90 protein-coding genes, 19 pseudogenes and 2 riboswitches are annotated in these 103489 nt (G+C 59.8%); of the genes and pseudogenes, 72 read left to right on the forward strand and 37 right to left on the reverse strand.

Features of this window, described 5'->3' with window-relative positions:
* Positions 1–414, forward strand: a pseudogene (locus tag NKH71_RS26490) (transposase); the annotation flags it as partial.
* Between the two features lie 694 nt (positions 415–1108).
* Here NKH71_RS26490 and NKH71_RS26495 read toward each other — a convergent pair.
* The 8 genes from NKH71_RS26495 to panB form a co-directional block, all read right to left on the reverse strand.
* Positions 1109–1369: a helix-turn-helix domain-containing protein gene (locus NKH71_RS26495; protein ID WP_352496595.1), complete on the reverse strand. Its 261-nt coding sequence runs from the start codon at positions 1367–1369 to the stop codon at positions 1109–1111.
* 415 nt (positions 1370–1784) lie between these two features.
* Positions 1785–3608, reverse strand: coding sequence for a glutamine--fructose-6-phosphate transaminase (isomerizing) (gene glmS, locus NKH71_RS26500; RefSeq protein WP_352885319.1), 1824 nt, complete (start codon positions 3606–3608; stop codon positions 1785–1787).
* Positions 3609–4408: 800 nt separating this feature from the next.
* On the reverse strand, positions 4409–4819 hold the full coding sequence (locus NKH71_RS26505) for a DUF2285 domain-containing protein (RefSeq protein ID WP_352885320.1): 411 nt from the start codon (positions 4817–4819) through the stop codon (positions 4409–4411).
* Between the two features lie 58 nt (positions 4820–4877).
* Positions 4878–5252 carry a transcriptional regulator domain-containing protein gene (locus NKH71_RS26510; RefSeq protein ID WP_352885321.1) on the reverse strand — a complete coding sequence of 125 codons (375 nt, stop codon included), beginning with the start codon at positions 5250–5252 and terminating at the stop codon, positions 4878–4880.
* Positions 5253–5274: 22 nt separating this feature from the next.
* Positions 5275–5907 (reverse strand): acyl-homoserine-lactone synthase, encoded by a 633-nt coding sequence (locus NKH71_RS26515; RefSeq protein ID WP_352453545.1) that lies wholly within the window; start codon positions 5905–5907, stop codon positions 5275–5277.
* A gap of 93 nt (positions 5908–6000) precedes the next feature.
* The gene (locus NKH71_RS26520) at positions 6001–6726 is read right to left on the reverse strand and encodes a LuxR family transcriptional regulator (RefSeq protein ID WP_352484150.1); all 726 of its coding nucleotides are present in this window, start codon (positions 6724–6726) and stop codon (positions 6001–6003) included.
* A gap of 94 nt (positions 6727–6820) precedes the next feature.
* On the reverse strand, positions 6821–7681 hold the full coding sequence (panC, locus tag NKH71_RS26525) for a pantoate--beta-alanine ligase (RefSeq protein ID WP_352885322.1): 861 nt from the start codon (positions 7679–7681) through the stop codon (positions 6821–6823).
* On the reverse strand, positions 7678–8538 hold the full coding sequence (gene panB / locus NKH71_RS26530) for a 3-methyl-2-oxobutanoate hydroxymethyltransferase (RefSeq protein WP_352453542.1): 861 nt from the start codon (positions 8536–8538) through the stop codon (positions 7678–7680). The genes panC and panB overlap by 4 nt, the downstream gene beginning before the upstream one ends.
* Positions 8539–8710: 172 nt before the next feature.
* On the opposite strand from panB, the gene NKH71_RS26535 reads away from it, so the two are divergent.
* The 11 genes and pseudogenes from NKH71_RS26535 to NKH71_RS33515 form a co-directional block, all read left to right on the forward strand.
* Positions 8711–9679 carry an NUDIX hydrolase gene (locus NKH71_RS26535; protein ID WP_023722073.1) on the forward strand — a complete coding sequence of 323 codons (969 nt, stop codon included), beginning with the start codon at positions 8711–8713 and terminating at the stop codon, positions 9677–9679.
* Between the two features lie 66 nt (positions 9680–9745).
* Complete coding sequence (nadA, locus tag NKH71_RS26540; RefSeq protein ID WP_023722074.1) at positions 9746–10720, forward strand: quinolinate synthase NadA; 975 nt, start codon at positions 9746–9748, stop codon at positions 10718–10720.
* The gene (locus NKH71_RS26545; protein WP_352885384.1) at positions 10717–12258 is read left to right on the forward strand and encodes an L-aspartate oxidase; all 1542 of its coding nucleotides are present in this window, start codon (positions 10717–10719) and stop codon (positions 12256–12258) included. The genes nadA and NKH71_RS26545 overlap by 4 nt, the downstream gene beginning before the upstream one ends.
* Positions 12258–13112 carry a carboxylating nicotinate-nucleotide diphosphorylase gene (gene nadC, locus NKH71_RS26550; RefSeq protein ID WP_352484146.1) on the forward strand — a complete coding sequence of 285 codons (855 nt, stop codon included), beginning with the start codon at positions 12258–12260 and terminating at the stop codon, positions 13110–13112. Before NKH71_RS26545 ends, nadC begins: the two co-directional genes overlap by 1 nt.
* Before the next feature lie 95 nt (positions 13113–13207).
* Positions 13208–14206, forward strand: coding sequence for a biotin synthase BioB (bioB, locus tag NKH71_RS26555; protein WP_352484180.1), 999 nt, complete (start codon positions 13208–13210; stop codon positions 14204–14206).
* On the forward strand, positions 14203–15342 hold the full coding sequence (locus NKH71_RS26560) for an 8-amino-7-oxononanoate synthase (protein WP_352484145.1): 1140 nt from the start codon (positions 14203–14205) through the stop codon (positions 15340–15342). The genes bioB and NKH71_RS26560 overlap by 4 nt, the downstream gene beginning before the upstream one ends.
* 11 nt (positions 15343–15353) lie before the next feature.
* Positions 15354–15989, forward strand: a complete 636-nt coding sequence (bioD, locus tag NKH71_RS26565; protein WP_352484144.1) for a dethiobiotin synthase — start codon at positions 15354–15356, stop codon at positions 15987–15989.
* Positions 15989–17254 (forward strand): adenosylmethionine--8-amino-7-oxononanoate transaminase, encoded by a 1266-nt coding sequence (locus tag NKH71_RS26570; RefSeq protein WP_352895418.1) that lies wholly within the window; start codon positions 15989–15991, stop codon positions 17252–17254. Before bioD ends, NKH71_RS26570 begins: the two co-directional genes overlap by 1 nt.
* Positions 17251–18234, forward strand: a complete 984-nt coding sequence (bioZ, locus tag NKH71_RS26575; RefSeq protein ID WP_352895419.1) for a 3-oxopimeloyl-[acyl-carrier-protein] synthase BioZ — start codon at positions 17251–17253, stop codon at positions 18232–18234. The genes NKH71_RS26570 and bioZ overlap by 4 nt, the downstream gene beginning before the upstream one ends.
* 68 nt (positions 18235–18302) lie before the next feature.
* Positions 18303–18539 (forward strand): annotated as a pseudogene (locus NKH71_RS26580) (aspartate 1-decarboxylase); the annotation flags it as partial.
* A 125-nt stretch (positions 18540–18664) separates the two neighbouring features.
* Positions 18665–18826, forward strand: a pseudogene (locus tag NKH71_RS33515) (NrtR DNA-binding winged helix domain-containing protein); the annotation flags it as partial.
* Between the two features lie 726 nt (positions 18827–19552).
* Here the strand turns inward: NKH71_RS33515 and NKH71_RS26585 are convergent.
* Both NKH71_RS26585 and NKH71_RS26590 read right to left on the reverse strand, forming a co-directional pair.
* The gene (locus NKH71_RS26585) at positions 19553–20200 is read right to left on the reverse strand and encodes a S46 family peptidase (protein WP_352895420.1); all 648 of its coding nucleotides are present in this window, start codon (positions 20198–20200) and stop codon (positions 19553–19555) included.
* Positions 20201–20246: 46 nt separating this feature from the next.
* A complete protein-coding gene (locus NKH71_RS26590) occupies positions 20247–20609 on the reverse strand; it encodes a S46 family peptidase (RefSeq protein ID WP_352484140.1) in 363 nt (120 codons plus the stop codon).
* 426 nt (positions 20610–21035) lie between these two features.
* Here NKH71_RS26590 and groES point away from each other — a divergent pair, with 426 nt between their 5' ends.
* The 5 genes and pseudogenes from groES (at position 21036) to NKH71_RS26615 (ending at position 25578) form a co-directional block, all read left to right on the forward strand.
* Positions 21036–21332 (forward strand): co-chaperone GroES, encoded by a 297-nt coding sequence (groES, locus tag NKH71_RS26595; protein WP_352844357.1) that lies wholly within the window; start codon positions 21036–21038, stop codon positions 21330–21332.
* 65 nt (positions 21333–21397) lie between these two features.
* On the forward strand, positions 21398–23062 hold the full coding sequence (groL, locus tag NKH71_RS26600) for a chaperonin GroEL (RefSeq protein WP_352895421.1): 1665 nt from the start codon (positions 21398–21400) through the stop codon (positions 23060–23062).
* A gap of 161 nt (positions 23063–23223) precedes the next feature.
* A pseudogene (locus NKH71_RS26605) lies at positions 23224–23403 on the forward strand (hypothetical protein); the annotation flags it as partial.
* 65 nt (positions 23404–23468) lie between these two features.
* Positions 23469–23852 (forward strand): ABC transporter permease family protein, encoded by a 384-nt coding sequence (locus tag NKH71_RS26610; RefSeq protein ID WP_352484137.1) that lies wholly within the window; start codon positions 23469–23471, stop codon positions 23850–23852.
* Positions 23853–24495: 643 nt separating this feature from the next.
* Complete coding sequence (locus tag NKH71_RS26615) at positions 24496–25578, forward strand: HPP family protein (protein WP_352895422.1); 1083 nt, start codon at positions 24496–24498, stop codon at positions 25576–25578.
* A 116-nt stretch (positions 25579–25694) separates the two neighbouring features.
* On the opposite strand, the gene NKH71_RS26620 is transcribed toward NKH71_RS26615, so the two are convergent.
* Positions 25695–26312, reverse strand: a complete 618-nt coding sequence (locus NKH71_RS26620) for a cold-shock protein (protein ID WP_352895423.1) — start codon at positions 26310–26312, stop codon at positions 25695–25697.
* A 261-nt stretch (positions 26313–26573) separates the two neighbouring features.
* Positions 26574–26790: pseudogene (locus tag NKH71_RS26625) on the reverse strand (3-methyl-2-oxobutanoate hydroxymethyltransferase); the annotation flags it as partial.
* A gap of 147 nt (positions 26791–26937) precedes the next feature.
* On the opposite strand from NKH71_RS26625, the gene NKH71_RS26630 reads away from it, so the two are divergent.
* On the forward strand, positions 26938–27900 hold the full coding sequence (locus NKH71_RS26630) for an NUDIX hydrolase (RefSeq protein ID WP_352469024.1): 963 nt from the start codon (positions 26938–26940) through the stop codon (positions 27898–27900).
* Positions 27901–27904: 4 nt separating this feature from the next.
* Here NKH71_RS26630 and NKH71_RS26635 read toward each other — a convergent pair.
* Positions 27905–28246, reverse strand: a pseudogene (locus NKH71_RS26635) (transposase); the annotation flags it as partial.
* Here NKH71_RS26635 and NKH71_RS26640 point away from each other — a divergent pair.
* Positions 28243–28470: pseudogene (locus NKH71_RS26640) on the forward strand (PIN domain-containing protein); the annotation flags it as partial. The pseudogenes NKH71_RS26635 and NKH71_RS26640 sit on opposite strands and share 4 nt — an antisense overlap.
* Positions 28471–28698: 228 nt before the next feature.
* Here the strand turns inward: NKH71_RS26640 and hemN are convergent.
* Complete coding sequence (hemN, locus tag NKH71_RS26645) at positions 28699–30039, reverse strand: oxygen-independent coproporphyrinogen III oxidase (RefSeq protein ID WP_023721405.1); 1341 nt, start codon at positions 30037–30039, stop codon at positions 28699–28701.
* A 1049-nt stretch (positions 30040–31088) separates the two neighbouring features.
* On the opposite strand from hemN, the gene NKH71_RS26650 reads away from it, so the two are divergent.
* From NKH71_RS26650 to NKH71_RS26665, 5 genes and pseudogenes are all read left to right on the forward strand, one after another.
* Positions 31089–32246: a porin gene (locus NKH71_RS26650; RefSeq protein WP_352895424.1), complete on the forward strand. Its 1158-nt coding sequence runs from the start codon at positions 31089–31091 to the stop codon at positions 32244–32246.
* A 501-nt stretch (positions 32247–32747) separates the two neighbouring features.
* Positions 32748–32863, forward strand: a riboswitch (TPP riboswitch).
* 105 nt (positions 32864–32968) lie between these two features.
* Positions 32969–33160, forward strand: a pseudogene (locus tag NKH71_RS33520) (phosphomethylpyrimidine synthase ThiC); the annotation flags it as partial.
* Between the two features lie 112 nt (positions 33161–33272).
* Positions 33273–33640 (forward strand): annotated as a pseudogene (locus NKH71_RS33525) (phosphomethylpyrimidine synthase ThiC); the annotation flags it as partial.
* 3 nt (positions 33641–33643) lie between these two features.
* Positions 33644–34250 (forward strand): annotated as a pseudogene (locus NKH71_RS26660) (FAD-dependent oxidoreductase); the annotation flags it as partial.
* 444 nt (positions 34251–34694) lie between these two features.
* A complete protein-coding gene (locus NKH71_RS26665) occupies positions 34695–36227 on the forward strand; it encodes a Fic family protein (RefSeq protein ID WP_352895425.1) in 1533 nt (510 codons plus the stop codon).
* Between the two features lie 72 nt (positions 36228–36299).
* Here the strand turns inward: NKH71_RS26665 and NKH71_RS26670 are convergent, their stop codons facing one another.
* Positions 36300–36521 carry a hypothetical protein gene (locus NKH71_RS26670; RefSeq protein ID WP_352764186.1) on the reverse strand — a complete coding sequence of 74 codons (222 nt, stop codon included), beginning with the start codon at positions 36519–36521 and terminating at the stop codon, positions 36300–36302.
* Positions 36522–36693: 172 nt separating this feature from the next.
* On the opposite strand from NKH71_RS26670, the gene NKH71_RS26675 reads away from it, so the two are divergent.
* From NKH71_RS26675 to NKH71_RS26710, 8 genes and pseudogenes are all read left to right on the forward strand, one after another.
* A complete protein-coding gene (locus NKH71_RS26675; RefSeq protein ID WP_352895426.1) occupies positions 36694–37365 on the forward strand; it encodes a prenyltransferase/squalene oxidase repeat-containing protein in 672 nt (223 codons plus the stop codon).
* Between the two features lie 33 nt (positions 37366–37398).
* Entirely contained in the window at positions 37399–37815 is a 417-nt protein-coding gene (locus NKH71_RS26680; protein WP_352895427.1) for a hypothetical protein, read from the forward strand.
* A 63-nt stretch (positions 37816–37878) separates the two neighbouring features.
* Positions 37879–38295 (forward strand): hypothetical protein, encoded by a 417-nt coding sequence (locus NKH71_RS26685; protein WP_352895428.1) that lies wholly within the window; start codon positions 37879–37881, stop codon positions 38293–38295.
* 17 nt (positions 38296–38312) lie between these two features.
* On the forward strand, positions 38313–38675 hold the full coding sequence (locus NKH71_RS26690) for a type I restriction enzyme subunit R domain-containing protein (protein ID WP_502900418.1): 363 nt from the start codon (positions 38313–38315) through the stop codon (positions 38673–38675).
* Positions 38676–38750: 75 nt separating this feature from the next.
* Positions 38751–39188 carry a hypothetical protein gene (locus tag NKH71_RS26695; protein ID WP_352895430.1) on the forward strand — a complete coding sequence of 146 codons (438 nt, stop codon included), beginning with the start codon at positions 38751–38753 and terminating at the stop codon, positions 39186–39188.
* Between the two features lie 835 nt (positions 39189–40023).
* A pseudogene (glyA, locus tag NKH71_RS26700) lies at positions 40024–40406 on the forward strand (serine hydroxymethyltransferase); the annotation flags it as partial.
* Positions 40407–40460: 54 nt separating this feature from the next.
* Entirely contained in the window at positions 40461–41636 is a 1176-nt protein-coding gene (gene metK / locus NKH71_RS26705; protein WP_023721418.1) for a methionine adenosyltransferase, read from the forward strand.
* Between the two features lie 108 nt (positions 41637–41744).
* Positions 41745–42736: pseudogene (locus NKH71_RS26710) on the forward strand (adenosine kinase).
* A 32-nt stretch (positions 42737–42768) separates the two neighbouring features.
* On the opposite strand, the gene NKH71_RS26715 reads toward NKH71_RS26710, so the two are convergent.
* Positions 42769–43446 carry a transposase gene (locus tag NKH71_RS26715; protein WP_245278687.1) on the reverse strand — a complete coding sequence of 226 codons (678 nt, stop codon included), beginning with the start codon at positions 43444–43446 and terminating at the stop codon, positions 42769–42771.
* Positions 43447–43731: 285 nt separating this feature from the next.
* Here NKH71_RS26715 and NKH71_RS26720 point away from each other — a divergent pair.
* Positions 43732–45053 (forward strand): annotated as a pseudogene (locus NKH71_RS26720) (MFS transporter); the annotation flags it as partial.
* 212 nt (positions 45054–45265) lie between these two features.
* Positions 45266–46099, forward strand: a complete 834-nt coding sequence (locus tag NKH71_RS26725; protein WP_036245509.1) for a helix-turn-helix transcriptional regulator — start codon at positions 45266–45268, stop codon at positions 46097–46099.
* A 316-nt stretch (positions 46100–46415) separates the two neighbouring features.
* On the opposite strand, the gene NKH71_RS26730 is transcribed toward NKH71_RS26725, so the two are convergent.
* Together NKH71_RS26730 and NKH71_RS26735 are read right to left on the reverse strand one after the other, a co-directional pair.
* Entirely contained in the window at positions 46416–46547 is a 132-nt protein-coding gene (locus NKH71_RS26730; protein WP_023721421.1) for a hypothetical protein, read from the reverse strand.
* Positions 46548–46724: 177 nt separating this feature from the next.
* Positions 46725–47069: a DUF6538 domain-containing protein gene (locus NKH71_RS26735; RefSeq protein WP_502900419.1), complete on the reverse strand. Its 345-nt coding sequence runs from the start codon at positions 47067–47069 to the stop codon at positions 46725–46727.
* A gap of 213 nt (positions 47070–47282) precedes the next feature.
* Here NKH71_RS26735 and NKH71_RS26740 point away from each other — a divergent pair.
* Together NKH71_RS26740 and metE are read left to right on the forward strand one after the other, a co-directional pair.
* A pseudogene (locus NKH71_RS26740) lies at positions 47283–47618 on the forward strand (MFS transporter); the annotation flags it as partial.
* 454 nt (positions 47619–48072) lie between these two features.
* Positions 48073–48273, forward strand: a riboswitch (cobalamin riboswitch).
* A gap of 95 nt (positions 48274–48368) precedes the next feature.
* The gene (gene metE / locus NKH71_RS26745; RefSeq protein WP_352835451.1) at positions 48369–50714 is read left to right on the forward strand and encodes a 5-methyltetrahydropteroyltriglutamate--homocysteine S-methyltransferase; all 2346 of its coding nucleotides are present in this window, start codon (positions 48369–48371) and stop codon (positions 50712–50714) included.
* A 331-nt stretch (positions 50715–51045) separates the two neighbouring features.
* Here the strand turns inward: metE and NKH71_RS26750 are convergent, their stop codons facing one another.
* Both NKH71_RS26750 and NKH71_RS26755 read right to left on the reverse strand, forming a co-directional pair.
* Positions 51046–51948: a dihydrodipicolinate synthase family protein gene (locus tag NKH71_RS26750; RefSeq protein ID WP_352835449.1), complete on the reverse strand. Its 903-nt coding sequence runs from the start codon at positions 51946–51948 to the stop codon at positions 51046–51048.
* 52 nt (positions 51949–52000) lie between these two features.
* Entirely contained in the window at positions 52001–53233 is a 1233-nt protein-coding gene (locus NKH71_RS26755) for a trans-sulfuration enzyme family protein (RefSeq protein WP_023721427.1), read from the reverse strand.
* A gap of 81 nt (positions 53234–53314) precedes the next feature.
* Here NKH71_RS26755 and pdxR point away from each other — a divergent pair, with 81 nt between their 5' ends.
* The 3 genes and pseudogenes from pdxR (at position 53315) to NKH71_RS33530 (ending at position 55654) form a co-directional block, all read left to right on the forward strand.
* Entirely contained in the window at positions 53315–54811 is a 1497-nt protein-coding gene (gene pdxR, locus NKH71_RS26760; RefSeq protein ID WP_502900421.1) for a MocR-like pyridoxine biosynthesis transcription factor PdxR, read from the forward strand.
* Positions 54812–54969: 158 nt separating this feature from the next.
* Positions 54970–55047, forward strand: a pseudogene (locus NKH71_RS26765) (MOSC domain-containing protein); the annotation flags it as partial.
* A 328-nt stretch (positions 55048–55375) separates the two neighbouring features.
* On the forward strand, positions 55376–55654 hold the full coding sequence (locus NKH71_RS33530; RefSeq protein ID WP_502900420.1) for a phenylalanine--tRNA ligase beta subunit-related protein: 279 nt from the start codon (positions 55376–55378) through the stop codon (positions 55652–55654).
* Between the two features lie 1353 nt (positions 55655–57007).
* On the opposite strand, the gene NKH71_RS26775 is transcribed toward NKH71_RS33530, so the two are convergent.
* Together NKH71_RS26775 and NKH71_RS26780 are read right to left on the reverse strand one after the other, a co-directional pair.
* A complete protein-coding gene (locus NKH71_RS26775; protein WP_352895472.1) occupies positions 57008–58063 on the reverse strand; it encodes a cytochrome-c peroxidase in 1056 nt (351 codons plus the stop codon).
* A gap of 802 nt (positions 58064–58865) precedes the next feature.
* Positions 58866–59168 carry a DUF982 domain-containing protein gene (locus NKH71_RS26780; RefSeq protein WP_352895432.1) on the reverse strand — a complete coding sequence of 101 codons (303 nt, stop codon included), beginning with the start codon at positions 59166–59168 and terminating at the stop codon, positions 58866–58868.
* Positions 59169–59722: 554 nt separating this feature from the next.
* Between NKH71_RS26780 and NKH71_RS26785 the strand changes: the two genes are divergently transcribed.
* Positions 59723–60193 carry a Ros/MucR family transcriptional regulator gene (locus NKH71_RS26785; protein WP_352895433.1) on the forward strand — a complete coding sequence of 157 codons (471 nt, stop codon included), beginning with the start codon at positions 59723–59725 and terminating at the stop codon, positions 60191–60193.
* 225 nt (positions 60194–60418) lie between these two features.
* Here the strand turns inward: NKH71_RS26785 and NKH71_RS26790 are convergent, their stop codons facing one another.
* A complete protein-coding gene (locus NKH71_RS26790) occupies positions 60419–60631 on the reverse strand; it encodes a cold-shock protein (protein ID WP_352895434.1) in 213 nt (70 codons plus the stop codon).
* Positions 60632–60737: 106 nt separating this feature from the next.
* Positions 60738–61151, reverse strand: a complete 414-nt coding sequence (locus NKH71_RS26795; protein ID WP_352895473.1) for a TolC family protein — start codon at positions 61149–61151, stop codon at positions 60738–60740.
* Here NKH71_RS26795 and NKH71_RS26800 point away from each other — a divergent pair.
* The gene (locus NKH71_RS26800; RefSeq protein ID WP_352895476.1) at positions 61074–61424 is read left to right on the forward strand and encodes a hypothetical protein; all 351 of its coding nucleotides are present in this window, start codon (positions 61074–61076) and stop codon (positions 61422–61424) included. The two genes, NKH71_RS26795 and NKH71_RS26800, sit on opposite strands and share 78 nt — an antisense overlap.
* Positions 61425–61776: 352 nt before the next feature.
* On the opposite strand, the pseudogene NKH71_RS26805 reads toward NKH71_RS26800, so the two are convergent.
* The 3 genes and pseudogenes from NKH71_RS26805 to NKH71_RS26810 all read right to left on the reverse strand — a co-directional run.
* Positions 61777–62453, reverse strand: a pseudogene (locus NKH71_RS26805) (ABC transporter ATP-binding protein); the annotation flags it as partial.
* 4 nt (positions 62454–62457) lie between these two features.
* Entirely contained in the window at positions 62458–62613 is a 156-nt protein-coding gene (locus tag NKH71_RS33535; protein WP_502900422.1) for a hypothetical protein, read from the reverse strand.
* 519 nt (positions 62614–63132) lie between these two features.
* Positions 63133–63408 (reverse strand): efflux RND transporter periplasmic adaptor subunit, encoded by a 276-nt coding sequence (locus tag NKH71_RS26810; protein ID WP_352895435.1) that lies wholly within the window; start codon positions 63406–63408, stop codon positions 63133–63135.
* Between the two features lie 1544 nt (positions 63409–64952).
* Here NKH71_RS26810 and NKH71_RS26815 point away from each other — a divergent pair.
* The 8 genes and pseudogenes from NKH71_RS26815 to tnpB all read left to right on the forward strand — a co-directional run.
* On the forward strand, positions 64953–65498 hold the full coding sequence (locus NKH71_RS26815; protein ID WP_352895436.1) for a peptidase M16 family protein: 546 nt from the start codon (positions 64953–64955) through the stop codon (positions 65496–65498).
* A gap of 351 nt (positions 65499–65849) precedes the next feature.
* On the forward strand, positions 65850–67169 hold the full coding sequence (locus NKH71_RS26820) for a M16 family metallopeptidase (RefSeq protein WP_352895437.1): 1320 nt from the start codon (positions 65850–65852) through the stop codon (positions 67167–67169).
* 4 nt (positions 67170–67173) lie between these two features.
* Complete coding sequence (locus NKH71_RS26825; protein WP_352895474.1) at positions 67174–68559, forward strand: M16 family metallopeptidase; 1386 nt, start codon at positions 67174–67176, stop codon at positions 68557–68559.
* Between the two features lie 533 nt (positions 68560–69092).
* Positions 69093–69344 carry a hypothetical protein gene (locus NKH71_RS26830; RefSeq protein WP_352895438.1) on the forward strand — a complete coding sequence of 84 codons (252 nt, stop codon included), beginning with the start codon at positions 69093–69095 and terminating at the stop codon, positions 69342–69344.
* Positions 69345–69500: 156 nt separating this feature from the next.
* A pseudogene (locus NKH71_RS26835) lies at positions 69501–69802 on the forward strand (IS110 family transposase); the annotation flags it as partial.
* A gap of 91 nt (positions 69803–69893) precedes the next feature.
* Positions 69894–70046 carry a hypothetical protein gene (locus NKH71_RS26840; protein WP_352895439.1) on the forward strand — a complete coding sequence of 51 codons (153 nt, stop codon included), beginning with the start codon at positions 69894–69896 and terminating at the stop codon, positions 70044–70046.
* Between the two features lie 2010 nt (positions 70047–72056).
* On the forward strand, positions 72057–72326 hold the full coding sequence (locus NKH71_RS26845; protein WP_352895440.1) for a transposase: 270 nt from the start codon (positions 72057–72059) through the stop codon (positions 72324–72326).
* A 202-nt stretch (positions 72327–72528) separates the two neighbouring features.
* Positions 72529–72648 (forward strand): annotated as a pseudogene (tnpB, locus tag NKH71_RS26850) (IS66 family insertion sequence element accessory protein TnpB); the annotation flags it as partial.
* A 265-nt stretch (positions 72649–72913) separates the two neighbouring features.
* Here the strand turns inward: tnpB and NKH71_RS26855 are convergent.
* Positions 72914–74764, reverse strand: a complete 1851-nt coding sequence (locus NKH71_RS26855) for a recombinase family protein (protein WP_352895441.1) — start codon at positions 74762–74764, stop codon at positions 72914–72916.
* Between NKH71_RS26855 and NKH71_RS26860 the strand changes: the two genes are divergently transcribed.
* Positions 74748–74945, forward strand: coding sequence for a hypothetical protein (locus NKH71_RS26860; RefSeq protein WP_352895442.1), 198 nt, complete (start codon positions 74748–74750; stop codon positions 74943–74945). The genes NKH71_RS26855 and NKH71_RS26860 overlap by 17 nt on opposite strands.
* An 86-nt stretch (positions 74946–75031) precedes the next feature.
* Here the strand turns inward: NKH71_RS26860 and NKH71_RS26865 are convergent, their stop codons facing one another.
* The 7 genes from NKH71_RS26865 to NKH71_RS26895 form a co-directional block, all read right to left on the reverse strand.
* Positions 75032–76927 (reverse strand): secretin GspD/PilQ domain-containing protein, encoded by a 1896-nt coding sequence (locus NKH71_RS26865; RefSeq protein WP_352895443.1) that lies wholly within the window; start codon positions 76925–76927, stop codon positions 75032–75034.
* 304 nt (positions 76928–77231) lie between these two features.
* Positions 77232–77762, reverse strand: a complete 531-nt coding sequence (locus NKH71_RS26870; RefSeq protein WP_352895444.1) for a hypothetical protein — start codon at positions 77760–77762, stop codon at positions 77232–77234.
* 41 nt (positions 77763–77803) lie between these two features.
* Entirely contained in the window at positions 77804–78919 is a 1116-nt protein-coding gene (locus NKH71_RS26875) for a hypothetical protein (RefSeq protein WP_258598874.1), read from the reverse strand.
* 48 nt (positions 78920–78967) lie between these two features.
* A complete protein-coding gene (gene sctE, locus NKH71_RS26880; protein ID WP_352895445.1) occupies positions 78968–79975 on the reverse strand; it encodes a type III secretion system translocon subunit SseC family protein in 1008 nt (335 codons plus the stop codon).
* Entirely contained in the window at positions 79968–80501 is a 534-nt protein-coding gene (locus tag NKH71_RS26885; protein WP_352895446.1) for a SycD/LcrH family type III secretion system chaperone, read from the reverse strand. The genes sctE and NKH71_RS26885 overlap by 8 nt, the downstream gene beginning before the upstream one ends.
* Positions 80502–80507: 6 nt before the next feature.
* On the reverse strand, positions 80508–81293 hold the full coding sequence (locus NKH71_RS26890) for a hypothetical protein (RefSeq protein WP_352895447.1): 786 nt from the start codon (positions 81291–81293) through the stop codon (positions 80508–80510).
* Positions 81294–81851: 558 nt separating this feature from the next.
* Positions 81852–82184, reverse strand: a complete 333-nt coding sequence (locus tag NKH71_RS26895; protein WP_352895448.1) for a hypothetical protein — start codon at positions 82182–82184, stop codon at positions 81852–81854.
* 32 nt (positions 82185–82216) lie between these two features.
* Between NKH71_RS26895 and sctI the strand changes: the two genes are divergently transcribed.
* The 6 genes from sctI to sctO all read left to right on the forward strand — a co-directional run bounded on the left by sctI (position 82217) and on the right by sctO (position 86829).
* Complete coding sequence (gene sctI / locus NKH71_RS26900; protein ID WP_352895449.1) at positions 82217–82642, forward strand: type III secretion system inner rod subunit SctI; 426 nt, start codon at positions 82217–82219, stop codon at positions 82640–82642.
* 13 nt (positions 82643–82655) lie between these two features.
* On the forward strand, positions 82656–83411 hold the full coding sequence (sctJ, locus tag NKH71_RS26905; RefSeq protein WP_352895450.1) for a type III secretion system inner membrane ring lipoprotein SctJ: 756 nt from the start codon (positions 82656–82658) through the stop codon (positions 83409–83411).
* Between the two features lie 61 nt (positions 83412–83472).
* A complete protein-coding gene (locus tag NKH71_RS26910; protein WP_352895451.1) occupies positions 83473–84144 on the forward strand; it encodes a hypothetical protein in 672 nt (223 codons plus the stop codon).
* A complete protein-coding gene (locus NKH71_RS26915; protein WP_352895452.1) occupies positions 84123–84779 on the forward strand; it encodes a FliH/SctL family protein in 657 nt (218 codons plus the stop codon). Before NKH71_RS26910 ends, NKH71_RS26915 begins: the two co-directional genes overlap by 22 nt.
* Positions 84779–86146, forward strand: a complete 1368-nt coding sequence (gene sctN / locus NKH71_RS26920; protein WP_352895453.1) for a type III secretion system ATPase SctN — start codon at positions 84779–84781, stop codon at positions 86144–86146. Before NKH71_RS26915 ends, sctN begins: the two co-directional genes overlap by 1 nt.
* Positions 86143–86829, forward strand: coding sequence for a type III secretion system stalk subunit SctO (gene sctO / locus NKH71_RS26925; protein ID WP_352895475.1), 687 nt, complete (start codon positions 86143–86145; stop codon positions 86827–86829). The genes sctN and sctO overlap by 4 nt, the downstream gene beginning before the upstream one ends.
* On the opposite strand, the pseudogene NKH71_RS26930 reads toward sctO, so the two are convergent.
* A pseudogene (locus NKH71_RS26930) lies at positions 86798–87203 on the reverse strand (IS6 family transposase); the annotation flags it as partial. The gene sctO and the pseudogene NKH71_RS26930 overlap by 32 nt on opposite strands.
* 618 nt (positions 87204–87821) lie before the next feature.
* On the opposite strand from NKH71_RS26930, the gene NKH71_RS26935 reads away from it, so the two are divergent.
* From NKH71_RS26935 to NKH71_RS26945, 3 genes are all read left to right on the forward strand, one after another.
* Positions 87822–88922, forward strand: a complete 1101-nt coding sequence (locus NKH71_RS26935; RefSeq protein ID WP_352895454.1) for an ATP-binding response regulator — start codon at positions 87822–87824, stop codon at positions 88920–88922.
* Between the two features lie 497 nt (positions 88923–89419).
* Positions 89420–89794, forward strand: coding sequence for a hypothetical protein (locus tag NKH71_RS26940; RefSeq protein WP_352895455.1), 375 nt, complete (start codon positions 89420–89422; stop codon positions 89792–89794).
* Positions 89795–90097: 303 nt separating this feature from the next.
* Positions 90098–91027, forward strand: coding sequence for a LysR substrate-binding domain-containing protein (locus NKH71_RS26945; protein WP_352895456.1), 930 nt, complete (start codon positions 90098–90100; stop codon positions 91025–91027).
* Positions 91028–91417: 390 nt separating this feature from the next.
* Here the strand turns inward: NKH71_RS26945 and NKH71_RS26955 are convergent, their stop codons facing one another.
* Positions 91418–91681, reverse strand: a complete 264-nt coding sequence (locus NKH71_RS26955) for a hypothetical protein (protein ID WP_352895477.1) — start codon at positions 91679–91681, stop codon at positions 91418–91420.
* Between the two features lie 1234 nt (positions 91682–92915).
* Here NKH71_RS26955 and sctQ point away from each other — a divergent pair.
* From sctQ to NKH71_RS27020, 13 genes are all read left to right on the forward strand, one after another.
* Positions 92916–93638 (forward strand): type III secretion system cytoplasmic ring protein SctQ, encoded by a 723-nt coding sequence (sctQ, locus tag NKH71_RS26960; protein ID WP_352895457.1) that lies wholly within the window; start codon positions 92916–92918, stop codon positions 93636–93638.
* Positions 93635–94297, forward strand: coding sequence for a type III secretion system export apparatus subunit SctR (sctR, locus tag NKH71_RS26965; protein ID WP_352895458.1), 663 nt, complete (start codon positions 93635–93637; stop codon positions 94295–94297). Before sctQ ends, sctR begins: the two co-directional genes overlap by 4 nt.
* Complete coding sequence (sctS, locus tag NKH71_RS26970) at positions 94297–94560, forward strand: type III secretion system export apparatus subunit SctS (RefSeq protein WP_352895459.1); 264 nt, start codon at positions 94297–94299, stop codon at positions 94558–94560. Before sctR ends, sctS begins: the two co-directional genes overlap by 1 nt.
* A 103-nt stretch (positions 94561–94663) precedes the next feature.
* Complete coding sequence (gene sctT, locus NKH71_RS26975) at positions 94664–95461, forward strand: type III secretion system export apparatus subunit SctT (RefSeq protein ID WP_352895460.1); 798 nt, start codon at positions 94664–94666, stop codon at positions 95459–95461.
* The gene (locus NKH71_RS26980) at positions 95458–96237 is read left to right on the forward strand and encodes an EscU/YscU/HrcU family type III secretion system export apparatus switch protein (RefSeq protein WP_352895461.1); all 780 of its coding nucleotides are present in this window, start codon (positions 95458–95460) and stop codon (positions 96235–96237) included. Before sctT ends, NKH71_RS26980 begins: the two co-directional genes overlap by 4 nt.
* A gap of 757 nt (positions 96238–96994) precedes the next feature.
* Positions 96995–97975 carry a type III secretion system gatekeeper subunit SctW gene (gene sctW, locus NKH71_RS26985; RefSeq protein ID WP_352895462.1) on the forward strand — a complete coding sequence of 327 codons (981 nt, stop codon included), beginning with the start codon at positions 96995–96997 and terminating at the stop codon, positions 97973–97975.
* Complete coding sequence (locus NKH71_RS26990; RefSeq protein WP_352895463.1) at positions 97972–98334, forward strand: type III secretion system chaperone family protein; 363 nt, start codon at positions 97972–97974, stop codon at positions 98332–98334. The genes sctW and NKH71_RS26990 overlap by 4 nt, the downstream gene beginning before the upstream one ends.
* Positions 98335–98337: 3 nt before the next feature.
* Positions 98338–98703 carry a type III secretion apparatus assembly protein SctX gene (gene sctX, locus NKH71_RS26995; protein ID WP_352895464.1) on the forward strand — a complete coding sequence of 122 codons (366 nt, stop codon included), beginning with the start codon at positions 98338–98340 and terminating at the stop codon, positions 98701–98703.
* A 5-nt stretch (positions 98704–98708) separates the two neighbouring features.
* On the forward strand, positions 98709–99089 hold the full coding sequence (locus NKH71_RS27000; RefSeq protein ID WP_352895465.1) for a hypothetical protein: 381 nt from the start codon (positions 98709–98711) through the stop codon (positions 99087–99089).
* Positions 99086–101179, forward strand: a complete 2094-nt coding sequence (sctV, locus tag NKH71_RS27005; RefSeq protein ID WP_352895466.1) for a type III secretion system export apparatus subunit SctV — start codon at positions 99086–99088, stop codon at positions 101177–101179. The genes NKH71_RS27000 and sctV overlap by 4 nt, the downstream gene beginning before the upstream one ends.
* Complete coding sequence (gene sctD / locus NKH71_RS27010) at positions 101176–102549, forward strand: type III secretion system inner membrane ring subunit SctD (RefSeq protein WP_352895467.1); 1374 nt, start codon at positions 101176–101178, stop codon at positions 102547–102549. Before sctV ends, sctD begins: the two co-directional genes overlap by 4 nt.
* Positions 102546–102800, forward strand: a complete 255-nt coding sequence (locus NKH71_RS27015; protein ID WP_352895468.1) for an EscE/YscE/SsaE family type III secretion system needle protein co-chaperone — start codon at positions 102546–102548, stop codon at positions 102798–102800. Before sctD ends, NKH71_RS27015 begins: the two co-directional genes overlap by 4 nt.
* Positions 102801–102802: 2 nt before the next feature.
* On the forward strand, positions 102803–103045 hold the full coding sequence (locus tag NKH71_RS27020; RefSeq protein ID WP_352895469.1) for an EscF/YscF/HrpA family type III secretion system needle major subunit: 243 nt from the start codon (positions 102803–102805) through the stop codon (positions 103043–103045).
* The last annotated feature ends 444 nt before the right edge of the window (positions 103046–103489 follow it).

Here is a 103489-nt window from a genome sequence, read left to right on the forward strand (position 1 = left end):
CGCGGATCTGGAGGCCAGCACGACGGCGCGCTTCGAAGCGTCGGCCAAGACAGGCAAGGTCCGCAGGTTCAAGGAGTTCGTTGACGCGCCCGCGGCGCGGCCGAGAACCACATCAAGTCGTGGAAGACGCATCTTGCCGCCGACCGCACATCCTGCACCAGAGCGACGGCCAACCAGTTCCGGCTATTCCTGCATGCCGGTGCTTACTGGTTGATGTGGGGCTTGCGGGCCGCGATGCCGAGGCGCTCGAGCTTTGCCGTCGCCCAATTCGACACGCTGCGATTGCGCCTCATCAAAATCGCTGCGCGGGTGGTCGAGATGAAATCGCAAATCCGCCTGCACCTGCCGACATCGTGCCCCGACCAGCGCATCCTGCGCATCGTCGTCGATCGCATCCCCCAACTCGCGACATAACGATGGGGGCAGACGCCCCGAAACGAACCCGTCGACCGCAACCTGCAAACCCCCGCCTGCCATCACGACGGAGCAATCCCGGCGCCTGACGAGGCGCGTGGAAAAGCACCGCAACGGCGACCACAACGTCGCTTCAGGCCGTCAAAAGCTTATCGCCGTGCATCAAGGCGGCTAGAAGCGCGCCGGCAGCCTGGCGGGGGGCTTGGGGTTAGACTGCCGGCGCACGCCACTCATGAAGAGCGGCCCCTTTTTGCGGTTCCGACACCCATAGTCAACCCGGCAGCGTCTGGATGCCCGCTGTGCTCTTTTCAGAGCGGCTCGCGATGCCGGCCATGTCGGCCGATCCTGCCTAGCATGGGGGGCCACTCTCGTCGGCCGAGTTGATGCTCCAGCCAGTATCGCCTTGCCGACCAGCATGGGTTCGCCGTTAGCAATCCATCCTCGCGAGCCAATGCTATCGTGCACGTGTCGCAGCACTCCGGGCGGCTATATCGCCTAAGACAGCATGACGAAGCGTTCCAACTTCCTGTTCGGCGAGCCCGTGTGCAGTTCCTGACTCGGACAGTGGACGAGAATTCTCTTGGCGGTACTGCGCCAGAAGGCATTCGCGTCCAACGGAATCAAGCGACGACTATCAGCCGCAAACGTCACATCACAAGAGCGGTCTTCCACCCATTGCAGATTATCCGACTGATCAGGCGGCGTCCGATATGTCCGACTCTGCCTCAAGAATTCCCACAGGTATGGACAGCGATCTCGCTATCCGATTCCGATAGCCTTTATTGTACTTTAGACCCCGCTCGATGTTTTGGATTTCCTGAGCGGCAAGCCCGCACGCGACCGCGAGGTCCTCGATTGAATACCCAAGGTGCTCACGATAAGCGCGGATGATGTGGGTCCCCTGCGACATAGCCGTCAAGACTGGCTCGGGAATGCGCGAATCCTTCATAAACATCTCCAAGAAGATGGGAGCGCCTGACAAATCGGGAGATTTCCTCCCCGACCCTGGCGCACATCCAGCAAATCAAAAAAATGGACGTCCATTCGGCCGGACCGGCCTCATCCATGGAATGGGCCACTTGAAATTGGCAGCCGGGTCGGAATATGGCGGCTCACCTGCTTCTGATCAAGTTCTAAGAACCTGCCCGCCATGAGATGGCCTGATCGGCTGTAGCGCATTCGACCTGCGATCCTACACGACTCATTCTCCCCGATGGCTTTCTTGAACAGCAACTCGAACTCTCACTGACGCCTCCAGTGGCTATTCGCGGCACCGTGAACCCAGCCTCGCGGACGCTGATACCTTCGACCAATTTCCACCGCCGATGCAGCGAAGATGGACAAGCATCGCCACCTATAAAGGTTCACAATCACTCGACCGTGACCGATTTTGCGAGATTGCGCGGCTGGTCTACGTCTGTGCCCATGAAGAGCGCCGTGTGGTAGGCAAGAAGCTGTATCGGCAGCGAGAAGATCATCGGCGCGATAATCTCGTCGACAGCCGGCAACACGAGCGTGTGCATGGTGTTGAGTTTCGATGCGGCTGCCCCTTTTTCATCGGTGATGAGGATAATCCGCCCTCCACGGGCAGCCACTTCCTGCATGTTGGAGACGGTCTTGTCGAAAAAGCGATCATGGGGCGCGATGACGATCACTGGCATGTTGTCGTCGATCAATGCGATCGGACCGTGCTTCAATTCACCCGCCGCATAGCCCTCGGCATGGATGTAGGAAATCTCCTTGAGCTTCAGCGCACCTTCCATCGCTAGCGGGAAACTGGTGCCACGGCCGAGATACAGGACGTCACGACACTTTGACAGTTCGCGCGACAGGAACTCGATCTCCGGCTGGATGCTGTTGAGTACCTGGCCCATGACGCGCGGCACTTCGGCGAGGCTCCTGACGAGCGCCTGCAGCTCGTCTTCGGTTACGGTCCCGCGGGCTCTGGCGGCGCCGATGGCGAGTGCGGCTAGAACCGCAAGCTGGCAGGTAAACGCCTTGGTGGAGGCGACGCCGATCTCCGGTCCGGCAAGGATCGGGAAGACCGCATCGGCCTCCCGAGCGATGGTCGATTCGCAGGCATTGACGATAGCGCCAATTTTCAGCCCACGCTCCTTGCAGTACCTCAACGATGCGAGCGTATCGGCGGTTTCGCCGGACTGCGAAATGAAAAGAGCCGCCGACTGCGGCGACAACGGGATCTCGCGGTAACGGAATTCGGACGCAACGTCGATTTCAACTGTCAGGCGCGCATAGCGCTCGAACCAGTATTTTCCGATCAGTCCGGCGAGATAGGCGGTCCCGCAGGCCGAGATCGCCAAGCTCGGGATCCTGGCGAAATCGATGCCAGAAACCATGTCGGCGCGATTCTCTATGATGTTGCTATAGTGACGGAGAGCATGGGCGATGACTTCGGGCTGCTCGTAGATTTCCTTCTCCATGAAGTGGCGATGGTTGCCCTTGTTGGCCAGATCGGCCGCGGCCGTGGAGGTATGGCGCGGACGCTCGACGGGATGGCCGTCGAAATCGAAGATATGGGCGCCCGAATTGCCGACAACGGCCCAGTCGCCCTCGATGAGATAGGTAATTTCATTGGTGAAGGGAGCGAGCGCGATCGCGTCGGAGCCCAGGAACATCTCGCCGTCGCCGTGACCGATCGCCAGCGGTGGTCCGTTGCGCGCCGCCATGATGGTCGACGGATCATCTTCGAAGAGGACGGCAAGCGCATAGGCGCCCCTGACGCGTTTCAGCATGGCACGCATCGCCTCTTGCCGCCTCATGCCCTCCCGGCGGTGTCTTGCCAAGAGATGCGCGATGACCTCGGTGTCGGTATCGGTCTGGAACTCGGCGCCAGCCGCCGCCAATTCGTCCTTCAGCTCGGTGAAATTCTCGATGATCCCGTTATGGACGACGGCGACACCGTCGGTAAAGTGCGGGTGCGCATTGCGTTCCGTCGAGGCCCCATGGGTTGCCCAACGCGTGTGGCCGATGCCGATGTTGCCGCTCAGCGGCTCTTCCTTCAGTCTCCTCTCGAGATTGACGAGCTTGCCCTCGGCGCGCCGGCGGTGCAAGGCACCTTCGGTGATCGTCGCAACGCCGGCGGAATCATAGCCGCGATATTCCAAACGCTTCAATGCGTCGACCAACCGATCCGACACCGGCTGTTGCCCAACGATGCCAACAATCCCGCACATGTTCGTCTTCCCATTCTTGCCGGCAGCTTCAGCCCACGCGAGACGGATACCCATCCGGCCGCTTTCATTGGGGATCTTGTAGTAGTATTCGGTAATATTGGTACAATTGATTGTAGGGATAACTATCATCCACCCCATGGATGAGCCGCCTGATCTAAACTTCTCGTTGCGCCTGACGCCCTCATGACCGAACGCAAGCCCACACCCCGCGGCACGAAGGAACAATCGGCCATGCGCGACCATCCCGGCTACGCACCTGACACGAAGCGCCGCCGCTCGTGATCACGCGGTGATCGGCATGATCACAAGCACTGTAGTTAGGCAGCATCAGCGACGCATGATCGGCATCATCATCATCGGCAGCGTCGGCGCCGTCGGCATGATTCACGTGTTCGTCACGTTGATCATAATCATCGTCGCCGCCGATCAAGTTTAATGCCTGCCGCTGTTGACGCGGCTTTCGCCGGTAGAGTTTAGCCCGCGATGGCCTGTCAATACGCTGTTGGTCGGCATGGCCGAAACCGAGAGTCAGGCGGCACAGGCCACAGAGCACGTTCAGCGACCGTTTCAGTCAGCGCCGGCTTTGTCGGGGTTCGTAACGTCATCAGGATTCTCGGGGCATGAATGCACTATCACGAAAACGTTGGTTCTCAGTGCTTCGTCCGTATTACTCAAACCCGATTCCCGCTGCGGAAGAACTAGGCGCGTGTCACGTCTTGTACAAGGCACAATAGCAGTGAGAAATGGAGATTGATGCCTGCGCGTTTTCGAATAAGACAATCACCAAGCTGTCACCCGAATTACGTCAGGAACTGTCTATAGCCGCCGCCCATCAGGTAGCGGCCACGTTGGATGGCGCGACGCACCTGATCGCGAAGATGGCTACCTGGATGAGACCAATCTTCTTCGACACGGCGTCTCCCGAACAGGGCAATGGCGATCTCCTGATGAGATGCTCCCGCAAGCGAGCCATCCAAAGCCTGGAGCACGATACGCAGACGCGCTCCGCGGGGTTCCGGCGGAAAGCAAGCAGCTGCCAGGCGGCCGCAACCATTGATGTCGTTCAGGAACTGAAGGGCAGCGACATGGAACTTCAGGTGCTGCGGCTGCACGATCGCGTCGACATATAGCCGCAACGGGCGGAGAACGGATGCACCGGAAAGGGCGATCTGCAGACTCCGGCAGTCCTCCCTCAGCAGCACGTGCTGCACGCCGGCAGGTGTCAGCAGGATGTCCTTGCAGCATGAGAGCGAAGGGAGATCAAGCGGTTCAAAATCGTGGTCGAGCCCAACCGGCTCCGCGGCCGCTCGTAGAATACGGGCGCAGTCGCGCGGATCCCAAAAGACCCTTGCCGACGTAGCGTCCGACTGTGGCGCGTCCGCGAAAAAGGAGGCTCCATTGTCTTAGGAAAGATGATCCTGTCGGCAACTCGATTATCTTCATGTCGGCCTGAGCTCCGACAATGCAGGCGGACGGTGCCATTTTGGCGTGGTCGCGCTGGAATTGTGGATTGCGCCGAAGAAACTCCCAGGCCCAGGCAGTGCGTGGCAATCGTCTGGCGTAGTGGTAAGCTTCGTGACGACGCCAGTCCGGCCAGCATACAAGACCGACCGTCGCTTCCTTGGGCAGACCAGCATCCTTCACGGCTCAGGTGTCCACAATGGCGCTATGCCGACGGGCCTAGAACCGGTTGCCACAGTACCGGTCCGCTCAGACGTCCCCTGCTGCGGATGCGCAAAAGGCTCGCGCGGGAAATCTCGAGAAACCCGGCCACCGCCTCCGTTTTGCCGACGGACTTGGGTTGTCCGATGCGCGACAATGGCCACGTCGCGAGGCGAAGGATCCGTTCCATGCGCGTGTCCGTCACCGTTACTATCCGGGTCAGATCCTTGGCCAAGCCGAACTCGATCATGCCCGCGAAGAGCTCGTAGGTTGCCTGGGCCAGTCCGCCCGCTGCCTTGGGCGCCGACGGAGGAAGATCGAGCGCGAAACGACTGCTCTCCCATATGTCGGCAGTCGAGGGCACGACGTCAGCACCCAGCAGCACCGGGAACGTGTCGCGCAACATTGTGGGTCCGGTGCTGGGCAAAAGACGCACGCAACCGCGAATTCGCCAGTCGGATCCCTTGAGGAGCAGATAGACAGGCTTCAGACCATCAAACGGGTCTGTTTCCATCTGGTCTTCGGTATCAACTTCCCAATCGAGCCTTTCCTTGAACACCCGAAACCTGAGCCCGTGCATCTCTTTGAGCTCGCTTGCGAACTCGTCGTAAAGGTCTGGTGTTATCAGCTGCATCATGGTCGCCTCCGTGCGGGATGTGTTCCCGCCATCGAAGGGCAAAGCCGGCAGCGATGCAGCCTGTAGAGGTTTACAGCTATCGTGGCCAACGAATCAGGATCTCGCCTGGCCGGAGGCAGCCAGTCGTGCAACGGCCTGGTTGATCGTCCGAACGCCAAGCTTTGCCTTGGCGTTTTCCAGATGAAAGGTCACGGTGCGCTTTGAGACGCCGAGAAGCTGGCTGATAACCCAAGCCGACTTGCCGCGCGCCGCCCATTTCAGGCACTCGAACTCCCGCGGGGTGAGCGTTACACCATCCACCACGCGATCTTCGGCGAGCCTGCGCCGGACATGGATATGAAAGTTGATGGCCACCAGCTGCAATGCTTTTTCGTAACGTGTCAGTGACCGCAACAGAGGCGGGCGGGACTCGTCGGAAGCAAAGGTCAGGGCAGCAAACCGGCCGCAATGATCATGCATGGACATCGTCAGGCCGCCGCGGATGCCAAACTCAGCCGCACTCTCCAGAATTTGTTGCTGCGAATTCGGCAGACAGTGCCGAGCGCGATCCACACCCCAATCAAAGGTATCCCAGCCTTGCAGCCCGCGCAGGATGACCGGATCAAGACTGTGGTACCGCTGTTGCAGATAACGTGATGTCCAGGATGAAGGATAGTTTGAGATCAATTGCGGGGCGTCGCCGGGGGCCGACGGGTAAGTGAAATAGGCGAATAGCGGAAAATCGAAGCCGGCTGCAGCGGATGCCATTGCCTCACGGAGATCGGCAGCATCAACACTTGCAGACAGTTGCTCAACGAAGTTCTCAAACACGCGATGCATTTGCGCTTTGCGTAACCTCCGTGATCGCTCGATGCCAGGCAGAGACCTTGTTTTAAACGATCCCGGACGGATACAGCGCGTGCCGAGAACCCCGTTAATCTGTTGAAACCCGTGATATTCTGACGTTGTCTATGAGCCGTGTGCCGCCGAGCCAGGCCGCGACAAGCAAGCGTGCAGGTCGGTCAAGGCTTGTCATGGGTCGCAGATCTGCCTCGTCGCGAAGTTCCAGGTATTCGACCTCGCGATAGCCCGCAGCCAGAATTGCTGCGCGCGCTTCGGCAAGCGTTGGCAGGACGGGCGAGCCGCGGGCAAGCCGCTCAGCCGTCTCGAGCAAGACCGATGATAGGTCGGGGGCAACAGCACGCTCTGCTTGCGAGAGCCGGACATTGCGCGATGATAGTGCAAGACCGTCGGCTTCGCGGACTGTCGGACAAGGAACAATGGTGATTGGAATATCCAGGTCCCGGGCCATACGCCTGACTAGCTGAAGCTGCTGAAAGTCCTTTTCGCCAAAGAAGCCGAAGTCAGCGCTGGTCTGCAGGAAGAGCTTGGCGACGACGGTCGCCACGCCATCGAAATGTCCCGGCCGGAAGGCACCGCACAGGCCCTCGCTGACACCGGACACCGAAACGGTCGTGGCGAAGGCCGCCGGATACATCTCCTCTGCGTCCGGCGCATAAAGCAGGTGCGCGCCAAGCGGTGCCAGCTTGGCGGCATCCTCGTCCTCGGTGCTCGGATACGCGGCGAGATCGGCCTCGCTGTTGAATTGCTTCGGGTTGACGAAGAGCGTCACGATCACCCGGTCGGCCTTCACGAGTGCCGCGCGCACCAGGCTGAGATGGCCCTCATGCAGGACGCCCATCGTTGGCACGACGGCAATCCTCACGCCCTCGCGGCGCCATGCGGCGACGATTTGGCGAAGCTGGGCAACGCTCCTGACAATCGGCACGCTCACGCTGCTTCTCCGCTCTTGGTGGCGTCCCCGTCGGCGGGCTTGGGCGCATCGGCAAACACGTGCTCGGCGGCCGGAAACTGGCGCTCCTTCACTTCCCGCGCATAGGCCGCGATCGCAGCCGCAGCGGCCTCCCCCAGTTCAGCATAGCGCTTGACGAATTTGGGCCGGAAGTCGCCGAAGAGGCCCAGCATGTCGTCGACGACGAGAATCTGGCCGTCACAGGCGGCCGAGGCACCGATGCCAATGGTCGGGGTCGCCACCTCCCCGGTGATCCGGCGGGCGAGCGCCTCGGGAACCTTCTCCAGCACGACCGCAAAGGCGCCCGCTTCGCTCACCGCAAGCGCGTCGCGCCTGATGCGCTCGGCATCCCCGCCTCTGCCCTGCACGCGGTAGCCACCGATGGTGTTGATCGACTGCGGCGTCAAGCCGACATGGGCCATGACCGGCACGCCGCGCGCGGCGAGGAAGCCGATCGTCTCTGCCATCGTTTCGCCGCCTTCGAGCTTGACGGCCGCGCAGCCGGTCTCGGCCATGACGCGCGCGGCATTGCGGAAAGCCTGCTCGGGGCTTTCCTCGAAGGAACCGAACGGCAGGTCGACGACCATCAGCGCCTGCTCGAGGCCACGGCGCACGGCCTGGCCGTGAATGATCATCATCTCCAGCGTCACACCGAGCGTCGAGGGCAGGCCGTGGAGAACCATGCCGACGCTGTCGCCGACCAGCACCACATCGCAATGGGGATCGACAAGCCGGGCGACTGGGGTCGTGTAGGCGGTAAGACAGACGAGCGGCGTCCCACCTTTGCGCGAACGAATATCCGGCGGTGTGATCGCCTTGGTGTCACCAAACGCACTCAATGGACCCTCCTTCCCCAACGTTACCAACCGCGGGTGTCGCGTTTGCCACATTTTTGTGCAAGTGCGAAGAGCTAAAAATGGCCGTGCAGCTGTGCGGTGTTGACGTGCGGACAGGCGCGCTTACATTTAATCGATTCAGGCGCTCCCGAGCTGGCCAACCACTTTCGCGAACATGGACGATCAGGCAAAAGGACCCAGGAAAGACAGAGCCGCCGTCAAGGCCGACGAAGTCAAAGTGGACCTGATCGCCTTTGTCGTCGCCGTAAACGACAGTGAACCCTGTGTCCTCACCATCGGCCAGGCGGACACCCTGCCCTCCGGACCATTTGCGCTTGAGCACCGATCGCTGCAATCCGGTTTGAGGGGGTGGGTCGAGCAGCAGACCGGCCATCCGCTGGGGTATATTGAGCAACTCTACACCTTCGCGGATCGGGATCGCATCGGCGCCGAGCGCCAGCAGCGCGTCATCTCCATCAGCTATCTCGCATTGACCCGCAAGGAACAGGCAGCTGGCTCGCCCAAGTGCGGCTGGCAGAGCTGGTATGAATATTTTCCATGGGAGGACCACCGCTCCGGCACGCCTCCGGTCGTGCTGGACGTTCTGCGACCGCGCCTGATTGAATGGGCAGACGGCGTCAGCGACGCGGCCACGCGACGTGAACGCTGGCAGCGGGCGACGATAGCCTTCGGCTTCGACGACCGCCTTTGGAACGAGGAACTCACGCTTCAACGCTATGAGTTAGTCTACGAAGCAGGCCTGGTCCAAGAGGCCGGAAGCGGACGGGACGCGACGCTGCCTCCGCTGGTGCCCAGCAAGTCTATGGTCGCCGATCATCGCCGCATCGTGGCGACCGGCATTGCGCGGCTGCGCTCCAAGATCAAATACCGGCCGGTCGTCTTTGAGCTGATGCCGCCGGTCTTCACGCTTTTGCAGCTGCAGCGAACCGTGGAGGCGCTTGCCGGCAGGCTCGTGCGTAAGCCGAACTTTCGCCGGCTGATCGAGCAGCAGGAGCTGGTCGAAGAGACCGGAGAGGCAACCGCGGAGACCGGCGGCCGGCCAGCGAAGCTTTACCGGTTCCGCCACGCCGTTCTCGACGAGAGGGTCATCGCCGGGACAAAATTGCCGCTGGCGCGGGGTTGACATCGCTTATACTCACAGCAAGTATATGCTGGTTATTTTCAACTAGAGTATAAGCTGGAGGGGTCGATGAGCGCCATGCTGCCTGCGACCGCGTTTCTCTACGAGCGCGTCCGACGAGTGATCCCGCCGATCGAATGGCCGGCTTTCGTCGAGGATATCGAGGCGATCATTGCACTGAAGCGCGAGCGCAACGCCATCATCCTGGCGCACAACTATCAGACCCCCGAGATCTTCCATTGCGTGGCCGACATCGTCGGCGACAGCTTGGCACTGGCCCGCACGGCTGCGACGATCGAGGCGCAAGTCATCGTGCTGGCCGGCGTACATTTCATGGCCGAAACGGCCAAGCTGCTCAATCCGCAAAAGACGGTGCTCATTCCCGACCTGCGGGCAGGCTGTTCGTTGGCGGAATCGATCACGGCAGAAGACGTGCGCTTGATGCGCCAGCGTTATCCCGGCGTGCCGATCATCACTTATGTCAACACGTCGGCCGAAGTGAAAGCCGAGTCGGATATCTGCTGTACATCCGGCAACGCCAAGGCGGTCGTCCAATCCCTTGGCGTTCCCCAGGTGATCATGTTGCCGGACGAATATCTGGCCCAGAATATCGCCGCCCAGACCGATGTGCAGATCATCGCCTGGAAAGGGCATTGCGAGGTGCATGAGCGCTTTACACCGGCCGACATCCGCGAGTTGCGCGAAAGCCATCCCGGCGTGATCGTGCTCGCGCATCCCGAATGCCCGCCCGACGTCGTGGCTGAAGCAGATTTTTCCGGCTCGACCGCTGCCATGTCCGACTATGTCGAGAGGCAAAGGCCGGCACGTGTCGTGCTGATGACGGAATGTTCGATGAGCGACAACGTCGCGTTAGCGCACCCAGAGGTCGAGTTCATCCGGCCCTGCAATTTGTGCCCTCACATGAAGCGGATCACGCTTGCCAACATCCGCATGGCGCTCGAGCAGAACCACCATATCGTAACCATCGAACCCGGGATCGCCGGGCGCGCGCGGCTTGCGGTCGAACGGATGCTGGCAATTTGAGCGCCGATGTCCGCAGCTTCTTCGGGCGGCCCATTATCATCGGCGGCGGCATCGCCGGATTGATGACCGCGCTTCAACTGGCGCCGGAGCCGGTGCTGCTTCTGTCCAGGACGCTGCTGGGAGCTGACAATTCGAGCACCTGGGCACAGGGTGGTCTGGCTGCAAGTTTCGGCGAAGACGACGATCCGGCACTGCACCTGGCCGATACGCTTGCCGCCGGGGATGGTCTCTGCGACAGAGACGTGGCGAGCCGCATCCTCCAAGCCGCGCCCAAGGCGATAGAGGGGCTTGCGGGCTTTGGGGTTCCCTTCGACCGTACGCCGAAAGGATCACTGTGCCTCGGATTGGAGGCCGCACACAGCCGACGTCGCATCGTTCATGCGCATGGTGACGGCACCGGGCGTGAGATCATGCGTGCCCTGATCGCGGCTGTGCGTTCCACTCCCTCGATTGTTGTCGTGGAGGGCGTGGAAGCGCGCCGGCTGGCGGTGCGAGAGAATGCGATCCGAGGCGTCTGGGCGAGCGGTTCGATAGGACCTGTCTTCTTCGGCTCACGGCGGGTCGTCCTCGCCACCGGTGGGATCGGGGGACTGTTTCTCGACACCACGAATCCTTCGGGCAGTTGTGGACAGGGCCTGGCGCTTGCGGCCCGCGCTGGAGCTGTCCTTGCCGACCTCGAGTTCATCCAGTTCCACCCGACCGCGCTTGACGGCCCGGAACGCCCTATGGTGCTGCTCAGCGAGGCCGTCCGCGGCGAAGGTGCTGCCCTGATCGACGAAACCGGCCAAGCTTTTCTCCAGAGCGTGCCAGGGGCGGAACTCGCGCCTCGTGATGTCTTGGCGCGCGCCGTCTGGAACCATCTTGCCAACGGCCACCGTGTTTTTCTCGACGCGCGGCAACGGCCTGGCCCGGAATTTGCTCGACACTTCCCGACAATCGCATCAGCCTGTCGTGGAGCGGGCATCAATCCCGCGCGCGATCTCATCCCCATTCGTCCGGCCCAACACTATCACATGGGTGGCGTTGCCGTGGACGGCTCCGGTAGGACGTCCGTCAAGGGGCTGTGGGCCTGCGGCGAAGTCGCTTCGACAGGACTGCATGGCGCCAACAGGCTCGCCAGCAATTCCTTGACCGAGGCCGTCGTGTGCGCGCGCTGGGTCGCTGAAAGTGTCGCCGGAACGCCTGCTCGCAGAACAAGGCCTGCGGTTGCGGACGTTTACCCATCGCCCGCTTCGATACCCGTGCGTGTTTTCCTGTCGCGTGCACTGGGCATCGTCCGGGATGGTGAAGGTCTGAAAGCAGCCGCACGTGCCTTATTGCCGCTCGCCGAAAGCCAGGACGCGGCCTCGGATTCGGCGGCTGTCGGGCTAATGATCGCGGTTGCCGCCTTGTTGCGCCAAGAAAGCCGCGGCGCTCATTACCGGACAGATTTTCCTCATCATGCGACTGTCGCCCGACGGTCCGAAATCACCCTCGAAGCCGCCTTGGCCGCTGCGCGGGAACTCGGAAACTCGCCAAGCCTCGAAGGGGCAAAGTGATGACGCTCTCACCGCTTCCCACGGTCATGCTTGAGCCGCTTGTAAGGGCAGCTCTTCTTGAAGACCTTGGCAGAGCCGGCGACTTGACCACGGAGGCCATCGTGCCGAAGGCACACCAAGCGGGAACCGTGCTGGCGGCGCGCCAGTCCGGAGTTGTCGCCGGCCTCGATCTGGCGATGCTCGCTTTCCGCTTGATTGATCCTGATGTCGAAATCTCGGTGGAGCGGGCAGACGGCTGCAATGTCATGGATGGAGAGGTCATTGCAACGGTGAGTGGTCCGGCCCGGGCCATTCTCACAGCCGAACGGACGGCGCTCAATTTTCTCTGTCATCTGAGCGGCATCGCTACAGCAACGGCATCGATCGTCGCTGCGGTTCGTGGATATGGCGCGAAGATCGTCTGCACGCGCAAGACGACGCCCGGATTGCGGGCAGTCGAAAAATATGCCGTGCGCGCAGGTGGCGGATCCAATCACCGCTTCGGCCTGGACGACGCAATTCTGATCAAGGACAACCACATCGCCATCGCAGGCGGCGTTCGCCCGGCGCTCGAGCGAGCACGAAGACGGGCCGGTCATCTCGTCAAGATCGAAGTCGAGGTCGATACGCTGGCCCAGTTGGAGGAGGTACTTGGCTTCGCTCCCGATGCGGTTCTGCTCGACAACATGTCCCTCGCCGATCTTCGCCGCGCCGTCGCAATCGTTGGCGGCCGTGCTATCACCGAGGCTTCTGGCGGGATCGCATCCGATACAGCGCGAGCGATTGCCGCGACCGGCGTTGATCTGATTTCAGTCGGCCGACTGACCCACAGCGCGCCGATCCTGGATATCGGCCTCGACTATTGGGGCCCATGATTGCCTGAGGGACGAACAGGATCGAATCAACTGTCCTTTCCGATCGTCATCAATCAGACAGCAAAGCAAGGCAGAACCGGAGGAACAGCATGGACATGCAAACAGCCAGTCCAACGCAGACATCGCCACAGGCTCAATCCCCTGACCCTGGAGCGTGGACCCTGGAGAAGGCTCGGGCACTTCACGATGCCCCCTTCAACAATCTCCTCTTCCTCGCGCAAACCGTGCACCGCCAGAATTTCGATCCAAACAAGGTCCAGCTCAGCCGGCTGCTCAGCATCAAGACGGGCGGATGCCCGGAGGATTGCGGCTATTGCAGCCAGTCGGCGCAGCACGAGACCGGCCTGAAGGCGTCGAAGCTGATGGAGGTCCGGCACGTCGTCGCCGAAGCGAAGAAAGCGCGTGACGCCGGCGCCACCCGCTATTGCATGGGCGCGGCCTGGCGAAACCCCAAGGCGCGCGACATGGATGCGGTGGTGGCGATGGTCGAAGGCGTCAAGGCGCTGGGCATGGAGACCTGCATGACGCTCGGCATGCTCGATCTTGAGCAAGCCGCTCGACTGAAGCAGGCTGGTCTCGACTTTTACAACCACAACATCGATACATCGGAACGCTACTATAGCGAGATCATCAGCACGCGCAGCTTTGCCGAGCGGCTCGAGACGCTCGAGCACGTTCGCCAATCCGGCATCAAGGTCTGCTGCGGCGGCATTGTCGGCATGGGCGAGGAGCCGGTGGACCGGATCGGCATGCTGGTGACGCTGGCCAACCTGCCGGAACATCCGCAAAGCGTTCCGATCAACATGCTGATCCCGATCCCCGGCACCCCGCTTGCCGAAGCCAAGCCGATCGAGCCGATCGAATTCGTGCGCGTAATCGCGCTGGCGCGCATCATGATGCCGAAATCGCATATCCGTCTTTCCGCCGGCCGTACGGCCATGACCGACGAGATGCAGGCGCTGTGCTTTTTTGCCGGCGCCAACTCGATCTTCGTCGGCGACACGCTGCTGACGGCGGACAATCCCGGTGAGGACAAGGATACCCTGCTGTTCCGGCGCCTTGGCATCGAGCCGATGGAACTCGAGGCGCAATGAACGGGGCACCGCTTGCCCGCTATGAGGCGACCTTGCAGGGACTGGCGCGCAAGGACCGGCTGCGGACGCTGAAGCCGCGCGCCGGGCGCGACTTCTCGTCGAACGACTATCTCGGGCTTGCCGCCTCCAAAAGACTTGGCGAAGCGGTTGCGGCGGCGATTGCGCGTGGCACGCCGGTTGGCGCCACCGGGTCGCGGCTGTTGCGCGGCAATGCGCCGGAACACGAGCAGCTCGAGGCAGACGCGGCGGCATTCTTTGGAGCCGACCGCGCGCTGTTCTTCGGCAGCGGCTACATCGCCAACTTCGCTCTGCTGACCGCGCTGCCGCAGAAGGGCGACCTTTTGGTCCTCGATGAGCTCGCCCATGCCAGCATGCATGAGGGTGCGCAGGCCGGGCGCGCACAGTTCGTGCTGGCCGCGCACAACGACGCCAACGCTGTCGACGATGCGATCACGCGTTGGCGCGCCGAAGGCGGCATGGGATGCATCTGGATTGCGGTGGAAAGCCTTTACAGCATGGATGGCGACTGCGCGCCTTTGGAGAGCCTGGCCGCGCTTGCCGATCGGCACAACGCATTTATCGTCATTGACGAGGCGCACGCGACCGGCGTCTGGGGACCGGACGGCCGGGGGCTGGCCGCCGCTTTCGAGGGCCGCGACAACATCGTCGCGCTCCACACCTGCGGCAAGGCGCTCGGCGCATCTGGTGGGCTCGTGACCGGGCCGAGGACACTGTGCGAGTATCTGATCAACCGTTGCCGGCCATTCATCTACGCCACCGCGCCCTCGCCGCTCATGGCGGTCGCGGCGCGCGAAGCGCTCGCAATGCTCGCCGACGAGCCTAGGCGGCGTTTTCAGCTGCATGAACGCGTCGCCCTCGCAGGCCGCCAATTGGTCGATCGCTGCGGCGTGATACCAAGTGGCTCTCAGATCCAGCCCTTGGTGATCGGCGATGTCAGGCGCACCATGGCAGTGGCGGCGCGCCTGCAGGCCCGCGGCTTCGACATACGCGGCATTCGTCCGCCGACCGTGCCCGAGGGCACGTCGCGGCTGCGCATCTCACTGACGCTCAATATCGGCGAAGCCGACATTTCCGCCATGGTCGAGGCGCTCGTCGAGGTGTTGGCTCAGACATGACCGGAGGCGACATGACCAAGCGCATCGTCATCACCGGAACAGACACCGGAATTGGCAAGACGGTGTTTTCGGCCGGGCTTGCCGGCCTGCTTGACGGTTTTTACTGGAAGCCGGTGCAATCGGGCCTCGACGGCGAGACCGACAGCGAGGCGGTTGCGCGACTTGCCGGGCTGCCGTCGGGGCGCGTGCTGCCGGAAGCCTACCGCTTGAAGAGCCCGCTTTCGCCGCATCGTTCGGCCGAAATCGACGACGTTTCGATCGAGGCTGCCGATCTTTCATTTCCGGTCCTGCCGACACCGCTCGTCATCGAAGGCGCCGGCGGGCTGATGGTGCCGCTGAACCGCCGGACAAGGTTCATCGACATATTCGCACAGTGGCAGCTGCCGGTCATTCTGTGCGCCCGCACCGCGCTCGGAACAATCAATCACACCCTGCTGTCGATCGAGGCCCTGCGGGCGCGCGCTATCCCGCTGGCTGGCATCGCCTTCATCGGCGATGAGATGACCGATACGCAACGGACGATCGTGGAATTCGGCGACGTGCCGCAACTCGGCAGGCTGCCGCACCTCGATCCGCTGACGGACAAAACGCTGAGACAAGCGATGATTGCCGGCTTCGACCTCGCTTTGATTGCCGGAGGCGAATGATGCCGCAATCCCGTGTGTGGCATCCCTTCACCCAGCACGCGCTCGAGCCGGCGATCCCTGAAATCGTCCTGACTGAAGGCGCGTATCTCCACAAAGCCAATGGCGTGCGCATTCTGGACGCCATTTCCTCCTGGTGGGTGGTCACCCATGGCCACCGCCATCCCCGCATCATGAAAGCTATCGAGACGACCGCCTCGAGCCTCGACCAGATCATCTTTGCAGGCTTCACGCACGAGCCAGCCGAATGCTTGGCCAAGGCGCTTGTCGGACTCGCTCCCGCCGGACTCGACTGGGTGTTCTATTCGGACAGCGGCTCGACCTCCGTCGAAGTCGCGCTGAAGATGGCGCTCGGCTATTTCCGCAACACCGGCGCTCCGCGCTCGCGCATCGCCGTCATGGAGCACAGCTATCACGGCGACACCATCGGCACGATGAGCGTCGGCGCCCGCGGCGTGTTTAACGCCGCCTACGAACCCTTGCTGTTCGAGGTCGACACCGTTCCCTTCCCGGCCGCCGGGCGCGAGCAGGAAACACTGGATCGGTTCGAGGCCGTCAGCCGCGACCAGCGCGCCGCCGCCCTGATTGTCGAGCCGCTGGTGCTTGGCGCCGGCGGCATGCTGATGTATCCGGCCTGGGTTGTCACCGAATTGAAGAAGATCGCCGAGACCTCCGGCACGCTGCTGATCGCCGATGAGGTGATGACCGGCTGGGGACGCACCGGAACCATGTTCGCCTGCGAGCAGGCATCGATCTCTCCTGATATCCTTTGCACCTCGAAAGGCTTGACCGGTGGCACCATCCCGCTCGCGGCCACGCTCGCCACCGATGCCATCTTCCAGGCCCACTATTCCGACGATCGGAAGAAGACTTTTTTCCACTCGAGTTCCTACACCGCCAATCCGATTGCCTGTGCGGCAGCACTTGCCAATGTCGAGATCTGGCGCGACGAGCCGGTGACCGAGCGGATCGCGGCCTTGAGCGCGAAGCAGGCCGCCGGGCTTCAACGCTTTCGCCACAATCCCTACTTCACTGACAGCCGGACGACCGGCACCCTCGCGGCCCTCGACCTGCGCGCCGGCTCTGCCGGCTATCTGGCCGAGATCGGGCCGAAGCTGCGCGCATTTTTCCTCGAGCGCGGCCTGCTCGTGCGCCCGCTCGGCAATGTCCTCTACCTTCTGCCGCCCTATTGCATCACCGGCGAGGAACTGGACGGGCTCTATGACGCCATCGAGGAGGCCGGCGAACGCTTCGGTTCGAAGCCATGACCAGGTCGTCGCGCATTCTCGGGTTTGGCCATCATGCGCCTGGGCGCAAAGTGGAGAATGCCGAGATCGAGAACAATCTCGGGCTCGAACCTGGCTGGATCGAGCGGCGCACCGGAATTCGCTCGCGATTCTGGGCAACGGATGAAGATACGCTGTCTGGTCTTGCCACGCAGGCTGGCGACATGGCGCTGGCGAACGCCGGCATTGCGCGCCACGAGATCGGTCTGCTGTTGGTTGCCACCTCGACGCCCGACCATCTTCTGCCGCCCAGTGCACCCCTGGTCGCACACAAGCTCGGCCTTGGCCGCGCAGGCGCGGTCGATCTGACCGGTGCCTGCGCCGGCTTCATCTATGCGCTGATGTTTGCGGACGGATTTACCCGCCTGCACGGCAAAGCGAGCCTTGTTATCGCCGCCAATATCCTCAGCCGCCGCATCAATCCCTCTGAGCGCGCCAGCGCCGTGCTGTTTGCCGATGCCGCCGGCGCCCTCGTGATCGGTCTCTGCGAGGATACTGATCGGGGGATTCTCGGTGCCTCCGTGGATTCGGACGGCTCGCGATACGGGCTGATCCAGATTCCCGCAGGAGGAAGCAACAAGCCGTTCCACGGTGACCTCGACCTCGCGCAAACCCGAATGACGATGACCGACGGCCGCGAAGTGTTCGCAAAGGCCGTCGAGATGATGACCGATTGCTCGATAAGCGCGCTAGCCGCTGCCGGAGTGCGACCACAGGATGTCGACCGGTTCGTGCCGCATCAGGCCAATGCTCGCATTTTCGATGCGGTCGGGCGAAACCTCGGCGTTGCCGATCACCTGATCGTCAAGACGATTGCCGAATACGGCAACGCTTCGGCCGCGACGATCCCGCTCTCACTGTCGCTCGCCAATCAAGCGGAGCCGTTTCGGCCGGGCGAGAAAATACTCCTGGCGGCGGCAGGTGCGGGACTCAGCGGCGGGGCGCTCGTCGTCGGGATTTAGCCCAGCGAAGCTGCTCAACATCAGGACTGGCTCTGTGAGATGAATAGGACAACGGGACCAATGCGAAAATAGTCGCCGGCAAGCTGCACGCATCCACGTCACCGAAGCAAACCTCAACTGCCACGGTTCGATAACGCTCGACCCTGACTACTGCGAAGAAGCCGGGATCCTTGCCAATGGATTCGTGGAGACATGGAGCAAGACTTCCGGCGCGCGCATCTCGACCTATGTCATCCTCGGCGAGCGCGGCTCTCGATGCTGCATCCTCAACGGCGCGGCCGCCCGGACCAGCCAGCCCACTCCATCCATCTGGACGAAGCGCGCATTCCGGATCGTTACATTCGTCATCAACAATGTCGTCGGCTTTCTGACCGATGGCAATGCGCTGACGCGGACGGCGTTGACGATTAGATCGGCAGGGGCGCTTCAGCAGAACTTTCGCCGGTTGATGGAGCAGCAGGAACTGGTGGAGGAGACCGGCGAAAGTGCATTTGATACCGGCGGTCGGCCGGCGAAGCTTTATCGCTTCCGCCACCATGTCCTCGACGAAACGGCGGTCGCCCGGACAAAATTGCCGCTGGCGAGGGCTTGACATCCTTTATACTCAACGTAGAAATATCCCTTATAATCAATTCGATTATAACGAGAAATTCATTCGGACGGTCCGAACCCACGGTCTCGCTCGGGAAGCCCGTATGAGTGGATCGAAGTGATCTTGGAAATGAAACGCCCGAGGACGGGCTTTCAACCTTTGTCGTGAAGAGGTGCCGCGCGAGTGGGCCAATGCCTTGCGGCAACGGTGAAGGATGTATACCGACAATAAACGCATGCGTCAAAGTCGCTATCGAATGTACAGTTCGTCTAAATGCGCGATACGTTCGATTTTTGCGAGTAACACTTGGAGAAGTGTCGCATAAAAGAAACGTTTAATTACATAAGCAGGCAAGCTAAACTTTAAACTTGCACAAATGAGCGTAGGGCGCCCTGTTCCAGGGCGCCTTTTTTAAGGATTATCATTAGACTCTCTCCCGGGGGAACTGTGGGGTGCAGAAACAACGCATCGTCCTGCTGGCAGCTGTTTTGGCGTCTGCCTTTGGCTTTTTTTTGCTGATCCTGATCCTGCAGATGGTCAGTTTTTTGGTTGACTAGGCACGCGCAAGCGGGATGGATCGCGCAGAGACACGCGGAAGTTTTTTTCGCCAGCGAAACCCCGACGACCTGATGGGGAGTCGCGCCAGCAGGGTGGGAGCCACGTCCAGTGCCACCGACCATGCGAGATGCCGATTGTTGGCGCGTCTGTCAGTTCGCGCGGCCATATTCATTCTGGTGCCGATCTGTTGCCTTTTCTGCCTTTCCCATGCGTTTTAGGCCGAGCCAATTTGTGAAGCGGGCGGTCAATGGATCTGCGCCTCGCGATTGCCTGCCGTTGCCTTTTGATCTGGGCGGCATAATCCGAGAGCGAACGCTGCAACCGCGGTTCGAATTGCGCGAAGTTGAACCGGACTTCATGCGCCGTCAGGAACTGGTGGGTTGCGCCGGGAAAGCCGGCGACCATCACAAGGTCGCCTTCCTTGACGCCTGCACAGGCCATGGGTAGCCAACTCTTCGGCCGGTAAGGCACATTGTCGCGCGCATATGGCCGGGAGGAACCATCAGGAGCGACATAGGCGCGATAAAAGCCGAAGTCGCCTGTGTGGCGCGGCCACATCCAATTGTCCGTTTCGCCGCCGAAGTTACCGACGCCGAGCGCGGGCGCATAGACAAGGCGCACGTCCTCGATTTCGAGCTTCTGCTGGAGATAGTAGGAGGCGCCGCCATAATAGGCCCCTACGTCGCAGCGGCGATTGGGCTGTCCTTCACATGCGGCGATCAGGGCCTTGCGGTTCGTGGCGAGCCGCTCATAGCGGGCAAACCCATTCAGCTTGTCCGAGACGCCCTTGAGTATTTCGGCGGTCACATCCCGCATGTCCTCGATCACATGGATTCGGCTGCCTGGCGCCGCGGGCAATTCTTCACCCAGGGCTCTTCGTCAGAAAGCCGTCTGTGAGATAGTCCTGGCCCTCCTTGCTGTAGTATCGGATGGATTCGAACACGCAGTGATGATTGGTTGCGACCAGCCCTTGTGGACTGACGAACGAGGCGGAGCATCCGCCCGGTGATACGATCGCGTTGAGCGGGCCAGCGTCCAGACGGCCCAGCTGGGCGGGATCGATCTGGAGCCCATCCGCGCGCATGGCCGCGCCCACTTCCGCAGTCTGGCCCGGCATCCACATACCTTCGTCCGCCGACGTAGCCGTGACCGTCCAGAGCAAGGCGATAGCAGTTGCTTTGGCCAAACATTTCAAATTCGAGTTCGTGCTGACTGTCGCTCTCATCTTGCCTCCTGTTCTCCGCAGATTGGATTGGTGACTATCGGGATGGCCGGAGTCCTGGCGCCCGCGCGGCGGCCACACCGTAAAGACCGAGTGGACGGTTAACGCAGGAATCCTGATGGCGCTCACCTCTCATTATATCGGTCGCGCGCAACGTTTGCGGATCATTCGCTGCACCAATCGTGCCAAATGAATAAAGCCTTCAGTTGCAAATGGTGAGCCGCCCCATCCATGTCCGATCTCCGACGTCGTTCACGTAAAAGGCTCGGTGCTTCCACGCTCGTTTGCTCTTCGCCCGTCCCTCTTCCGTCTTGACTAGCAGGAGCCTACGGCCTATCTCACTGCCGCGTTAGCACTCGCTTCTGGTGAGTGCTAAACACGCTCCGGCAACGGAGAACCGTTCAACATCCGCACCAGGGAAATCCAAAAATGGCAAAGTCGAATTTCCGGCCGCTGCATGACCGCGTGGTCGTTCGTCGGGTTGAGTCCGAAGCGAAGACCGCCGGCGGGATCATCATCCCCGATACGGCGAAGGAAAAGCCGCAGGAAGGCGAGATCATCGCCGCCGGTTCCGGCGCCCGTGACGAGGTCGGCAAGCTCGTCCCGCTGGACGTCAAGGCCGGCGACCGCATCCTGTTCGGCAAGTGGTCGGGCACCGAAGTCAAGCTCAACGGCGAAGACCTTCTGATCATGAAGGAAGCGGACATCATGGGCGTCATCGGCTGACACGCCGCCGCCTTTCATCCGCACCATCCAATCTGAATTTCGGGCGAAATGCCCAGGAGTAAAAAATGGCTGCCAAAGACGTAAAATTCTCCCGCGACGCTCGTGAGCGCATGCTGCGCGGCGTCAACATCCTCGCCGACGCGGTGAAGGTCACGCTCGGCCCCAAGGGCCGCAACGTCGTCATCGACAAGTCGTTCGGCGCACCGCGCATCACCAAGGACGGCGTCACCGTCGCCAAGGAAATCGAGCTTGAGGACAAGTTCGAAAACATGGGCGCGCAGATGGTCCGCGAAGTTGCTTCGAAGACCAACGACATCGCCGGCGACGGCACCACCACCGCGACCGTTCTGGCACAGTCGATCGTCCAGGAAGGCCACAAGTCGGTTGCCGCCGGCATGAACCCGATGGACCTCAAGCGCGGCATCGACCTCGCCGTCGCCGACGTCGTCGCGACGCTGATCAAGAACGCCAAGAAGATCAAGACCTCGGAAGAGGTTGCCCAGGTCGGCACCATCGCCGGCAATGGCGACGTGTCGGTCGGCTCGATGATCGCGGAAGCGATGCAGAAGGTCGGCAATGAGGGCGTCATCACCGTCGAGGAAGCAAAGACCGCCGAGACCGAGCTTGAAGTCGTTGAAGGCATGCAGTTCGACCGCGGCTATCTCTCGCCCTACTTCGTCACCAACGCCGAGAAGATGGTTGCGGATCTGGAAGACGCCTACATTCTTCTCCACGAGAAGAAGCTCTCCAACCTGCAGGCCATGCTGCCGATCCTCGAGGCCGTCGTGCAGACCTCGAAGCCGCTGGTCATCATCTCGGAAGATGTCGAAGGCGAGGCCCTGGCCACGCTGGTCGTCAACAAGCTGCGCGGCGGCCTGAAAATCGCCGCCGTCAAGGCGCCGGGCTTTGGTGATCGCCGCAAGGCCATGCTGGAAGACATCGCCATTCTCACCGGTGGCCAGGTCATCTCCGAAGACCTCGGCATCAAGCTCGAGAATGTCGGCCTCAACATGCTCGGCCGCGCCAAGAAGGTGTCGATCTCCAAGGAGAACACCACCATCGTCGACGGCGCCGGCAAGAAGGCCGAGATCCAGGGCCGCGTCGCCCAGATCAAGCAGCAGATCGAGGAGACCACCTCGGACTACGACAAGGAGAAGCTGCAGGAACGTCTCGCCAAGCTGGCGGGCGGCGTTGCCGTCATCCGCGTCGGCGGTGCGACCGAAGTGGAAGTCAAGGAAAAGAAGGACCGCGTCGATGACGCCCTCAACGCTACCCGCGCGGCCGTCGAAGAAGGCATCGTTCCCGGCGGCGGCGTCGCCCTGCTGCGCGCTTCGCTGGCCATCACCGTCACCGGCGCTAACTCCGACCAGACCGCGGGCATCGCAATCGTGCGTCGCGCGCTGCAGGCTCCGGCCCGCCAGATCGCGGCCAACGCCGGTGCGGAAGCATCGATCGTTGCCGGCAAGATCCTTGAGAACAAGGGCGCGACGTTCGGCTACAACGCCCAGACCGGCGAATATGGCGACATGATCGCCATGGGTATCGTCGATCCGGTCAAGGTTGTGCGCACGGCTCTGCAGGACGCGGCCTCGGTCGCCGGCCTGCTGGTCACCACCGAAGCTATGATCGCCGAGGCTCCGAAGAAGGAGTCGGCTGGCGGCGGCATGCCGGCTGGTATGCCCGGCGGTGGCATGGGCGGCATGGGCGGCATGGGCGGTATGGATTTCTAATCCAGCCCCCTATCAACCTACAGCGGAAAGGGCGGCAGCAATGCCGCCCTTTTTTGTGTGCCGAGCATGATCGACAGCTTGGAGGTGCAAGTCCTCTACCCAGCTGATGGCGGCGAAGCGCAACGGCGTCGTCGTGAGACGGGTCTGGCCGTGTCCTTTCGTTCAGCCGCTGGTCGAAACTCACGATCATCGTGCTGCCTTCCGCCGTGCCGTGGATCTTTACAGGGCTGCGAGAAGGCCTTGCCAACGGCTGGCAGACCCTGGTTGCGGTAGAACTCATCGCATCGTTCGAAGGGCTCCGATTACCTGAAGGCCTATGGTCGTCAGCTCTTTCAATTTGAACTCGTTCTTTCGGCCATGATCGTGGTCGGCCTGACCGAATTGGTGATCCACGGCCTGCTCACGCTTGCCGAAAACTATCTGCAACGCTGGCGTCCGGAGACCCACGATCAGCCTGATCACGATTGCAGGTCGGGATAGGCTGTCGCACGGCGCTTCCATCGCACCGCCGGCCTTCCGCTTCATCGGCCGACATCTGCGGCCGCTTGCGGTGTCGATGGCGCTGCTCGCGATTTGGGAGTTGCTCGCCCATGCCGGCGCTGCTGACCCACGTTTTCTACCGCGGCTGGGAGAGGTGGCGGCCCGCGGCATGGCAGAGTTCAGCCGAGGTGGCCTCGGCTCCAATCTTCTGGCGAGCCTGGAACGTGACCTGATCGGTTTCGTGTGTGGCAGTGTGGCGGAATCGCGCTTGGTCCGGCGATCGGATTTTCCCGCCTTATCGAACGCCTGAGAGGCTCGTGGTCGCGGTTGTGTTACCGCTATTACGTGACCTGATCACGTTGACGATGCCAGCACCTACATTGGCCACTTTCTGGACCATGTACGTCACATCAGGCTCCCCCGCCCGATCGACACGAGCCGGCTCTGTAACCACGCCGCCGTCATATAGCGGTTCCACGACGGCACTGGCGGCAGTCGTCTTCTCAGCGGCTACTGGTGGACGTTTCAGCAGCCAACGAATCCGATGGTGGCAAGGACAGGTAGACCAAGCACCGCGTAGAAGCCGTACTCCGCTGGAGTTCGCCTCGGAAGTGGAGCGACAAGGGCCTGATTTGTCTTGCCATGCCGACATTGTCAGCACGCTTTTCGAAGCCTCTGAATTCCTTAGTGTCCATCCCAGCTCGACCTCCGACCATCCCCATTTCCGGCTGCCCGCGGCACGGCAGCCCTCGGCCTCTAGCTGCGCTCGAGCGGATCAGCGTGCCGTCTGCCTTCTCTGGCCGATCAAAATGTCTGCACCCATTTGGCAATGGCCGTTTCGCGCAAAAGTATTCCCCCGTGAGCCGACTTTCCGAATTGGCTTAACTTCCAAATCTGTGGCTTTGCCTGCATTGCGGAGCGCGGAGTTCCGACCACTCGCCCAAGGGTATGCCATGGCGTTTCGTCTCTTTGTTCCGATCCTTGCCGGTGCAACGCTGCGCGAGCGGCTGCTCGCCTGCATCGGGGCCATGATCGGCATCGCATTGACTGGCGTGATCAGTGCGCTGGCGAACGGGTCTGGCCCACATGTCGCACTGCTAGTTGCTCCAATGGGAGCATCGGCCGTGCTGCTCTTTGCCGTGCCTTCAAGCCCGCTGGCGCAACCTTGGTCGATTATCGGTGGCAATACGATTTCGGCGCTGGTCGGGGTGATCGTGGCGCATTTCGTGCGTGAACCCGTTCTTGCTACCGGCATTGCGGTGGCGCTGGCCATCGCCGCCATGTCGTTCACGCGCTGCCTGCATCCGCCGGGTGGCGCCGCCGCCTTAACTGCGGTGTTCGGCGGACCGGCCGTCTTCAGTTCCGGCTTGCTGTTTCCCTTCGTTCCGGTAGCGCTGAACTCGATCGTGCTGGTCGCACTCGGCTACGGCATCCATAAACTGTCGCGGCGCAACTATCCACATGTGGCGGCCCCCGCCCTTAAAAGCGCGCATGGAACCATCGATCCGCCGGCGCGGGAGCGGGTCGGCTTCCAGCCCGAGGATATCGATGCCGCGCTCGGCGCGCTGGAGGAAACCTTCGATATCGACCGCAACGATCTTGAGCGGCTGCTGCGGCAGGTCGAGTTGCAGGCGATGGTGCGCTCCCACCGCACCCTGCTGTGCGAGGACATCATGTCGCGCGATGTGATTTCGGTCGATGAACATGCGCCTGCCGACCAGGCGCGTCACTTGCTGCTCGATCACAACATCCGGACGCTGCCGGTGACCGACGCCGAGGGCGGGCTGGTCGGTGTAGTTGGCCTGCGCGAGCTGACGAAGGCGACCGACGCGGTGAGGGCTGTGATGTCGAAGGCTGGCACCGCCTCTCCCGATACGCGGGCCATGAGCCTGCTGCCGGTGCTCACCGACGGCCGCAGCCATGCCGTGGTCATCGTCGATGCCGAGCGACGCATTATTGGGCTGATCACCCAGACCGACCTGCTGGCAGCGGCAGCGCGCGTGCACATGGCGGACACAACGCTGGCAGCGGCATAAAATAGGGATCCGGACTTGCTCAATCCGGGAACCCGATGGGGCGCCAATAGGATAGCAGTATGGCGGCCGCCCGACGCTCTCCGGCATCTCCTTCGAGGCGAGCAATGCATCGCCGTCTAGGCAAGGCGAATGCTCCGGACTTCCCAGCCTTTCTTGCCTTGCCCGCCTTCGACAAACACCTTCTGTCCCGCCACCAGCACGCTGAGCCCTGAGCGCGTCAGGGCGCTGGCATGAACGAAGACGTCCTTCTCACCGTTGTCAGGAGCAATGAAGCCGAAGCCCTTTTCGGGTTTGTACCACTTGACCGTGCCCCCCCTCTCCAGCTGCGCACCGGTTTCAACGAAGGTCCCTCCAGCGACGCGCGTATGTGACGGAGTTTTCGAGCGGTGATCGCCGATCTCCAGCACCTGCGCGACTTGATGACCTTTTGGACTTTTTTCGACCGTGATCTTGAGAGGCGTCCCCGCGGCAACATCCCGGCTTCCGGCCGCCTCTAACACTCGCACGTGCAGATAGGCCTCCGTGCCGTCCGACAGTTTGACGAAGCCAAAACCCTTGCTGACTGTGAACCACAATACCTCCGCATCGACAGGATCTGCCGTCACGGGCGGCGGGCGCTGAAAATAGCTTGGCTCGGAAGTCCGTTCCGAAAAGGAAACGGGGTCATCGTCATAGCGATGCCGGCGTGGCTCGCGATGGTCTCGATATTTGCCCATGATCATCTCGACTGGCATGGATGGCGCACTGCGCTACCGTCAAGATAATCTCAATCGGGCGACGCGTTTATGTCAAAAAGGCCGTGAAGGCCGCAGCTGTGCCCGGCCTATCGGCCGAACCCTTTGAAACTAGATTCATTTCCCCTGAAACAATAGTGCCGGCGAGTCGATTTACTGACTCGCATAGGTTGTGTTGGAGCGAGAGTGCGATGATGCTGGCGCGGGCGCACTGGAAGGGCTTTATCAGGCATTGCGGAAAGCCTGCTCCGGGTTTCTTCAAAAGGAACCGAACGGCGGGTCGACGACCATTTGCGCCGGCTCCAGGCCACGGGGCAGGCCTGACCGTGCATGATCATCATCTCCAGCGTCACGCCCAGCGTCGACGCCAAGCCGTGGAGAACCATGCCGCGCTGTCGCCGACGAGAACAACGTCGCAATGTCGATCGACGAGCTTTGAATCGGCGCACTCAATGGGCCTCCTTCCCCAAGCACGGATGTCGCGTTGGCACTTTTTGTGCAGCTGCGAAGAGCTAAAATCGCCACGACGGGTGGTGTTGACGCGCCGACAATTATCAGACAAAAACGGAATTCAATCGGTTCAGCCGCCTACGCGGCAGGGCTCTGCTCAACGACCTCGGGGACCATGGACGATCGCGCAAAAGGGATTAGGAAAGGCGGAGCTGGAGGCAAGGCCAACGACGTCAATGCGGACTTGATCGCCGTTGTGGTCGCCATGGACAGCAGCGCCCCCTGCGTTCTGACCATCCCGCAGGCAAACGCCCTGCCCTCCGGCCCGTTCGAGCTTGCTCACCGTTCGCTGCAGTCGGGCCTCAGAGGATGGGTGGAACAACAGACCGGCCAGCCGCTCGGCTATATCGAACAGCTCTACACCTTCGCCGATCGCGACAGGGTTGGCGCTGACGACCGCGTGGTCTCTATCAGCTATCTGGCGCTCACCCACCAAGACGAAGCTGGCGACCCGGCCGGGCGACACTGGGGAAGCTGGTACGACTATTTCCCGTGGGAGGATCACCGCTCCGGCACACCGGCGGTCGTGTTGGACGAATTGCGGCCGCGCCTGATGGAATGGGCGGATGGCACTGACGACGGTACGACACGCCTCGACCGACGACGGCGGGCGGCGATCGCCTTCGGCTTTGACGACCGCCATTGGAACGAGGAACTCGCGCTTCAACGTTATGAGCTGCTCTACGAAGCCGCCCTGGTGGAGGAAGCAATACGCGCCGGACATTCCGCTGCGCCCACCTCGGTGTCGGGCAGATCGATGATCGCCGATCATCGTCGCATCCTGGCGACCGGCATTGCGCGGCTGCGCTCCAAGATCAAATACCGGCCGGTCGTATTCGAACTGATGCCGCCGGTCTTCACGCTTTTGCAGCTGCAGCGCACCGTGGAGGCGCTTGCCGGCAGGCTCGTACGTAAGCCGAACTTTCGCCGGCTAATCGAGCAGCAGGAGCTGGTCGAGGAAACCGGTGAGACAACCGCGGAAACCGGCGGCCGGCCGGCGCAACTTTATCGCTTCCGTCACGCCGTTCTCGACGAGAGGGTGATAGCCGGAACAAAATTGCCGCTCTCGCGGGCTTGACCCGCCTTGCGCCAGCAGCCCTGACGATGTCGCGGATGGCTTGGCCCTTGTGAGAACCGGGATTGTCGAGAATGACGATGTCGCCCGGCTTCAGTGTTTTGTTGAGTTCGGTTTCGACATAGACGCGAAAGGCCTGCGTATTGATGGGTCCGTCAATGACCCAAGGCGCCTCCACCCGATCCTGCCGCAGCGCGGTGATGAAGGTCATCGTCTTCCAATGGCCATATGGTGCGTGGGCCATCAGCCGCTTGCCGCGCACACCCCAGCCGCGCAACGGCGCCATGTTGGTCTTGACCCATGTTTCATCCAGGAAGACCAGCCGCGTAGGGTCAATGCGGGTCTGTGTCGATCGCCGAGATCCGGCGCGGCGCTGCCCTCATGGACAAAGGTCGGAAACGTGACGCACTGGCCGAATGGCTCGCCCGGGACCTGCCGCAGCGCTTCGAGTCGAGAGTCCTGCCGGTGGACGAACTGGTTGCCTTGGCCTGGGGCGACCTGACGGGCCTCGCGAAGCGGCGTGGCCGCGGTCTGTCATCGACGGACGGGCTGATCGCAGCCACCGCGATCTCCTGACCCATCACATGGCGGGGATCTTCATGCGCTGACGGCGAAACACCCAGATATCCCGCACCTACCACGATCAATATGGAAACGCCTCGGTGGCAAGCCACGAGGTCGATGTCATTGAAGATGAGATGAAATAGGCGGATCAGCTCTGCTTTTCGCATCCTTGACGCGCGCTTCATGACAGGCCTCGGCCAAGGGCGTCGAGTTTAGCTTCCGGTTGGATGCTTGCCCTCACCTGGGGCTATGCTTACGGCCATCCCGATCGAGAAAAGCATCGAACGCGGCAGCGACAGCACGAATCACAAAGCGATGCTCCCGCCGTACGCGAACAAAACCGTTTTCGAAGTCCACTATCCCGTCCTCGGCCAGCATCGCCAAGCGTTCAGCTGAATCGAGAAGACGGATCGGATCAGATCCGTGGGCGGCACAGATTGCCTGCACATCGGCCTCGAGATCGCACATTAGTTGCTCGATAATTGCGGCTCGCACGCGGTCGTCGTCGGTGAGGCGATAGCCCTTTGACGTCGCCAGACGGCCAGCTGCGATATGCTGGATGTAGGAATCCCGTGTAACTTCGTTTTGAACGTACCCTTGGCCGATGCGGCCGATAGCCGACGCTCCGAAACCGATCAGGGTTCTGCAGGTGTCGGCCGAGTAGCCCAACGAGTTACGCCGCAGGCGACCGGTTTTCTGTGCCAGCGCGAGCTCGTCGTCCGGCAAGGCGAAATGGTCGAGCCCGATCTCTCGGTAGCCGGCGGCAATCAGCGTCACGGCCACAGCCGCATGCTGTTCAGCGCGGGCAGCGCTGTCCGGCAGAAATTCCTCCTCGATGAGGCGCTGATTCTTTATCTGGGATGGAATGTGCGAGTACCCGAACACCGCAAGCCGGTCGGGGCGCATGGCGACCACCGCCCTCGCTGTCTCGACGCAGGATTGCACCGTTTGATGCGGGAGACCAAAGATGAGATCGAAGTTGATGCGGCTCACGCCGTGCCGACGCAGCATTTCCACGGCAGCCGACGTCTGGGCCTCGCTCTGGATCCGGTTGATCGCTTTTTGAACGATTGGATCGAAGCTCTGCACGCCGAGGCTCGCGCGGTTCACGCCGGCCGCTCCTAAGGCCTCGGCCATCTCGACCGTGAACGTGCGTGGATCGATCTCGATGGCGACCGTAGCTGTTTTCGACAGAGCGAAGCGGCGTCGCAGGAACTCTATCAGAGCGAGGAACTCGGGTGGTCCTATGAGAGACGGAGTTCCGCCGCCGAAATGTATGTCGCTCACGGGCAACGTCTGCGGCACTCGCTCCGCAACCAGACGGATCTCTTCACGCACGGTCGCCAGATAGTTGAGGATCGGCGCATCATGGCGGGTGATGGTGGTGGGAAAGCCGCAATACCAGCACGCTGATCGGCAGAACGGAACGTGCAGATAGAGTGACACCGGACCGTCAGCCGGCAGGTTCTTGAGCCATTCCTCATAAGCCTCGGCGCCGACCGCCCCAGAGAACTCCGACACAGTCGGATAGATAGTGTACCAAGGCAGCCGGGCCTCTCGATATTTCGTGGTCTGCAACAGTTACCGTCCCATGCTGATAACCACCAACCTTACCGCTGCGCTCGCCTGTGTCTTTGCGCTATGTCAGTCCGTTCCGCTTTGGGCTCGAAACTTGTATTTCGCAGCAATAGCGGCCGTTCAATCTTGGCTGGACGGTCAGCGACTGGCCATGGCTGTTCCCGCCGCGACCCTCACGCGTGACCGTTTGGTTCCACCATCCCTTCCCTTCAGCCAGCGCCTGGTCGCGTAGATTCTGCTGAGCGGCTGCCGCATCCAACGAGATAACACCGCGTTGGGACCAGACTTTGCTCGCCAGCTAGCGCAGCCCCATGGTGATCTCTGGCATCTCGATGAGCTCGTTTTGTGAATTGCTGGCAAGAAGCATTAGCTGTGGCGCGCCGTCTATCAGGACGAGAGCCTGCTCGACGCGACCGTCAGGTCCGCCGCAATGCCAAGGCTGGCGCGCCTACTGACTCCCTGGTGAAGGCAAGGCTGCGCGTTCAGCGCGTGATTACCGACCATCGCGCTCGCCAAAATGACGGCGTCGTACCGAGCGGCGCCCGCCGCATGATGTCTCAACGTCGGGGCTCACAGCAAACAAAGCTGTCGCCATTGAACGAAACTGTCGCGAAGCGAACAGACGAACCGTAGCCGAAACGTTTGCCGTTCGTGCTTGGATTGATCCGCAAGGCAGAAAGGAAGGAAGAGCCAAGCAAGGTCCGCCGGCACACTTGAGCTTCAAGCCGCAGCTGCGTCGTCAGGATGGCACGTCATTTGCAATAGAAGCCTTTGTGACGGCCCGCCCACAACTAGCGGAGATGACCGGTGATGGTTTGTACAGAAATGTTGAATGGCGTCGTTTCGGCAATAATTATATTTGTAATAACAATTGCATATCTGTAACAATAATACCCAATAGTATTCTCAATTTCTCATGAACATCTGGCATGACGAGAGCATCAAAACTGCTCAAAAATTCACTCAATGCGCATCGTTATCGAATGGTTCCTTAGCAAAAATTCATTCACTGACGTCCATCCCTTTTACTGTTTGAACGGAGATCAACAATGAACATTAGGAGCCTCCTCCTCGGCTCAACTGCGGCACTGATTGCCGTTTCCGACGCTCGCGCCGTGACCGCCGTTGCCGAGCCTGACCCGACTGAGTACGTTAAAATCTGCGACGTTTACGGCTCGGGCTACGTCTACATTTCAGGCACTGAGACCTGCCTGCGCATCGGCGGCTATGTCCGTTACGACATCGGCTTGCGCCATGTCGGATTGTTTGACCACGCAAGAACCTCCGATGTGAGGACTGGTGAGCATCAGGACACATGTCAAAACAACACGCGCTTCACATTGAAAACTTGGACCGGCCAGGAGACCGAACTCGGCACGTTGAAGACCTACACCGAAACCCGCATGAACTTCGGTAACCGCCACACTTCGGTTTCGGACAGTTCTCGGTCCTATGCCTTGAACGGAGACAGCACCTTGACTTTCGCCTGGATTCAGCTTGGTGGCCTCCGAGTTGGTAAGGACTGGTCGGCCTTCGACATGTTTATTGGCGGCGCGGTTGACGTACTCAACCAGACGCCGGTTCCGTACGGCGCTTTCGATACCAATGTGGTTCAGTACTACTTCGACGCCGGGAACGGCTTTTCGGCCGTGGTTTCGCTCGAAGAAGGCTCGGGCGTGGTCGGCACAATCGACAGCTACTCTCCGCACGTAGTCGGCGGCTTGAAATACACACATGGCTGGGGCGCGATCACCGGCGTTGCCGCTTATGATAGCAACTACGAATCGGTGGCCGCCAAGGTCCGTGTCGACATCAATGTCACCAACGAACTGTTGCTGTTCGGAATGCTCGGCTACGGTTCCAACGGCAAGCTCAACGACGACTCCACGAACGCCATCGACGCTCATGGTCGCGGCTTCTATAAGAGTTGGGGTGGGAACTGGGCTTTCTGGGCTGGCGCCACTTACAAGCTCAACGAGACAACTTCGTTCAACCTTCAGCTCTCCGGTGATCAGCTCAAGAACCATGGTGTCGCTGCAAACGTCGCCTATGCGTTTCTTCCAGATTTCACAGTTACGGCGGAACTCGACTATAGCCGCTACGGCAACTTCGCCGTCGGCAAGGTGGACGCTTCCAACGTGAACTGGACCAACGCCAACAAGAAGAGCGGTGTCGCCGGAATCCTGCGTTTCGAACGCTCATTCTAACGGGATGAAAGGGTTGAGCTCGAGATCCGGTTGAGCGGACCAATCCCGCAACACTCCAAGAGAACGTCGTATGGAAGCTATACGAGATTGGAGCCTCGATCTCGGGGCCGGACGATGTTTCATATCAGATCTGGTCCGGATGATCGCGCAGGCGATATTCATCGCTCGATTATGCGTTTTGATCTGCAACTCTTTCATTTCCTCATTCCTTCCGCCCGCTTGACGGACCCTGCCATCCAGCACTACCCGGCCAGGTTTTCCGAACTGGGGTGCGGCCCGACGCACTTGAAAATCGCAAATGGATCGCCTCCGTTCAGCCATCCCCGCGGAAATTCGGGCGCGAGAGAACAAGCTCCAGAGCATAAGCGAGGCTGATCGAGGAACAGACGATTCTCAGGCGATGCTCCATCCGATCTTGCGCCTGGCCGAGACGATCGCCCGACGATCACCGCCGCCGCCCGAATGCGCTTGACAAGATACCGCTCGCCCGTTCAACCTGAAGCATTCACCCAGGGGAGTCCCGGCAAGGGGCTGAGATACTGCTGGCTTTCGCGGCGCAGTGACCCGTTGAACCTGATCCAGTTCATACTGGCGTAGGGACGGTGCAAGCGCTTTGCGGGAGTTCACGCCCGAGGTCCTGTTTCGAGCAGGTCGACCAAAGCGTCTTTTCATTCTTCCGGCACAGAACTGGGTCTCCAATGCACGAGCAAAGGAGCCTCATGATGAATGCCCCCACCCCCGCCGTCCCGACGGGACCGCTGCCCGCCTCACGCAAGATCCACAAGCATGGCAGCATTCACCCTCAGATCAGGGTGCCGATGCGCGAAATTGCAGTCCATCCAACGGCCGGCGAACCGCCAGTCACCGTCTACGATCCGTCCGGCCCCTACACCGATCCGGCCATCAAAACCAGGATCGAAAAAGGCCTTGCCCGGCTTCGCCACGAATGGATTACCGCGCGTGGCGATGTCGAAGCCTGTGACGGCCGCCATGTCCGGCCGGAAGACAACGGATTTGTGACTGGCGAGCGCCCATGCCGCCGACCTGGCCAAGGGTCACGCGGCGGCGAACATCCGCGGCGACGCGCTGTCGCGGGCCGGATTCGAGTTCCGCTGGGAGGCCTAGTTCAACCTGTCGCTCGATCCGGAAACCGCGCGGTCCTTCCACGACCAGACCTTGCCCAAGGAAGCGCACAAGCTGGCACATTTCTGCTCGATATGCGGGCCGAAATTCGCTCGATGCGCATCTCTCACGACATTCGCGCCGAAGCGCAGAAGGAGGGCATGGCGGCGATGGCGGCGAAATACCGCGAGGGCGGCGATCTCTATATGCCGGTCGAAACGCCCGAGGTGGAAAAACAGGCCTCAGCGCAGGAAGATCAGAGGGCGCGCTGAGCCATGCGCCGCATTCTTGTCAAAGGCGCGGGTGTGGCAGGCCTCACCGTTGCCCATGAATTGGCCGCGCCGGGTGCATCCGTCACGGTTGCTGAAATTCGCAGCCAGATCGGCGGCAATGCCTCCTGGCTCGCCGGCGGGATGCTCGCGCTTGGTGCGAACGCGAAGGCGCCGAGGAGGCGGTCGTCACTTTCGGCAACGTTGCAGCCGACTGGTGGGAAAGGGCGCTGCCCGCGCTGGTGAGGAGGGCCGGCACTCTCGTCGTCGCCCATCAGCGCGATGCCTTCGAGCTTGCCCGTTTTGCAGCTCGTACGCGCAACTATGAGTGCGTCGACGAAAAGGTTGTTGCCGCCCTCGAGCCCGATCTTGCCGGCCGCTTTCATCAGAGCCTGTTTTTTTGTAGCGAAGCTCATCTCGATCCCCGTCGGGCTCTCGAAGCCCTCGCCGGCAACTGCGTGCGATGGGCGTCGTTTTCCTTTTCGAGACGGGCGAGGTTGGCTTTTCCGGCTTTGATCAGGTGATCGACTGCACGGGCATCGCGCGGGCCGACGACGATTTACGCGGCATGCGCGGTGAAATGCTGATCCTCCATACGCGTGATGTCTCGCTCGGGGCGATTGCCGAGAAGCCGATCTCGCGGGCGTCGCGGCGTAGTGAGCGCGGGCGCGGCCGTGATGATCGTGGCGGGAGGGAGAGGTAAGGAGCGTCTTTTCTTTGAGAATTCGCGTTTACGGGTACCCACGATGCACAACGGGCGAGTTTTTCAAAGAGGCGCGTCCTCCTTCGAAGCGCTTCGGAGGGCCAGGCTGTAGGCTCGCCCCGAGCCCCTGCGTAGCCTGCTGGGGAGCTGGTCTCGGCCCATCCGGTGACGATCCTTCGCGCAGACGAGCTATGGAGACGATCAAAACTGTGATTTCACTTGCCGATTATCGCATAAAAAGCTTGTTATTGCACAACTTAAAAAACTTGCAACTCCACAGCATCATTGACTTGTCTCCTATCGGCACTATATACTTGTAATCGCACAGCTCTAAAAAGTTGCAAAGGTACGGCCATGGCCAAGCCCCATGAAAAACTCGCTGTATCATTGGCCGTCCTCAAAGAGCTGCAGAAGGGTGGGCGGCGCATATTCAAATCAGATGAGCTGACCCGCGTCCACCGGGAGCGACTGCTGCAGAACGGGTTCCTGCGCGATGTTATGAAAGGCTGGCTCATGTCGACCAGCCCGCAGGCACAGCAGCAAGACACCACCCCCTGGTACGCGAGCTTCTGGGAGTTCTGCTCCCTTTACTGCAATGACCGGTTCGGCAAGGACTGGTTCGTGTCACCGGAGCAGTCGCTGCTTCTGCACGCGGAAGCGCCCACTATTCCGCCTCAGGTGGTGGTGAACACCCCCAAAGGCACGAATAACAAAATCGACCTGCTGTTCGGCACTTCGCTCTATGACCTCAAGGTCAAGGAGATGCCGGCCGAACTGACAGAGAAAAACGGCCAGCGCGTGTTCACTGTCGAGGCCGCCCTTACCCGGGTGCCGCAAGCGTTCTTCCAGCGCGCGCCTATCGAGATGCAGATCGCTATGGCGTCGGTGCGCGACGTATCAACCGTTCTGGTCCTGCTGCTTGATGGCGGCCATTCCGCCGTGGCGGGACGGCTTGCGGGGGCCTTCCGTCGCGTAGGACGCGACTCCTTTGCCGATGAAATCGTGGCCGCCTTCAAAGCCGCCGGCTATGACGTGCGCGAATCCGATCCGTTCGCGGGACAAATTGGAGTGACAACCATTGCGGCGGGCGTACCGCCGTTGGTCGCCCGCCTGCGCGCGATCTGGCAATCGCAGCGCGAAGCCATCATCGAGATATTCCCGAAGGCACCCGGACTGCCGTCCGACAAAGACGCCTATATGAAGTTCGTCGAGGATATCTACGAAAGCGACGCCTACCATTCGCTGTCGATAGAAGGGTACAGCGTCACCCCGGAACTCATCGACCGGGTGCGCGAGGGGAGCTGGAATCCGGAGATTGATGAAGAGGACCGCAAGAACCGGGATGCGCTAGCCGCGCGTGGCTACTACCTCGCATTCCAGAAGGTCAAAGACTCTGTTGCCGCGATCATCAACGGCAAGCCAGCCGGCGCGTTGACGCGGGACACTCACCGGGAGTGGTACCGGGAGCTGTTCGCGCCGTCAGTGACCGCCGGCATCCTCAAAGCCAGCGCGCTGGCGGGATATCGCAACCACCTTGTGTACCTGCGCGGCTCGCAGCACGTGCCGCCGCGTACCGAAGCGGTGGCCGATGGTATGCATGAGCTGTTCGACCTGCTGGAGGCGGAGAAGGAGGCCTCCGTGCGTGCCGTGCTGGGGCATTGGCTTGTGGGCTATGTGCACCCCTATCCGGACGGCAACGGACGAATGGCGCGGTTCCTCATGAACGCGATGCTGGCTTCAGGCGGTTACCCCTGGACAGTCGTCAGAGTCGATGACCGGAAGGCCTACCTCGCAGGGCTGGAGGAGGCGAGCGTCAATATGAATGTGAAAACGTTCGCCGCCTTTCTCGCCGAACGGGTGAAGTGGTCTATGGAGAAGGCGGCGTGAGGTCGGTGGTGTGCCATGTTTAACTTGCTTGTCTCGGGCCACGGCGAGTGGTGGGAAACGCCGCCGTTCACGTCAACCATTGACCGTTTCAAGGAATAGAGCGGCGCCGAGGCCGAGGCTATCGGCCTCGCGCGCCCTGAAACATTGCGCCGGCTGGAGGAAATCCCGGCGCTGTTGATGTACGAAGTTGGGGAGGGAGGCCCGCTCGCGCGCGTGGTCCGGCACGGCCGCATACGCAATATCGTTCGGCGCGGACACGAACTGGCCTTCACCTTCGAGCCCGATCCGGAACATGCCTTTCTCGACCGGTCAGCGGTGTTGAGAATTGCGGACCGGCTGCGCATTCAACAGTTCGAACAGCACCGTACGCACTGGGCGATCAAGGATGGTGACATTCCGGCCGAGCTGATTGCCACCGGCACCGCTGAACGGGCGCAGCGCACCGTTGCCGTGGTTGCGGCAGAATATGTTAGAAGCGCGCCGCGAGGGACGAAGGAGAGAAGCTGCCGAACTGGCCGAAGAACTGGAGGATTTTCCTCCCTCGCTGGAGAAAGCACTGTCGCTCGTGCCGGCGCGTATCCTTCAGCAGCCGACACCCGAATTATACCCGATCCTTGGGATAGAGCCCCGCACGCCCCAAGGCCGCAACGCCGTCGTGGCCGTCGTCGCAAGGGATCACAATGGGCAGGACTTGCCTGCCGACTGGTCTTATTCGCTGGCGTGGTTCCTGGACCTTTACGGCAGCGCGACGGAAGCGGGGCGCCTTGACGGCGCGCTGGCCGAATGCGCAACGCATATGATCGCGCTCGGCACTGGCGAGGGAGAAGCGGCCGCCCCGGTTGAAGATATCGGCTACCCACTCTGGCGCTGTTCGCGAAGCCCGAAACTTATCGGCGATCTGCGCCGGGAAATTGCGGTCCTGACTGATCGCCTCGTGCGCCGCCAGGAGGGTGGGGGCTGCTGGAATGAAACTAGAGAAGGGGTTCCCCGGCCCGGCCTGCGCGCCACGGCCCTTGCGACAGTCGCCCTTCAGCGGCTTGGCGATGACCGCTACCACGACGCAATTCGGAAAGCCGTGTCATGGCTGATCACACAAGTTATTCCTGACACAGGCGCGCTTCCGCGCGACGCGGGCTAAGACGATCCCGAGGTCATCGCCACGACACTCGCGATGGAGGCTATTCGCCGGTCTGATTTTGTCGATGACGTGCCCCACGTGCTGGCGGCTGGAGATGCCTGGCTGGTCTCCGGTCAGACCGTGCTGGGAGGCTGGCAGGCAGAGCCGTGGGCAGAGGATTTTGTCGCGGCCTTGGTGCTTGAATATCTCGCGCGCCAAAACGAGATGCTGCCGCAGGTCGATGGCTTTCTCCTGATGGCGCGCGACTTCTTCCGCAAGGCAGAAGAGCTGCAGCTGGAAGGCGGCGCCAATAATCGGCGGCTTGCTGCCATAGCGACCGTGCATGCTGTGGAAATGTTCCTTTATGGGCTGTTTGAGCGGCGGGAAGATTTGGCGCTGTCAGCCTTCCGCGAAAACGGCACTGAGACGCTCGGCCCCCGGACAGCGCCTGGGTTCAGAGGACAAAATTGATCAGTGGTTCGATGCCAAAACCAAGGCCCTGAATGACTGGCAAAGGGATGAGCTAAAAAAGAAATGGGGCACGATGTAAAACGTGCTCAGCTCGCGATCCCGCATGGATCGTGTCGTCAGCGACATCGTCTTCGATTTCAGCGTGAAGCCCCGCCTGTCAAGCGAACGCGGCAACGCAATTCTCGTGGCCTCCAGCATCTACGAAGCCTGCAAGTACTTCGAGCTTTTTCAAAAGACCCGTTCCGCAACAAGTGCGCCCTGATCAAATCGTACAATCCGAATGCGCAGGACATCACAAAGGAAGGGACGGGCGCTAACACCGATACCGACCGGCAGGTCATTTACAACACCTACACCGAGTTGCTGAAGGGCGTTGAGGCCAAGGGCGGTTTGTCCAAAACCGAGGTGTACGAGGAGGCGGCCAAGGCTCTTTTCACCAAGGAGCCGGCGAACATGAAGCTGCTGGTGGTCGTCGACTAAGCTGCTCACAGCTTTCGATGCGCTGCACCTATGTCTACATAGACACGTCTATGCAGGACCACGGCCTGTTCCAAGCGATTTGCCGGACCAATCGGCTTGACGGCGAGGACAAGGATTTCGGTTATATCGTCGCCTACAAGGGCCTGTTCAAGAAGGTTGAGAATGCGATCGCGGTCTATACGTCGGAACTTGATCATTCCGACGACGGGCCGGCTCCGGATGTGCTGCTCAAGGACCGTCTGAAAAAAGGAAAAGAATGTCTCGATCAAGCCCTGGAACGCATTGTCCTGCTTTGCGAGCGAGTGGAGCCGCCGAAAGGAGAACTAGAATACATCCACTTCTTCTGCGGCAACACCGAAATCGCGTCAGACCTTAAATAGCGCGAACCTCAGCGCGCGGCCCTGTACAAGGCAACCGCAGGGCTGCTGCGGGCGTATGCTAATATCGCGGATGAAATGGATGCCGCAGGCTACAACAACGCCCACGTTGCCCGCATCAAGAAACAGGTCGAGCATTACCTGAATGCGCGGGACACTGTGCGTCTGGCCAGCAACGAAAGCCTCGATCTGAAGGCCTACGAGGCTGATATGCGGCACTTGATCGACACATATTTCAAAGCCGATGAGCCCCGCAAAATCTCACCATTCGACGGCATGAGCCTCCTTGAGCTCAGCACGTTTGGGAGGACGTGCTGGACGATAGGGTCACCATTCCCCGCAAAATCAAGCAGTCCAGCGAGCGTAAAATCCAGGATCAAGCTGACCGCACATGGAATCTTCTCACTACGCTTTACTACAAGGGGACAGGCCGTATCCTTGGCGCCGGAAGAAGATCGGATTGAAAGGGAACCTTCTTTGTCATCTTTGCATCACGGTCAGTCTGCTCGAGATTGACCGCTGCAAACCGGGAGCACGAGCGGGCTGGGCAAACGTTGCAACAGATCCTTCAAGGAAATTCATAGACTCTTAGCAACTTCGGTTCGCTGTGAATGGTAGGCTTATTGCAACGTCTGAGGTCAGTGGGGTCCAAACCGTGGCGCCGCTTATTCTCCGACCCGCCGAACTGCGTGCAATTTCGGCTAAAGGCAATGGCAAGAAGAGCGCCCATCTTGTTTGTTCGACACAGCCATATCGGCTCAAAACAGTATCTTCACGGCCACCGACATTGTCCGGTCGGTGGACAATCAACCATATAATTTGGTTCGAAAGCCGCAACATCTGTGGAGAACGCGAAATGACAAATTCAGTAGGAGTGCCCAGGCTTTCCAAGTGGCTTGGTCCTGACCAATGCTGACACTGGTCAGTCGCCTACGGACGGCAGCGCATTTAGATCGCCTTCGAATCCTAGGTCTTTGCGCGCACGCGGACCTAACTGTCTGCCAGCTAGCGGAGATTCTGGGTCTGCGTCGTGATCACGTTGTACGACACGTCCGGCTGCTGGCCAGAGCCGACTTTCTTTACTGCACCGAACAACGCCCGTGGTGCTCGTACCATCTCAAAGCAGCAGGTAAGGACGGCGGGCTGGTTCAGTTGTTGGTTGATCTCCTGCCCCACGGCGATGGCTATCACAAACGAGACCTTCAACGGCTCGAAGCGACACAAGACGCGCCGTCGAAGGGGATCGCATGCTTGACCGTGAAATAGATCCAATTGGAGCGCGAAACCACCATGGACAACTCCGCCGACGGCGCCATCGCGCCGCCCGACACTTGCGGACGGTCTCGCTTGGCGGCCTCTGGCCCACGCGCTTCTGGACCGAGGTTATGACCTGGTCACCGGGGGCACTGACAATCACATGCTGATCCTTGATCTTCCCGATCGACCACTATCAGGCAAGGCTTATGCCGAGCGGTTAGCGAAGGCAGGCATCATTACGAACTTTAATAGGGTGCCGGGGGACCCGCGCCATCCTGAGGTCACAAGCGGAATTCGCCTGGGGGGCGCCAGCAGTGACGTCAATGGGCTTGCGCGATGTGGAAACCGTGCAAATTGCTGGCTTCATGGACTCCGTCCTCCGGCGAGCCAGAAGACGAAGATCTCCATGCCTGCTTGCGAAGAGACGTTGCCGACCTGTGCGCTGCGTTCGAGGTCCCGGGCCTCACCGACAGGTAAGGTGGGCTAAGCAAAATGCCCCATACAACTCCAACACCCGAAGCGAGGCATTTCATGGCTAGGCAGTTCGTGTTCTCTTCCGAATCGGTTGGCGCGGGACACCCGGATAAGTTGGCCGACAACATCTCGGATGCCATCCTCGATGCCATCCTCCGCACCGATCCCAAGGCGCGCGTCGCCTGTGAAGCGTTGGTAAAATCAGGGATGGTCGTTCTGGCTGGCGAGATTACCAGCGATGCGCAGGTGGATTATAGCCAAGTTGCGCGCGATACGATTCTCGATATTGGATACGACGACGAGGCCGTCGGCTTTGACGGCCGGCGTTGCTCCGTCGTTCATGCACTGACCGAGCAGTCGCCCGACATCAGCCAGGGCGTTGACGAGGGACGAGGGCAGGACCTCCAACAGGGAGCGGGAGATCAGGGCCTCATGTTCGGCTACGCATGCCGCGAAACCGATACTCTGATGCCTTTGCCGATCCAGCTCGCTCATCGCTTGACGAAACGACAGGCAGATGTCCGGAAAGCACGACAGCTTGGCTGGTTGCGTCCTGACATGAAATCCCAAGTCTCAGTGCGCTATGAGGGGTTGCGCCCTGTCGCCCTGGATACCATCGTCGTATCGACCCAACATGACGAGCAGGTCTCGCAAGAGACGGTCCGCGAGGGCGTCATTGAGGAAATCATAAAGCCTGTCCTGCCGACCCACCTGGAGACGGAAGGCATCAGAATTCTGGTCAACCCGACGGGGAGGTTCGTAGTCGGCGGGCCGCGCGGCGACTGCGGTCTCACTGGACGCAAGATCATCGTCGATTCTTATGGTGGGATGGGTCGTCACGGCGGCGGCGCCTTTTCGGGCAAAGACCCGTCCAAGGTTGACCGCTCAGCTGCCTATGCGGCCCGGTATGTCGCAAAGAATATCGTCGCTAGCGGACTTGCGGACGTCTGCGAGGTGCAGCTTGCTTACGCAATCGGCGTGGCCAGTCCGGTTTCTGTCATGGTCAACACGTTCGGAACAGCGAGGGTTGAGGAAAGAAGGATCGAGCGCCTCATTCTTGAGTTGTTCGATCTCAGACCGAAGGGCATTATCAAGATGCTTGATCTCTTACGCCCTATATACCGCAAGACCGCGACCTATGGCCATTTCGGCCGTGAAGAGCCTGACTTCACCTGGGAGAAGACAGACAGGGCCGACGAATTGCGTCGCGAGGCAGGACTTGCCGCCCCGTGAGGGCTGGCGCCGAACCGATTGGCAAGCGGAAAGCCCATTCCCACTGGCCAGACCCGCCCGCGCCGGCATGCCAGAAAGCCGGTGGGTTTTTGGCGGAGACATGAATTGATGCCGGACTATGACGTGCTTTGTATAGGAAATGCCATCGTCGACATCATCGCCCAGTGCGACGAGGCGTTCCTGGAGACGAACGGCATCATCAAGGGCGCGATGAATTTGATCGACACGAGGCGCGCCGAACTGCTCTACAGCCGCATGGGCCCGGCCATTGAAGCCTCGGGCGGCAGCGCCGGCAACACGGCGGCGGGCGTGGCCAGCTTCGTGGCCGCGCCGCCTTCTTCGGCAAGGTCTCGAACGACGCACTCGGCGAAATTTACGCGCATGACATCCATGCCCAGGGCGTCGCCTTCGACACCAGGCCGCTCAACGGCGAACCGCCGACGGCGCGCTCGATGATCTTCGTCACGCCGGACGGCGAGCGCTCGATGAACACCTATCTCGGCGCCTGCGTCGAGCTCGGCCCGGAGGACGTCGAGGCCGACAAGGCGTCGGGCGCCGCGGTCACCTATTTCGAGGGCTATCTGTGGGACCCGCCGCGCGCCAAGGAGGCGATCAGGCAGACGGCTAAGCTCGGCCACGCCGCCGGGCGCGAAGTGTCGATGACATTGTCGGACTCGTTCTGCGTCGATCGCTACCGCGACGAATTCCTCGATCTGATGCGCTCCGGCACCATCGATATCGTCTTTGCCAACAGCCACGAGATCAAGTCGCTCTACCAGACCGCGTCCTTCGACGAGGCGCTGGCCCAGATCCGCAAGGATTGCAAGATCGCCGCCGTCACCCGCTCGGAAAAGGGCTCGGTCATCGTGCGCGGCGACGAGACCGTGACCATCAATGCGACCAGGATCCGCGAGCTGGTCGACACCACCGGCGCCGGCGACCTCTATGCCGCCGGCTTCCTCTACGGCTACACGCAAGGCCGCAGCCTCAAGGATTGCGGCGATCTCGGCTCGCTGGCGGCCGGGCTGGTCATCCAGCAGATCGGCCCAAGGCCACGGCAGAATCTGCGCCGCGAGGCCGAGCAGGCGGGATTGCTGTAGGTGGCGAGCCAAGAACCAGCTGCCCACCCTCCTTAATCCAGCCCGAGCCTTTTCTTCAGTTCCGCATTCTCCTTGCGGAGACGATCGGCAAGCAGGCTCTTTAGCCGCTTGTTTTCTTCCTCGAGCGCGACGAGATCCTTCAGCCCGTCACTGTCCGCCGCAGGCGCCGCCGCCTTCTTCCAAAGATAATATGTCTGTTCCGAGATGCCGGCTTGCTTCACCGCGCTCTTGAGAGTAGCGCCGCCGCCGATCGAGGCCTCGATCTGCGCCAGCTTCTGGGCACGATCCTTCGCGGAGTAGCTCTTTCGGCCTGTTCGCGCTGACGGCGGTGCTTCAGTAGTCGCAGATATCGGCTTGGCGCCCTTCTTGCCGGCAGGCGCGCTCGCCTCAGCTTCTGGCTTCCTCGACCGCCGCGCTCTCGTCTTCGGTTTTGGCGTTTCCGCTTTGTCTGCCGGTTCGCTAGGAACTACTGCTGACTCGGTTTCCAGGGGATTGGCCATGAAATGCTCCACTCGCGGTTTGTGCAAAGGTTCAGCATCAAGGGCCACTACAGTAGAGTCAACAAGCTGACGATTTAACGGCTCGACTTCCTTTGTTGTCTCGGCCATCGCCGCGGCAATGTCGAAATTGCCCCAGATGGAACGTGCGGATTCTTGATAATTGCGCTTTTGTTTGACTTCCACAGTGAATGGTCGCGTCTGCCGCCTCATAGTTCCTTCCTGAATAGGAGAATGAAGTCGCCGCTCGAATTTTTGGCGCTTCCTGCTTAGCGCGGAGCATTATCGTATAGCCGCTCAACGGGCAAGTGATGCCGGTCTTCGATGGCCATCTGGGGAGATTTGAGCGGCTTCGCGCGTCCTGCGCATGCCTGCAAGGCCGCCAAGTTTTCTGGGTTAGCAGGCGCGCCACTGTGGCAGCTTGGCTTGTACGGCGAGGCCACGGTTGAGGGAGGCGAACCAAATCCAGCCCCGCGCTCGATCCCGAAGCTTCCCACAATGCCGAAGAGAACATCTTCACTCGTTCCTTTTCAGCACAAGACCTTCCGTTCGCTATGGTCGGCTGCACTCGTTTCGAACCTTGGCACCCTAGTGGACGGTGTGGCGGCGGCTTGGCTGATGACGAGCATCGCGCCTCCCATGGAATGGTGGCGCTCGTCCAGTCATCGACCACCCTCCCCTACATGATCTTTTCGCTCGCGGCGGGAGCGCTCGCGGACAACTTTGACCGTCGCCGGATCATGTTGACTGCGCAACTGCTGATGGTCTGCGTATCCGCCTTCCTGGCGTTCCTGACCTATGCGGGGGAAATGACACCCTGGACCTTCTGGGTCTCACCTTTCTGATCGGCTGTGGTTGGGCATTGCACGATCCCTCTTGGCAAGCCTCGATGGGGGATATCTTGCCTCGCGAACACCTGCCTAGCGCGGTTGCGCTCAACGGCATGAGCTACAATCTAATGCGCAGCATCGGGCCGGCGATTGGCGGCATAATCGTGGCCACAGCCGGTGCGGCCTTCGCGTTCCTCTTCAACGTCTTTTGCTACTTCGCTCTGATCGCTGCGCTGTTGCGGTGGAAAGCCGTACGGGCACGACAAGCGCTGCCGCGGGAGGCTTTCGGCAGTGCGATGGCGGCCGGCTTCCGTTACGTGCTCTTGTCGCCGAACCTTCTCAAGGTGATGTGCCGGAGTTTCATTTTCGGCCTCACCGTCGTTGTCATTTTGGCTCTCCTGCCGTTGGTTGCTCGCGAACAGGTCAAAGGGACCGCGGTCATCTACGGCGTGACGCTTGGCTTCTTCGGCCTGGGAGCGATTTGCGGCGCGCTCCTCATCGGGCGGGTCCGAGAAGTTCTCTCCAACGAATGGGTCATTCGCGGTGCGTTCTTTATATTGGCGATCAGCTGCTTCTTTCGGGCATGGAGCGAGCACGTTGGGCTGAGCTGTCTGCTCTTCATGCCAGCCGGTGCGGCCTGGATTCAATCATTCTCGCTGTTTAACGTCACAGTGCAGCTTTCGGCGCCACGGTGGGTGGTTGGACGCGCCCTGTCTCTCTATCAGACGGCCACATACGGCGGCATGGCGGCGGGAAGCTGGCTTTGGGGCGAACTGGCGGATGTCCAAGGTGTTTCGGGAGCCTTGCTCGTCCGCCAGCTGGTTCTTGTGATTGGGGGACTGATGAGCATCCTTCTGCGTCAGCCGGATTTTGAAACGCTCAATCTGGATCCGACCAACAAGTTCACCGAACCGACGCTGCAACTTGACCTGCGGCCACGAAGCGGTCCGATCATGGTGATGCTTCGACTATCGTGTCGATCAGAGAGATCCAGACTCGCCCACAATAATTATCTGAATTTCAGCGCTAATTTTTGATCGCCCATTCGTGCTGTGTACCAGCCCTGTGTCTTGCGCAAGTGGTCACGAACGGCTGCCGGAGCCTCGAAGACGCCCTAAAAACACATGCTGCGATTTTTGAACACGCTTGACGTGTTAGATTAATTCATCCACAATGCGTGTATTGAACACGCGAGGTGAGTTATGAACATAAAAGAACTTAGGGTTCGACTGGGCATGACTCAAAAAGATTTGGCAGAGCAGATGGCAACGACGCAACAGACTGTGGCCCGTTGGGAAACAGGCAAAACGCAGTTGAACGTCGAGCAGATCAAGGACCTTTGTCTCACGTTGAAATGCACAGTCGAGGAGCTGCTGGGCTGGAAGATTGATGTCGAGGAGTGGCGCACGAGCCCGTTTGCAATTGCCGATGCCGAAACGCGATACGGCACGCTCAGAATCAAGATGACTGTTGGCAGCCGCCAATATCCTATCGATGAAAAGGCGCGTGAATCGATCTTACATCAGTTGAAGGAACTTCACAACCTTCGTAGAAATAACACAAGCAGGCCATGGCTGTATTGTTGGAGCCTTGACAACAAAATACTCTTGATCAATCCGCAATATGTCCGCACCATTGAGCTTATCGGTGACGATGTAGAGGAGATGCCAGAGTATTATCATCCAGAAATCTATCGGGCTTTGGATGACTGGGATAAGGGTGAGGCTTCAGGAAAGCTGAAGAAAGAATGCGATGCCATCATCGCAGAGATGGGTGATCAGGAAGCCGTGCGCATGGCCTCCTATGTTCGCGTCACGTATGACGACGGAGAAGATGAGTGGAACTTCTTGGATGAAGAAACCACTACGACTTTCTTCGGATTGGAAGCTGCGACCTTTGACGTTCCCCAGTGTAGTTTCGCCGAAGTGGAGGAAGAAGGTTACTACCGAGCGCGATACGCCAACCTTGATCGCGTCGCGGTGATGGAGGTTCCAAGCGACCGTTATCACAGATTGACCGCGCCCGAGGAAGCTTAGAATCATCCACGAAGGGCGCATGTTACATATCGACCTTGCGTGCTGCGTTTTCAGTACGAGATGACGTTAATCGTAGGTAGTGGCAGGTAAGAGTGCTCGACCAGAAGCTCAACTGCCTCCTCAATATCGCTGCCGATGTGCCGCAGGACACGCCCACGGGAGCGTGGATAGACGTGAAGTTCCTGCACTCCACGGTCCGCTCTCCCATCGCCGGTGTGTGCCCGACGCCATCTTGTGGACGAGCTTGGCCGCCTGCACCCGCTTGTATTCCGGCTTGCGGTCCGCCTGGGGGTCCGCCGCGATGGTTATCTCCATGTCAATCGGCGCCGAACTTTGACTGCCCGCTGCTTTTGATGAAATTGGCGAGGTCCCGCGCATAATCACTCTTGGTCTTCTCCTCGAGGCCCTGTGTCGCGAACTTGTGGTCCAGCAGGGCAAACAGGTCCAAGTCCCCCTCCGCCCGTGGCGCTGGCTTGCCCTCACCGCCCTCGGCTTCCCAATTGGGAACCGCTTCTGCGCCTCATCGGGTGAATAGTCGCCTCCGGCTTCCTGAGATTCGTTTCAGCCGCAAGCTGGATTGCCTTGAAGGCAGCGTGAACACGCCGGTTCGTGAGGGGATCGGTGTTCACGCCCCGCTCAACGAACAGTTCATCGACTGTAGGACCGAACCAGCGGTCAAGCCCTCCTCTTTGCCCTTGTTTAGCCGCTGGACCGCTTTCCAGATGCCTTCCCCCGGTTCGCTGTCCATCATGCCGACCAAGCGAGCGTAGAGGATGCCCGCGAGGGCCTGGAAATGCTTGTTGGTGAGCGGCTGAGGGCCTTGCCTGAACCGCTGCCAGAACTCATGGAGCGCAGCGTCCGTCTCGCGATGCCGCCTCTTGGCCTCTGCGGGGTCTTTGGTATCGAGGCTGACCTTGACGGTTGCGACCGCTTTCACCGTTCTGATGGTGCCGCCGACGGGAATTGTCACCCTTCCATCGAGTGGAATATCCTTCAAATCGGCAGGCGCGCGTTGCCGAAGAGTAATACAAGCCAGTCTTCTTATGCTGCCAAGGTCCGGGCATTCTCAAGCTCATGTGTACCACCCCTGTGTACCAGACAGGCGGCAAAAAGACCAAAAAAGTCAGATAGTTGTTCCCTATCAAAGGGAGTAAGCTGGCGTTGCGGGAGAGGATTGAAACTTCTCGGTGTGATGACATCGTGGCGAAAAGCCCGGCTGCGAGATGACACCAGACAATGGGCATTGCTGCGTGACCTGGAAAAGCCCGAACTATGGACCGAGTGTTATCACGTGCCAACCTGGGTCGAGTATGTTCGCCACAACAACAGGCAGACCCAGGATGACGCCGAAATCGTTGCGCGCCTGGAAGCGCTGCACCGTGGCGATTGCCCGCCCAAGACGCATTACAAGATCGAACGCCAAACCGTGCGCGTGCACGACGATTTGCCGCTCAGGCCTCACTCGGGACAGGACTTGAGCTGGCCCGATGGTTTGCGCGCGGTTACCTTGAGCCGGTGACTGCGAACGAGCAGTTCGAGACGTCGGCCTCGATCCTCCGCAACACGGCGCTGCACCGGGCCTCGGGTGCTCCCCTCAAAATTGTTGTGTCGTGTCACCGAGGGCATTACGGCCAACCCGTTCCAAATGGGCAACAGCCTCGCCATTGAGTCGAATGTGGTCGCGAGCAGATCACCAAAGAGGCGGTCGGAACCTTGGAGCCGAAGTTCGATGCCGAGGTGGCGTTCGCATGATGCGGCAAGCAGCACCACGGCCTTGCCGGTATGTTTGCCGCCGGCAGCCGACGAACTCCTATCCTCCTGGACCGCTGTGCGTCATTGCTTTGATTTACCGGCCGCTCAAGGCTTCCACAGTTTTCGCTTTCGAGGCGACTTTTGGGAACATACCAACGGAAATTTAACATAACGACATAAACATTTCTTTATGCGGCATTGACTAAGAAGCGAACTGCTGTAATTGTCTCCCGTGTCGTGGTTCTCCGTACGGCGCTGCCGCAGCGGAGCTAAGAGGGAAGCCGGTGCGATGCCGGCGCTGCCCCCGCAACTGTTAGCGGCAAGCCAACCCCACTCATGTCACTGAGGCGAATAGCCTTGGGAAGACGGGTAGAGGCTATGACCCCGCGAGCCAGGAGACCTGCCACGGCGAATTACGTCCACGGGCGGGGTGTCTCGGTGGCCGCTGCAGCCTGGCGTTCGTGCCGACCTGCTAGCGCCTTCCTTGTCACCGACGCCCCAACCATCGGGGTATGGCATGACTGTCTCTCAGCAAATTCCTGTAGCAACGCTCGGCGTGCCGCGCTTCGGTCGTCGGCGAGAACTGAAATTCGCGCTTGAAAGCTACTGGTCCGGAAAATCGTCCGCTGCCGACCTTCTCACGACGGCGAAGGCGCTCCGTGCCGCTAGCTGGGAGGAGCAGCGCGATCGCGGCGTGTCGAAAATCCCGTCGAACGACTTCTCGCTTTACGACCATGTGCTCGACACCGCAGCCATGGTCGGCGCCCTTCCGTCCCGTTACGCCTGGAATGGCGGCGAGATCCCACTCGACATCTACTTCGCCATGGCGCGCGGCAACCAAGGTCAGACGGAGGATTGCGGGCACGGTGGTCACCAGCATGCGGCTTATCGGCCTGGTGTAACCGCGATGGAAATGACCAAGTGGTTTGACACCAACTATCATTACATTGTGCCGGAACTAGACGATGATCAGACGCTCGCCCTTTCGTCTACGAAGCCGGTTGATTACTTCCTCGAGGCTAAAGCCCTGGGCATTCACACACGCCCAGTCATCCTTGGACCGGTCACCTTCCTCAAGCTGGCGAAATCGCCTGCCGAAGGCTTCGATCCCATCGCGCTCCTACCACGGCTTCTGCCCGTCTACGAGCAACTCCTGCGGAGCTTGAAGCTGTCGGGTGCCGATTGGGTGCAGATCGATGAGCCAGCGCTTGTCCTCGATCTGAACCCGAACGAACGAGCTGCGTTCGAATTCGCCTATGGCCACCTGTCAAAAGCCGCGCCCGAGTTGAAAATCATGCTGGCTACCTATTTCGGGCCCCTGGGAGACAATCTCGAAACCGCGGTTTCTCTGCCCCTGGCCGGGCTGCATATTGATCTCGTGCGCGCTCCCGAGCAGCTGGAAACGGTGGGTCGGCTCGCACCGAAGGATCTGGTGCTCTCGCTTGGCTTGATCGATGGCCGCAACGTCTGGCGTGCGAACCTGCCCGCCATTCTCGACCGCATCAAACCGATCGTCGCCGGCTGGCCCTTGGACCGCGTCGAGATCGCGCCTTCGTGCTCGATGCTGCATGTGCCGATCGACCTGCGCATGGAGACGGAACTCGACGCCGACATCAGGTCGTGGCTCGCCTTCGCGGCCCAGAAGACCGACGAGTTGGTGTTGCTTGCCCGGGCCCTGTCCCAAGGCAGGGATGCGGTGGCAGGCGCGTTGAAAGCGTCTGCCGAGGCTGCCGCCACTCGCGTGACATCCACGAAGATCCATGACCCGCTTGTTGAGGGGCGGATCGCCAGCATTGACGACAGCATGAAGCGACGAGAGAGCGCTTTTGCCGAGCGCTCCAGAGTCCAGGCCGGCACGCTCGGGCTGCCGCCGTTCCCGACGACGACCATCGGGTCCTTCCCGCAGACGCCGCAGGTACGCAGGGCGCGGGCCGCTCATGCGAAGGGCCAGCTGAGCTATGTCGACTACGAGACCTTCCTGAAGAAGGAGATCGAGGCTGCAATTCGCTGGCAGGAAGAGATCGGGCTGGACGTGCTGGTGCACGGTGAGTTCGAACGAAACGACATGGTACAGCATTTCGGCGAGCAGCTGTCCGGCTTCGCCTTCACCCAGCATGCCTGGGTGCAGAGCTATGGGTCGCGTTACGTGCGCCCCCCCATCATCTTCGGCGACGTATCGAGGCCCAATCCGATCACGCTGCGCTGGTGGCAATTCGCCCAGTCGCTTACGGAAAACCCTGTGAAGGCAATGCTCACAGGCCCGGTGACCATTCTCAACTGGTCTTTTGTTCGCGACGACGTACCCCGCTCCGAAGCATGCCGCCAGATCGCGCTCGCCATCCGCGACGAGGTGACGGATCTCGAATGGTCCGGCGCAAGGATGATCCAGATCGATGAGGCCGCGTTTCGCGAAGGATTGCCACTGCGCCAGTCTGATTGGAACGACTATCTCGACTGGGCTGTCGAATGCTTCCGGATCGCTTCAACGGGTGTAAAGGACGCGACTCAAATCCATACCCACATGTGCTACTCGGAGTTCAACGAGATCATCGACGCGATCGCTGAAATGGATGCGGATGTCATTTCGATTGAGACGTCGCGCTCGAAAATGGAACTGCTGGACGCCTTCACGAGCTCCAAATATCCGAACGAAATCGGGCCCGGAGTCTACGACATTCACTCACCACGTGTCCCGGAAGTCGGGGAGATTTCGGACCTCGTCATGCTTGCCCGCGACCGACTGTCGGATGCCCAACTGTGGGTAAACCCGGACTGTGGCCTCAAAACACGCAAATGGGAGGAGGTCCGCCCTGCCCTCATGAACATGGTCGCTGCAGCACGTGCGCTCCGGGAGAAAGTGTAGGCCTGAGGGTTTCCTGGTTGCTCACCATGTGGCGAGTTGCCGGCTGCCGCATGTCGGCTGTGAATGTGCCAAAACGCGATCACATCCTTTGAAATAAGTCACTCGAGCGAAATGTGCACTTTCCTTCGGCACGTGTATTAATCGCGCAGGAGTAAAGGGTACCGTTTTCTCCCTGTGACGTGTCGAGTTCGAAGGGGATGTGATTGGCGTCGAGACCAGCATGCCAAGTGCACTGTTCTCGATCAGTTCGTAGCGGACTTCTCGGCTCGGTTCATCGAAATGCGCGGGTACATACATGACAGGTTCCTTCACTGGCCGCCGGGTTCGCTATTCACCGGTTGACATCCGATGGCAAGCGTTCCAACGCGGCGGCGATCTGGCGCTTCGCTGCTGAGGGCAGAGGCAGGATGGGACGCGGAGGGTCGGCACGGCAAATGTCGAGCAATTCGGCAAGTGCATAGACGACGCGAAGGCTCGAGAACTCCTTGAAGAGGCTCCAGAGCGGCGCAAGCGTGGCATCGATCCGTCGCGCTTCGGCCGCATCGCCCTGTTGCGCCGCCGTGACGATCTTCACGCAGACCTCGGGCAGGATGCCGGCGAGGACGCTGTACCATGTGTCGGCCCCGGCGATCATGGCCTCTGCGGCGTTCCAGTCGCCGCTGTAGCCGATCGAGAACCCTTCCGGCACAGTGCGCCTCTGGTCGGCCAGATGGCTCTTGATCGCATCGCCCTTGTCTGTCGGATTCTTGATGGCGACAATCCCAGCCACCTTTGCCAGGCGGCTGACAAGGGGTGGACTGAAATGGAAATGCGTCGTTCCTGGATTGTCGTAGACGACGATCGGCAGGCCACTTTCGCGCGCCACAGTGGAGAAATGTTCGAACACCTCGTCATCAGTAAGCGGGGTGTAGGAAGCGGCGGCAAGCAAACCCGCAGCAGCTCCAAGGGCCTTGGCGTCTTGCGCGAGCCCCACGGCTTCATCGGTGCGCAGCCCGCCTACACCCACCAGGACCGGCATTCGCCCCGCGGTTTCGTCCAAGGTCTCGGCGAGCGTCCGTCGCCGTTCCTCGCGCGACAGATACATGTAGGTGCCGGTGCTGCCGAGAAGACCGATGGAATCGACCTGAGCGGTGCCAAGCCGAGCAATCAGCCTGCGCAGGGCAACGTTATCGACGCGGCCGTCACGATTGCTCGGGGTGATGGGGAACGCGGAAAGACCGCTCAGGAATGCCATGGCAAGGCTCCAGATCTATGTGTGAGCGCAGAGGTGGCCGCACGCCAAGTCATCACAAGACGTCCAAAGCCCGCCGCAGATCGGCGATCAGGTCATCGGCGTCTTCGAGCCCCACCGAGAGACGCATGAGGTCCTCGCCGACTCCGTCGGCCAAATGGGCATCCTTGCGGATCGGCTGCCGAGCACGTGTGAGGCTTGCTGGATGATAGATGAGGCTGTCGGTATCGCCGAGGCTGACAGCCCGGGTGATCAGGTTGAGCCGGTCCATCATCCGGCGCGCGCCTTCGTATCCAGCGCGAAGGCCAAAGGCCAACATGCCCGACCCGTTGGACATCTGCTTTCGCGCCGTCACCTGATCAGGGTGCGAGTCGAGGAAGGGATAACTCACCCATGCCACCGCCGGGTGCGCCTCGAGCGCCCGAGCCACCGCAAGGGCCGTGCCGCTGTGCCGTTCCATGCGCAGCGTGAGCGTCTTCAGACCGCGCAGGATCAGGAAGGCTGACATGGGCGAGAGCGCTGCGCCGGTGATGTAGCGCAGGCCCGTTTCGTGCAGCGTGCGGAGCGTTGGCGCGTCGCCCAGAAGCGCGCCCCCAAGGGCATCGCCGTGCCCATTGATGTACTTGGTCAGCGAGTGGAGCACGAGGTCTGCCCCATGTTCGAGCGGCCGCTGGAGCGCGGGGGAAGCGAAGGTGCTGTCGACTGCAATCTTTACACCGCGCGCGTGGGCGCGCTCGGCAATGGCAGCGATGTCGAGGATGCGGCTCAGCGGATTCACCGGCGTCTCGAAGAAAACCAGCCGGGTCCGCTCGGTAATCGCGGCGTCGAGATTGTGAGGATCGGACAGGTCGACCGCGATGACCTTGATGCCGAAGCGGGGGACCGCCTGTTCGACCATGGCAAGCGTGTTCGCATAAAGCGTCTTGTGGACGATGAGTTCATCGCCTTGGGACAGGAGCGACAGGATCAGCGTGCCGAAAGCCGCCATCCCCGAGGCAACGACCAGACCTGCCTCGGCTCCTTCCAGATTGGCAAGCCGTTGTTCGAGGATCTCCGTCGTCGGATTGTATTCGCGCGCATAGAGCCTTCCGCCAAGCGCGGCGGCGGCCTCGTTCGCTGCCACGCTTTCGAATCCATAGGTCGAGGTCAAGAAGACTGGCGGCTGAACGGCATTGGAAAAGCCGGCGGGATCGTAGCCATGATGGATCGCCCGAGTGGCGAATCCGGGACCGGTGTCGTTGAGCGACCGCGTGAGAGCATCGGTTTCGGATTGATAGGAACGGGTCATTCGGCCTCTCGATCTTTCTTGGTCCCCGAAAGATTGACGGCAAACTGGCCAATGTGAAATATCCAGTTGGCGATGAATGAAATGGTCCAGTCTTCAAGTGCCGGTTCTGCAGGTCGCACGCACGCGATGGGTGCACGCCAGATCTACGAGGCTCTTCGCAAGCAGATCCTCGGCGGTGTCTACGAAACCGGCAGTCAGCTGCCGTCCTCCCGAGGCCTGGCAAATGACCTTGGGGTTTCGCGAACGACGGTGACGGTCGCCTATGAGCAACTGACGGCGGAAGGTTTCATCGACGTCCGTCAAGGCGCACGACCCCGCGTTGCATCTTCGCTGATCGGTCCTGAGACGAGCCGCACTGTCGCGAAACGAGTCGGCCCGGTTCATCTGTCCGCCTATGGGCGACGACTGCGCGCTACACCGCCCTGGCCAGATTATCTGCCGAATGCGCTAAAGGTCGATTTCCGCTATGGCGACTTGGCGCCGTCAGATTTCCCTGCATTGATCTGGAAACGTGCGATGAACGAGGCGATGGGGCAGCGCCCGTTGCGTCTTGCCTATGACGACCCTCGCGGCTCGCGCCGGCTGCGCCAGGCGCTCCAGGGCTATCTCTGGCGCGCCCGAACGCTGAGCTGCGACCTCGAGCAGATCATCATCATCAACGGTTCGCAGCAGGGCCTCGATCTGTGCGCTCGCCTGCTTCTCGATCGTGCCGACCGCTTCGTCATCGAGGACCCGTGCTACAGGATGGCGCGTCAGGTCTTTGCCAGTACGGGTGCCTTGCCCATCCCCGTCACCGTCGACGAGGACGGGATGAAGACGGAGTTGCTGGCGGGGATCGGGGCACAACTGGCCTATGTCACGCCATCGCATCAGTTTCCGCTGGGCGGCGTCATGCCGATCGCGCGCCGCCATCAGCTTCTGGAATGGGCGCGGCACAACAACGCCTATGTGATCGAGGACGACTACGACAGCGAATATCGCTACGACATCAATCCGGTCACTCCGCTGCACAGTCTTGAGGACCACGGGGCTGTCATCTACCTCGGCACGATCTCCAAAACGCTCTCGCCGATGCTGCGTATCGGCTACCTCGTCGTCCCGCCGGAATTGCAGGAGGTCTTCGCTACCGCCAAACAATTCTCGGACCGACATTCGCCGGTGGCTGAACAGGAGGCTCTGGCTTGTTTGATCGAAAGTGGCGGCTACGAAAGCCATGTGCGGCGCGTGCGCAGGCTGAACGGCGAGCGTCGGGAGACGTTGTTGGGCGCCTTGCGGCACAGCTTCGGCGATCGCATCGCTGTCCAGGGAGCAGAGGCCGGACTGCACGTCGCCGTCTGGTTCAACGACCTGCCACGATCGCAGGAAACGGCACTGGTCGAAGCCGCCCGACGTGCGGGTTTGGGGCTACACCTGATCTCGCCCCTTTACGAGCGGCAGTCGGACGAAGGCCACATCGATCGCGTGGGGCTTGTCATGGGCTATGCCGCTTTGAGCATTCGGCAGATCGAGAAGGGCGTTGAGGTCCTGCGAGCGGTTGTCAGGCAGGTGCAAGACGCGTTGCCGGGACACGGTGGCTAAAACGGCGGGGACGTGGCGTGCTGGCGAGGAAACCGACCCTTGGCCTGAACCGCGTTTCGTTGCAAAGCCAACTGGACTGGGAAAACGCCATACCATGCTGTTGATCAGGCCAGTTTGGCGGCAGATTTTCGTGCGAGACGAATTTCCGAAAGCGATGCATGACCCGGCAAGGAAAGCTGCTTCACATCCATATCGCGCCCGCTGTCTCCTATGAAATGGAGGATCTGGAGGAGGCGTAGCTTGTTGCCGGCCGAGGTGGGCTCGAGCACCCGCAAGACATAATCGACGATCTCTATCAGGCCTTGTCCACCGCCGAATGATGGAATTATCCAGCGCATGGTGCGGCATGCACCATGGCGACGCCAGAAGATCTGGACGCTCGACAAGCACCTTTCTTGAAACATTTCCCGAACCACCCGCAGCGCAAAGCCTCCCCATGAGAAAAGAGCATCCCATGTCTTTCACGCCATTGATTGCCCCGAGATCAAGGCCCGCTACCGGGATTTTCATCTGATCAGCATGGTGGTGCGGAACGCTGGAATCGACGTGCCGGATGCACAGGCGTTGAACGACACGATTGCGGCGGCGGAACAGGCGGCGCTTCGCGATGACGCCCAAAGGGACGCGCGTCTTGCGGCGTGGGCCGTTGCCTACGAGGCTTTCGGCACAAAGGCCAATCGAACGCCGTGCTCGGCCGCCGCGCTTCTCAAGCGGGTGCGAAAAGATGGCTCTCTCCCGCGGATTTCCCCACTGGTTGATGCCTACAATGCCATCAGCGTGTTGTATGGCGTTCCGATTGGCGGGGAAGATCTCGATCTCTACCAGGGGTCCCGAGACTTTTAATTGCGAAGGGAGCGGAGCCATTCGACACGATCGAGCAAGGTGAAATGGTAACCGAGCATCCCGAACCGGGCGAAGTCATCTGGTGCGATGATTCCGGTGTCACGTGCCGCCGCTGGAAATGGCGGCAGGGGCGGCGCACCATGGGTCACGGTCCATACCCGCGCCATGTGGCCGTGCTGGAAGCCCTCGGCCCAATGTCAGCTATACAGATGACGGGCACCGGAGAGCATTTGATGGGACTTATCCAAGCGTTGTGCCCGGGTGCGCGAATCGAAACCGCGCGGATCGACGAGTCCACTACATCTCGTGTCCCTTAGGGCATGGCCCACCTTTCGGAGAAACACCCCACTCAGCCCTGTCCGGATCTGGCGCTCCTTGCTCGCTCCGCTGGCCTACACAGTTGATTGCGAACGACCCAGAACGGCTCTCGAAAACGAGCGTCGAACGAAATCAGATCACCGTTTGTTCTCCCTTAGCGTTGTTTGGCGTACTTTAATCGCGATGCCCTCCAGTGTTGGATGCTCCAAATTACGCAAGCTCGGTCGAGTGATCGCGGAGAAGGTTAATGTCGACTACATCGAAATTCATGGAGCGGTTCGGACAACGGGTGCGAACCCGGGACGTCGTGCCGGTGTCGTCAGGCTCTCCCGTCCGACTGAGCCTCGGTTTCTTCACGGCGCGAATACTCCTGAGGCCGCCCGCATTGTCGGTAAGAGACAGCTGCCGCTCAGGACGGCCCACGCGATACTGTCGATCACGGCAAGGCGTTCGTGACGGTTCCTTGCGTCGACCACCTGTTGGCACTGAAGAATGAACTGTCGTCCGCAGGCGTGATCGCGAAGGTTCATGCGCCGCGGCCGATAAGTGTTCGCGAAGTCCGGGATCGCACGAAGCTCTCTCAGGAGGCATTCTCCGTGAGGTATGGCCTCGATCTGGCAACGCTTCGAAACTTGGAGCAAGGTCGCTCGAAACCGGATGTAGCGGCGAATACTCTCCTTTGGACGATCGCCCGGAATCCGGAAGCGGTCGAAGAATCGCTGGACATGGAGGACGGAGTGGCTGCCCCATCACCCTGAGGGGGCCGGTCACTCCGGCACGCGGCTATTCGGCCGCCAGCGCGATAGCCTTCCGCCGCGCGGTATCGACAGCGCGCGAGCCTCATGCGTCAGACGCCTTCCTTGGCATGTCGCACGCCAGATCCCAACCATGATTCCATCGCAACGGGATGGTGACGAAAGCAGTGTCTGCACTTGGGAAACGAGCCATTTGCGTCCTCATGGACCTCGCGATCGTCTCGTCCCAGTAAAAGTCGCAATCATTGTCGATTGCGATGTTCCGCAGTCAGCTGGCCGTTTATTTTCCTAAGATCTGCGTTACAGGCCGGGGCGTTGTAGGCGTTTCGGCGGGTAAAATGGGATAGGCGAGCTCGGGTGCCTTTCCGGTCAGCGAGTTGAGGAAGGCAACAAGCAGGTCGACTTCTTCGTCCGCCAGTACCACGCCAAGCTGGGTGGTTCCCATGATGGCAACGGCCTGTTTCAGATCCCAAACCTTGCCCGAATGAAAGTATGGCGCGGTGAGTGCAACGTTGCGCAGCGGCGCCACGCGGAAAACATAGGAATCGTCGGCAGTATTGGTGACCGCAAATCGGCCCTTGTCTTTTTCCGGCAGGACCTCGGCGCTGGGCTGTTCCACGAGGCCGAATGGGTAATAGGCTTCCCCACCAACGTTGATACCGCCATGGCAGGACGAGCAGCCTTTGTCCATGAAAAGCGCCAGGCCCTGTTTCTGTTCGGAAGTCATGGCGGCGTCATCGCCATTCAGGAAGCTGTCGAAGGGGGCCGGCGTGACCAGTGTCGCCTCGAAGGCTTCGATTGCCTTGGCGAGGTTGCCGAAGCTGACCCGATCGGCTTCAGCCGGAAAAGCTGCATCGAACCAATCGACATATTGCGGCATCGACTTGAGGGTGGCGATGACTTGACCCGGTGTATTGGCCATTTCGACGCCGGCTTGGACCGGTCCCTTCGCCTGAGCCTTCAGGTCTTCGGCACGACCGTCCCAGAACTGGGCGATGTTGAAGACAGCGTTCAGTACAGTCGGCGCGTTGCGCGGTCCCTTCTGCCAACCATGGCCGATCGAGGTTTCATGATTGTCGTCGCCGCCGGTGGCCAGGTTGTGGCACGAGTTGCACGACAAGACGCCTGACGCCGAGACGCGTGGATCGAAGAACAGTGCCTTGCCGAGGGCGATCTTCTCCGGTGTGATCGGGTTGTTAGCGACTGCCGGCGTGGTGGGCGGCAAAGCCTTGAAAGTGGCCAATGCCGTTTCTCTGAGGTCTGCGGGGATCGAATCCGCAGCAAAGGCGGTGGCTGTCAGCAAGGGGATAGCCATCGTACTGAATAGGATTTTCATAAATGATCTCGCTGCGTCGTGCACGCAGCCACTCTGGGATATGCGGCTCATGAACGCCCTGCGCTAGATCAGTTGCGGGAGAGGACCGGGTGGTCTGACACCTGTTTTTGCGGCAGAGCTTGGACCGTCCCGGAATTGAACGCTCTTCTCGATTGGATTTTGGGAGGCGGAGGATCGCTGCTCGGCAAGCGGCGGCGCCGGAGCCGTGCTCCGGTTCTCTCTGCGCCTTCTACCATGAAGAAATCGGGGCCGCCGCTGTCTCAGATTTCGGTTCGGGGCCGGTGATCTGTTCCGCTGCAGGTCCTGCTCGACTTCCGCCTGCCTTCGCCAGATCGACGTGGGCCCAAATCGATCCGCAATAGTGTCTTGTAGCACCTTTGCGGGACAATCTTATTTCGACTGTAGAGGACCGTTTCGGGTGAGCGAAATTAAACGAATTTCAAAGGGCGCCCGAGTAGCTGTTTTGATTGGCTTGTGAGGCTTATAGCCTCCATCGAGCGAATATTGGCAGACGACGGAGCACAATTTTTGCGTCAGCCTTCAATGGGACAACTGCTTTGCGATAATAACAGGGCAATTCACCGTCATGAATTTGAGAGAACCAAGTCCCACGCAGTGATTTTCACACCGGAAGCGTTGCAGTCCTGTCGCGAGAAGCTGATTTACAAATACAACAAGATGATTAACATCGCCATAGCGCGCAAAATATTGTTTCTTTATACTACCCTCTAGATGCCGGCGAAATCTGGATACAATAACCTCGTCGGCGTACCCGCTCCAGCCTCACACACGACTGCGACGCCTATACTTGCGCTTTTCCACTGTCCGACATGCAGGCAGCGAGCCATTGCATCGCGGAGGTTGCATCTTCCAATATGAGGACCTGTTTCGCAAAGCGGAAAAAAGTCTTGCGCGCTGCGCTCGCAGGTTTTCGTCCGTTGTATGCATCAAAGCACGCCCTGAGGGCGGCTTCGTAGATCCGGTCTCTGCGATCTTCTGGCCATTCGTTGAGAAACTCGAAAGCATCCGCAGGACTGGTAATCTCTTGCACGATGTGCGCTGCACGCCTTACGAAAAGTGGGCTGCTGAAAGTCCCTGAGCTCATTGGTTCCTCCCGACCTGCTGAACCGCTAGTTTGCGTGAACAGGCGCCTCCTCTACACCCGCCCACCATTGCGGAATGTGTTTCACAGCGATAGCGGTTCAATAGCAAAGCAGCGGCGTGATGTCCTCGGTTTACCAGCGGGCCAATCCCTAACATCCTGATGCGAGAGCGGCTCACCGGATGAATCTACATCGTTTCGACCATTCCGAATCAACGCTTGATAGTTCCTCCACGCGCCACCAGGAAGCGGTCACTGCTCTGCCACCGATTTCACAGCCAAAAAGAGGATGGCGAAACAGAAATAGCCCGCTTCGTTTCGAGATCACTGGTCATTTCGGCGCAAAGCTTACGGCCGAGACGCCTGAAAATGCGCAAGGACCGCGGCAGGTCGCCAACAACGGACGGATCAACGGTCACGACGGCGGGAAACCGCGCCATAGATCTCGCTGGACGAGCATCGCAATAATCGTGTCGAGACCTTTGTTGCTTTCAGCGGCGACCGCCACTATGAAGCGACGCTTCGCCGACTGTGTTTCACGCCGCCTGGAGAGTTTCATGACAGAAGAAGCCGAAAAAAACATCGACACCCTCATGGAGCTCACGGCCGATGTCGTCTCAGCCTATGTCTCCAACAATCCGATCCCGGTGGGGGATCTCCCTGCCCTCATCGGCCAAGTGCACGCGGCTCTGAAAGGGACGGCCGGAGGTGTCTCTGCAAAAGAGCCGGTTGCCCTTACGCCTGCAGTCCCGATCAGGAAGTCGGTGACACCGGACTACATCATCTCCCTTGAGGACGGAAAGAAATTCAAATCGCTAAAGCGCCATCTGTCGACCCACTATGGGCTGACGCCGGATGGATATCGGGCCAAATGGGGCCTGCCGGCGGATTATCCCATGGTCGCGCCGAACTACGCCGCGGCGCGCTCGTCATTGGCCAAGACGATGGGGCTCGGCCGCAAACCGAAAGCGCCGGAAGCGCCGGAGCCGGCGCCGACGAAGCGAACCCGCAAGAAGGTCGCGGCTTGATTTCGGCAATCGAGATTCGTTCTGGAGCGTTGCAGCAATCGGCTTAATCTGCGCGTCATATAAAAAGGCGGGGCCAACCCCGCCTTCCTTTCAAACGACTTTGTTTCATGAGGAATTCGCGACGCCTTGCAGCTATCTACTGCCCTCAGTTTTTGCTCGCTCCTATCGAGCGGCCGTGAGAACCTCCGGACCTACGCCCACTCTTGCCAGACGCAGGAGAAAATTTCAACCAGCTTTGCTGAGGCTGCCAGCGGAGGATTTGCCAGTGCGGCGGTCCTGCTCGATCTCATAGTTGATCTTCTGGCCGTCTGCGAGGGTCGAGAGGCCCGCGCGTTCGACAGCGGAAATGTGGACGAAAACATCCAGACCCCCATTGTCGGGCTGGATGAATCCAAACCCCTTGGTGCTGTTGAACCACTTTACCGTTCCGGTCGCCATAACGTATTCCTTTGTAACTATTGCAATGTGGGCAGGCCATAAGCCAGTCCGCTTCATATCCGAGATTTTAGGGGCAGCAAAAGCGGAAATTTGTAAAAGGAGCGGTTCAATCGCCGACGGCAGCTCGCAAAGCCCACCATGACCCCCTTATCGCCGGATAGCATCTCCCGCGCTGGTGCTCGGAATGCCCAAAAGACAAGCGATCCTCGGACGCTCGGACCGACGCGAGCGACTGATTGGCGTAGGCGATCATGAAACACGCCTCGACGGCTCCCTCTCTAGCGACGAGGCGCGCGTCATCGTAATCTTCCGCTGTCGCGTAAGCCTCAAAATCCGCCTTGTCCCTCTTTGCCGCTAGCTTGCCCCACAGATCAATCTCATAAGACACGTGGATAGATGTGTCGCTCCCGCCGACCTGGCCGTTCACCTTGGGGAGCAAGGCTTGCGCAGCTCTATCTGCCTGAAGTCGGGCCGGATAAGCGTTAGCAGCCGCGATGAGGACATCACTATTTCGGCCGATGACCTCGCCGACAAGCTTGTCGAGATTGGCGTCCCCGAACGCCAGCCACCAGCGGTCTGTGCTGGCCTGCACAGCGCTTCCAACCGAAGCGGTCGACCAGTGGGGCCCGGCTGGAAGTATGTGCTCGACAGGCTGCAACCGGCGAGCAGGACAAGGCAACCGGGTGATCAGTCTGGTAAGTTTCATTTTCAATCTCTTGAGGGCGCGTACGGAATCGAGGCGCACGGCGTTACGGTCGGGAAAGCCGAAGACCAGGCGGATGCAGGGCGCTAGTAAGCGGCGTGACTAGAAGCAGCCAGGAGCAAGGACATCGTCGTTTTCGTTGATGACCTCCCCGATAAGCTCGAACGTCAGCCAGCAGTGGTCTGCGGTGGCGTGGATAGCACTTGCTGCAGCAGCCGTTGGCCAGCAGGCCCCCGCAGGGAGTTCGGGGCCAGAATATGTGCTCGACAGAGTCGTGCAACCCGCGAGCAAGACAAAGGAACAAGGTAAAATCCGTCTGACGAGCATCATTTTTCACTCTCTTGACAGCGCATCTACGGGATTCAGGCGAGATGCATTACGGGCGGGAAGGAAGCCAAAGGTCAGGCCGATACAGAGCGCGACTGCGCAGCTTCTGGTCCCGCGTCCGGCGGTCGGAAAAACGCCCTTCTCGGATTTCGATGATGCGGTCAGCGTGACTTGCGATCTCCATGTCGTGAGTCACGATGATGACGGTATGACCGTCGGTATGAAGTTCCTTCGAGGTATCGAGAACGGTTTCGCCGCTCTTCCTATCAAGCGCCCCCGTCGGCTCGTCGGCGAGGATGATGCGGCCGCCATTCATCAATGCGCGCGCAATCGAAACCCTCTGTTGCTGGCCGCCGGACAGCTGGTTCGGACGGTGGTCGAGGCGATCACCGAAACCCAGCCTGCGCGGAAGAGATGTCGACCTTTCCCGGCGTGAGCCGGCGTCGAGGCCGGCATAGACGGCGGGCATCGCCACGTTGTCGGCCGCGCTCAGCGTTCCGAGAAGCTGATAGTGTTGGAAGATGAAGCCGAAATGTTCCCGTCTCAACGCCGCACGATTGTCCGCGGTCAAGCCGGCAACGCTGCGGCCGCCGACGCGATAGTCACCAAAACTCGGCTGGTCCAAGCAACCCAGGATGTTCATAGCGTCGTTTTGCCCGAACCGCTTGCGCCAACGATCGCCACCAGTTCGCCACCCGCGATGGAAATGCTGACGCCGGCCAGCGCCATAATCGTCTCCTCTCCGGCATGGAAAACCCGCGAGGCGTTCTCGATTTCAAGGAGGGCGGTCATTTCATCACCGCGGCCCAACATCGGTTCCCTTTCCGACGGCAGGCATGACAACTTCATCACCGACACAGAGGCCATCGAGTACCTGCGCCTTGATCTTGCCGGTCAAACCTATTGTCACCAGGCGCTCGGTGAGTTCGCCGGTTGGCGTGCGAACCTGCACGCGGTAGCGACTTTGCGCATCGGCCTCCGTCAGAGCCGACCATGCTACGAGCGTTACGTTCTCGGCCTGGCCGGAAATAATCGTTACCAAGGCGTTGGCCGAAGCCGCCCTTCCGGGTTCGGTGTGGAAAAGAGGCCGTTGTAGTAGACTGCTGACGCTTGGGTTTCCGCGCCTGTTCTGGAGCTCGGGCTGAGATCATCAGCAATCGACGGAGGCGCAGGCTCTATCTCTTCCAGTACGCCTGAAATAGGGACTCGCGTGTCCCCCAGGACTGTGAAGCGGAGGTTCTGACCTGGCTTTACCCGGGCCATGTCGATTTCCGAAATCTGCACCTTCACCCGCATGACGTCGAGCTGTGCAAGAATCACAATCCCGGGCACGGCCTAGCTTGAGTTCAACGTTTGACCCTCTTTAGCCAGCACAGCAACAACGACGCCGTCCATGGGCGCGCTGAGCTTCGTGTGGTCGAAGGTTGTGCGAGCCTCCTCAACCGCGAGCGTCTTCTCATGGATCTGCGCTTCAAGTTGCTCGACGTCCGCCTCTTGAGCAAAAAAACGGCGCTTGCGCTTTCTCCAGGTCGGCGGCCGAGACCGCCTTTTTCCGGCTCAGAGTCTTATGTCTACGGAACGCCAATTCGGCATCTTTCAGTCGTATTCGTGCTCGCTTGCGGTCCGCGTTGGCACCGGCGAGGTTGGCTTGGGCGGTTAGTAGTTTGTTCTGCTCTTTCGTAGGGTCAATTTCGGCGATCAAGTCGCCAGACTTGACAGCCTGACCGAGCTTTACATGCAGCTTCAATTGGCCCGCGTTTGGGCGCCAATCTTAACCTCACGGAGAGGTTCCAAAACGCCGGTAGCAAGGACGGTCTCCTCGACCGCACCGAGTATCACGCGTTGCGTGAGGACAGGATCGCGCGTTTTGTGTTCGAAAGCTCCGGTCTCGGATGCGATCGCAAACACCACCGGGGGCGATCCCTAGGCCCCAGACAAGCACCCTTGTTTTACCCTTCAGCAACGCTCACTCCGCTCTCAGATGACATTGTTTTTGCCGTGTCGTGCGACGTAAGCGCGATTGACTCTCACCTACCGACTTGAACCGGGAATGGGCTCCGGCAAGAGCTGTTCTGCTGAGAAGTCGCAACCCGCGCGGAAAGCATGGTTCCGAGCGCCGACACGCGGCGATGAAGATGATAGTGAAGCACCGGGCGAGCATTCACTGTCCCTTTCCGAGGCAGTTAGCAGCAGCAGGCCCAGGGCTAACGCGAGCGGACCGAGGAGAAGGCTCGCCGGAACAACGCTCCTTCTGATGCAATTGCGAATTTTGGACGTTTGCTTTGGTCGCATTCCGGGTACGGTTTCCTGTCAAGCGACGCACGCTTGGGCGCGCATACATCTGAGTGGTCATTGGCACGAACGAGGTTCTTGCTGTGACTGACGCTTCTGAGCGCACCCCGATAGCAATTTGAGCCGGCATGAGATCCGCAAGCCGCCCTTTTGGATGCTCGAAGGCTGTCGTGTAGCCAGCCGGTGTTGCCACGAGTGCTGTCTAGGGTCAGCAAGGCAGTCACCTTCGATGTTCCCAATGGATTTTGGCCGAGATAGCGCGCTTCACGCTTGAAGATCATGCACTCAGAACATGAGAGTGCATCCTTCGCATCGCGGGCGAATGAATAAGGCGGCATTTCGATGATGAGGCCGCGGCTGCATGGCCAGCCCACTCATGCCGATTATACTTTGTAAGACAAAGGATAGGCCACAAGACTGGCCTCGAGGCTACAGTGGAACAATCCTGACACAGGGCTTCAAGACTCTGGTGGTGGCGCATCGCTTTACCCCTTAGCTGTCTTCGACGGCACCACCCACACGCGCGAAGTTTTGCGGTCGAAGTGCGTTTCGACCTAGCGCCCCTTCGACTCGACGGCATCGGACCAGCCGTCTTCCGTCTTAATCGACGGAGCTGCCTTCGGTCCGCTTCAAGCTTAGTCAGCACGGCTTGGCGCGGTTGCCATTCGGCGATCCCAAGATCGGATTTCCGCCGGCCAGTGCAGCGCCGACGGTGGGCACATTAATAAAAAGTGCCGAGATCAGGATGGCATTCATAACTGGCCTTCTAATCGGTTGTTGCAATCACGGCCCTTCTGACACTCGTAGCTGACAGCAGCCTGAAAGCCTCCGGACATTTGCGCCACGGGGTTCAGCGTAGCGTCAGGTTCTGTCAGTAAGGCAAGGAGGCTCTACCACAGTAGGTGGTAAAAGTGGCCGTCGCCATTGAGGATGGCGCGCTTCGGGAAGGCGGCATGCAGGATGTCACCAAGTTCGTCAGCTAAGGCTCGCCGCGCCGCAATGCCGAGTTCGCCCGATCTAGAAGCGGCCGTCTACGCCGAGATCGACCCGTCCGGCCGGACGACGTCACCGGCGACTATCGAACAAGTTAAGGACCTCTATGTCCGCTCGAAGACCTCTGCTCCCGACGAGCTGGGCTATGTCGCCAAGATGTACGGGTCGGCCCTTACCACTGGCCGCAAAGCGCGAGAACTCAAGGAATGGCGGGACCGTATCCGCAAGCTCACCGCCAATCGGGTCACGGCCGTTGCAGCCGGCTATCTCGTGCCCGACGATTCCACCACCGTCTCTCTCTTGCCCAATACTGAGAATTCACGTGATCGCGAGCCAATACCGCGGTGCGTTTTCACAAGCTTTGCCTGCTTCTATTCTTGGGAAGGGAACACCCCGAGCGCCACTCGGCTGGCGATCTTTTTCGTCGTGAATTTTCTCCTCATCTTGCCGGCGGTCACCACCCATACCGCGATGACGGGAAGATATGTTGAAGCGGCAAGCGCTTCCCATTCACGGTGTCCAATGTCCGACAATGTCGGAGACGCGACATAGCAGAGTCCGATTAATCACATTGCCGAAACTGATTTCTCGTTTGGCATGGTTCGTGCGCGGTCATCCCAAACACGTCACGGACCGAGGAGAGTCGTCCCATGATCCCCCAAAAAATGCCGCCTCACGTTTCCCAGATTCACTCAAAGATGACGCTCAAGTCAGGCATGGCAACATGCTGATGGCCGGCTCGGGGCTGCCCACCGACCCACTTTTCTCCCACTAAGGTCGACGAGCATGCAGCAACTTCAAAATAAGGGACAACTCACTTTGCCTCAAACATTCCCCATCGGCCGGTCACGACAACAGAAGCCCTCAGTAAACCTACGGTCTGGCTGGCTGCGCGGGTCACTTTTGGCGACCGCGCTGGCCTTCGTGACCACCGCTCCGGTTCTGGCGGCCACCAATGAGATCAAGGCAACGAATTTCCTGCTCGACAACGGCATGGAGGTGGTCGTCATCCCCGATCGCCGCTCGCCGATCGTCACCCATATGGTGTGGTACAAGATCGGCAGCGCCGACGAGCCGCCCGGGAAATCCGGCATCGCGCATTTTTTCGAGCATCTGATGTTCAAGGCGACGGCCAATCACGCCGCCGGCGAGTTGAACCGCGCCGTGGCCGAGATCGGCGGCTCGCACAACGCCTTCACTTCCTATGACTATACTGCCTTCTACGAAATAGTGGCGCCCTCGGCATTGGAGCAGATGATGAGCTTCGAGGCTGACCGCATGCGCAACCTCACCCTCACGGATGATGTCATCAACACGGAGCGGGACGTGGTCATGGAGGAGCGCCGCTTGAGAATCGACAACGATCCGGAGGCGGTGCTCGACGAGGAGGTCGTCACCACGCTGTGGCAGAGCCAACCCTACCGAATTCCGGTGATCGGCTGGATGCACGAGATCGAAAAGTTGAATCGCACCGACGCCGTGGCCTTTTATGACAATTACTACCGGCCGAACAACGCCGTACTGGTGGTGGCAGGCGACGTCGAGCCGGAAAGGGTGAAGACGCTGGCCGAGAAGACCTATGGCAAGGTCCCGCGTGGACCGGATCTGCCGCCACGCGACCGCCCGTCTGAGCCGGTGCAGAACACCAGGCGCACATTGACGCTGAGCGATGGCCGCGTTTCGGTCCCCTTCTTCTCCAGACATTGGGTAGTGCCGTCCTATCGCACCGCTGAGCCCGGCGAAGCCGAGGCGCTGGACCTGCTGGCCCAGATTCTCGGCGGGGGCAACCGCAGCCGGCTCTACCAGACGCTCGTCGCCAAGCAAAGCATCGCCGCCGCCGTCGGCGTCTATTTCGAGGGCACCATGCTGGATGCCACCCATTTCAGCATCCACGGCTCGCCGCGCGGCGACGCCAAGCTTGCCGATATTGAGGCCGTGGTCGACGCCGAGATCGCCCGCATCGCCAGGGACGGCGTCACCAGTGAGGAGTTGGACAAGGTGAAAGAACGCTATGTCCGGTCGGTAATCTTCGCCCGCGACGAGCAGGACTCCATCGCCAACATGTATGGCTCCACGCTTGCCACCGGCGGCAATGTGAAAGACGTCGAGGAATGGCCGGACCGCATCCGCAAGGTCACCGCCGATCAGGTTAAGGCCGTTGCCGCCCGCTATCTCGTGTCCGACTTTTCGACCACTGGCTATCTCTTGCCCAAGGAGAATTGATGTGATGACAAACCAACTCCGCAGCGCCGTTGCACAAGCGTTGCCCTCTCCTGTTGCAGGATGGAGGGCCTGGCTGGCCGTCCTTCCCCTTGCAATTTTCTTCCTCATCCTGCCGGCGCTCACCGCCCGTGCTGCGGTGAACATCCAGGAGGTGAAATCTGAAAAGGGGATCACGGCCTGGCTGGTGGAGGACCATACGCTGCCGATCGTCACGCTCCGCTTGGTCTTCGACGGCGGCACCACCCAGGACCCGGTCGGTAAGGAGGGGCTTGCCAATTTGATGACTGGCTTGTTCGACGAGGGCGCCGGCGATTACGACAGCGACACCTTTCAGGTGCAGCTCGACGATGCCGGGGCTGAGATGAGCTTCGACGCGCGGCGTGACGGCATCTATGGCTCGATACGCCTGCTTTCCGAGCGCGAGGACGCCGCTTTCGATCTGTTCAGGCTAGCGGTGAACAGGCCTCGCTTCGATCAGGAGCCCGTTGACCGCATCCGCGACCAGCTTCTCTCCGGCATCATCACCAACGAGCGTGAACCTCACGCGATCGCTGAGCTTGCATGGCGCCGCAGACTCTACGGCACGCATCCGTATTCGAGGCCAGACGAGGGCACCAAGCAAAGCCTCGCCCGCATAACGCCCGCCGATCTAAGCGCCTTCTACAAATCCGCTTTCGGTCGTGACGGGCTACACGTGGCGGTCGTCGGCGACATTGATGCCAAGGCCCTGAGCGCAAGGCTCGACCAGTTGTTCGGCGATTTGCCTCAGAAGCAGGCGCTCGCCCCGGTGCCTGATGTCACCCCAGAGCTCGGCCGGCGGATGTTGGTCGCATACGACCTGCCCCAGACTTCGCTCCAGCTGGTTTTTCCCGGCGTCGGACGCAGCGACCCGGAATTCTATGCCGCGCAGCTGATAAACGATATACTCGGAGGGTCGCCATTTACCTCACGCCTGTTCAAGGAAGTGCGCGAAAAGCGCGGCCTTGCCTACGGTGTCTCCTCTAGCTTGGAAGACTACCAGCATTCCAACACGCTTGTCGTGACCACGTCGACGCGCTCCGACAGGGCGGCCGAGACGCTCGACCTGATAAGCCAAGTAATCAAGGAGCTGGTGGACACAGGGCCAACAGCGGCCGAGCTCGAAGCGAGCAAGAAGTATCTGATCGGCGCCTATGCTATCCACAATCTGGGTTCCTCTAGCTCGATTTCGGCCACGCTTGTCGAGTTGCAGCTCGACAAGCTCGGCATAGACTACATCCAGCGCCGCCCGGCCCTCATCGAAAAGGTGACGCTCGACCAGGTCAGGGCGGCGGCGAAGAAGCTGCTTTCGGCCAAGCCCGCCATTATGGGCGTTGGCCCGCGGCTCGCGGGGTCCGATGACGGTGAATAATCTCGCTCTAAAGTAATTTTCTGAACGACTTCTGCACCATCGAGGGGCGATGATCCAGGCTGGCGCCCACATCGACTCAATAGCTGGGGAATCGCCCTCTCTCATTGCTCGTGGTCTTACGCGGAGGCCCGTTCGCAGGTCCAAGAGAGACGCCGGCGGGCGGCGCCTTTGACGGCGCGATCAAGGCGGCGCATAGCGACATCGCTTGCCGTAGGAACTGACCGCCCGGGCATCGCCGGCGGGGTCGTACTTTCGACATTGCGCGCTCGGTTGGTGCCGCCATGACCAAGGTCGACGAAGCGAGGCTGCTCGAATGACTACCATCGCCTACAAGGACGGCGTGATGGCCGCCGACAGTCGCGCCTACCGGTCATGTCGGATACGGAAAATCCGCCGTCTGCCCGATGGACGGCTGATTGGCGCCTCTAGCGACAGGGTTGGCGCGTGTGAGGCGATTCTGGACTGGTTTGCAGCCGGCGCAGACACCCAGAACACGCCAGACGGCGTGGGTCGCGGCGACGTCAATCTCCTGGTTGTTCATCCCGACGGGTGCGCTCCAGATCGCCCACGCCGGCTGGACGCTAACCGGGATGCTGTCCAATCCCTATTTCGCGATCGGCTCCGGCGCCCAGCAGGCGCAGGCTGTTCTGGAGTTCGGCGGCACGCCTGAGCAGGCCGTGGAGATCGCCTGCAAGCTCGATTGGGCTTCTCGGGCTGCCGATCGTCTCTCTGAAGCATGGAACGACCTCCCCTGCCCCGAAGAAGTCAAGAGGAAGCGAAAATGATGGTCGCTGTTCACCGCGCCCAGCGCTCCAGCTTCTCGAAAGTCTGCCCCATCAAAAATCCCATGACCGGTGGTGGATAGCGACCTGCGCTCTGGCAGAGTGGGGTTGCTGACCAACAACTCTGTGGAGGTCAATCATGCGTGTTGTAGCCGATCGATCTGCGGCGACTGCCGCTATCGCACTGATCTTGGTGCGATCTTGGATTTCTGTCTCAGTAAATCGACCTGGTTGATCACTTCGCTGTCGCCGGGCAGCGGGGAGAAGATGTCGAAACATCCGGTACGCGGCGGCGAAATCACGGTACTGCTGGCACGCTTTGCCCAGCTTCAGGGCAAGGCACAGTCGCGGATCGGCCTTCACTTTGCGGTTGTGGTCATTCAGGACGCGGGTCTCGACGGCTTCTGGATGGATCGAATCCGGGAGCTGAGGGTATCGAAAGCCATGTCGTCGACGCCGCCTACGCTTTGGGCTTGACCGGCAAGGCGCGAGATCGCGCCTGATCGACCAGCTGGTCTGCGCAGCGCATCCAGAGTTTGCCGGCCGCTGAGCTTGACCCCCACCTCAGGCGCCCGCGTCTATACGGATCCTTTCCTTCCGGTGAACGCCGGTGATGCCTTCTTCGCCGACGGCCGGGAGTTCATCGACGCCGTGGACGAGACTTCCGCCTGGCACGCACGACAGGATTCCAACTTTCTCGTCTAAGAAACACGCGAAAGTTAGAGCCTCTAGGGTTTTGGAGCCGCCCATCCTAACTTTCCCGTATGTCAGATACGCGAAAGTTAGAAATGGCCCTTCACCTCGTCGGCGGCCCGCAGGGCCGTGGCGCGAACGCCGGGCCGGGGGACCTCTTCTCTGGTTCGGTCCAATAGCTCTCAACATTCCGGCGGCGCACAAGGCGATCGGTGAGGACCGCTATTTCGCGCCGCAGAGCGCCGACAAGTTTTGCGCTTCGCGAACAGCGCCAGAGTTCGTAGCCGATGTCTTCAACCGATGCTGCCGCATCGCCTTCACCAGCGCCGAGCGCAATCATACGCGTTGCGCATTCGGTCAGTGGCCCGTCAAGGCGCGGCTTCTGTAGCGCTCCCGTAACGGTCGAGGAACCACGCCAGCGAGTAAGGCCAATCAATGGGCAAGTCCTGCCCATTGTTATCCCTTGCGGTAACCGCCACGACGGCGTTGCGGCGCTCTGGCGTGCGGGGTTCTATCCCGAGTATCGGGTACAGTTCAGGGGTCGGCTGCTGAAGGTACGCGCCGGCACAAGCGACAGTGCTTTCTCCAGCGAAGGGGGAAACCTTGTAGCTCTTCCGCCAGTTCGGCAGCTTCTCTCCTTCGTTCCTCGCGGCGCGCCTCTAGATATTCTCCGGCAGCCACGGCAACGGTGCGCTGCGCCCATTCAGCGGTACCGGAGGCGATCAGCTCGACCGGAATGTCACCATCCTTGATCGCGGGTGCGTACGGTGCGGTTCGAACGCACTTGCGACCGCTTGCCTTTGAACAGACTGTGTACCGATTTCTGAAGCGTCTTCGGTGGCGGTCTTTCGATGTAGACGTAGGCGCCGCGCGCGGGAATGAAAAGGCTTCCGCCGAGGTCAAAGAACCCGCAATTCTCGCTCCTCAGGAGATCCTTGGCACCGGGTGATATAGAACCCGTAGCCAGCAAGGGCACGATCTGTTGCTTGTTCCCGGCTGCGCTGCTGCATCCACGTATCGGCCGATCTGCCAAAGGACTTGCTGGGAATCGCGCGGAAAGACGGACCCTCTTAATTTCGACGACGAGAAGGTAGGTTTTGCGGCCAGTGCTGAACTCGATTTCGGCGTCGATGCCGTTGGTCCCCTCCGTGGATTGCCAAGTGCGAGCCTGTCGGGCGGGCATTGGCGTTCGGCAGCGATCGGAGGGGCTCAACGAGCCTCTCGATGGCTTCTTCCTCGAACCTGTAACGCTCCAAAGTCAGCATTTTTACCGGTTTCCTGCTCAGTGAGCATTGGGGTAATTAGCGAATATTCGCCGGAACCTCAATATTGCTGTACGGTGAATAATGACGTCAGGGCCGTCGGTCGCGTATCAGGGACCCCGAAACATCTCGCGGATGCCTCCAATTTCGCTGGGACCATCGGAACCTCCCCGTCTTCCTTTCGTCGTAGAGATACTCGCCATAATTCCGTGATGTCCTTGCTACTCGTCTAGCACGGTCTGGTAGCATCTATCGGCCTTCCGTATTGGTTCCCGCCCTGGGCGAGTACCTCGAAAGGAAATATCTCTGTATGGGCGGCATCCGAAGAACCTGCTTGCGGGGATTCGCAGATCGGGCACACAAGCGACCTCCGAATACACTCGACCGGGCGACGGGCGGCTCTGGCGGGAGAAGCGATCCACACCGCCAGATCGGAAGGGGCTCGGCATAGTTCGGCGGTCGCCATAATCACCAAATGAACTAGGTCCGATCCGGCACACTGGCTGACCTCGAGCGCATCGTCAACGGCTGGCATCAGCGACATCGACGCCCGAATAGCCCGAGCTGGACCGCCGCAGCTTCCCGCTTACGCATCGCTTGCTGGCCCTGCAGGTGGAGATGGTCATTGCGGCGGAGAGTAGGCGGAAGACATGGCTCTGCTTTCAAACACGAAACGCGAAAAGCGTAAGCGCTGTCCCGGCGGCACCTTTCGCGCGTGGATGTAAGGGACGATGTTCGAGGCCTTTGAGGGCTTCGACATATGACGATTTCAGAGTTTACGCTTAAGTCCAGGGACGAGGAGCCGGTCCGTCGGCTGGAGATCTCCACTGGTTCGGGTCGGCGGCGTGAGTGGCCGCCGGAGGAGAAGGCCCGGATAGTGGCGGAGAGCTACGAGGCGGGCGAGACGGTTTGTGCTGTGGCACGCCGGTATGGGCTTTCCCCGCAGCAATTGTTCACTTGCGTCGGGCTGCTCGCCGGCCGATGGGGGAGGCAGCAATATTGGAGTCCATGTTCGTGCCGGCGGTGGTGACCGCAGCGCCTCCGAAGCCTGCGGCGAAGCATCGGCCACAGCCAAGAAAGCGGGAGCCGGCTCGAGACGCTGGTGTGATCGAGCTCGAGATCGACGGCATCGCAATGCGGGTGGGTCGTGGGGCGGATTCGAAGACGGTTGCAGCGGTGATCCGTGCGCTGAGGGCAACGTCGTGATCGGGCCAACGGGAGCGGTCAAGGTCATGGTGGCGACGAAGCCGGTCGACTTCCGCAAGGGAGCGGAAGGTCTGGCAGCGCTCGTGCGCGAGGCGATGGGCGCGGATCCATTCTCGGGCGCGGTCTACGTGTTCCGGGCCAAGCGGGCGCAGTTCGTTTCATAATGCATCCCCTTGTCAGAGTCCGAGCAGGCGGACGACTTTGTCGTATTGATATTGCCCGTAGAACTTCGGTCGACGAGCGACGATACCTTGCACCCCTATGCGCACCGCTTCTGAAGCGAGTGCTTCAACCGGGACCAGCCAGGGCGAACCGGCAGAATCTGTTTCGCCGGCAGGATGCCCTTGAGAGCCAAGCTTGTCGCGGACCCGACGCAGATGCCAAGCCGTTCGGCGGCTTTCATCAGACTGATCATTTCGCCATCAGCCTTGGCTGGATCGTATCCGGGTATGCCGAGCCGCTCGCGCATTTCGCGCACGCGCACCGTCGTCCAGGTCTCGCCATCGCCGGTCTTGCAGCGCATCCGGTTGAGCGATACGGCAAGCTCGCGTCCGGCCAGTGTCCGGCGAGTTTGCGCAGTGCTTCGACGGCGCTCGGCGCCATATCTGGACAACGGCCGGTCTTGACGCGGGCAACACGCACCTCGGTGTGACGCCCGCCGGTCCAATGGATCAGCAGCACGGCTTCGTTGGTCACCTCATCGAGATCACATACGATCTCCTGAACCAGGATATGGATAAGGCGCTGCTTGGTCCGAGTGTCGGTTGAGGGTGCATTCCATACCGCCGGTAGATCATGGGCAAGCTGAAGCAAACGGGCGCGATCGACCTTTGGGCGTGTCGCCGACAGAGCCGACAGCTCCGCGATCCGGCGCTCCAGTGTGGCCACGCGGTCCAACGCATCGTTCCAGCGAGCCTCGAGTTCGCGTGCGACATGGCGCTTGGCGGGGTCGACCAGTTCGTAACGACGCCCGGCCAGCGAGGCATCGTATCGGGCCGCTTCCAGCTCCCGCTCGACGGCGGCAACGATGTCCTTTCGCGAACGCTCGGCCTGCTCCGAAGCAAAGATCGCGGCTTCCACGGCACGATCGGAGACGGCTTCTAGGATCTGCAGGGCGACGGCGCGATCAATCCGCAGACCGCCAATGCCGATGCACAGGCCAGCGCCGACATGGGCATCATCGCCGCGGCACTGGTAGCGATGGGCGTTGCCTTTCGCCATGCCATAGAAGACGCGCATCATTCGTCCGCATGGCCCACAACGCATCAATCCCGTGAGCAGGGCGCGGCCTCCACGTGCAGATTTGCGCGCGCAGTTCTTCTTCATATGCGCGTTCTCGAGCAGGAGCTTCTGATTCTCCTCGTATTCCTGCCAGCTGATGTAACCAGGATGATTGTCACGCAACAACACATGCCATTCGTCGCGAGACTTCCTGAAGCCGCTGGCCTTACGGGCGCGCCCCTCGACAATCCGTGTCCGCTGCGCCGTTCTGCCGAATGCGTAGGCGCCGCCATAAAGCGGATTGTGAAGAATCTGCATGACACTGTGGTAGGCGGGAGGCTTCCAGACGAGTTTGCAAACCTCGACATTGCGCCGGACCACGGGCATTTTAATGTCTGCCGATCGCAGCCATAAGAAGACCTGCCGCGCGCTGCCCAACTCGCGGAACTTCGCGAAGACCAGCCGGATGGTGTCGGCCACGTGCTCGTCAGGATCGATCTCGACCTTATCGACCTCGCTCCAGCAGAAGCCTGGCGGAAGCATGAAGCGGAACTCCCCACGCTTGGCCTTGGAGTCACGGGCGGCGATGCCGCGCTGTCGCATCAGGCTCAGTTCGTATTCCGACATCGTTCCCTTCAGCCCAAGCAGCAGGCGGTCGTTGACGAGCCGCGGATCGTATGCGCCATCCGGATCGACGACCAGCGTGCCGGCCAGCGCGCACAAGTCAATCAGATGATGCCAGTCCCGTCCGTTACGCGCCAGTCGTGACGCCTCGATGCAATAGACCGCACCGACATCGCCGGAGCAGACCATGGCGACAAGCCGCTCAAAGCCGGGTCGCTGCATCAGGCCGGACCCCGAGCGGCCAAGATCGTCGTCGATCACCGTCACCGATGCAAAGCCGACCGCTTCTGCGGCTCCCGCCAGGTCATACTGCCGGCGCTGACTTTCCAGATTGCCCGTCACTTGCGACATGGTCGATTGACGAACGTAAACTACCGCCGAGCGGGCGAGGTGATCAGGCGTGATCTTCGGGTTCATCACCGCCTCCCTGATCCGCTTCGGCCGCCAGCGCTTCCAGCAGAAGGTCGGCCAATGTCTCGACCAGTCCCTTTGTGTTTTTGCCCACTGGCGGATGAGGAATTTGACGCTCCAGCTGCAGGATGAGCTGCGCGCGATTGTCGAAAAGCGCTATCCGGCCCTAGTTTGCGGCAACAGATGACAAAAATGCTGTCGCGCTCGTCTGCGATTGGATCGGCAGGACCCGCACAGTTGCTGAGGCGAATTCTGGGAGGCGATTTTTGTGGCTCAGCTGCTCGATCGACGTGCTCGTCTACCTGATCGAAAGCCATGCGGCGAGATCGGCCTTGGCCTCGGCGTTAGCCGGCGGCCCAGGTCGGGGGCCAGCGACTCGAACCTTTCACGCAATTCCTGGGTCCGTGCTCTTGCGTCAGCGTCACTGTCAACCACCCGCGGGTTAAGCAATATCAAGAGCTCGGTCCGTTCCTTGACCTGTTCGGTGCTGCGGAACAGTCCTCCTAAAAGCGGAATGTCCTTCAGCACAGGAACCCCAGAATTGGCTTGGTTGGTGCTATCTTGCATTAACCCGCCGATAGCGATGGTGTCGCCGTTTCGTACCGATACGGTACTCTGGAGGCGACGCATCGAAATCATCGGGGATTGAACATTGGTAAGCGTGTTCCTGTTGCCGGTGCTGACCTCCTCAAATGTATCGAGTGTTATGCTCCCACCGGCACCAATTCTGGGCGTAACAGCCAAGATCACCCCTGTGTCGCGCATCTCGACGTCGCTCACAACGGGTGAGTTTTCGCTCATGTTAGATTGGGATGATCGGACGAGGATCGGGACCTGATCGCCCACCTGGATCGTGGCGGTTTGATTGTCGACCGCCAGAATGCGAGGAGCCGATACAACCTTAACCTCCCCAAGCGCGCTTAACCCATTTAACACGATGTTGACGTCCGTGCTGGGAAACACATACGACAAACCATTTGGAACTGCTCCCAAGCTCCTGGTGGAGAGAAGATAGTCCACCCCGTAGCGCAGACTATCGTTCAGCCGCACCTCGGCGATGATGGCTTGGATGAGAACCTGTCGAGGCTTGACGTCGAGCTGACGGATCGCGGCCTCCACGATCTTGTAGTCGTGCGGTGCTGCCAGCACTACCAGCGCGTTCTGTCCTTGGTCCGCCTGGATACGCACCGGCGCCGAGAGGCCTAGGCGGTTCGGTGACATCCCCCTTTCGTCCACCGGATGTGTACTCGGGACATTCGAATCGGGCATTTCGGCCGGCAACCCTGGCACATTTACCGGCAGGCTTGCTTGATTGGATGCGCCACTTCCCACGGATAGGTTCCCGAACCTTCCCGCAGGCTGTGCACGCGAGACGGCACTGATCGCGTCAGCGCCGAACGTTTGCGCCAGCACCTGGGCCATTTCCGAAGCCCGCCGGTACTGCAGTGGGCGCACGTGAATGTTAGCCGTCGCCTCCGACGAACTATCCAGTTTGATGATCGCTCGGCGGACCTGCTTGAGAGCTGCAGAATCTTCTGCCACAACAAGGATACCATTCAGTCGCTCTAACGCCGCAAATTGGACAAGGACTCTGTCCTGGCCATTCTTCGTAAACAGCAAACTGAGTTCTCGCTCAATGTCGGCCGGGCTCGCTCGATACAGCTTATACAGCGCGAATGACTTGTGAAGCATAGCGTCGGTGTCAAAAAGGCCGACCAGTTCCCGCACAGAACTCACGGATCCGGGCGGCCCACTGACAACAATCCCCCTCCCTCCGGGCGCTGGCGTAAGATGCACACCCTCCTCCAAGTTCGGTCGGATTACCCCGATGACCTCAGCCGGATCTACATACCGCACAGGAATAACTTGAACGTTGCTCTGCACGCCGCCGGCGAGGTCGACCAAGCGCCCTACCCGAACTCCTTGATCTCCTGCAGCCAGTCCATAGCCATGTGGCGCCAGTGCTTTATCGAGCAGCCGTGGCACCTCACTCGCGGGCACCTGGCGGGCTGTATGAAGGGTCATTTTCCCTCCAACTCCAGGATCGATGGTAACGGGCATGCCCATAACGTCGCGTACGACATCCTGCGCGACTTGGCGGATGTCCGCATTGGAATAGTCGAGGCTTACGCGCCTGCTATCCGATACCACCGGCAGCTTCCGTTCCACTGTGGCTGCGACTGGCTGCGCCGGCCTCTGCCCGGGCACTTCGAAGCCTCGACTCTGAGGCCCGCTAGTTTCTCGCACATGAGCGGAATCGGACGGGACGAAGGACGGCGAATTCAGCAAAATCCCACGCTCGGCAATCGTACCACCGCCGTAGCACCCCCATAGAGGTAATAGTAAACAGGATAGACAAAGTAATGCAGTATCCCTGCCAGTAATGGCCATCCGTACACACAGCCCTCTCTCTCAGCTTAGATTCGCGAACCGGGGATTTTTATCCTGTCCGCCTCGGCAACCAATCCGCTCATTACCTGATATTGGCGATGATGTTCTCCTTGGCCTTGCCATCCTTGGCCACCAAGTTGGTCGCGAGTTCAACACACCGATTTACTTTGTCCAATAGAGACTGCAGGCGAATGAGCGCCATCTGCGATTCGCTATTTTCGGTATCGATGCGCGCCTTCAAGTTGGAGGTAGCGGCATCGAAATCCGACTGAACACCGGAGGTATCGCCTGCTTTCTGCTCGATAGCGATGCCGTTCGCGAGCATCCACTGATGGGTATTCTGGGTCTCGCCGTGCGCGTCCACAAACTCGCCATACGACCGTATTCCCTTGTCGTCAGGCCGGTTAGCGCGTAGCGCGGCCAGAGCGGAGTTCGCGGTCTTTAGCCAATCGTTCCGCTTCTGCATGTCGTCGAATTCATCTCTAACTTGATCCTCAAGAAGACTAAACCGTTCTATCTGGACTAGCAGTGCCAACGCGCTCAAGTCGCCCCCGGCCCGGGGGATATTGGACGCATCGCGAGAAAGTTGATTTGGGGGGATCACGTTTGACATTGCCACTGGCCTTTCCTGCGCAGATTACCTTGTTCCTGCTCTCACCCCATGTTGACGATCTTGCTCCTCGTGTCAGCGTCCGCGCGTCTCACTTCGGAAAGCTTTTCCAGAACATCCTGGATCATCTTTTCATACGCTAACTTGAATTCACTCTCGTCGTCGGCGCGAGAGCGCATCTTGGTACCCTCCGCTTCCAGCTTTGCCTTTTTCTCCTGCTCACCGGTTGCCCCCATTTTGAATGCGGCACCTGGGATCTTACCGACCTCGTTCATGCCCGTGGCGAGGCCGCTCCAGATCATGGTCGTCTCGTGGGCGACTTGCTGGGCTTTGTAGATCCTAGTCAGGTCAACGGGGGGTGGCTGGCTAGCCTGTAGGGATGGCTCTGGGACCAGCTTCGGTTCAGGCTGCTGCAGGTCAGCCCGGAAACTCGCTTCCTTTGAACCGCTGAGCTTCGCATCGAGGCGAGTCCGTGCTTTGCTCGCGCCCTTAGTGCTCACGCGCGCACCGGCTATCGCGAAGGCGGAGGTTAGGAGCGTGCCGACCAGCTCACGTATCCCAGAAGCGCGAAGCGCTCTGTAGATCCTATTCTGGTCAACGGCGGGCGGTTGGCTGGCCTTCGGAGATGGCTCTGCGGCCCGAAAACCCGGTCCGTTCAAACCGCTGAGCTTCGCATCGAAGCGAGTCTGTGCTTTGCTCGCGCCCATAATACTGACGCCCGCACCGGCTATCGCGAAGGCCGAGGTTAGGAGCGTGCCGACCAGTTCACATATCCCAGAGGCGCGAAGCGCCTTGGCGGCAGCTTCCTGTGCGGCAATATCGCAGTCACGCGCGGCCTGCCGGTCCAGTCTTGCAGATTCCCGCAACTTCAGACTGAGGCTGTGCAGCAACGCACCAACTGCATATATATCGACCGAGGCGAGCCGTGCTCCCAGACCGGTTTCGGCACCCTTGTTTTGGACGACGATGTCTGCCAGCGTTGGCGAACCGGCCGATGCCAACTTGAAAAGATCGGCCGGTGTTGTTATCAGTTCGCCGTACCTCACACCCATGCCATTAGACGTCGCGGACATAGGCAAAAAGGGCCAATGTTCATCCAAATCCCCGCCCGGCAGACGAGGGCCGCGACTGTCGTTTGCTTGTACGACAGTGTGTAGCATGCATACTCTCCTAGCGTTCTGGTAGGTCTGGACAGCTATTATCGCTCGTCAGCCGATATGCCGTATGACGGTTGACGCGGATCGACACTGCTCCTCGATGGCATCGACAACTCTTTGCGTCATGGTCTTGATGCCGACAACCAATTCCTGGATGCGCGCCATTTCGTCCTCTTGAAGTTGGGCCAGCTTGGCGAGGAATTTCCTGATGTCCAATGTTTCCGCTCGGGCGTCCGTCGCCTGCCGCATCTGGACACCGCTCGCTATTCCTGCCAAGGACGCGGCTAGGGAAGCAGTGGCTTCGCCTGCCAAAGCCGCTGTCGCAAGGCGCTGACTTGTCGCGCTAATCTTTACTACCCTATCGCTCTGGCTTGTAATCTTAATGGTAGTGCTCGCCGCCTTCCCAGACAGGGTAGTGGCACCACCCACGGTAGCCAGCGAACAAGCAAGAACAATGAAACATGTAATGAGAGTGGCCAGCTGATTGGCCTTCTCTTGCGCTATCCCTTGGTCTTCGATGAGGCTCTTCGCAATAGCCTTCGTCATCTTATCAATGAGGCCCGTCTCGGTCAGGGTCCCCACGGCCACTCCCACTGCTGCGACCGAAAAGGCGAGAACTCCGCCGGTGACCACTGCCGTTACCACCGACAGCGCGACCGCAATCCATCCAAACACCTTCAAGATGTTCGAACTCTTCTTCGCCTTCCTCAACTTCTCCGCCGCATCGGTAATGTTTCGGGCGATCTTCTCGTTCTGCTGCTTCTGCAGTTCCCCTCGGTGCCCTATATCATTCATACCCCCGGCAGCCTGAGCATCTGCCATCTTTATCTTGAGGGCTAGAAACTTCGCGGCCAGTTCCATCGCATCAAAGGAGCGTGGTGGTGGTGGTAGCGTTGGGGCGGCATCCAACGCTGGAGCGCCGCCAGACACTGGTGGCAGCGCAAGTTCAGCGCCCAATTTGCCGAGCTTAACTGAAATATTGTGAGCGTTGACCTGAGTTAGCAACCCGGATTCTAGTACCATTCCGCTGATCGGTTCCGTCATGCGCACGTTATGCATTGGTGCCTCCTTTACACGCTGCTTCAGACCTGAGCTGGCGCAGCATCAGCGACGCGCGCTGGGCAAAAGCTTTATGCTCAGGCTTTCCGCCACTAAGGGCCAACACGCTGTCAAGCGCGTCCACAGCTGCTGCCTGCTGACCGAGCTTGATGAGACATTTCGCAGCGCGTAGAGGGATCTGCGGATCGTTGTCGTTCAGCAGCGCAGCCAGTCCATAGGCCCGCACGGCATTGGCGGAATCACCCAACATCTGACAGGCAGCACCGAATCCGAACCAAAATCTCGGGTCGACGTACCGGTGCATGCATAAAAAACGAAAGAAACTCAGCGCGTCGTTGTATCTACCGGCGGAATAGAATCGATGGCCGAGCGCGTAGAGCGCCTCGAGTTCGTCATCCGTGATCCCAACGGCAGCCGCCAGATCCGTACGCCCTGCGATGATCTCTTCGGTAAGCCGCGCCAACCGTCCCGCCTCAGTAGTGTTCACTTCGGCCCCGCTCGTTACTAGCTCCTCTACCTTCTGCATCACGCCTCAGACCATCTGCCGCATGGGCTTGACGCGCGGCGCACGTACCGGCAGCTGATTGGACATGGGAGTCATGACGTCCCTCAGCACCGCCTGCCGCTCACATGTGTAAGCTTGCCGAAAACCCTCGTGTTGAGCCTCAACGAACGCGGAAATGACATCGTCGGTGGTGGCATAGTCGCCGAAGAGCTCAGCTTGACGCCCGAGCTGTTCCCGACCTTTTCTCAGAAAGCTCTCCACCTGCGCGATCGTTTGCCGCGCAATCTCCAGCGTCCTATCGACATCTTTGCCATCCGTACGTTGATCCGCGGGATCGCAGGCATTGCGCCAATGAACATCGAGGTCGCGGGCGAAGTTTTGATCCCTGGAGAGCAGCGACTGCTTAACGCTGCGATGCCGACGGGAGATTCCATCCCAATAAATAACCGCATTACAGAATGACGTCATTTGTTCTCTTACAACCGTCCGATCGCCATCGACATTATCAATGTCAGCCCACAGGAGCAGAGCACCGCCTCGATCAGCACAGAGCGCCACCTGGGCGGAAACACAGCAAAGCAGGTTCGCTCCGAGCAATTCACGGATCTCCCCTTCATTGTCCGGCAGTGTCTTTGCAATCCTGCTGATTAGTCGCGCCGATCGTAGGCCTGTCGCCTCAAGAACGATCCCAACATCGTCGACGGCAAGCTCAACACGCGCCACACCCACGGACGAGGCGGAAAAACGATCTGAACTCTTCAACAAGTGCCCCAAGGCCACTGACATGACATGCTCTGTCGATGTTGGCGTCACGCCCTCATTCCCTTCTTGCTCAAGGCGAGAACTTTACCGTCAGTGACTTGATGGCGTTTGCGCCCCAGTTCCCACCGATGGATCACCATAGATGCAGCAGTAGTATTCAATAGCTTAAGGCTCACAGAACGACCAATATTATAACAATATGCATACATAAGAACGCGCGATGGCAGCGGAGACAATGTGATGGATGAGGAACACGCTTTCCCGTTCAGTGCCATAGGAAGAAACTATGGTTGCATATGTAATTTGTATTTGTGCGTGGAGTTGTACGGAACAACATAGGCGGTGAGAGATATGATTCTTATGCGTGCTTACCAGTTGGCAAACCCTTTATCGAAGTGGCCGCCACCGTATTGATTGGCCGTCCCGGATGTAAGTTAAGGAGCCGTGTTCGGGAGCGATGAAGAGGTTCAGGCAGGTCAGAACGGTCCGTAGCCCGATGGAATAGTCACCGGAAATGCGCGCAAACGGCGGAGAAAGGGAGTTCGATATACGATGTCTCCTTGGTGTACATCTGTATCATCCGAGAGTAGCACTGAGATCGGGGTCGGCTTACGGCGAAAACTTGCCGAAGCGGCATTCTTGGCTTGCATCTCGAACGACGTAGTGCGGGCAAGACGGATTGCGAAAGGACTTAGCGCTCTTGCGCCGGGCAGTAGGGAGTCCGTTATCGCTCACGCCGTTGCGGATCTGACGGGAGGGGATATTGAGGCAGCGCTGGAGCAGCTCCGTCCGCTTTCGGATAGTAATGATGCATACGGGTTGGCGTTCAAGGCGCTGGCTCTCCATCTTGCCGGACGGCTCAGCGAGCGCGATGCTGTACTCAGACGGGTTCCGGGTGGAAATCCTGATGTCGATGGACTCGTCGCCGCTTTTGGCAAGCACTCGGTGGGGCATGCTGTAGAGAGGGGCATCTGGTGAACGTGAGCAGCATCAGCCCACCCGCGCTGACGTCTGTTTTGCCAACGGACGCTGCATTTGTATCGGAGTTACCGACTGAATCCCTTGGCGCCTTTCGTGCCGAATTCCATCGATCCGAGTTGTCGCCACACCACGACCAGTCAGCGACCGATGCAATCGATGAGTCGACCGAGGTGGCGCGCGGATCTGGCGTCGCCCGGACACCGGGAGACGCCATCCTCAGCAGCATGGAGAAGCTAAGCGCCAGCTTTACCCACGCCGTGGAAGCCGCTCATAGCACAGCGGGCATGGAAGAAATCCACTCAGGCGACTGGCTGAACGCACAGCTCGCGCTCTCAGCTTTGTCCCTGGAGTGCGACATGTTGGCAAAGGTGGTCGGAAAGGCCACGCAGAGCCTGGACAATTTCCTGAGAAACCAATGATCTACGCTGATGGATGGGTGACTTTGTCTTGAAGCGGCTGGCGACACTTCTCTTGTTGTTGACGCTGGGGAGCTGCGAATCGAAGCTCGAGCTGTATCGCGATCTTCCGGCGCACGAAGCGAACGAAATGCTCGCACTGCTCATGAGTCAACGCATCTATGCCGAAAAAACGACAGACAACAGCGGCACTGCCTCGTTGTCAGTAGATATTAGGGATGTTCCCCCTGCCATGGAAGTGTTGAACGGCGCCGGACTGCCTCACGACCCCTACGCCGATATGGGCAGTCTTTTCAAGAATGAAGGCATGATCTCATCCCCGACAGAAGAGCGTGTGCGTTACATTTATGGCATCACACAGGAGCTGTCGCGGACCCTGTCCATCTTCGATGGCGTGCTCAATGCCCGGGTCCATGTGGTGTCACCCGAAGAGGCGAGTGACGATCGACGACCGTCCTTCCCCTCGAGCGCTGCTGTGCTTGTCCGTTACACACCCGGCACTACGGTCGATCAGATGGTACCAAAAATCAAGGAGCTCGTCGCAAACAGCTTGGCAGGCCTATCCTATGAAAGGGTCTCCGTCGTCCTCGTAGAGGCAAGCCAGGATAATGCATTGCGTTCCGTCGATAGAACGCCCGTTGTCACGTCACAACATAGTAGCGCACCACCCCATCTGGTGATCGGGCTTGTATGCGGCATAGCGGTATTGCTAATCGGCAATGGCGTCCTCGCGTTCCTGCTATGGCGTCGCCCCCGTCAGACATCTGCATAGCGGCTCAGTGAGATTAATCGTATCGAACAGTTCAGCAGTGATCACCGGAAGATCAGACGCGATGTCGGATGAATGGCTTGAAGCACCGTGGGCGAGGGCCGTGATGTACTGCATTGCCGATCCTGCCGCTGATCTCGATTTCACAATGGCGCATGGTTGGCCCGAATGGATGCCGCTGGATAGTGCTCAGACGGACCCGTTCACTCGTGTTAAGCTCGGGCGCTGGCTCCTTCGTGGCCAAAGTGATGAACCGTCCGCAATCATTTCCGCTGGCGCCGCGCGACGAAGCCGGCTCGCGTTCCTACCGGCCCCAGACGCCGTGCGCCTGATGCGCCTGGCCGGCGCCTGGGTGGGTGCATCCAGCCTTACAAGGCTTCTTCGGACGACCGATATCGTGGCGGCTCGCGCTAACCTCGGTGAAGAAGCCGTCGCGTTCGCTTCGCAAGCCGCACTTCTACCGCGCCCGATTGCCGAACTGATGTCGGCGCTCGGTGCTTCTGACATTCCGTCCGCGCCCAGCGCTTTGCTTCAATGCGGCGCGGCGATGTTCGGTCTTGCGATTGGTGACATTCCGCAAATGCTGCGGACTCGGTTGGGCCTGCGCCGGCCCGCGCCACTCTGGGCGGCGGCGGTGGACAAATGTCGTGACGACAATGCTGGCGAGGACGCATTTTATGCGATGCGGCGCCTGATCCGTAAAAGGATGCCCACATGGTCGCATTGGTTCAGCTGACACCTGCATCGGCGGGTATCCTCGGCCCTGGGCGAATCTTGCCGGCCGGGAGCGCACAGACACTGATAGATGCCGAGCAAGTGCTTACACAGGCACGGCGCGAAGCTAATGCACTCATCGATGCGGCGCGCGGATCCGCCCGAGCGATCGAGGTAAGGGCCAAAGAGGCTGGCCTGGCTGAAGCACAAGCGGCAATCGAAGCCCGTTTGACCGCGATCGCCACGCAGTCTCTGCGGATTATGGCGCAGAATGAGGCGCAGATCATCGACATAGGCCTGCAGATCGCGCGCCGGATCATCGACACTATCGAGCCGGTGGAGGCGGCAGTGCAGATCGCTATGCGCGGTCTGAAATTCGCGGGCCACAACTCCCTCGTCCGGGTACGCGTGGCACCGTCGCTCCTAGAGGCGGTCCGCAACCGGTTAGACGAGATCCTCCCGACCGCGACATCGCGCGCCGTCGTCGACCTGATCGCCGACGCGCGCGTAAAGGATGCGGGATGCATTCTCGAGACCGATGCCGGACTGGTCGACGCCACGATCGAGAGCCAGCTTGCGGCGATCGAAAGCGGCCTGCGTAGCGCCCTACTAGACTCTGCAAAGCCAAACCATAGTGATTTCGGAACACCAAGGTGATGTCCGAGCCAGCCGAACCGACGGACGCTATTTCCCCCGAGCACGAGAACATCGATCGTTTCTTCCAGCTCGCAAAACGAGCAGTTGCGCAGGCTTCGACAATGCACGTCCGCGGCCGTGTCCTCCAGATCGTTGGAACGGTTATCCGTGCCATGGCGCCGGGCGCCCGCATCGGCGACCTTTGCACTCTTCGCAATCCGGAGAACAACTTCGAACTGTCGGCGGAAGTGGTTGGCGTGCAGTGCGACGTCGCTATACTGACACCTCTAGGAGAAATGCAGGGCCTCTCCACGCTCACTGAAGTGATCCCTACGGGAAAGCCGCTCATGGTACCAACCGGCTGGAACTTGCTCGGCCGCGTACTCGACGGTTTCGGCCGACCTCTGGACACATCCACCAATGGGCCTTTGCTTCCGGAAGACCGGGTACCCGTGTACAGGGAGGCACCGGATCCCTTAACCCGGCGTATCATCGACAACGTTCTTCCTGTCGGCATCCGGGCGATTGATGGTCTTCTAACGTGCGGCGAGGGACAGCGTATCGGCATCTTTGCCGCTGCGGGCGGGGGCAAGAGTACCCTCATGTCGATGCTGGTGCGTGGCGCAGCGGTCGACGTGATCGTGATAGCTCTAATCGGCGAGCGTGGCCGGGAGGTGCAGGAGTTGATCGAACACAGCGTCGACGCAGAAGCGCGTTCGAGAGTCGTTCTTGTCGTCGCCAGTTCCGACCGCTCCGCAACGGAGCGAGCCAAGGCGGCCTACGTCGCGACGACGATCGCCGAATGGTACCGCGACCAAGGAAAGCGTGTGCTGCTTCTCATGGATTCGGTGACCCGTTTCGCGCGTGCACTGAGGGAAATTGGTCTTGCGGCCGGCGAGCCGCCGACGCGGCGTGGTTTCCCGCCATCGGTTTTTGCTTCACTGCCGCGGCTTATGGAACGCACTGGGAACAACCACCTTGGATCCATAACGGCCTTCTACACCGTGCTTGTGGAGGGCGATGATATGGCCGAACCGGTGGCCGATGAAACCCGATCTGTCCTCGATGGTCATATCGTGCTCTCACGCGCCTTGGCGATGTCGAACCACTATCCCGCTATCGACATTCTGGCCAGTGTGAGCCGCGTCATGAGCGCTATCGTGTCGTCAGACCATGAATTGTTGGCGGGCAGCCTGCGGCAGCTGATGGCCAAATACCAGGAGGTGGAACTGTTGGTACGCGTTGGCGAGTACAGGAGAGGAGCCGATCCGCTCGTCGATGCAGCGATCGCCAAGATAGACCAGGTGCGAAGGTTCTTGCGACAGTCGACAAATGAGCAGATCGGCTTCGACGCAATGCTCGATGAGCTTGCCGCGTGTCTGGCATGACTCCCAACCCCGTGGACCGCCTTCTCGAATTGAAGAAAATGCGGCGCCGCCGCGCCGAAGATGCACTGCGCCTGAGGCACACGACTCTCGACAATGCTGTCGCGGCTGTCGGAACCGCCTTGACGGACCTTCGTAGATGGCGCGAAGACCTTCCCGCTCGCGAAGCCGCGCTATACGACCCTTTGATCGGGGAAGCCGCCGCGCTCATTGATCTTGACGAGGTGAATGCGAAGATGATCTCGCTGCGTCAACACGAACAGCTACTCCAACAGCACCTCGAACAGGCAAGGGCACAAACCGACTTAGCTCGGCAGGCACGTGAGGAGGCGTACGGCACGGCGCGTGAGGCATGGCGCGAGGTTAGCAAATTCGAGAGTCTCGTTCGAGCCCTGCGCTCCGACGCCACCCTCGAGGAAGAGCGCTCAGCGGATTTGGAATCGGAGGATTTCGCCCAGAGGCAGACTCGTTTGGGCAGGGAGCAAGACGATAATGTCTCGGTGAACCTGCATCCGATGTGGAGCGGCCATTCGTTGTCAGAATTCAAGGACCGCGATTGCGCGGATCCCGGAAAGCGATTTTGGTCGGTTCCCGGCTGCGCCATCCTAACGGATGTCGAGAGGGGCCATGTCGAGGCTGACACAAGCGAGATGGCATGCGCTTCGGCGCGACGCCTTGCTTCTTAAGCAGCCGCGTCAGCAAGCGCTTGGCCGCCTTGGTGTTGCGGCGGTTCTGGACGATCTCGTCGAGCACATAGCCATCCTGGTCGACGGCGCGCCACAACCAGTGTTTCCTGCCGGCGATGGTGATGACGACCCTCGTCCAGGTGCCAGACATCGTTTCGGCTGTGCTGCTTGCGGCGCAAGCGGCGAGCGTAATGCGGACCGAACTTGATGCCCCACCGGCGGATTGTCTCATACGAAACCACGATCCCGCGCTCCAGCAGCATTTCCTCGACCAGACGCAGGCTCAAGGGGAACCTGTAATAGAGCCAGACCGCATGGGCGATGATCTGCGGCGGGAAACGGTGGCGCTTGTAGCTGACGGTTGCGGTGTTCATGACATCGGTCTATGCTGCAAATCCCTGAACGCGAGTTAAGTTGATAACGCCCGGGCACATGATGAGGGCCGCGGCGGCATGGCCGGTCATGCCGACTATATTTCATCCACCAAGGATAACGCCACCCGGCCGGCCCTCCAGGACACAAAGGAACAATCCTGACACAGGGCCTCTTGACTCTGGTGGTGGCGCATCGCTAGCCCTTAGCTTTCCTCGCCGGCACCACCCACACGCGCGAAGTTTTGCGGTCGAAGTGGGTTTCGGCCTAGCGTCCCTTCGACCCGACGGCATCGACCAGCCGTATCGTCTCGCTCGAATGTATCTGCCTTCGGGCCGCTTCAAGCTTGGTCAGTACCGCTTGGCAGGGTCGCCTTTCGGCGGTCCCAACGTCGGATTTGCCGACGGCCGATGCAGAGCCAACGGTGGTCACATGAATAAAAAGTGCCGAGATCAGAATGGCGTCCATAATTTGCCTTTTTTGGTTGTTCCGTAACGGCCTTCTGACACCCGTAGCTGACGGCAGCCTGAAAGCCGCCGGACATTTTGCGCCACGGGGGTTCAGCGCAGCGTCAGGTTCCGTCATTAGGCATGAACCCTGCCCTATTAATGGAGCTCGGCATGTATATTTTGCTCATTGAACACAACGAGGACTTTGTCAGCGATGTACGCGAACATACGATGGGCCACGCGGTCCACTGGGCCAAGGACCTGTCCGAAGCGCGGGATAAAGCAAGTCTGTTCGCCTACGACCTTGTTCTGCTCGACATTGAGCTGCCAGACGGCAACGGCATCGACTACCTGCGGGAGATGAGGAAGCGGCTTGATTCGGCACCGGTCATCATCGTGGCAGGCCGCGATCAGGACGGCATCGAGGGGCTCAACGCTGGTGCCGCCGACTATTTGGTCAAGCCGTTCAATTTCGGCGCACTTTCCGCGCGCATTCATGCCGTGGGGCGTCGTGATGGGAAGTTCCCGGAGCCATATTGTGTCGGGACGCTGTCAATAAACTCGGCCGAGCGGCGCTGCGAGCGCGACGGGCAGCCGGTCTACCTGACTGCATGCGAATGGACAGTTGTCATCTGCCTTCGGCGCCGACCCGGAGCGGTAGTTTCGAAGGCGACGATCGAGGAAGAACTCTCTTCCTTGGGTTCGGAAATTGAGAGCAATACCGTGGAGGTTTATGTTAGCCGGCTCCGCAAAAAGATCGGCCGGAAGCGAATAGCGACAGTGCGTGGCGTCGGGTACAGTTTCGTGCCCGAATCGGGGAACGGCATCACACACCACGTCGATCTTGTCCGAAAGGTTCGGTCAGAGGTTAATGACCTCTTGAAAAAGCCGTGGTTTGCCGGACGGCTCATCCTTGACGTCGACGGCTGCCCCCCTTTGGTGCGCAAATTTGAAGACGCCCTTGCGGTTTCCCTCGCGCTTCATTACCTACTCGACAACGCACTCACACATGGACTGCCCGATACCCCGGCAACAGTTTCCGTCCGAGCTGATGGAACCATCGCCATTGTAAACGCAGGACCGGTGGTGCCCCTCCCAGACCTTGACGAAATAACTGAGCGATATAAGCGTCGTACGACTCAGGCGGACTCAGGCCGTGGTCTACCCATCGCTAATCATGTTATTAAGCACGTCGGGGGCAGCCTTGAATTTGCCTCGCCTGCCCCAGGTCGCGAGGATGGTTTTGAGGCGATTATTCGAATCCCTCAATGACACTGGTTTGCTGCAGCGACCAGGTTGGGCGTAGGAAGCATTGTACGCTGCTGGGCAACGGAGAATGTCAAACAGGGGTGGTAATTAAACCCGCGGTGGGCCGGCTCGCCAGAGGAAGTCAGCACGGGCACACCACATCCCAATCCACTGGCGTGAGACAAGCATGCCACCCAAGCCTAAGGCGCTTCCTCCTGCACTCACAACTTCGGATTCCCGCCGTGAGAGCCCGTGCTGTAGCGTTGTTCTGAACGGTCTTTTTCATTCACATGGGACGTTGATCCGTCATCTCACCCCAACGTTCGTCTCCAGATCAACAGGCTTGTCCCGGTCAGCTGTGCCGAGCCTCAAGATCGATGGCAATAATCTATCCTGGTCGCCACTCAGGATCGCCGTCGCGAAAATCGCTGGTAGCGTTCAGGCTACTGTCAGCTAGCTGTGCCAGAAGGGTTGTTGTTGGGACTACCAGTCAGGAGATCCGAAGTACCGATCATCGCCAAATGGCAGACGACACCGGATTATCAACAAACACGTTACGAAACAGGAGAAAGACATGCGATGATGTCCCCCTCACCAAAAGATGTCGCCGCCCCGGGCATTCCGAAGCCGCGGCCGAAATTTCGTCTGCCTGGCTGCGCACCATACTTGCTGGCGCGCTAGCCCTGATGGCGACCGGTCCGGCTCCCGCCGCCCCCGACGACCATGACGACGGCGGTTGTGACTATACCACAATCACAGATCAGTCTGCAGGCATTAATGTGCCGCTGGAACAGCGTCGCTTTCTTGAGCCGAACGCCTTGCACCTGACCACCCCCTCGAACCAGATGATGAGGCCAAGCGCGTTGATGGCGCGCGGCGACAGGCATGCGAGGTGAATCAGGTTCGTTCACCAGGCTTGGACTGCCGGAGGCCGGACTCTGCTCGTGATCGGACGCGCTCTGCGCGGTTATTGGCGCAAGTGGAGGGAGTACGAGTTCGGTGTCCTCATAGAAGACGAAGAGCTGCGGCCGCTCGTTGTCGCTGCGGCCTTGGAATGCGCGTCTTTCCGACGGTTGACCGGTAGCGGCCCAGCGGCAAGGCGAGCCGGCCGAGCAAAACTCTTCATGCGCGCTTGAGGGCGGGGATCAAATTCTCCTTGCGAAGTACGGAGCCCGCCGGAACCTTGACAAGGCTATCCCATGCAACTACGCCAACTCAGATATTTCGTGAGCATCGTCGATGCAGGGAGCTTCTGCCGGGCAGCGGCCACCATTCATGTGGCCCAGCCGGCCCTCAGCCAACAGATCGCTGGCCTTGAAGCCACGCTCGGCGCCACCCTGTTGCACCGGAGCGCACGCGGCGTTTGCCCGACCCAAGTGGGCAAGATCTTCTATCGGGAGGCCGTCTCCATCTTGCAGCGGGTAGAGCAACTGCGCGGCATCGTTCGCTCCACCGGCGGAGAGCCAGAAGGTTCAGTGGGGCTCGGTATTTCTTCGTCGCTCGCGGTCTCCCTCGCTGGCCCCTTAGCTGGCGCCTGCAGGACAGCACTCCCCAAAGTGACCCTGCGCTTGGTGACCTGTGACTTTCTCCGCATTAGCTCGCTCATCGAATCGCACGAGCTTGACGTTTGCCTGGTCTTCGAGGACACACCCACCCATGGTGTTTCCCGCAAGCCGCTGTTCCGCCAGCGCCTCTATCTGGTCCGGCCTGCCAATGCGGAAAATGTGGCGACCTCAGTGTCCCTCGAAGAGCTGGCGGGACTTCCTCTTGTGCTGCCAGCACAGCCGCATACGATCCGCGTCGCACTGGACCGGGCGTTTGGAGCGGCCGAAGTCATACCGAACTGCGTCGCGGAGGTCGACACGTTCTGCAGCGTGCTCTCCTTGGTCAAAGCCGGCGTAGCAAGCGCGATCGTTCCCAAGGGGGATTTCTCAGACGTTCCAGGCTACGAAGCTCTGAGGCCTGTCGTCATCGATCCACCGATTCATCTGACAGTATGCCTCATCTCATCCGCCCACATGCCGCTCACCTCCGCCGCCGAGGCGGCAAGTGCCTTGCTCGGCGCGCAGCTAGAAAAGCACCTTAGCGAAGCGTGCCCCCCCGAATGGGAGCGCGTCCCAACTCAGTAGTTGCGAGTACTGCAAGCGGTATGTCTTCGGACGACTATCTTTAAGGCGATCGAGTGATTGAGCCACAAACTCGCCGAGCTGGTTAGAGCAATGCCTTCCGAGCGCTGCCTATGGAGCCTTCCGTGGTTGCCGCCTGTAATGGAAAAGCTTCTGGCCCCTCTTCGTGTGATCGAGTGCGGTCTTCTGTCAGGCGCTCATCCGCACAGACATATAAAATGATCTAATTGGCGACTAGCTTTTGGGTCGAATGTGCCGGTGCGATCGCACGGGACCAAAACCGTCATCGTCGACGTGCCGGTCAGAACCACTTCTTCGAAGGTCCTGCGGCGATTGGTGGCGCCACCAGCGATTTAATCCTCGATGCTCGTCAAGCTTGGCGCGAGAATGCGCTCAGGTCGTCGCGTAGCCCGTCCTTGCGAACATTGGGATCGCAGGCGGGAAGCAGTTGGTCCAGAAGTTCCTTGTCCGTAGCCATCCGATGAATCTCTCCTTTCCATCTTCATGGCTCAGGAACAGAATTCCTGAGCCGCGCGCCTTGGCCGACCACCGGAAGACGCAAAATCTCCAGCAGTGCAGCGACAGCATCACGTAGCGGTGCTTGCCGCCATTGCCTGGCGCAATGCGAATGAACATCCGGCTGCCATCGATGTCCATCACCTGCAGACGCGCCGCCCCGGGCGCGCAAGCCCACCGCATAGGTGGTCATCAGAGCGAACCGGTTGCTCGTCGCATTCACGGCCTGCAGAAGCCGACCACCTGATCGGCGCTAATACGACGGCAACTTGCGGCGTCCGGGCGTAGCGATCCCACTCAGTGAGATCAGATCTACCCAGCGTCACGCCGTAGAAGAAACGCAAGGCGCAGATGGTCTGGTTCAACGCGCCCGACGAGCCTCGCGCCCACCAAATGGACCTAGTGGGGGCGCGCCTGGAAGGGACTCTGAGGCGACTCGTTCGCGAAGAAACATCGCTTCAGGCAGGCGGCTTCTGCCGTGCTTTGAATACCTGGAGACGATTTCTGGGGTGCCGCTGCCTATCAAGAGCACTCAGGGTGGATGCATATCAGATCTCATTCATAAGAAGGGCAGATGATCCAATATCGACATAGTATTTGCTTCTGGCCCGCGTTGAGTAGATTGGAATGTGAAAGACAGCTCGACGATTGAGCGGGCGCCCCTTCCTGGCGAGCGGAGTGATTTCGGGATTCCGTCGCCATGACGGGGAATGATCATTGGACCGAAAATGACTTGAATCGACAGCCTGTCCGAACCGATCGAGTCCATTGCGACGGCCGTCCGCATCGTTAGTCATCGACGTGATGCGAGGGTGCTCGCTAGTAGGTATGCTGCGTTGGGCGGCCGTCACGAAAAGTGACCGTTCCGCCCCACCCGCGGGGCGGGCTACCGCGTCGCTGTGCCCGCACTTGGGAGGTCGAGTGGGGCATCGTAAACGCTCAAGAAGCGATGTGGGCCCTTGGAGGATGTCCCGGCAAGGGTCTCGGCAGTCACGAGCTTGAGATAACGCAGCGACGAGGCGCGGACTAAAACTCCATTTCCTTGGCGGCCCAACCGACGGTCGCGCGGGCTCCAGCGAGTTCTTCACTATGTAGCCGAGAGGGGCACGTGATCGATCTGCCTTGCTATAGTTCACGAGAGGCCGCCGCCATTTCGCGTCTTGCAACTCGCTTGCCGGCCGCTTTCAGCCTCGCTGGCATCGACGTGGCAGCCGTCATGCCCGATTGGACACCTCCGCCTGTCCCGGCAGATTGCCGCCGGCTTATGGTACGCCTACACGGGCACAATTTCCGCATCGCGATCCACTCGACTCTCCTTCCGCCCGTAGCGGTGACACATTGGCCAGACATCACGACGCTGCCATTGGATCCCGGCTTGCGGGAAATCCTGTTCGACATCGTTCTACGCGAGGTGGCGATCCAGGTGGAACGATGGTGCGGTCAGCGGCCCATCTGGTCTTCGTCCGAGATCACCGAAGTGCTCCCCTACGCGATTGGGATTGTTCGCTTGGACGGTCCGGGCAAACTCCTCGGGCTAGTAGAATTCGATGCCGACGGACTCGAATGGATCACCATCTGCTGCTGCGATCGGATGCCGGTCGTGTGCGCACTCCTCGATGATCTGGCGTTGTCTCTCGATCTAAGAGTCGCCCGTGTGAGCCTTAGCTTGGCGGAACTACAGGCACTCGCGCCGCGCGACGTCATCCTGCTCGACGCCTCACCGGTCGCTCGTGACGGCGCGATGACCGTTCTACTGTGCCTGTCTGGCAATGCACGATTTCGCGCCTCGATCCTGGATGGCCGCCTTGCAGTACTCTCAGCGGTGGATCACATGATGGGTAAATCAGACTCTCTCCCTTCGGAAACCTTCGACAGCATCGACCTAGTGGTCGATGTGGAGGTCGGACGCCTGACCATGTCTCTCAAGCAGCTTCGTGAACTCGCTGTGGGCCAGGTATTGGATCTCGGCTTCGACGCCACGACCAATATCACTTTGCGAGTCAATGGCCAGGTGGTCGCTGCGGGCGAGTTGGTGCGCATCGCCGATCGGACAGGTGTGCGTGTCGCAGACATCCGCCTAAAACGCGCCGAGTCATGAACACCGGGTTGCCTGATCCCGTTACAATGATCGCCTTGATCGGCGCGATCGCGGTCGTCCCGTTCCTTGCGATTACGGTTACGTCGTACGTCAAGCTCGTGGTCGTGTTCGGCCTGATCCGAAATGCCCTCGGCGTCCAAAACATCCCGCCGAACATGGCGATGAATGCGGTCGCCATCCTGCTCTCGGTATATATCATGCAGCCAGCGGCCAAGAACGCATATGAAGCAGTGCGGCACAAGGAGATCGTGTTCGAAGATCTCCGTGGGCTCGGCGAAACGATACCGCTTGCTGTAGAGCCCTTTCGCAATTTTCTCCTGAAGAACACGTCGCAACAGGAACGACAATTCTTCGCCAATGCGACCCGTGAATTGTGGAACGAACGGGACGCCGATGCGGTAAGCGATAGCGATTTTATAATTGTGATCCCGGCATTCATAACATCCGAGTTGGCGGACGCGTTCAAGATAGGTTTCCTGCTGTTCCTGCCCTTCATCGTCATCGACCTCGTGATTTCGAACATCCTTCTGGCGATGGGTATGATGATGGTTTCGCCGATGACGATCTCCCTGCCCTTCAAACTGTTCTTGTTCGTCTCTGTGAACGGATGGCAGCGCCTGATTCACGGTCTCGTCTTGTCCTATGCGGGACCATCGTGATGAGTACCGCCACTCTGGCCAACATGGCCGTCGACGCGCTGAAACTGACTCTGGTTTTGTCGATGCCCACGATCGTCGTTGCTACGGCGGTTGGGCTGGTCGTCAGCTTGGTGCAGGCCCTAACCCAGGTTAATGAGCAGACACTTCCGTTCGCGGTGAAATTGATATGCGTGAGCCTGGTTTTGGTGACAACTGGGAGCTGGATCGGTGGGGAGCTCTACCAGTATACGCTAAACGTTTTCGACAATATCGGAGCCATGTAAGTGCAACGGTTCAAGAATAATCCCGACCGGTCTGCCCTCTCCCGCGGCAATTATGCGGGCGATCCTAGCGAGGCACTCTCGACCATCTTACCTGGTCCGTCTGATGTCGCCACTTGATCCATCTCTCTTGCACACTGCCCTTGTCGTCTTTGCGCTCGCGACGACTCGTACGACGGGCATGATGCTGATTATACCTATTCTAGGGCGCGGCATTATGACCGGACTGGCGCGAAACGGCACGATCACGGCATTAAGCTTCCCGGTGATGGCGCATGCTTGGGCAACTAGGCCTGCGAACCTCGACACCTGGGATCTGACGCTGGTCATGGGCCTAGAGCTGAAGGAACTCTTGCTCGGGCTGGTACTCGGCATGCCAATTGCCGCGACCATCTGGGGTGTTGAGGCGGCGGGCACCTTCATTGACAACCAAAGGGGCGCCGCGATGGCAAGCCTCTTGAATCCGGCGAGCGGCAATCAGGTCTCGCCGCTTGGAACGCTGTTCGCCCAGCTCTTCGTCACATGGCTGTTTGCCACTGGCGGCTTCTCCGCATTGATCGAAGCGCTCTACCGCTCCCATGAGGTCTGGCCTTTGTGGAGCTTGCAGCCGGCGTTCGGTCCGGCATTCCCAACGGGGGTTCTGCATCTCGCAGATGTCGTCATGCAACTGACTTTAGTTCTCGCCGGTCCAGCCATCGTTGTTATGTTCCTCAGCGAATTGGCTCTGGCACTGATCGGCCGCTTTGCACCGCAACTGCAGGTCTTCTTTATCGCCATGTCGGTCAAGAGTGCGGTGGCCCTCCTGGTCTTGGTCCTTTCGCTCATGATCGTTCTGACGGAGGCCGATCAACGCGTGCCAACACAAGGCGCAATATTCAACCTCATCAGCACGTGGTTGTCATGAGCGGCGGGAAGACCGAAAAGCCTACCCCCAAAAGGCTGCGCGACCTGCGCAGGAAGGGACAGGTGGCGCGGAGCAATGAAGTCGTTTCCGCAGCACTGACCATCGCATTCTTCGCTCTGTTCTTCGCCTCCTTGTCCGGCATGATAGACCGCCTTGAGGCAATGATCCTGCTGCCTATACCGCTTCTCGAAGGCGACCTCCTGAGCGTCACTCAAAAGCTCCTACAGTCCTATATTGTCGAACTACAACATATGCTCGCGCCCTTCATCGGCATCGTTCTGGTGATCGGCGCGGGCGCCAACGTCTTACAGAATGGCCCGATGTTCACGCCCAAGGCGGCCGCCCCGGCGCTGACTAAGCTGAGCCCCAGTGAGAACGTCAAAAGGATGGTTTCGTTGGGGAATTTCATTGAATTGGCCAAATCGATCGGAAAGATCTTCGTACTCGGCTCGGTTCTGCTGCTCGTGCTGCGCGACGGTATGCATGCGCTCGTCTGGACCCCGAGTTGCGGGATATCCTGCTTAAGAGTGGTGACAGGTAACCTGCTGCTCGGTATCGCCATCTATGCGGCATTGAGTTTTCTCACGGTGGCCATTGCGGACTTAGCGTTCCAGCGTCGCCAATTCACGAAGAAAAACCTGATGTCGAAGGATGAGGTGAAGCGAGAATACAAGGAGAGCAATGGTGCCCCCCTAGTCATGGCAAAACGCAAACAACTCCATATGGAGTTGCTCGCCAAAGGCATGACCGACCGGTCGCGCAGGGGACCGTCGTGATTACCAATCCGATGTATGTTGCGTGGCGATTTATTACGATCGGAAGCGTTCGCCCTTCCCCGTGATCAGTGCGATCGGTACCGATCTGGCGCAGCAGACGACAGAGGCTGTGATGCAAAACAGTCCGCTGGCGCACGCGCTGCTGATTGACGGTCCGCAAGACTGGAGACTATGTCCGTCCTATCGGTTGTATAATTCAATGTCTTAGCAGGCCTAAGATGCATATTTCTCTCGGCGCCGGATCAGTTTGCTGAGTCCATATGCATTTTTGTATGTGCTCATAACGGCTTCATATTTGTCATGCATGCCATGAAGTCATAATACGTATGGACTGATATCTCTTTGGCCCGTCGGAAAGGGCATGAACGCAGCACACTGGCACAGTTCGCTTCGATGTGCGCTGCCCAGACGTAGCTACGCCACGAGCGAGCACCGACCTAGAAGGAGGGAAAAATGCGGATCCACCCAGCCTTGCGCAACCCAGCCACGGAATGGCAAGTCGGCCTGCGAGGAAGCCCGTACCCCGCCAATCTGCATTGCACTGCCGTCGGGACCCAGAAGGATAGAGCTCGGCGGGACGCCGAGGCGATCCGCCGTAAGACCGCACGGAGCCGAAGTGATTTTTGATAGGACGGTATCCGAAACGGCGGTTTCGCGCGGTTGCTCTGATCGGATGGCGATCGAGGCGGTCCCGGTACACGTGGGCTCATGGAACGGTGAAGCTGTTCGCCTGACGACGCCTACACACGCGACTCTCTTGGAACAGGCAAAGGAAGAGCGCACTTTCGGTTTTTCCGAGTCGATGGAGTCGAAGGGGCTAGCTGAGCGGAAAATCTCCGAGGAGCGCAGAGCGCCGCCGCTCAACGCAGTCCACGAACTAGAGTCCTATTTCGAACGTCTCCCGTGTTTTGACCGTGCCGAGTTGCAAGCGCTGTTGCGCGATATCCGCAGCGACGATTCTGCCTTGCAGGACATACTCCGAAAGGTTCGCCGGCGGTTCGCTGATCCCTCTTATGCCTATGCGGCACTCGATCTGGCCGCGCGAGAGTTGCGACGCGAGGGCCTCGACCAGCTTGGCGCACGGACGGATGGTGCCATGGCCCAACTCATGGCCGAGCAGGGTGTGGCTGTTCGTGCCGGCCTCAATATTTCCGTGGCAGCGTCTGAACTAGCGGCGGGAGATCAAGGGCTCGCTGCAGAGCTGCGTGATTTCTATCGGGCCATGGTCTCGAGCGATCCAGGACCGCTCCAGGTTTATAAGGAGATTCTTAGAAAGTCTGGAGTCGAGGGCTTTGCATGGCACGTCGCCTTTCTTACGCGTGCGCTCGGCGAGGACATCGCCTCAGCTGGCCCGTCGGTCGAGCCTACTCGGCTAAGTGAGATCCTCAGTCGATTGTCGGCGCTGCGAGTGCTGGATACCGTGCACGAGTGCTGCGAACAGATGGTCGAACGGATGCGACGGCGAAATATCATCGATATCACCGCTGTCGGCGTGATGTGGCAGCTATTGCCGTTAGTGGAAGATTCCGTTCCCGGTCCGTCGAAGGTCATTCCCATTCCGGAACGGTTAGGAATCCCTCGCGCTCACCTTGATTTGCAGATTGCCGTACTGCGCGACTCTCGAAATCTTCTCGCGATGATTCCAGTCGGAGTCTACCGCGATTTGGAGGCAAGAGAATCGGCCTTGCGGGCAGTAGAGGAAGCGATGGACATCCGCATTGGACAGGAAGAGAGATGAGCGCCCACGCTTCTATTCAGGCTTTTTGCTCGGCGATGGGACTTCCACCGCAGGCGCCCCCATTAACGCTGCGATTTGAACGATCGGGCAATCTCCACATCGAGTGTCGCGATGGCTCTGTCGTAATGTACTTAACGCGCGCCATGCCGCTTCACCGCCAAGGGATCGCCGCGGCAGCTCTCAAAGCGGTACACCCGGATCGTGCGCTTCCGCACATGGTGAACGTCGCCTTTTATGGCGAGGCGCTGCTGGTCCTGCTCATCAGCATTACTGAGAATCGCGTCGATCTTCCAACTCTAGAAAGCGGAGCGCAGGTTCTCGTGCGACTCGTCGACGAAATTGATGCCGCGGCGCGGTGACATATGATTAGGATCGTTTCCGGTAGCTTGAATTCTGCTCCAACCGTTTCTGGATCGGCGGAACTGCGGCGAACAGGCCTGATAGTCGATGCTCGGTCGGCTTTGCAATTCGATCTGCTATACGACGCTCCCACCGTGGATGACCTGATGATGGCCGCCTTCGCGCCTCCGATCGCTAATCCCGGAATTCTTGAGCCGCCGACATACGCCGTGACCCTCAAAGCCGCACATGCATCGCTGGCCGATTTGGCTGCGCAAACTGGAGACCCAGATCGTGCCGTGCTCCGGGACGCGCTCACGGTACTCGATCGGGCGCAGTTCGACCGTTTCCTTTTCGACGACGCTTGCCGTGCTTTGATGCGAGGATAGACCCGATGACTGAGCCGTTTATCAGTCCCGACAAGCGCGATGCGCTATCGGTGCTAGCGTATCTCTACATTAGGTTTGGCTTTCTTCACGATGCATCCAAGCTTCTGCTCGCCCTCGATCATGTTGACTCGGGATGGGGCTGGGCACGACATGCACGCTGCCTGGCATTGCTGCGAGCGGGAGACTGCGAGGAGGCCGCAGCCGAGGCTGGCCGGCTTCTGGTTCACGCGCTGAATGATGAGGAGCGATTCCGGATATTGCAGGTGCGGGTCAAGGCCTATTGGAAACTCGGCCTCAAATCGGAGGCGAGAGCATGTCAGCGAATGGTCACAGCACTGCTGACACAGGCGGCTGTGCCGGATGCGTCGCTCGGAAGTATAGCGTGAATTTTCTCAACAAGGTCCTGGCAGTTGCTACTGGCCGAAACGACATTATTCTGGCGGGGCTACTAGTTGCGATCATCTTTATGATGATCATTCCACTGCCGGCGGTTCTGATGGATGCGCTGCAGGCTATCAATCTTGGGGTCTCCGCGCTGCTGCTGATGGTCGCAGTCTATATTAAGTCGCCCCTCGCGTTCGTCTCCTTCCCCTCGGTGCTTTTGCTGACAACGCTCTTTCGGTTGTCCCTCGGCATCGCTGCGACACGCATGATCTTACTGCACGCAGACGCTGGTCAGATCATCAAGGCTTTCGGCGATTTCGTGGTGGCCGGGAATCTCGTGGTGGGCGCAGTTACTTTCTTGATCATCACCATCGTGCAGTTCGTAGTCGTGACGAAGGGGTCCGAGCGTGTGGCTGAAGTCGCCGCACGCTTCTCGCTGGATGCGATGCCGGGCAAGCAGATGAGCATCGATGGCGACCTGCGTGCAGGCGCCATCAATATTCAGGAAGCCCGTCGGCGCCGCATCGCCATCGAGCGCGAAAGCCAGTTGTATGCCGCCATGGACGGTGCCATGAAGTTCATCAAAGGTGACGCAATCGCAGGCTTGATAAGCATCGTCGTGAACATCATTGGCGGCATAGCGGTTGGTGCTCTGCAAAAGGGCATGAGCCTGTACAAAGCGCTCGAGATTTACACCATCCTGACCATCGGCGACGGGCTCGTCGGTCAGATCCCGGCTCTCTTCACCTCAATCACGGCAGGCTTTATCGTCACGAGGATAAGCGACAAGGATACGGGCTCAGATCTAGGCAGGGAGATTGGGGACGAGATCACAGCCCAGCCACGTGCCCTGATCGCAGGATCCTTCATCCTACTTCTGTTCTCCTTGGTACCTGGCTTTCCTTCGGCAATTTTCGTGATATTGGCAGTATTGGCTGGAGGCGGTGGCTGGTTGTTGCAGCGCAGGCGGTCGCTTTCAGCGCCGTCGAGTTCCTACTCTGTCGCAGGCATCAGGGCGCCCGTGTCGGCGTCGGACGGGCCGGCTGTACGGAGCGACGAAAGCGGCAATGCCATCACGCTAACGGTTCCTCTGATGCTCGACATTAGTCGAGACGTTCAGACCATCTTCCGGCCAGACTGGCTGGACAAGGAGTTGGCCACTGTGCGGCAGGCGCTTCTTCTCGATCTTGGCGTTCCCTTTCCAGGCATTAATCTGCGTGTCAGCGACAGCAACAAGGATGGCGCTTACACGATCATGGTAAATGAAATTCCATGTGGTGAAGGATCATTACGGGCGCATCACCTCCTGGCTCGTGATATCCCCGAGAACCTTGAAATCGTGGGCATTCCGTATCTGCTCGATAAGCCATTCCTGCCTCAGATCGAGACCACTTGGGTGGAGATGGCACATCGCGAGTCGTTGCAAGCCGCCAGCATCCCATTTTTGGAACCGGTTCAGATCCTCAGCTACCACATTGGCCATGTCCTGCGTCGGCAAGCAGATGAGTTTGTCGGAATCCAGGAAACAAAAAATCTGCTGAATCAGGTGGAAGGATCTTTTCCGGAACTCGTAAAAGAGGTGCTGCGGACCATTTCTCTGCAGACGATTTCTGAGATCTTGAAGCGACTGGTTTCCGAGGAGGTTTCGCTGCGCAACATGCGCACTATCCTCACTGCGCTGGTCGAATGGGGACAGAAGGAAAAAGACACAGTTCTGCTCACGGAGCATGTGCGCTGTGCATTGAAAAGGCAAATCTGTTTTCGGCACTCTGTCGGCAGGACCCTGTTGCCGGCCTACATACTTTCGCCGGAAGTGGAAGACACGGTGCGCAATGCCATTCGGCAGACTTCCGCGGGCAGTTATCTCGCCCTCGACCCTCGCACCACACGGCAAATCGTCGATAAGGTGCGGGATGCGATAGGCAATGTCGGCCAGCAGCCGCACAAGCCTGTGCTGCTGACCTCTATCGATATCCGCCGATTCATGCGCAAGATTATTGAAGTCGATCTCTACGGGCTACCCGTGCTCTCCTATCAGGAACTTACGCCCGATATCTCCGTACAGCCGTTGGCAAGGATATCGCTGTCGTGAGAAATACCATGGAAGAAGTGACTCTGGCTGGCGATGATGCCAAGCTGACCCTGCGTGTGCTGGCCGGTCCCAACCGGGGTGCAGAGACCCCGCTCGAGGAAGGCGTCTGGCTAATCGGTGCCAGTGACACCAATGACCTCACCTTCGCTGATCCGGAACTGGCTGCCACACATCTCCGCATTACTGTCGAGGCCGGACGCATCCACGTACTTGCCCTGGCACCGGGTGTGCGCGTCGGGACCAAAGACCTTCCAGTGGGCGACTGGACGGTGCTCAATGCGCTGACACCGGTTCAGGTCGGGCGGACGATTTTTGGGATTGGTCCGGCCGGGAGCAGCTTTCCCCAGGCGGACGCCATGGGAGGCCTGGAGCCGGGCACTTCCGCGCAACTTTCGGCCCCTCCCGAACTGGCGTCGGCCTCGATGGGCCGACAGATGCATGTCATGGTAGGCGTGATACCGCGTCAATTACGGCTCGGGGCGGTAGTTTGCACTCTCCTGATTATGCCGGTTGTCGTGTTTTGGGCTGCCATAGGGCGAGTTCCCCCCTCCGCCTCGGAAGCCTCTCCGGCCAATGACCCGCTGATGATGGTGCGAGACATCATTCGCGACTTAAACATCGCTCACAACGTCAACATCACCTCCGTTGATGACAAACTGGTCATTGAAGGAGACCTACGACCTGGAGACTATGCCAAGCTGAGAGCCGCCCTGAGCACGGCCGGCCTTGAGGCGGAAGTGTTATCCAAACGGCCGACCACTTTGTCGGATTCGCAGCTCATCGATCTCGTAACGACGGTCATAAGCAGCTTCGGAATCGAGGGCAGCGTGCGGGTGATCGGCCCCGGAGAGATCACGATAACAGGATATGGACCTAGCGATGCGAAGGTCCAAGCGGCACTTCACCGCCTGCAGCAGGATATTCCAGGGCTAAGTGAAGTTGAAAACGCGATCGTGACACCCGACCGAGCTCGCGTTTTTCTAGAGACCGCGATAACGGACCAACTGCGTCGCTCCATTCACATCTTAACCAAGGCAGACGGCGTGCTCGTTTCAGGGACTCTGACTCCAATTGCTTTTGAAGCGTGGCAGAAGGTCGCTTCTCGCTTTCAGGAGAAGTTCGCACCCTACATTCCGCTTGAGACGCAGTTCACGCCGGTCATATTGCCGGCGCCGAGAGGTGTATACCTCGGCCGAACGCCGTTCATCGTTGTTGAGAATGGAACGCGCCTGAAGGTCGGAGACAGTCTCGAGAGCTTGGGCCAGATCGTTGACATAGATCGAGGCGGAATTTTTGTGCGCATCGGCGCCAATGAGGTGCATGTTTCTTACCCGAGCAAGCCGAGATGGATAGTCGAGGAAAAAGGATGAGCGACGTCATGGCCATGTTTGAATTGCAGAGGCAGTTGCTAAGGGATTTCGACGGTGCAAAAAGATCTGCCCTAGAGAGGGAATTCGATACCTGCCGGCAATCGTTGAAACGTGAAATGGATGTTGGCGTTTCGAGGCAGGAATTCGAGGTCTTGGCGGTCATGCTGGACGCGATAGATGCGGCCACAGAGATCATCAACTCGATTTGGAGTGAGTATCGTGATAAGGAACCACCCTTAGGTTGGAGATAATTATGTCGCGCATTTCTGGCCCTAACCTTAACGCCAGCAGCATCACTAGCAACATCGGCAGTGCCACTGTTTCAGCAGAAAGAAATTTTAGCAGCCTCATGACATCTATGGATCCGGATAACGCGTCAGATCTACTTAAAGTTCAATCCATCGGTCAGCAATGGGCCCTGAGTCTAGCTTTGGAGTCAAGCGTGATCAGGATGATCTACGACGCTCTGAAGGGAGTATTGCAGAAAATCAACTGAATATTCTGATGTATTATAGAAAATAAACTTCGTTCTAATCTGCGGGCCGGCGTGCCGTATTTGACAGTGCGGTATGGCAATCGCCGCCATGCCTTAACTTAGTGCGATGGGACTCCGCCCATCAGGCGACATAGACCTGCTGGCCAACTCGAACGGGGCTGACCCGAACAAACGCATGATTCACTGATTCCTTGAAGCGCGCAGCGATTTTCCCGGTCGCAGCACCATCAACATGGCGTTGAGGACGCAGGATGCCTATGCAGCCCAAAGGGACAGCGAACCATCCTCACAGGGGGAGAGTCGAAAACGTCGATGACGGCCTCGTCGATCATCAGCGCCAAGATCATATGGACACCTCGAACTACCGTCATTTCGGAGGGTTTAGGTCCGCGATGAGGTCGGGCACAACCTGATACCCCCGAGCGCTTGGTCTTTTGGTCGATG

Origin of the sequence: Mesorhizobium sp. M0983, from assembly GCF_040318975.1 — a bacterium.
Taxonomy (GTDB): Bacteria; Pseudomonadota; Alphaproteobacteria; order Rhizobiales; family Rhizobiaceae; genus Mesorhizobium.

What these genes read in the sequence shown, in the direction of transcription:
- NKH71_RS26495 (WP_352496595.1), bottom strand. Translation starts at nt 1,369, where the DNA reads ATGTTTATGAAGGATTCGCGCATTCCCGAGCCAGTCTTGACGGCTATG.
- glmS (WP_352885319.1), bottom strand. Translation starts at nt 3,608, where the DNA reads ATGTGCGGGATTGTTGGCATCGTTGGGCAACAGCCGGTGTCGGATCGG.
- NKH71_RS26515 (WP_352453545.1), bottom strand. Translation starts at nt 5,907, where the DNA reads ATGATGCAGCTGATAACACCAGACCTTTACGACGAGTTCGCAAGCGAG.
- NKH71_RS26520 (WP_352484150.1), bottom strand. Translation starts at nt 6,726, where the DNA reads ATGCATCGCGTGTTTGAGAACTTCGTTGAGCAACTGTCTGCAAGTGTT.
- NKH71_RS26535 (WP_023722073.1), top strand. Translation starts at nt 8,711, where the DNA reads ATGGACGATCAGGCAAAAGGACCCAGGAAAGACAGAGCCGCCGTCAAG.
- nadA (WP_023722074.1), top strand. Translation starts at nt 9,746, where the DNA reads ATGAGCGCCATGCTGCCTGCGACCGCGTTTCTCTACGAGCGCGTCCGA.
- nadC (WP_352484146.1), top strand. Translation starts at nt 12,258, where the DNA reads ATGACGCTCTCACCGCTTCCCACGGTCATGCTTGAGCCGCTTGTAAGG.
- bioB (WP_352484180.1), top strand. Translation starts at nt 13,208, where the DNA reads ATGCAAACAGCCAGTCCAACGCAGACATCGCCACAGGCTCAATCCCCT.
- NKH71_RS26560 (WP_352484145.1), top strand. Translation starts at nt 14,203, where the DNA reads ATGAACGGGGCACCGCTTGCCCGCTATGAGGCGACCTTGCAGGGACTG.
- bioD (WP_352484144.1), top strand. Translation starts at nt 15,354, where the DNA reads ATGACCAAGCGCATCGTCATCACCGGAACAGACACCGGAATTGGCAAG.
- NKH71_RS26570 (WP_352895418.1), top strand. Translation starts at nt 15,989, where the DNA reads ATGCCGCAATCCCGTGTGTGGCATCCCTTCACCCAGCACGCGCTCGAG.
- bioZ (WP_352895419.1), top strand. Translation starts at nt 17,251, where the DNA reads ATGACCAGGTCGTCGCGCATTCTCGGGTTTGGCCATCATGCGCCTGGG.
- NKH71_RS26585 (WP_352895420.1), bottom strand. Translation starts at nt 20,200, where the DNA reads ATGCGGGATGTGACCGCCGAAATACTCAAGGGCGTCTCGGACAAGCTG.
- NKH71_RS26590 (WP_352484140.1), bottom strand. Translation starts at nt 20,609, where the DNA reads ATGAGAGCGACAGTCAGCACGAACTCGAATTTGAAATGTTTGGCCAAA.
- groES (WP_352844357.1), top strand. Translation starts at nt 21,036, where the DNA reads ATGGCAAAGTCGAATTTCCGGCCGCTGCATGACCGCGTGGTCGTTCGT.
- groL (WP_352895421.1), top strand. Translation starts at nt 21,398, where the DNA reads ATGGCTGCCAAAGACGTAAAATTCTCCCGCGACGCTCGTGAGCGCATG.
- NKH71_RS26615 (WP_352895422.1), top strand. Translation starts at nt 24,496, where the DNA reads ATGGCGTTTCGTCTCTTTGTTCCGATCCTTGCCGGTGCAACGCTGCGC.
- NKH71_RS26620 (WP_352895423.1), bottom strand. Translation starts at nt 26,312, where the DNA reads ATGCCAGTCGAGATGATCATGGGCAAATATCGAGACCATCGCGAGCCA.
- NKH71_RS26630 (WP_352469024.1), top strand. Translation starts at nt 26,938, where the DNA reads ATGGACGATCGCGCAAAAGGGATTAGGAAAGGCGGAGCTGGAGGCAAG.
- NKH71_RS26650 (WP_352895424.1), top strand. Translation starts at nt 31,089, where the DNA reads ATGAACATTAGGAGCCTCCTCCTCGGCTCAACTGCGGCACTGATTGCC.
- NKH71_RS26665 (WP_352895425.1), top strand. Translation starts at nt 34,695, where the DNA reads ATGGCCAAGCCCCATGAAAAACTCGCTGTATCATTGGCCGTCCTCAAA.
- NKH71_RS26670 (WP_352764186.1), bottom strand. Translation starts at nt 36,521, where the DNA reads ATGTTCCGGATCGGGCTCGAAGGTGAAGGCCAGTTCGTGTCCGCGCCG.
- NKH71_RS26675 (WP_352895426.1), top strand. Translation starts at nt 36,694, where the DNA reads ATGTTAGAAGCGCGCCGCGAGGGACGAAGGAGAGAAGCTGCCGAACTG.
- NKH71_RS26680 (WP_352895427.1), top strand. Translation starts at nt 37,399, where the DNA reads ATGGAGGCTATTCGCCGGTCTGATTTTGTCGATGACGTGCCCCACGTG.
- NKH71_RS26685 (WP_352895428.1), top strand. Translation starts at nt 37,879, where the DNA reads ATGGGGCACGATGTAAAACGTGCTCAGCTCGCGATCCCGCATGGATCG.
- NKH71_RS26690 (WP_502900418.1), top strand. Translation starts at nt 38,313, where the DNA reads ATGCGCTGCACCTATGTCTACATAGACACGTCTATGCAGGACCACGGC.
- NKH71_RS26695 (WP_352895430.1), top strand. Translation starts at nt 38,751, where the DNA reads ATGGATGCCGCAGGCTACAACAACGCCCACGTTGCCCGCATCAAGAAA.
- metK (WP_023721418.1), top strand. Translation starts at nt 40,461, where the DNA reads ATGGCTAGGCAGTTCGTGTTCTCTTCCGAATCGGTTGGCGCGGGACAC.
- NKH71_RS26715 (WP_245278687.1), bottom strand. Translation starts at nt 43,446, where the DNA reads ATGAGGCGGCAGACGCGACCATTCACTGTGGAAGTCAAACAAAAGCGC.
- NKH71_RS26725 (WP_036245509.1), top strand. Translation starts at nt 45,266, where the DNA reads ATGAACATAAAAGAACTTAGGGTTCGACTGGGCATGACTCAAAAAGAT.
- metE (WP_352835451.1), top strand. Translation starts at nt 48,369, where the DNA reads ATGACTGTCTCTCAGCAAATTCCTGTAGCAACGCTCGGCGTGCCGCGC.
- NKH71_RS26750 (WP_352835449.1), bottom strand. Translation starts at nt 51,948, where the DNA reads ATGGCATTCCTGAGCGGTCTTTCCGCGTTCCCCATCACCCCGAGCAAT.
- NKH71_RS26755 (WP_023721427.1), bottom strand. Translation starts at nt 53,233, where the DNA reads ATGACCCGTTCCTATCAATCCGAAACCGATGCTCTCACGCGGTCGCTC.
- pdxR (WP_502900421.1), top strand. Translation starts at nt 53,315, where the DNA reads ATGGTCCAGTCTTCAAGTGCCGGTTCTGCAGGTCGCACGCACGCGATG.
- NKH71_RS26775 (WP_352895472.1), bottom strand. Translation starts at nt 58,063, where the DNA reads ATGAAAATCCTATTCAGTACGATGGCTATCCCCTTGCTGACAGCCACC.
- NKH71_RS26780 (WP_352895432.1), bottom strand. Translation starts at nt 59,168, where the DNA reads ATGAGCTCAGGGACTTTCAGCAGCCCACTTTTCGTAAGGCGTGCAGCG.
- NKH71_RS26785 (WP_352895433.1), top strand. Translation starts at nt 59,723, where the DNA reads ATGACAGAAGAAGCCGAAAAAAACATCGACACCCTCATGGAGCTCACG.
- NKH71_RS26790 (WP_352895434.1), bottom strand. Translation starts at nt 60,631, where the DNA reads ATGGCGACCGGAACGGTAAAGTGGTTCAACAGCACCAAGGGGTTTGGA.
- NKH71_RS26815 (WP_352895436.1), top strand. Translation starts at nt 64,953, where the DNA reads ATGCCGAGTTCGCCCGATCTAGAAGCGGCCGTCTACGCCGAGATCGAC.
- NKH71_RS26825 (WP_352895474.1), top strand. Translation starts at nt 67,174, where the DNA reads ATGACAAACCAACTCCGCAGCGCCGTTGCACAAGCGTTGCCCTCTCCT.
- NKH71_RS26845 (WP_352895440.1), top strand. Translation starts at nt 72,057, where the DNA reads ATGACGATTTCAGAGTTTACGCTTAAGTCCAGGGACGAGGAGCCGGTC.
- NKH71_RS26855 (WP_352895441.1), bottom strand. Translation starts at nt 74,764, where the DNA reads ATGAACCCGAAGATCACGCCTGATCACCTCGCCCGCTCGGCGGTAGTT.
- NKH71_RS26870 (WP_352895444.1), bottom strand. Translation starts at nt 77,762, where the DNA reads ATGTCAAACGTGATCCCCCCAAATCAACTTTCTCGCGATGCGTCCAAT.
- NKH71_RS26875 (WP_258598874.1), bottom strand. Translation starts at nt 78,919, where the DNA reads ATGCTACACACTGTCGTACAAGCAAACGACAGTCGCGGCCCTCGTCTG.
- sctE (WP_352895445.1), bottom strand. Translation starts at nt 79,975, where the DNA reads ATGCATAACGTGCGCATGACGGAACCGATCAGCGGAATGGTACTAGAA.
- NKH71_RS26885 (WP_352895446.1), bottom strand. Translation starts at nt 80,501, where the DNA reads ATGCAGAAGGTAGAGGAGCTAGTAACGAGCGGGGCCGAAGTGAACACT.
- sctJ (WP_352895450.1), top strand. Translation starts at nt 82,656, where the DNA reads ATGGGTGACTTTGTCTTGAAGCGGCTGGCGACACTTCTCTTGTTGTTG.
- NKH71_RS26910 (WP_352895451.1), top strand. Translation starts at nt 83,473, where the DNA reads ATGTCGGATGAATGGCTTGAAGCACCGTGGGCGAGGGCCGTGATGTAC.
- NKH71_RS26915 (WP_352895452.1), top strand. Translation starts at nt 84,123, where the DNA reads ATGGTCGCATTGGTTCAGCTGACACCTGCATCGGCGGGTATCCTCGGC.
- sctN (WP_352895453.1), top strand. Translation starts at nt 84,779, where the DNA reads ATGTCCGAGCCAGCCGAACCGACGGACGCTATTTCCCCCGAGCACGAG.
- sctO (WP_352895475.1), top strand. Translation starts at nt 86,143, where the DNA reads ATGACTCCCAACCCCGTGGACCGCCTTCTCGAATTGAAGAAAATGCGG.
- NKH71_RS26935 (WP_352895454.1), top strand. Translation starts at nt 87,822, where the DNA reads ATGTATATTTTGCTCATTGAACACAACGAGGACTTTGTCAGCGATGTA.
- NKH71_RS26940 (WP_352895455.1), top strand. Translation starts at nt 89,420, where the DNA reads ATGGCAGACGACACCGGATTATCAACAAACACGTTACGAAACAGGAGA.
- NKH71_RS26945 (WP_352895456.1), top strand. Translation starts at nt 90,098, where the DNA reads ATGCAACTACGCCAACTCAGATATTTCGTGAGCATCGTCGATGCAGGG.
- NKH71_RS26955 (WP_352895477.1), bottom strand. Translation starts at nt 91,681, where the DNA reads ATGGACATCGATGGCAGCCGGATGTTCATTCGCATTGCGCCAGGCAAT.
- sctR (WP_352895458.1), top strand. Translation starts at nt 93,635, where the DNA reads ATGAACACCGGGTTGCCTGATCCCGTTACAATGATCGCCTTGATCGGC.
- sctS (WP_352895459.1), top strand. Translation starts at nt 94,297, where the DNA reads ATGAGTACCGCCACTCTGGCCAACATGGCCGTCGACGCGCTGAAACTG.
- sctT (WP_352895460.1), top strand. Translation starts at nt 94,664, where the DNA reads ATGTCGCCACTTGATCCATCTCTCTTGCACACTGCCCTTGTCGTCTTT.
- NKH71_RS26980 (WP_352895461.1), top strand. Translation starts at nt 95,458, where the DNA reads ATGAGCGGCGGGAAGACCGAAAAGCCTACCCCCAAAAGGCTGCGCGAC.
- NKH71_RS26990 (WP_352895463.1), top strand. Translation starts at nt 97,972, where the DNA reads ATGAGCGCCCACGCTTCTATTCAGGCTTTTTGCTCGGCGATGGGACTT.
- sctX (WP_352895464.1), top strand. Translation starts at nt 98,338, where the DNA reads ATGATTAGGATCGTTTCCGGTAGCTTGAATTCTGCTCCAACCGTTTCT.
- NKH71_RS27000 (WP_352895465.1), top strand. Translation starts at nt 98,709, where the DNA reads ATGACTGAGCCGTTTATCAGTCCCGACAAGCGCGATGCGCTATCGGTG.
- NKH71_RS27015 (WP_352895468.1), top strand. Translation starts at nt 102,546, where the DNA reads ATGAGCGACGTCATGGCCATGTTTGAATTGCAGAGGCAGTTGCTAAGG.
- NKH71_RS27020 (WP_352895469.1), top strand. Translation starts at nt 102,803, where the DNA reads ATGTCGCGCATTTCTGGCCCTAACCTTAACGCCAGCAGCATCACTAGC.